At 63.3% G+C, this 111582-nt stretch carries 108 protein-coding genes, 1 tRNA gene and 3 pseudogenes; 54 read left to right on the forward strand and 58 right to left on the reverse strand.

Features of this window, described 5'->3' with window-relative positions; all coding sequences use genetic code 11:
- Window positions 1-411: 411 nt before the first annotated feature.
- Window positions 412-487: transfer RNA gene (locus NKH38_RS00005), tRNA-Ile, on the reverse strand.
- A 135-nt stretch (window positions 488-622) separates the two neighbouring features.
- On the opposite strand from NKH38_RS00005, the gene NKH38_RS00010 reads away from it, so the two are divergent.
- Complete coding sequence (locus NKH38_RS00010; protein WP_023731628.1) at window positions 623-1333, forward strand: SIMPL domain-containing protein; 711 nt, start codon at window positions 623-625, stop codon at window positions 1331-1333.
- Window positions 1334-1592: 259 nt separating this feature from the next.
- Here NKH38_RS00010 and NKH38_RS00015 read toward each other — a convergent pair whose 3' ends face one another.
- Both NKH38_RS00015 and NKH38_RS00020 read right to left on the reverse strand, forming a co-directional pair.
- Complete coding sequence (locus tag NKH38_RS00015) at window positions 1593-1937, reverse strand: hypothetical protein (protein ID WP_023672466.1); 345 nt, start codon at window positions 1935-1937, stop codon at window positions 1593-1595.
- A gap of 220 nt (window positions 1938-2157) precedes the next feature.
- Window positions 2158-2604: a YcgN family cysteine cluster protein gene (locus tag NKH38_RS00020; RefSeq protein WP_023672465.1), complete on the reverse strand. Its 447-nt coding sequence runs from the start codon at window positions 2602-2604 to the stop codon at window positions 2158-2160.
- Window positions 2605-2806: 202 nt separating this feature from the next.
- On the opposite strand from NKH38_RS00020, the gene NKH38_RS00025 reads away from it, so the two are divergent.
- Together NKH38_RS00025 and NKH38_RS00030 are read left to right on the forward strand one after the other, a co-directional pair.
- A complete protein-coding gene (locus NKH38_RS00025) occupies window positions 2807-5002 on the forward strand; it encodes an OmpA family protein (RefSeq protein WP_352758323.1) in 2196 nt (731 codons plus the stop codon).
- A 375-nt stretch (window positions 5003-5377) separates the two neighbouring features.
- A complete protein-coding gene (locus tag NKH38_RS00030; RefSeq protein WP_352759248.1) occupies window positions 5378-5842 on the forward strand; it encodes a TIGR00645 family protein in 465 nt (154 codons plus the stop codon).
- A gap of 131 nt (window positions 5843-5973) precedes the next feature.
- On the opposite strand, the gene NKH38_RS00035 is transcribed toward NKH38_RS00030, so the two are convergent.
- From NKH38_RS00035 to NKH38_RS00045, 3 genes are all read right to left on the reverse strand, one after another.
- Window positions 5974-6840 (reverse strand): SDR family oxidoreductase, encoded by an 867-nt coding sequence (locus NKH38_RS00035; RefSeq protein WP_352758325.1) that lies wholly within the window; start codon window positions 6838-6840, stop codon window positions 5974-5976.
- 119 nt (window positions 6841-6959) lie between these two features.
- Window positions 6960-7682 (reverse strand): helix-turn-helix transcriptional regulator, encoded by a 723-nt coding sequence (locus tag NKH38_RS00040; RefSeq protein WP_156937171.1) that lies wholly within the window; start codon window positions 7680-7682, stop codon window positions 6960-6962.
- Window positions 7683-7690: 8 nt separating this feature from the next.
- Window positions 7691-8563: a S1C family serine protease gene (locus NKH38_RS00045; protein ID WP_352461910.1), complete on the reverse strand. Its 873-nt coding sequence runs from the start codon at window positions 8561-8563 to the stop codon at window positions 7691-7693.
- 169 nt (window positions 8564-8732) lie between these two features.
- Between NKH38_RS00045 and NKH38_RS00050 the strand changes: the two genes are divergently transcribed.
- Entirely contained in the window at window positions 8733-9686 is a 954-nt protein-coding gene (locus tag NKH38_RS00050; RefSeq protein WP_352758327.1) for a S1C family serine protease, read from the forward strand.
- A gap of 4 nt (window positions 9687-9690) precedes the next feature.
- On the opposite strand, the gene NKH38_RS00055 is transcribed toward NKH38_RS00050, so the two are convergent.
- Together NKH38_RS00055 and NKH38_RS00060 are read right to left on the reverse strand one after the other, a co-directional pair.
- Entirely contained in the window at window positions 9691-10602 is a 912-nt protein-coding gene (locus NKH38_RS00055) for an arginase family protein (RefSeq protein WP_023672458.1), read from the reverse strand.
- Between the two features lie 94 nt (window positions 10603-10696).
- Window positions 10697-11122: a VOC family protein gene (locus NKH38_RS00060; RefSeq protein WP_023691511.1), complete on the reverse strand. Its 426-nt coding sequence runs from the start codon at window positions 11120-11122 to the stop codon at window positions 10697-10699.
- A gap of 66 nt (window positions 11123-11188) precedes the next feature.
- On the opposite strand from NKH38_RS00060, the gene NKH38_RS00065 reads away from it, so the two are divergent.
- Window positions 11189-11815 (forward strand): TetR/AcrR family transcriptional regulator, encoded by a 627-nt coding sequence (locus tag NKH38_RS00065; RefSeq protein ID WP_023672456.1) that lies wholly within the window; start codon window positions 11189-11191, stop codon window positions 11813-11815.
- Here NKH38_RS00065 and NKH38_RS00070 read toward each other — a convergent pair.
- On the reverse strand, window positions 11748-12704 hold the full coding sequence (locus tag NKH38_RS00070; protein WP_352758330.1) for a LysR family transcriptional regulator: 957 nt from the start codon (window positions 12702-12704) through the stop codon (window positions 11748-11750). The two genes, NKH38_RS00065 and NKH38_RS00070, sit on opposite strands and share 68 nt — an antisense overlap.
- A 109-nt stretch (window positions 12705-12813) precedes the next feature.
- Here NKH38_RS00070 and NKH38_RS00075 point away from each other — a divergent pair, with 109 nt between their 5' ends.
- The 3 genes from NKH38_RS00075 (at window position 12814) to NKH38_RS00085 (ending at window position 17566) form a co-directional block, all read left to right on the forward strand.
- A complete protein-coding gene (locus tag NKH38_RS00075; protein WP_023672454.1) occupies window positions 12814-13449 on the forward strand; it encodes an FMN-dependent NADH-azoreductase in 636 nt (211 codons plus the stop codon).
- Window positions 13450-13559: 110 nt separating this feature from the next.
- A complete protein-coding gene (locus tag NKH38_RS00080; protein ID WP_352758332.1) occupies window positions 13560-14993 on the forward strand; it encodes a 3' terminal RNA ribose 2'-O-methyltransferase Hen1 in 1434 nt (477 codons plus the stop codon).
- Window positions 14990-17566 carry a polynucleotide kinase-phosphatase gene (locus NKH38_RS00085; RefSeq protein ID WP_352758333.1) on the forward strand — a complete coding sequence of 859 codons (2577 nt, stop codon included), beginning with the start codon at window positions 14990-14992 and terminating at the stop codon, window positions 17564-17566. Before NKH38_RS00080 ends, NKH38_RS00085 begins: the two co-directional genes overlap by 4 nt.
- Before the next feature lies 1 nt (window position 17567).
- Here NKH38_RS00085 and NKH38_RS00090 read toward each other — a convergent pair whose 3' ends face one another.
- Complete coding sequence (locus NKH38_RS00090; protein WP_352758335.1) at window positions 17568-17861, reverse strand: HlyU family transcriptional regulator; 294 nt, start codon at window positions 17859-17861, stop codon at window positions 17568-17570.
- A gap of 101 nt (window positions 17862-17962) precedes the next feature.
- Window positions 17963-18634: a PadR family transcriptional regulator gene (locus tag NKH38_RS00095; protein WP_352758337.1), complete on the reverse strand. Its 672-nt coding sequence runs from the start codon at window positions 18632-18634 to the stop codon at window positions 17963-17965.
- Between the two features lie 272 nt (window positions 18635-18906).
- Between NKH38_RS00095 and NKH38_RS00100 the strand changes: the two genes are divergently transcribed.
- The gene (locus NKH38_RS00100; protein ID WP_023672449.1) at window positions 18907-19164 is read left to right on the forward strand and encodes a DUF2798 domain-containing protein; all 258 of its coding nucleotides are present in this window, start codon (window positions 18907-18909) and stop codon (window positions 19162-19164) included.
- A 45-nt stretch (window positions 19165-19209) separates the two neighbouring features.
- Here NKH38_RS00100 and NKH38_RS00105 read toward each other — a convergent pair whose 3' ends face one another.
- The 5 genes from NKH38_RS00105 to NKH38_RS00125 all read right to left on the reverse strand — a co-directional run bounded on the left by NKH38_RS00105 (window position 19210) and on the right by NKH38_RS00125 (window position 25061).
- A complete protein-coding gene (locus tag NKH38_RS00105; RefSeq protein WP_352758340.1) occupies window positions 19210-19590 on the reverse strand; it encodes a thiol-disulfide oxidoreductase DCC family protein in 381 nt (126 codons plus the stop codon).
- A 69-nt stretch (window positions 19591-19659) separates the two neighbouring features.
- On the reverse strand, window positions 19660-19953 hold the full coding sequence (locus NKH38_RS00110) for a GYD domain-containing protein (RefSeq protein ID WP_352758342.1): 294 nt from the start codon (window positions 19951-19953) through the stop codon (window positions 19660-19662).
- 190 nt (window positions 19954-20143) lie between these two features.
- Window positions 20144-22168, reverse strand: coding sequence for an RNA polymerase sigma factor RpoD (gene rpoD, locus NKH38_RS00115; protein ID WP_023672446.1), 2025 nt, complete (start codon window positions 22166-22168; stop codon window positions 20144-20146).
- A 412-nt stretch (window positions 22169-22580) separates the two neighbouring features.
- Window positions 22581-24521, reverse strand: a complete 1941-nt coding sequence (dnaG, locus tag NKH38_RS00120) for a DNA primase (protein WP_352758345.1) — start codon at window positions 24519-24521, stop codon at window positions 22581-22583.
- Window positions 24522-24692: 171 nt separating this feature from the next.
- Entirely contained in the window at window positions 24693-25061 is a 369-nt protein-coding gene (locus NKH38_RS00125) for an RcnB family protein (protein ID WP_352758347.1), read from the reverse strand.
- Between the two features lie 388 nt (window positions 25062-25449).
- Between NKH38_RS00125 and NKH38_RS00130 the strand changes: the two genes are divergently transcribed.
- Together NKH38_RS00130 and NKH38_RS00135 are read left to right on the forward strand one after the other, a co-directional pair.
- Window positions 25450-27114, forward strand: a complete 1665-nt coding sequence (locus tag NKH38_RS00130; protein ID WP_023672443.1) for a Na/Pi cotransporter family protein — start codon at window positions 25450-25452, stop codon at window positions 27112-27114.
- A 95-nt stretch (window positions 27115-27209) separates the two neighbouring features.
- Window positions 27210-28391, forward strand: a complete 1182-nt coding sequence (locus NKH38_RS00135) for an MFS transporter (protein WP_352758349.1) — start codon at window positions 27210-27212, stop codon at window positions 28389-28391.
- Between the two features lie 7 nt (window positions 28392-28398).
- Here NKH38_RS00135 and NKH38_RS00140 read toward each other — a convergent pair whose 3' ends face one another.
- Window positions 28399-28956 carry a GNAT family N-acetyltransferase gene (locus NKH38_RS00140; protein WP_023731617.1) on the reverse strand — a complete coding sequence of 186 codons (558 nt, stop codon included), beginning with the start codon at window positions 28954-28956 and terminating at the stop codon, window positions 28399-28401.
- A 112-nt stretch (window positions 28957-29068) separates the two neighbouring features.
- Window positions 29069-29518: a GatB/YqeY domain-containing protein gene (locus NKH38_RS00145; protein WP_352639420.1), complete on the reverse strand. Its 450-nt coding sequence runs from the start codon at window positions 29516-29518 to the stop codon at window positions 29069-29071.
- Between the two features lie 260 nt (window positions 29519-29778).
- Here NKH38_RS00145 and carA point away from each other — a divergent pair, with 260 nt between their 5' ends.
- Complete coding sequence (gene carA / locus NKH38_RS00150) at window positions 29779-31032, forward strand: glutamine-hydrolyzing carbamoyl-phosphate synthase small subunit (RefSeq protein WP_352758351.1); 1254 nt, start codon at window positions 29779-29781, stop codon at window positions 31030-31032.
- Window positions 31033-31312: 280 nt separating this feature from the next.
- A complete protein-coding gene (locus NKH38_RS00155; protein WP_023731614.1) occupies window positions 31313-31696 on the forward strand; it encodes a helix-turn-helix domain-containing protein in 384 nt (127 codons plus the stop codon).
- 9 nt (window positions 31697-31705) lie between these two features.
- On the opposite strand, the pseudogene NKH38_RS00160 reads toward NKH38_RS00155, so the two are convergent.
- The 3 genes and pseudogenes from NKH38_RS00160 to ypfJ form a co-directional block, all read right to left on the reverse strand.
- A pseudogene (locus NKH38_RS00160) lies at window positions 31706-32624 on the reverse strand (aldo/keto reductase).
- Window positions 32621-33873: pseudogene (locus NKH38_RS00165) on the reverse strand (TCR/Tet family MFS transporter). Before NKH38_RS00165 ends, NKH38_RS00160 begins: the two co-directional pseudogenes overlap by 4 nt.
- Window positions 33874-34049: 176 nt before the next feature.
- Complete coding sequence (gene ypfJ / locus NKH38_RS00170; RefSeq protein WP_023672436.1) at window positions 34050-34985, reverse strand: KPN_02809 family neutral zinc metallopeptidase; 936 nt, start codon at window positions 34983-34985, stop codon at window positions 34050-34052.
- 188 nt (window positions 34986-35173) lie between these two features.
- On the opposite strand from ypfJ, the gene NKH38_RS00175 reads away from it, so the two are divergent.
- On the forward strand, window positions 35174-37240 hold the full coding sequence (locus NKH38_RS00175) for a hypothetical protein (protein WP_031239573.1): 2067 nt from the start codon (window positions 35174-35176) through the stop codon (window positions 37238-37240).
- A 28-nt stretch (window positions 37241-37268) separates the two neighbouring features.
- On the opposite strand, the gene NKH38_RS00180 is transcribed toward NKH38_RS00175, so the two are convergent.
- Window positions 37269-37457 (reverse strand): hypothetical protein, encoded by a 189-nt coding sequence (locus NKH38_RS00180; RefSeq protein ID WP_023672434.1) that lies wholly within the window; start codon window positions 37455-37457, stop codon window positions 37269-37271.
- A gap of 91 nt (window positions 37458-37548) precedes the next feature.
- A complete protein-coding gene (gene mntR, locus NKH38_RS00185) occupies window positions 37549-38004 on the reverse strand; it encodes a manganese-binding transcriptional regulator MntR (protein ID WP_023672433.1) in 456 nt (151 codons plus the stop codon).
- Between the two features lie 256 nt (window positions 38005-38260).
- On the opposite strand from mntR, the gene NKH38_RS00190 reads away from it, so the two are divergent.
- The 3 genes from NKH38_RS00190 (at window position 38261) to NKH38_RS00200 (ending at window position 41298) form a co-directional block, all read left to right on the forward strand.
- Window positions 38261-39619 carry an Nramp family divalent metal transporter gene (locus NKH38_RS00190; protein ID WP_352758355.1) on the forward strand — a complete coding sequence of 453 codons (1359 nt, stop codon included), beginning with the start codon at window positions 38261-38263 and terminating at the stop codon, window positions 39617-39619.
- A 53-nt stretch (window positions 39620-39672) separates the two neighbouring features.
- Complete coding sequence (locus NKH38_RS00195) at window positions 39673-40530, forward strand: protein-L-isoaspartate O-methyltransferase family protein (protein ID WP_352639416.1); 858 nt, start codon at window positions 39673-39675, stop codon at window positions 40528-40530.
- Between the two features lie 117 nt (window positions 40531-40647).
- Window positions 40648-41298, forward strand: a complete 651-nt coding sequence (locus NKH38_RS00200) for a dihydrofolate reductase family protein (protein ID WP_352758357.1) — start codon at window positions 40648-40650, stop codon at window positions 41296-41298.
- Between the two features lie 63 nt (window positions 41299-41361).
- On the opposite strand, the gene NKH38_RS00205 is transcribed toward NKH38_RS00200, so the two are convergent.
- On the reverse strand, window positions 41362-42240 hold the full coding sequence (locus NKH38_RS00205) for a LysR family transcriptional regulator (RefSeq protein ID WP_502896572.1): 879 nt from the start codon (window positions 42238-42240) through the stop codon (window positions 41362-41364).
- 87 nt (window positions 42241-42327) lie between these two features.
- On the opposite strand from NKH38_RS00205, the gene NKH38_RS00210 reads away from it, so the two are divergent.
- Window positions 42328-42927 carry a LysE family translocator gene (locus NKH38_RS00210; protein WP_352758359.1) on the forward strand — a complete coding sequence of 200 codons (600 nt, stop codon included), beginning with the start codon at window positions 42328-42330 and terminating at the stop codon, window positions 42925-42927.
- Window positions 42928-43085: 158 nt separating this feature from the next.
- Here NKH38_RS00210 and NKH38_RS00215 read toward each other — a convergent pair whose 3' ends face one another.
- Window positions 43086-43880, reverse strand: a complete 795-nt coding sequence (locus NKH38_RS00215; protein WP_352518259.1) for an SDR family NAD(P)-dependent oxidoreductase — start codon at window positions 43878-43880, stop codon at window positions 43086-43088.
- A gap of 181 nt (window positions 43881-44061) precedes the next feature.
- Between NKH38_RS00215 and NKH38_RS00220 the strand changes: the two genes are divergently transcribed.
- Window positions 44062-44526, forward strand: a complete 465-nt coding sequence (locus NKH38_RS00220; protein ID WP_352673187.1) for a MarR family winged helix-turn-helix transcriptional regulator — start codon at window positions 44062-44064, stop codon at window positions 44524-44526.
- A 29-nt stretch (window positions 44527-44555) separates the two neighbouring features.
- Here NKH38_RS00220 and NKH38_RS00225 read toward each other — a convergent pair whose 3' ends face one another.
- Entirely contained in the window at window positions 44556-45734 is a 1179-nt protein-coding gene (locus tag NKH38_RS00225) for an MFS transporter (protein ID WP_352758362.1), read from the reverse strand.
- Window positions 45735-45933: 199 nt separating this feature from the next.
- Here NKH38_RS00225 and NKH38_RS00230 point away from each other — a divergent pair, with 199 nt between their 5' ends.
- Complete coding sequence (locus tag NKH38_RS00230) at window positions 45934-46290, forward strand: ArsR/SmtB family transcription factor (RefSeq protein ID WP_023683780.1); 357 nt, start codon at window positions 45934-45936, stop codon at window positions 46288-46290.
- A gap of 23 nt (window positions 46291-46313) precedes the next feature.
- Here the strand turns inward: NKH38_RS00230 and NKH38_RS00235 are convergent, their stop codons facing one another.
- On the reverse strand, window positions 46314-46784 hold the full coding sequence (locus NKH38_RS00235) for a nucleoside deaminase (RefSeq protein WP_352758364.1): 471 nt from the start codon (window positions 46782-46784) through the stop codon (window positions 46314-46316).
- Between the two features lie 179 nt (window positions 46785-46963).
- Here NKH38_RS00235 and NKH38_RS00240 point away from each other — a divergent pair, with 179 nt between their 5' ends.
- The 3 genes from NKH38_RS00240 (at window position 46964) to carB (ending at window position 52777) form a co-directional block, all read left to right on the forward strand.
- Window positions 46964-47740: a metallophosphoesterase family protein gene (locus NKH38_RS00240; RefSeq protein ID WP_352758366.1), complete on the forward strand. Its 777-nt coding sequence runs from the start codon at window positions 46964-46966 to the stop codon at window positions 47738-47740.
- 215 nt (window positions 47741-47955) lie between these two features.
- Window positions 47956-49038: an SH3 domain-containing protein gene (locus NKH38_RS00245; RefSeq protein WP_352758368.1), complete on the forward strand. Its 1083-nt coding sequence runs from the start codon at window positions 47956-47958 to the stop codon at window positions 49036-49038.
- 235 nt (window positions 49039-49273) lie between these two features.
- A complete protein-coding gene (gene carB, locus NKH38_RS00250) occupies window positions 49274-52777 on the forward strand; it encodes a carbamoyl-phosphate synthase large subunit (RefSeq protein WP_352758370.1) in 3504 nt (1167 codons plus the stop codon).
- 66 nt (window positions 52778-52843) lie between these two features.
- Here carB and NKH38_RS00255 read toward each other — a convergent pair whose 3' ends face one another.
- The 3 genes and pseudogenes from NKH38_RS00255 to NKH38_RS00265 all read right to left on the reverse strand — a co-directional run bounded on the left by NKH38_RS00255 (window position 52844) and on the right by NKH38_RS00265 (window position 54500).
- Window positions 52844-53449, reverse strand: coding sequence for a hypothetical protein (locus tag NKH38_RS00255; RefSeq protein WP_352904326.1), 606 nt, complete (start codon window positions 53447-53449; stop codon window positions 52844-52846).
- Window positions 53450-53459: 10 nt separating this feature from the next.
- Window positions 53460-53648, reverse strand: a pseudogene (locus NKH38_RS00260) (cupin domain-containing protein); the annotation flags it as partial.
- Between the two features lie 300 nt (window positions 53649-53948).
- On the reverse strand, window positions 53949-54500 hold the full coding sequence (locus NKH38_RS00265) for a DUF4142 domain-containing protein (RefSeq protein ID WP_352758372.1): 552 nt from the start codon (window positions 54498-54500) through the stop codon (window positions 53949-53951).
- Window positions 54501-54825: 325 nt separating this feature from the next.
- Here NKH38_RS00265 and NKH38_RS00270 point away from each other — a divergent pair, with 325 nt between their 5' ends.
- Window positions 54826-55164: a hypothetical protein gene (locus tag NKH38_RS00270; protein ID WP_352758373.1), complete on the forward strand. Its 339-nt coding sequence runs from the start codon at window positions 54826-54828 to the stop codon at window positions 55162-55164.
- Window positions 55165-55450: 286 nt separating this feature from the next.
- On the opposite strand, the gene NKH38_RS00275 is transcribed toward NKH38_RS00270, so the two are convergent.
- Together NKH38_RS00275 and NKH38_RS00280 are read right to left on the reverse strand one after the other, a co-directional pair.
- Window positions 55451-55939 (reverse strand): GNAT family N-acetyltransferase, encoded by a 489-nt coding sequence (locus NKH38_RS00275; RefSeq protein ID WP_023733309.1) that lies wholly within the window; start codon window positions 55937-55939, stop codon window positions 55451-55453.
- Between the two features lie 5 nt (window positions 55940-55944).
- Window positions 55945-56874: a transglycosylase SLT domain-containing protein gene (locus tag NKH38_RS00280; protein WP_352543284.1), complete on the reverse strand. Its 930-nt coding sequence runs from the start codon at window positions 56872-56874 to the stop codon at window positions 55945-55947.
- Window positions 56875-57051: 177 nt separating this feature from the next.
- Here NKH38_RS00280 and NKH38_RS00285 point away from each other — a divergent pair, with 177 nt between their 5' ends.
- A complete protein-coding gene (locus tag NKH38_RS00285) occupies window positions 57052-57633 on the forward strand; it encodes a methylated-DNA--[protein]-cysteine S-methyltransferase (RefSeq protein WP_023671959.1) in 582 nt (193 codons plus the stop codon).
- Between the two features lie 162 nt (window positions 57634-57795).
- Here NKH38_RS00285 and NKH38_RS00290 read toward each other — a convergent pair whose 3' ends face one another.
- Window positions 57796-58122: a hypothetical protein gene (locus NKH38_RS00290; RefSeq protein WP_352759255.1), complete on the reverse strand. Its 327-nt coding sequence runs from the start codon at window positions 58120-58122 to the stop codon at window positions 57796-57798.
- A gap of 298 nt (window positions 58123-58420) precedes the next feature.
- On the opposite strand from NKH38_RS00290, the gene NKH38_RS00295 reads away from it, so the two are divergent.
- Both NKH38_RS00295 and NKH38_RS00300 read left to right on the forward strand, forming a co-directional pair.
- On the forward strand, window positions 58421-58633 hold the full coding sequence (locus tag NKH38_RS00295) for a cold-shock protein (protein WP_015316174.1): 213 nt from the start codon (window positions 58421-58423) through the stop codon (window positions 58631-58633).
- Between the two features lie 230 nt (window positions 58634-58863).
- A complete protein-coding gene (locus NKH38_RS00300) occupies window positions 58864-59064 on the forward strand; it encodes a hypothetical protein (RefSeq protein ID WP_023671961.1) in 201 nt (66 codons plus the stop codon).
- Between the two features lie 100 nt (window positions 59065-59164).
- On the opposite strand, the gene NKH38_RS00305 is transcribed toward NKH38_RS00300, so the two are convergent.
- Window positions 59165-60025, reverse strand: coding sequence for an EAL domain-containing protein (locus tag NKH38_RS00305; protein WP_023689726.1), 861 nt, complete (start codon window positions 60023-60025; stop codon window positions 59165-59167).
- On the reverse strand, window positions 60022-60921 hold the full coding sequence (locus NKH38_RS00310) for an EAL domain-containing protein (RefSeq protein ID WP_023728195.1): 900 nt from the start codon (window positions 60919-60921) through the stop codon (window positions 60022-60024). Before NKH38_RS00310 ends, NKH38_RS00305 begins: the two co-directional genes overlap by 4 nt.
- Before the next feature lie 275 nt (window positions 60922-61196).
- Here NKH38_RS00310 and NKH38_RS00315 point away from each other — a divergent pair, with 275 nt between their 5' ends.
- Window positions 61197-62399, forward strand: coding sequence for a pyridoxal phosphate-dependent aminotransferase (locus tag NKH38_RS00315; protein WP_352758378.1), 1203 nt, complete (start codon window positions 61197-61199; stop codon window positions 62397-62399).
- 63 nt (window positions 62400-62462) lie between these two features.
- Here the strand turns inward: NKH38_RS00315 and NKH38_RS00320 are convergent, their stop codons facing one another.
- Window positions 62463-62858: a (R)-mandelonitrile lyase gene (locus NKH38_RS00320; protein WP_023728197.1), complete on the reverse strand. Its 396-nt coding sequence runs from the start codon at window positions 62856-62858 to the stop codon at window positions 62463-62465.
- 48 nt (window positions 62859-62906) lie between these two features.
- Complete coding sequence (locus tag NKH38_RS00325; protein ID WP_023728198.1) at window positions 62907-63458, reverse strand: methyltransferase family protein; 552 nt, start codon at window positions 63456-63458, stop codon at window positions 62907-62909.
- 147 nt (window positions 63459-63605) lie between these two features.
- Between NKH38_RS00325 and NKH38_RS00330 the strand changes: the two genes are divergently transcribed.
- The 3 genes from NKH38_RS00330 to NKH38_RS00340 all read left to right on the forward strand — a co-directional run bounded on the left by NKH38_RS00330 (window position 63606) and on the right by NKH38_RS00340 (window position 67981).
- Window positions 63606-64463 (forward strand): alpha/beta fold hydrolase, encoded by an 858-nt coding sequence (locus NKH38_RS00330; RefSeq protein WP_023728199.1) that lies wholly within the window; start codon window positions 63606-63608, stop codon window positions 64461-64463.
- Between the two features lie 243 nt (window positions 64464-64706).
- On the forward strand, window positions 64707-66758 hold the full coding sequence (locus NKH38_RS00335; protein ID WP_352758381.1) for an elongation factor G: 2052 nt from the start codon (window positions 64707-64709) through the stop codon (window positions 66756-66758).
- 725 nt (window positions 66759-67483) lie between these two features.
- On the forward strand, window positions 67484-67981 hold the full coding sequence (locus NKH38_RS00340; protein WP_023689721.1) for a methyltransferase family protein: 498 nt from the start codon (window positions 67484-67486) through the stop codon (window positions 67979-67981).
- A gap of 22 nt (window positions 67982-68003) precedes the next feature.
- Here the strand turns inward: NKH38_RS00340 and NKH38_RS00345 are convergent, their stop codons facing one another.
- Window positions 68004-68900 (reverse strand): LysR family transcriptional regulator, encoded by an 897-nt coding sequence (locus NKH38_RS00345; RefSeq protein ID WP_023671970.1) that lies wholly within the window; start codon window positions 68898-68900, stop codon window positions 68004-68006.
- An 80-nt stretch (window positions 68901-68980) separates the two neighbouring features.
- Window positions 68981-69955 carry a thioredoxin-disulfide reductase gene (gene trxB / locus NKH38_RS00350; protein ID WP_352758383.1) on the reverse strand — a complete coding sequence of 325 codons (975 nt, stop codon included), beginning with the start codon at window positions 69953-69955 and terminating at the stop codon, window positions 68981-68983.
- Window positions 69956-70211: 256 nt separating this feature from the next.
- On the opposite strand from trxB, the gene NKH38_RS00355 reads away from it, so the two are divergent.
- On the forward strand, window positions 70212-70688 hold the full coding sequence (locus NKH38_RS00355; protein WP_352758385.1) for an Lrp/AsnC family transcriptional regulator: 477 nt from the start codon (window positions 70212-70214) through the stop codon (window positions 70686-70688).
- Here NKH38_RS00355 and NKH38_RS00360 read toward each other — a convergent pair.
- The 6 genes from NKH38_RS00360 to NKH38_RS00385 form a co-directional block, all read right to left on the reverse strand.
- Entirely contained in the window at window positions 70678-71028 is a 351-nt protein-coding gene (locus NKH38_RS00360) for a hypothetical protein (protein WP_023823433.1), read from the reverse strand. The two genes, NKH38_RS00355 and NKH38_RS00360, sit on opposite strands and share 11 nt — an antisense overlap.
- An 83-nt stretch (window positions 71029-71111) precedes the next feature.
- The gene (locus NKH38_RS00365; protein ID WP_245260033.1) at window positions 71112-72092 is read right to left on the reverse strand and encodes a phosphodiester glycosidase family protein; all 981 of its coding nucleotides are present in this window, start codon (window positions 72090-72092) and stop codon (window positions 71112-71114) included.
- A gap of 206 nt (window positions 72093-72298) precedes the next feature.
- Entirely contained in the window at window positions 72299-72952 is a 654-nt protein-coding gene (locus NKH38_RS00370; RefSeq protein ID WP_352758388.1) for a D-glycero-alpha-D-manno-heptose-1,7-bisphosphate 7-phosphatase, read from the reverse strand.
- On the reverse strand, window positions 72945-73517 hold the full coding sequence (locus NKH38_RS00375; protein WP_352758389.1) for a D-sedoheptulose-7-phosphate isomerase: 573 nt from the start codon (window positions 73515-73517) through the stop codon (window positions 72945-72947). Before NKH38_RS00375 ends, NKH38_RS00370 begins: the two co-directional genes overlap by 8 nt.
- An 8-nt stretch (window positions 73518-73525) precedes the next feature.
- Entirely contained in the window at window positions 73526-75019 is a 1494-nt protein-coding gene (gene rfaE1, locus NKH38_RS00380) for a D-glycero-beta-D-manno-heptose-7-phosphate kinase (RefSeq protein ID WP_023671976.1), read from the reverse strand.
- A 124-nt stretch (window positions 75020-75143) separates the two neighbouring features.
- Window positions 75144-75776, reverse strand: a complete 633-nt coding sequence (locus NKH38_RS00385) for a LysE family translocator (protein WP_023671977.1) — start codon at window positions 75774-75776, stop codon at window positions 75144-75146.
- A 133-nt stretch (window positions 75777-75909) separates the two neighbouring features.
- Between NKH38_RS00385 and rfaD the strand changes: the two genes are divergently transcribed.
- Genes rfaD through waaC form a run of 3 tightly spaced genes read left to right on the forward strand, consistent with a single transcriptional unit; the run spans window position 75910 to window position 78811 of the window.
- Window positions 75910-76860, forward strand: a complete 951-nt coding sequence (gene rfaD, locus NKH38_RS00390; protein ID WP_023671978.1) for an ADP-glyceromanno-heptose 6-epimerase — start codon at window positions 75910-75912, stop codon at window positions 76858-76860.
- Window positions 76833-77840: a lipopolysaccharide heptosyltransferase II gene (gene waaF / locus NKH38_RS00395; RefSeq protein WP_027049929.1), complete on the forward strand. Its 1008-nt coding sequence runs from the start codon at window positions 76833-76835 to the stop codon at window positions 77838-77840. The genes rfaD and waaF overlap by 28 nt, the downstream gene beginning before the upstream one ends.
- Complete coding sequence (gene waaC / locus NKH38_RS00400; protein ID WP_023828099.1) at window positions 77837-78811, forward strand: lipopolysaccharide heptosyltransferase I; 975 nt, start codon at window positions 77837-77839, stop codon at window positions 78809-78811. The genes waaF and waaC overlap by 4 nt, the downstream gene beginning before the upstream one ends.
- A 23-nt stretch (window positions 78812-78834) precedes the next feature.
- Here waaC and greA read toward each other — a convergent pair whose 3' ends face one another.
- Entirely contained in the window at window positions 78835-79308 is a 474-nt protein-coding gene (gene greA, locus NKH38_RS00405) for a transcription elongation factor GreA (protein ID WP_023683753.1), read from the reverse strand.
- A gap of 288 nt (window positions 79309-79596) precedes the next feature.
- Window positions 79597-80133 (reverse strand): tetratricopeptide repeat protein, encoded by a 537-nt coding sequence (locus tag NKH38_RS00410; RefSeq protein ID WP_023695764.1) that lies wholly within the window; start codon window positions 80131-80133, stop codon window positions 79597-79599.
- A 229-nt stretch (window positions 80134-80362) separates the two neighbouring features.
- On the opposite strand from NKH38_RS00410, the gene NKH38_RS00415 reads away from it, so the two are divergent.
- From NKH38_RS00415 to NKH38_RS00425, 3 genes are all read left to right on the forward strand, one after another.
- Entirely contained in the window at window positions 80363-80788 is a 426-nt protein-coding gene (locus NKH38_RS00415; protein WP_023683751.1) for a DUF3775 domain-containing protein, read from the forward strand.
- Window positions 80789-80986: 198 nt separating this feature from the next.
- Window positions 80987-82048 carry an extensin-like domain-containing protein gene (locus NKH38_RS00420; protein WP_023711170.1) on the forward strand — a complete coding sequence of 354 codons (1062 nt, stop codon included), beginning with the start codon at window positions 80987-80989 and terminating at the stop codon, window positions 82046-82048.
- A 132-nt stretch (window positions 82049-82180) separates the two neighbouring features.
- Window positions 82181-82972, forward strand: a complete 792-nt coding sequence (locus NKH38_RS00425) for an extensin-like domain-containing protein (protein ID WP_023701608.1) — start codon at window positions 82181-82183, stop codon at window positions 82970-82972.
- A gap of 20 nt (window positions 82973-82992) precedes the next feature.
- On the opposite strand, the gene NKH38_RS00430 is transcribed toward NKH38_RS00425, so the two are convergent.
- Window positions 82993-83712, reverse strand: a complete 720-nt coding sequence (locus NKH38_RS00430) for a gamma-glutamylcyclotransferase (RefSeq protein WP_023705875.1) — start codon at window positions 83710-83712, stop codon at window positions 82993-82995.
- Window positions 83713-83824: 112 nt separating this feature from the next.
- Between NKH38_RS00430 and NKH38_RS00435 the strand changes: the two genes are divergently transcribed.
- Window positions 83825-84532, forward strand: a complete 708-nt coding sequence (locus tag NKH38_RS00435; protein WP_023711169.1) for an LssY C-terminal domain-containing protein — start codon at window positions 83825-83827, stop codon at window positions 84530-84532.
- 70 nt (window positions 84533-84602) lie between these two features.
- Complete coding sequence (locus tag NKH38_RS00440) at window positions 84603-85913, forward strand: hemolysin family protein (RefSeq protein ID WP_023683747.1); 1311 nt, start codon at window positions 84603-84605, stop codon at window positions 85911-85913.
- A 28-nt stretch (window positions 85914-85941) separates the two neighbouring features.
- Here the strand turns inward: NKH38_RS00440 and NKH38_RS00445 are convergent, their stop codons facing one another.
- A complete protein-coding gene (locus tag NKH38_RS00445; RefSeq protein WP_352759258.1) occupies window positions 85942-86820 on the reverse strand; it encodes a DMT family transporter in 879 nt (292 codons plus the stop codon).
- Between the two features lie 258 nt (window positions 86821-87078).
- Here NKH38_RS00445 and NKH38_RS00450 point away from each other — a divergent pair, with 258 nt between their 5' ends.
- The gene (locus NKH38_RS00450) at window positions 87079-88374 is read left to right on the forward strand and encodes a glucoamylase family protein (protein ID WP_352758395.1); all 1296 of its coding nucleotides are present in this window, start codon (window positions 87079-87081) and stop codon (window positions 88372-88374) included.
- Window positions 88375-88539: 165 nt separating this feature from the next.
- Here the strand turns inward: NKH38_RS00450 and NKH38_RS00455 are convergent, their stop codons facing one another.
- Window positions 88540-89145, reverse strand: a complete 606-nt coding sequence (locus tag NKH38_RS00455) for an NADPH-dependent FMN reductase (RefSeq protein WP_023671992.1) — start codon at window positions 89143-89145, stop codon at window positions 88540-88542.
- A gap of 89 nt (window positions 89146-89234) precedes the next feature.
- Here NKH38_RS00455 and NKH38_RS00460 point away from each other — a divergent pair, with 89 nt between their 5' ends.
- Complete coding sequence (locus tag NKH38_RS00460; protein ID WP_023683744.1) at window positions 89235-89603, forward strand: winged helix-turn-helix transcriptional regulator; 369 nt, start codon at window positions 89235-89237, stop codon at window positions 89601-89603.
- Window positions 89604-90101: 498 nt separating this feature from the next.
- On the opposite strand, the gene NKH38_RS00465 is transcribed toward NKH38_RS00460, so the two are convergent.
- Window positions 90102-90497 carry an acyl-CoA thioesterase gene (locus tag NKH38_RS00465; RefSeq protein ID WP_023671995.1) on the reverse strand — a complete coding sequence of 132 codons (396 nt, stop codon included), beginning with the start codon at window positions 90495-90497 and terminating at the stop codon, window positions 90102-90104.
- Between the two features lie 224 nt (window positions 90498-90721).
- On the opposite strand from NKH38_RS00465, the gene NKH38_RS00470 reads away from it, so the two are divergent.
- The 3 genes from NKH38_RS00470 to NKH38_RS00480 are packed head-to-tail and all read left to right on the forward strand — an operon-like array spanning window position 90722 to window position 94463.
- Window positions 90722-92338, forward strand: a complete 1617-nt coding sequence (locus tag NKH38_RS00470; protein WP_352758398.1) for a GMC family oxidoreductase — start codon at window positions 90722-90724, stop codon at window positions 92336-92338.
- Window positions 92335-93549 carry a mandelate racemase/muconate lactonizing enzyme family protein gene (locus NKH38_RS00475; protein ID WP_352758399.1) on the forward strand — a complete coding sequence of 405 codons (1215 nt, stop codon included), beginning with the start codon at window positions 92335-92337 and terminating at the stop codon, window positions 93547-93549. The genes NKH38_RS00470 and NKH38_RS00475 overlap by 4 nt, the downstream gene beginning before the upstream one ends.
- Entirely contained in the window at window positions 93546-94463 is a 918-nt protein-coding gene (locus tag NKH38_RS00480) for an NAD(P)-dependent oxidoreductase (protein ID WP_352758400.1), read from the forward strand. The genes NKH38_RS00475 and NKH38_RS00480 overlap by 4 nt, the downstream gene beginning before the upstream one ends.
- Before the next feature lie 91 nt (window positions 94464-94554).
- Here NKH38_RS00480 and NKH38_RS00485 read toward each other — a convergent pair whose 3' ends face one another.
- On the reverse strand, window positions 94555-95493 hold the full coding sequence (locus NKH38_RS00485; protein ID WP_352758401.1) for a diacylglycerol/lipid kinase family protein: 939 nt from the start codon (window positions 95491-95493) through the stop codon (window positions 94555-94557).
- Window positions 95494-96225: 732 nt separating this feature from the next.
- On the opposite strand from NKH38_RS00485, the gene NKH38_RS00490 reads away from it, so the two are divergent.
- A complete protein-coding gene (locus NKH38_RS00490; protein WP_352758403.1) occupies window positions 96226-96411 on the forward strand; it encodes a hypothetical protein in 186 nt (61 codons plus the stop codon).
- Between the two features lie 100 nt (window positions 96412-96511).
- Here NKH38_RS00490 and NKH38_RS00495 read toward each other — a convergent pair whose 3' ends face one another.
- Window positions 96512-97144, reverse strand: coding sequence for a hypothetical protein (locus NKH38_RS00495; RefSeq protein WP_156941312.1), 633 nt, complete (start codon window positions 97142-97144; stop codon window positions 96512-96514).
- Window positions 97145-97428: 284 nt separating this feature from the next.
- On the opposite strand from NKH38_RS00495, the gene NKH38_RS00500 reads away from it, so the two are divergent.
- Window positions 97429-97944, forward strand: a complete 516-nt coding sequence (locus NKH38_RS00500; RefSeq protein ID WP_023728220.1) for a hypothetical protein — start codon at window positions 97429-97431, stop codon at window positions 97942-97944.
- Window positions 97945-98045: 101 nt separating this feature from the next.
- Complete coding sequence (locus tag NKH38_RS00505) at window positions 98046-98540, forward strand: YegJ family protein (protein WP_352758406.1); 495 nt, start codon at window positions 98046-98048, stop codon at window positions 98538-98540.
- Between the two features lie 116 nt (window positions 98541-98656).
- On the opposite strand, the gene NKH38_RS00510 is transcribed toward NKH38_RS00505, so the two are convergent.
- Together NKH38_RS00510 and NKH38_RS00515 are read right to left on the reverse strand one after the other, a co-directional pair.
- The gene (locus NKH38_RS00510; protein WP_023683735.1) at window positions 98657-99625 is read right to left on the reverse strand and encodes a DUF3137 domain-containing protein; all 969 of its coding nucleotides are present in this window, start codon (window positions 99623-99625) and stop codon (window positions 98657-98659) included.
- 46 nt (window positions 99626-99671) lie between these two features.
- Window positions 99672-100718, reverse strand: a complete 1047-nt coding sequence (locus NKH38_RS00515; RefSeq protein WP_031197561.1) for a CapA family protein — start codon at window positions 100716-100718, stop codon at window positions 99672-99674.
- Between the two features lie 146 nt (window positions 100719-100864).
- Between NKH38_RS00515 and NKH38_RS00520 the strand changes: the two genes are divergently transcribed.
- The 4 genes from NKH38_RS00520 (at window position 100865) to NKH38_RS00535 (ending at window position 107536) form a co-directional block, all read left to right on the forward strand.
- A complete protein-coding gene (locus tag NKH38_RS00520) occupies window positions 100865-102130 on the forward strand; it encodes a hypothetical protein (RefSeq protein WP_352758410.1) in 1266 nt (421 codons plus the stop codon).
- A gap of 122 nt (window positions 102131-102252) precedes the next feature.
- A complete protein-coding gene (gene uvrB / locus NKH38_RS00525) occupies window positions 102253-105417 on the forward strand; it encodes an excinuclease ABC subunit UvrB (protein ID WP_352758412.1) in 3165 nt (1054 codons plus the stop codon).
- Window positions 105418-105723: 306 nt separating this feature from the next.
- Window positions 105724-107214: an ABC-F family ATP-binding cassette domain-containing protein gene (locus NKH38_RS00530; RefSeq protein WP_352758414.1), complete on the forward strand. Its 1491-nt coding sequence runs from the start codon at window positions 105724-105726 to the stop codon at window positions 107212-107214.
- Between the two features lie 148 nt (window positions 107215-107362).
- A complete protein-coding gene (locus NKH38_RS00535) occupies window positions 107363-107536 on the forward strand; it encodes a hypothetical protein (protein ID WP_023672009.1) in 174 nt (57 codons plus the stop codon).
- Between the two features lie 49 nt (window positions 107537-107585).
- On the opposite strand, the gene NKH38_RS00540 is transcribed toward NKH38_RS00535, so the two are convergent.
- Entirely contained in the window at window positions 107586-108200 is a 615-nt protein-coding gene (locus NKH38_RS00540; RefSeq protein WP_352629404.1) for a glutathione S-transferase family protein, read from the reverse strand.
- A 219-nt stretch (window positions 108201-108419) separates the two neighbouring features.
- Between NKH38_RS00540 and NKH38_RS00545 the strand changes: the two genes are divergently transcribed.
- Entirely contained in the window at window positions 108420-108848 is a 429-nt protein-coding gene (locus NKH38_RS00545) for a VOC family protein (protein WP_023672011.1), read from the forward strand.
- A gap of 71 nt (window positions 108849-108919) precedes the next feature.
- Entirely contained in the window at window positions 108920-109273 is a 354-nt protein-coding gene (locus NKH38_RS00550; protein ID WP_023683729.1) for a DUF1428 domain-containing protein, read from the forward strand.
- 7 nt (window positions 109274-109280) lie between these two features.
- Here the strand turns inward: NKH38_RS00550 and NKH38_RS00555 are convergent, their stop codons facing one another.
- Together NKH38_RS00555 and NKH38_RS00560 are read right to left on the reverse strand one after the other, a co-directional pair.
- Window positions 109281-110915 (reverse strand): tetratricopeptide repeat-containing sulfotransferase family protein, encoded by a 1635-nt coding sequence (locus NKH38_RS00555; RefSeq protein WP_352758417.1) that lies wholly within the window; start codon window positions 110913-110915, stop codon window positions 109281-109283.
- A 203-nt stretch (window positions 110916-111118) separates the two neighbouring features.
- On the reverse strand, window positions 111119-111301 hold the full coding sequence (locus NKH38_RS00560; protein WP_023728228.1) for a hypothetical protein: 183 nt from the start codon (window positions 111299-111301) through the stop codon (window positions 111119-111121).
- Window positions 111302-111582 lie beyond the last annotated feature (281 nt).

The raw sequence follows: 111582 nt of genomic DNA on the forward strand, positions 1-111582 counted from the left end.
CTCCTGCATCACCGCACGGAGCACTTCGTGCAATCCATCCGGGTTCGAAAGCAAAATGTCTTTGACGGCAGCGCTGGCGGTCTAACTTCAGTCTTGGTCATGGCGGCGTTCCTTCGCGGGAATCAGTGACGTGAACAATCACCAGCCTGCCATGACCGCCCCCTCTCAGCGAATTTGCAGAACTCTCAGCACACAACCATCCGGCGAGCATCTCGCTGATCAGTCGACCATCGCTTTGGCAAACACTTGGCTACGGAATTCGCCTGACAGAGACGGACGACCAAAAGTCAGGTGTTTTGGGCGCTCACTGCGTCGTCTCAGCCAAGTGTTGCCCACTACCGGGCACTAACCCACGGAAATGTCGGAGCAATTCTGAGACTGATGGAAACTCCGGAAATCGGGTGGACTGGATGGTGGGCCCGGAGGGACTCGAACCCCCAACCAAGCGGTTATGAGCCGCCGGCTCTAACCATTGAGCTACAGGCCCCACGCGCGCTGGATTAGTGTTTTTCGTTACGCGGCACAAGGCTTTCCGGACGGGCTGGCCGAGATCGCCCAAATCAGCCCATATTCGCGCCCTAGTCGACAGGCGCGACTGGATCGCACACCGAGGAGACTTTTCATGACCAGACATATATTGCCGCTCGCACTTGCCGCCGCGATCGCCTTTCCGGCGATGGCAAGCGCTGCCGATTCGCTGCCCCCGCCCCGCATCATCGTGTCGGGTGAAGGCCAGTCGACCGTGGCGCCTGACCTGGCGCTGCTGACGCTCAGCGTCATGCGCGAGGCCAAGACCGCACGCGCGGCACTCGACGCCAACAACGACGCCATGGCCGCCGTGATCGCGGCAATGAAGTCGGCAGGGATCAAGGACCGCGACCTGCAGACCGCCGGCATCCAGATCAACCCGCGTTACAACTACACCAACAAACCGGACGGCAGCCAGGAAGCCGAGCTTGTCGCCTACCAGGTGACCAACACACTCTCGGTGCGCATCCGCGACATCGACAAAACAGGTGAGATTCTCGACAAGGCTGTGTCGCTCGGCGTCAACCAGGGCGGCGGCATTTCGTTCTCCAACGAGGATCCGAAAGCTGCCGTCACCGAAGCCCGCAGGAAGGCGGTCGCCGATGCCATGGCCAAGGCCAAGACGCTGGCTGAAGCCGCCGGCGTCAGCATTGGCCGGGTGCTGGAAATCACCGACCAGAACGTTGCGCCGGCGCCGATGCCGATCAATGCCAAGGCCTTCGATGCGGCAGGCGCCGCGGTTCCCGTGCAGGCCGGCGAGAATGCCTACGCCGTGCAGGTAACAGTGACATTCGAGCTTAAGTAGCAGGCCGCCGGGCCGGGCGCGGTTCTGCTGAACCCGTCGGCCGGAACCGCAGATTTCCGACATGAAAAACCCCGGAGGACTGGCCTCCGGGGTTTTTTCGAGCCGCACCTTTCCGCGGAGGGAAAGGGGCTCCTGGCTGACCCTAGAAGGGTCATGCCGCTACTCCAGGCTGATCCTCGCAGACGAACATGCCTCCGGATCGACCTTCGCAGAAGGTCGTATCCCAGACTGATCTTCGCAGAAGATCAGTCTGGTTCTCTTAGCGATAGATAACCGGGCAGCCGCGCTCATTGGCGAACACGACCACTACGCGATCGCCATACTGGCGGCCGGCGACCTTCACCACGCGGCGATTGACATCGACGATGCGGACGCGGTGCAGGCCCATGCGCTCGGCCTTGTCGAGGGCGCGGTCCGGCGAGCAGCGGCGCCAATTGCGGTCACGGCGAAAGCCGTCCTCATCGTCGCCGGTGTAGACGCCGACGCGGCGGTCATGGTTGTTGCCGAAGCCGAGATAGATCGAGTCCGCCTGAGCGGGCACTGCGGCAAGGGTGCCGAGAGCTACGAGACCCGAAAGGGCTGCCGTCTTGAATGAGTTGAACATTGTCTTCTCTCCTTGTTGAGGGCTTGCGCCCGTCTTGGTCGAACCGATGGGGGGAGAATGCTCCTTGCAATCTGAACTCTTCGCGAACCGGCCGTTCATTTTCGGTTAATCTGCCCGACAGGTTGAAAGCAACCGCCCCTTCCACCGCTGCAAACGATCCTGATCGTCAAAAACGTCCAATGGCGCAGAACGCCCTATGGCAGCGTCCGTTCCAGAATGCTCAGGGCTCGTCATCGAGCATATAGTCGAAATAGTCGTCCGGCTCGGCCAGATCGGTCTCACTGGCGCGGACGCGGCCGCGCATGGAGATGCCGGCATCATGAACGGTCTCGGCACTTCCCGACACCAGCCTGTGCCACCAATAGAGGTCGTGCCCCTCGGCAACCAGCCGGTAGGCACAGGTTTTCGGCAGCCACGTGATGGTGCGCACATTCTGCGGCGTCAGCCCGACACAGTCCGGCACGCGCGCCAGCCGGTTGGCATAGTCCGAACAGCGGCAGCTTTGCCCATCGAACAGCCGGCAGCCGACTGATGTCCAGTAGATCTCGCCGGTATCCTCGTCCTCGAGTTTAGACAGGCAGCATTTTCCGCAGCCGTCGCACAGCGATTCCCACTCGGTGGGCGTCATCGCTTCCAGCGTCTTGGTCTTCCAGAACGGCGTTTCCATTATGGGTCGAGATGTGGCCTCCGCATGCGGCAAGGTCAAGCTGTTGTGTGACTTCAAGTTCCGGCCGCACCATAGGAAAAACATGAAGTTGCCTTCAAAACGCCGGTCAATCGTCCTTGGGTGCGGGTAATGCCTGCAAACCGGAACCAATCCGGTCAAGGACAGTTTGGGCAGGGATGGGACCCCACAAGGAGAATTTAAGATGAAACGCCAACCACGGGTACTGGCAGGTACGGCACTTGGCCTGCTTATGGCATCCGCGCCGTTGGGCGCATCCCCGTTGCAGGGCAACGCCGTTTTCGGCCCCTTGCAGCACACGGCCGCGCCACTGATCCTGGTCCAGGACGACCCTGCTGCAGATGGTCAGCAGACCGACCAGGAACTGCCGCGCAAAAAGAAACGCCAGCAGGCCGAACAGGCAGCGCCGGCCGCCGAGCAGCCTGCACCGGCTGCAGAGCAACCCGCCCCTGCCGCCGAGGAACAACAGCCGCGCAGGAAGAAGCGGGATCAGCAGCAGACCGAGCAGGCCCCGGCCGAACAGGCCGCACCTGCCGCCGAGGAACAGCAGCCGCGCAAAAAGAAGCGCAATCAACAGCAGCAGATCGAGGCGGCGCCTACGGATGAGGGCGGCGCCCAGGCAGCGCCGGCGACCGATGAGCAGCCGCTCAAGCCACGCAAGAAGAAGCGTGACCAGCAGCAGATCGAGGCAGCACCGGCTGAACAACCGGCCGAACAGGTAGCTCCGGCAAATGAAGAACAGCCGCTAAAGCCGCGTAAGAAGAAGCGCGACCAACAGCAGATCGAAGCGGCGCCCGCTGAACAGCCGGCCCAGCAGCCTGCCGAGCAAGCAGCGCCCACCGAACAGGTGGCGCCGGCAAACGACAACAAGTCGGGCAAGAAAAAGCGCAAGCAGGATCAGCAGATTGAGGCCGCGCCTGCCGACAAAGCGCCAGACGTCAAAGTTGCGCCTGCCGGAGAGCCCGCGCCGCAGGCCGAGCCGATTCAGCCCCCGGCCGATCAGCAAGCGGCTCCCGCCGAAGGTGAACAGCCGAAGGATCAGGCGAAAAAGCACGGCAAAAAAACTGTCGGCGAACAGCCGGTGACGGGCGAACAGCAGCCTGCGACCGGTGAACAACAGCCTGCGGAGCAACCGGCCAATGCCGAGCAGCCCGCGCAAGGTGAGACGCCGGCGCAGGGCGAAGCCACGGCCAACCCCGACGAAGCACCCATTCTGGACAGCCAGAAGGATGCCAGGCGCAAGCACCGCAAGGACCAGGGCGGCAACAGCCAGAATGGCGACGGCCAAAATGGGAACGGCCAAAATGCTGGCGGCCAGACGGGCGAGCAGCCCGCGCAGGGCGGCACCGAAGCGCAAGCCCCAAAGCCGGCTCCGGTCGACCAGGGACCGCCGCCCACCGACGACAAGTCGGCTCAGCAGGCAATTCAGCCAGAAAAGATCGCCCCGGTGACGGAGGAAAAAGGCAAACGCGTCGAGCGTGCACCCGATGAGAACATCCGCGACCGCCGGCGTCCGAAAGGCGTCGACGTCGTCCGGCAACTCGGCGACCGCGTCATCCTGCAGTTCAACAACCAGACGATCGTGCAAAGCAATGACGCCCCGCGCATGCACCGCGGCGCCAGGAATGTTTACTACGAGGATCTGTCGGGCAACCGCACCCGCGAAATCGTCGAGCGCGACAATGGCATCCAGATCGTCACCATCCGCAACCGCAATGGCGACGTCATCAGGCGATCGCGCATCACGCCGGATGGGCACGAATATGTGCTGAGCTATGTCGACGAGCGCAGCTATGACGACGACAATGACTGGCGCGATCCCGGTGACGACCTGCCGCCGATGCGGCTCACCATCCCGCGCCGCGAGTACATCCTCGATTCGGAAGATGTCGAAAGCCCGGACGATTATTACGAGTTCCTCGAACAACCGCCGGTGGAGAAGGTCCAGCGCCTCTATTCCATCGACGAAGTGAAGCGTTCGGCGCGCGTGCGCGACATTGCCCGTCGCGTCGACCTCGACACGCTGAACTTCGAGTTCGGCTCGGCGTCGATATCCGACACCGAAGTGCAGAAACTGGAAGGCGTCGCCACGGCCATGGAGAAACTGTTGAAGAAGAACCCGGCCGAAACCTTCCTGATCGAAGGCCACACCGATGCGGTTGGCACGCCGGAGGCAAACCTTGCTCTGTCCGACCGGCGCGCTGAGTCTGTCGCCGAAGCGCTGACCAATGCCTTCGGCATCCCGCCGGAAAACCTGACCACTCAGGGCTATGGCGAGGAATACCTCAAGGTCAACACCACGGCGCCCAACCGCGAGAACCGCCGCGTCGGCATCCGTCGCATCACCTCGCTGGTGGCACCGGTGGCGAGTAACAATTGATCTGCTTTCCAATGGCTTGAGCAGCTTTCTGGAATCAGATCGACAACAAGGACCCATCCCGGCAGACCGGGATGGGTCGAGCTGCGGACAGCAATCCCGGTTCAACAAGAATTGTACTGGTATTAGAACCGGCTCATTGAATAGAGCGGCCGCCCTCCCCAGATTCAAGGCTGGGCGTTCCCTGCCCCGTCCCGACTCCAGCGGGATGCATTGAACCCCGCCGGCCCTCCCGGCGGGGTTTTTTTGCGTCGCAATTTGCCTTGCAAACCGCGGCAAGCTGATCGAAATACCCCAGTCGACATCAAAGCTGACCGGAACCGCTGCATGAAACGTCTCGAACTAGCCATCGAATCGATCATCCTCGCCTAACGCTGGCTGCTGGTGGTTTTCTATATCGGGCTGGCCCTGGCGCTCGCCGTCTATGCGCTGTCCTTCGGCAAAAAACTCTACGAGTTCGTCATGGTCGCCTTCACACTCGACGACACCGACACCATCCTGAAGATGCTCGGCCTTATCGACGCCGCACTTGTCGCCTCGCTGGTGGTGATGGTGATCATCTCCGGCTACGAGAATTTCGTCAGCCGTTTCGACGACCAGGATGGCGGCGTACACTGGCTGGGTACCATCGATGTCGGCTCGCTGAAGGTCAAGGTCGCCTCGACCATCGTCGCTATTTCCTCGATCCACCTGCTGCAGGTGTTCCTGAATTCGTCTTCCTATACGATCGACCAGCTGATGTGGCTGACCATCATCCATCTCGCCTTCGTCGTCTCGGCGCTGATGCTGGCCTATATCGACCGGCTGATGGGACTGAGCAAAGGCAAGAAGGGCGAGGCGTGATGAGCCCCTTTCTCCCGTTCATGGGGAGGTGAGGCTGGTCCGCACAGCGGGCGAAAGGCAACTGCTTGGTTTTTCGAACGACCAACGCCGGCAGGTGGATGAGGGGCAGCGCCGGCGGCCCGTGATTTCCGTCAATAGACGCTTTTGACGTTCGTCGGCGAATTGGCAAATACCGCGTCCGGCACGAAAAAGTCGCCGGCCAGCGGCCCGGTCGCGCCCGGCGCATAGACCGCGAAATCGGTCACGCCCTCGGCGCGCAGCACCTCTTCATCGATGTAGAAATTGCCCGATGTCTCGCGCGATGGCCGCAGGAAGATGGCGTGTGCGGCATCGGCCATGATGTCGGGTAAGCGGCTCATCGCCGCCACCGTCGCGCCGCCGAGCAGATTGCGCACCGCAGCCGTGTCGATGGCCGAGATCGGCCACAGCGAATTTACCGCGATGCCGTCCTTGGCAAACTCGGCGCTCATCCCCAGCGTGCACATCGACATGCCGAACTTGGCCATGGTGTAGGCGACGTGGTTCTTGAACCATTTGGCCTTCATATCGAGCGGCGGTGCCAGATTCAGAATATGAGGATTCTCAGCCAACTTCAGGTGGGGAACGCACATTTTCGACACCAGGAAAGTGCCGCGCGTGTTGATCTGGTGCATCAGATCGTAGCGCTTCATGTCGGTCTCCAGCGTGCCGGTGAGCTGGATGGCGCTGGCATTGTTGACGCAGATATCGATGCCGCCGAACTTTTCGACGGTCTTGGCAACCGCCTCGGCCACCTGCGCCTCCTCGCGGATGTCGCACAAAACAGGCAGCGCCTTGCCGCCGGCCTGCTCGATCTCCTCAGCTGCCGAGTAGATCGTGCCCGGCAGCTTCGGATGCGGCTCGGCGGTCTTGGCCGCGATCGTCACATTGGCGCCGTCGCGCGCCGCCCGCAACGCTATCGCCAGCCCGATGCCGCGCGACCCGCCGGAGATGAACAGCGTCTTTCCCTTGAGCGACATGTCTTGGCACCTCCCTTGCTACATCACTGACGCGAACCATTGCGCGGCGGCAATGCACTGCGCAAGGCCTCGGCAGCCTGCAACGGGTTACGCAACGTAGGCTCAAACGGATAAGGGGGTTAGACCAGCACCAGGCCCTGCCGCATCGCGATCGCGATGGCATCCGTGCGGTTCGCAGCACCCAGCTTGATCAGGATCGCGGCGACGTGGAACTTTGCCGTGTGCACGGAGATGTTCAGCCGCCGCGCGATCACCTTGTTGGGCGCGCCTTCGGCCAGCAGCGCCAGCACTTCGGCCTCGCGCGGCGACAGCGCCGGACGGGCGGTAGCGCCATCGTCCAACGGCTCCTCGCCGAACAGCCCGCTATGGCTTCCGCCGTTGGCGGCGCCATCGAAATCGTCGTGGCGAGCGGGCGTCGAACGCCCATCCCTGGACACCCGGTAGCCGGCCGCCGCCAGTCTGACGGCAGCCGCGATCAGATTCGCATCCGACGCCAAAGGCAGCACGGCAAGCACCCGGTTTTCCGGCCGGCCAGCGCTCGCGGATAGCAGCACCCGTGGGATTGCGCTGTTGCCACCATCGGCTCGATCGAGCCAGGCCGCACTGTTCGCAACAGCGTCATCGAAGACAGCGACGTCGGCAATCCCGCTGCCGGCTACGACCGGAAGCAGATCGTCCGCCATGGCAAGCGAAGCTGACAGGCGCTCGGCACGCGCGGCATCGTGCAGCGCGATCAGCACCACGAGCTGGCGTCCGCCGCCCGCCACCTCCGGCCGACCCACCTCCGGCCCACCCACCTCCGGCCCACCCGCCTCCGGCCTTGTCAGCGTGTCGCTTTCCATCGGCCCTCTCAGCTCAGCGGTTTTTCACCGACGGTCAGCGCGACGTCGCGCTGCTCGCCGCCGCGCACCACGCCGAGCGTCACCGCAGCGCCCGCGCTATCCGGCCCAAGCTTTCGGATCAGTTCGCGCGGGCCGTGCACGGCCTCGCCATTCCACGCCACGATGATGTCGCCCAGCGCAAGGCCGGCGGCTTTGGCCGGACCGTTGTCGTCGAGGCTCATGACCATGGCGCCGCGCGCCGCGCCGTCACGGATCGGGTGCAGGCCGGCGCCGAGATAGCCGCGCGCGACATGGCCCTTTTCACGCAGCGTCGCCACGGCCCGCTCGATCGTCTCATAAGGCATGACCAGCGCACGACCACGTGGCCCAAACAGCAGCATGCCGATCAGCGCGCCCTTGGCGTCAAGCACCGGCCCGCCCTCGAAACGGCCGCCGGCATTGACGGCGAGATTGATGCGCCGATCGATGGTGCCGCCGCGCATCGAGCGCCAGGCGGGGCCGACCTCGCCGACCGAGCCCGAGACAGCCAGCGCCGAGCCCTGACTGCTGCCGACAGCGATGGCGACGTTGCCCGGCCGCACCCCATCCGCCTTGGCGAGCGCAGGCGCCGCGGCCGCGCCGGCCGGCTTCAGAAGCGCTACGCCGGTCGACGGATCGCGACCGACCAGTTCGGCCTTCACCGCTTCGCCCGAAGCCAATGTCAATTCGATCTCCTCACCGGCCTCGACAGCTTCCTCGGCGGTGACGAAACAGCCGTCACGCCAGTGGAAGGCGCTGGCGGTGCGATGGTGATGGGTGGTGAAACTTGCCGTTGCCGGCGCAGCCTTGGCGGCGAGATCGGCGATGGCCTCGGAAAATGCATTAAGGTTGAAGTCACTCATGATGATCTCCTGGGTTTTCTCATGCCCCAGATATCGCTCGGCAGTGCGCCCGGAGGTACTCGTCTGACGGCTAGTTACTGGTTTGACTGGCCATCTGGTCAGGTCGCGGCAGTTCGAGCCGCTCCGCACATATAGTCATCATCGCGCCTGAAAACACGGAGCCCCGCCAATGGCCCTCGCCGCCCACAAGTTCGAAACCGACGACACACTGCTCGACGCCTATTCGACGACAGTCGCCGACGCCGTCGACCGCATCGGCCCAGCCGTCTGCCGCATCGAGCGCGTCGGTGGCCAAGGTGGCCATGGCTCCGGCTTCGTCATCACCCCGGACGGGCTGGTCGTCACCAATTTCCATGTCGTTGGCGATGCCAAAACGGTGCGCGTCTCTATGCCCGACGGCGCCTCCAGCGAAGGCCGTGTGCTAGGCCGCGACCCCGACACCGACATCGCGCTGGTGCGCGCCGATGGCAGCTTCACCGAAGTCGCGCCGCTCGGCGATTCCAAGCGGCTGCGGCGCGGCCAGATCGCCATTGCCATCGGCAATCCGCTCGGCTTCGAATGGACCGTAACGTCAGGCGTGGTCTCCGCACTTGGCCGTTCGATGCGCGCCTCGACCCGGCGGCTGATCGACGATGTCATCCAGACCGATGCCGCGCTCAATCCCGGCAATTCCGGCGGACCGCTGGTGTCGTCGGCAGGCGAGGTCATCGGCGTCAACACCGCCATGATCCACGGCGTCGCGCAAGGCATCGCCTTCGCGGTCGCTTCCAACACCGCCAATTTCGTCATTTCGGAGATCATCCGCTTCGGCCGCGTGCGCCGTGCCTTCATCGGCATCTCGGCCGACACCACCAGTTTGCCGCGCCGCGCCGCCCTTCTGTCGCAGGTGACCACCAGTACGGCGGTACGGCTGCGCAGCGTCGAGAAAGACGGACCCGCGGCGAAGGCCGGCCTCAGGGAAGGCGACATCATCGCGTCAATAGACGGTCGCCCGGTCACCGGCGTCGACGACCTCGTGCGCATGCTCGACGCCGAACGCATCGGCCGCGAGACGCTGTGCACCGTGGTGCGCCGCACCGGCGTCAGCCTGGTGACGGTGACGCCGGTAGCAAGGGCGAGTTGAGCCCTTATCGAGGGTTGAGCACCCGCCCGAGCAGCGACACCAGCAGTCGCGCAAGGTCACCGGTCGGGTCGAGGTCGGGATCGTAGATCGTCATGTCCAAGCCGGTGCAGCGCTGGTCCGCTGTCAGCGCCGACAGAATGGCAACGAGTTCATCGGGGTCGATGCCGGGGCTGCCGGGCGAATCCACCGCCGGCATCACCGTCTGGTCGAGCACATCGACATCGAGATGCAGCCAGTAGGGACAGCCGGCGCGCGCCAGCGTCGCTCTTGTCTTTTGCAACACTCCAGCCGCGCCGAGTTCCTGCGCGGCAAAGACGTCGATGCGCGTCACGGCGGTCGCATTGATGTCGGGCCAGGCAAAATCGGCATCGCGGCTCTCGCGTTCGCCGATCTGAACCACCGCCTCGTCGGCGACGAGCGGACCGACAACACCTGGCCATTGCGCCAGCAAAGCCTCGCCGCGTCCGGTGGCAAGTGCCAGATCCATGCCGGCAACCGAGCCGAGTGAGGCATTGACATCGTAGTTGCCGGGATGGCGGAAATCGCTGTGGCCATCGACATGGACCAGGGCGACCGCGCCCGAGCGCCGCGCGGCGACCAGTGCGCCAAGCAGGATCGAGCAGTCGCCGCCGATGATCAGCGGGAACTCGCCTTGCCCAAGCGCACCGGTGACGATCTCGGCAAGATCGAGGTTGAAGCAGCGGATCGCCGGACCATTACGCAGCCTAGTGCCCGGTTGCGGTTCGGTACTGTAGGCGGGTCTGTCGAGATCGACCACCCGCCCCGGCGCCAGCGACTCGATCAAACCAGCTTCGCTCAGCGCCTGCGGCGCACGCCAGGTGCCGGGCACATGGCCCGGCTCCAAGGGCCGAAGGCCGAGATTGGATGGCGCACGAACAAGGCAGATGTCACGCATGCGGCAGGCCCAGCTTCAACATCACCAACATAGACCGCATGGTGCGGGTCCGGCCACAGCGGCCGGAGCCGCTGCCGACATTTGCTGCCATTGTTCAGGCGCCCGCCGCGCCCGCCGCGAATTGCGCCTGAAATTCCGGGCTGAGCGGGATCGGCTTGATGACGTCGATCAGCACGCCATTGGGATCCCTGGTGATGAAATGGCGCTGGCCGAAGAGTTCGTCGCGCAGCGGGCACAGGATCGGTAGGCCGGCCGCAACGATCCGTTCATAGACAGCATCAGGATCCCTCACCTCGAAATTGATCAGCAGCCCCGATGTGCGGCCGCGCCCCCCCTCGGGGATCGTCTCGTGGTCGCCCTGGACGATACCGAGATTGACCCGGCGATCCTCGGCAGACTGCAGATGCACATACCAGTCGCTCGCAAACAGCGGCTTGAAGCGGAAGTGATTGATATAAAAGGCTTTTGTGCCGGCTACGTCGCCCGTCATCAGCACCGGATAATAGCTCGTCGTCTTCATCTTTCTTTCTCCCGTCAGCCAACATACAGTTTGCATGTAATTCAAAATAACATACAGGCTGCATGTATGCAACGAGAAACCCCGCGCCGCTCCAACCGCGACCGCACCGAAGCGACGCGCGCCGACCTGATCGCTGCGGCGCGCAAACTGTTCATCGAAAAGTCCTATGCCGAGACCGGCACGCCGGAGATCGTTGCGGCCGCCGGCGTCACCCGCGGCGCGCTCTATCACCACTTTGCCGACAAGCAGGCGCTGTTTGCCGCTGTGGTCGAGCAGGAGGCGGCGGCGGTGGCGCAAGAGATCGAGCGCGCCTCGCCGCCTTCTTTGTTTGCCCGCAATGCGCTGATTGCCGGCTCGGACGCCTATCTCGCCGCCATGCGCGCGCCCGGCCGCACGCGGCTTTTGCTGCTCGACGGGCCGGCCGTGCTTGGCCGCGCCGCCATGGATGCGATCGACAATCGCCACGGCAACCGGTCGCTGCGCGAAGGCCTGGTTGCGGCAATGCGCGAACAGTCGATGACCAGACTGCCGGCCGATGCGCTGACCGCTTTGCTCGCCGCTGCCTTCGACCGCGCAGCACTTGCCGTCGAGGCCGGCGCCTCGGCCGAAGACTATCGCGCCGTGCTCATGGCTCTGATCGATGGGCTGTCTCCGGCTCATCCTCAGGCAGGTCGTCCGGGTCGAACTCGTTGAAGCAGCCGAGCTGGCGTTTGAACTGGTCGATCAGCCAGGCCGCCGCCGGTTTCGGGCTGCGGTCGGCGCGGTGCATGGCATAGAGCGATGAGCGCACCTCGCTAAAGGGTTCAAGGTCGAGTTCGACCAGCCTGCCGCTGGCCAAATCGTCCGCGATCAGCCAGCGCGGCAACCCTCCCCAGCCCAGCCCCTCGCGCATCAACGTATGCTTGATACGCACATCTGTCAGCCGCCATGTACGATAGGCAAAGACGCCGAAGTCGCGTCCCTTGGTGCGTTCCGACTGGTCGCTGACAACCAGCTGGGTGTGCTCTCGCGCATCCTCGAGCGCCACCGGTTTCGGCAGCAGTGCCAGAGGGTGGGTGGGGGCGGCAGCCAGCACGATCGACATGAAGCCGATGCGCACGAGATGCACGTCGACCTCGCCCAGCAAGCCACCGATGCCAAGATCCGACTGTCCGCTGACGACATGGTCGGGGATCAGACCGAGCGTGCCGATATGGAGTCGCATCATCACGGTCGGGAACTGCGCCTCGAACGCCTTCAGCACGCGCACCAGCACTGGCGAGGGCAGCGCCGCGTCAACCGACAGCGCAACTTCAGCCTCCAGCCCCTGATGGTGACCGTCGGCACGCGAACGGATGCGCTGCAGCACGCCGACCATGCGCCGGGCGTCCTCCAGCATCGCCCGGCCGATTTCGGTCAGCTGCGGCTCGCGCGTGCCCTCGCGCTCGAACAGTTTCAGGCCAAGCTGCGCTTCAAGATTGGCGATGCCGTAGCTGATGACGGACTGCGCGCGGTTAAGCTTGCGGCCGGCGGCTGAGAAGCTGCCGGCGTCGGCGACCGCAACCAGGATCTGCAATTGGTCGAGCGTCGGATTGGGTTGCACGACATACCTACTTTATGGATGGATCGTATAGAAAATATACCAGTTTTTTGAATGGGTCGGTAGGCCCATATCAGGCGGGAGAAATCAATTCCCACTGGAGAGAACCGCTATGTCTATCCTGCTTGTAACCTCGAGCCCGCGCGGCGCTGCCTCGCACTCGACCCGTATCGCTACCGAATTCGCTGAAAAGCTCGTCGCCGCCGACCCGTCGAATACGCTCGTCGTACGCGACCTAGTGGCCAACCCGCTGCCGCATATCGACACCGATTATGCGACCGGCATCTACACCCCCGTTGAAGCCCGCACGCCGCGCCAGGCCGAAGTCGTCGGCGTCTCCGACATCGTGCTTGACGAACTGTTCGCAGCCGACACCGTGATCCTGGCCACCGGCTTCATCAACTTCAACATCTCCTCAACCCTGAAGTCCTGGGTCGATCACATCTCCCGCTCCGGCAAGAGCTTCTCTTATGGCGAGGGTGGTCCCAAGGGCCTCGTCACCGGCAAGAAGGTCTATATCGTACTCGCCTCGGGCGGCATCTATTCCGAAGGTGCGGCCGTGCAGTTCGATCACGCCATCCCCTATCTGCGCGGCGTGCTCGGCTTTCTCGGCATGACCGATGTCGACGTCATCCGCATCGAAGGCGTCGGCATGGGCCCTGATGCCGTCACCGCCGCGCTCGCCAATGCGACGGCCAAGGTCGATGCCGTGGTGGCCAAGACCGCGAGCGCGCAAATCGCCGCGTAAGCACACCCCGTCATTCGCATTGAAAAGGCAGGCGCTTCGGCGCCTGCCTTTTTCCTTGTCAGGCGGCGCGATAGGTTGCGTGTCGAAAACGGATCTATCGCGTTACTAGATTGCCGCGCAACGCCATTGGTTATTCGGCCTGTCTGCGTTATCGGTCGCTGATGTTCCTTTCCGTCGCGACAACCCATCATCCAGCCACAGATCTCGGCTTCTTGCTGCACAAGCATCCCGAACGTCTGCACGAGACTGACCTATCCTTCGGCAAGGCCTGGCTGTTCTATCCGGAGGCGACCGATGAGCGTTGTGAGGCTGTGCTTCTGCTCGATGTCGATCCGATAGGGCTCGTTCGGGGCAAAGGCCAGGCAGAGGGCTTGCTGGATCAATATGTAAACGACCGACCTTATACGGCATCGTCATTTCTGTCTGTGGCTTTGAACAAGGTACTGCGGACAGCGATGACCGGCATCTCGAAGGAGCGCCAGCAACTGGCCGATAGCGACCTCCCGCTCGAAGCTGTGGTGACCCCGCTGCCGATGCGTGGCGGCGAGGCCCTGGTTCGAGATCTATTCGAACCGCTGGGATGGACCGTCAACCTGGCGCCGGTCGAAACTGTCGGATCTGGCGCGGGTGGACCACGATACGGTCATCTGAGGCTGACTGGCACCGGCCGCCTAAGCAGCCTGCTCAACCACCTTTATGTCCTGATCCCGGTGATGGACGACACCAAGCACTACTGGGTGGGCGAGGCCGAGATTGACAAGCTGCTGTCCAAGGGCGAGGGCTGGCTGGAAAACCACCCAGCCAAAGACCTGATCGTGCGCCGTTATCTGCGCAACCGAGGTGCGTTGGCCCGCATCGCCCTGGAGCGGCTGGCTCCGGAGACGGCCAATGAGGTCCTACCCCCCGAAGCCCGGGCTGCACCTGAGCAAGCGCTGGAGGCGCCCATCCGGCTGAACGACCTGCGCATGGACGCCGTGGTGCAAGCCATTCGGGCGACCGGAGGGGCCAGTGTTGCAGATTTGGGGTGTGGCGAAGGCAAGCTGCTCTATCGGCTCGTGCGCGAAAAATGGGTCCACAAGCTGTTCGGGCTCGACCCCGCTATTCGTGAACTGGAATGGGCCGGCAAGCGTCTCAAACTGAACGAGTTCGGGGGGCCGCCTGAAGACCGGGTCACGTTGCTGCACGGATCGCTGACATATCGCGACAGCCGATGGGCGGAAGCCGACGTCGCTGTGCTGGTCGAGGTCATCGAACATCTCGACGAAGACCGGCTGCCAATGATCGAGCGTATTATCTTCGGCGAGACAGCGCCAAAATTCGTGATCGTGACTACGCCGAACGCTGACTACAACCCCTTGTTCCCCAGTCTGGCCGCCGGCGCTTTTCGCCATCCGGATCACCGTTTCGAATGGGGCCGGGTTCGGTTTGAAGCCTGGGCGGTCAGGATCGGCGAGATCTATGGCTATAGCGCCGCCTTAAGTGGCATCGGAGCCGTGGACCCCGTGCTCGGCGCGCCGACGCAGATGGCGGTGTTCACCCGATGAGAGAGCCAGACAAGACCGACCTCACCATCCCTGACTTCGCCCTCGTCGTGCTGATCGGCTCGACGGGATCGGGCAAGTCGACCTTCGCCGCCAGGCACTTCCTGCCGACCGAAATCATCTCGTCGGATCGCTGCCGCGCGCTCGTCAGCGACAACGAGACTGATCAGGATGTCTCGGCCGACGCTTTTGATTTGGTGCGCGAAATCGCCGGCAAACGGCTCAAGCATCGAAAGCTGGCCGTCATCGACGCGACCAATGTGCGACCCGCTGATCGCAAGGCGTGGGTCGAGCTGGCGCGCAAATGGCACGCTTTGCCGGTCGCCGTGGTCATCGATCCGGGTGTTGATGTTTGCGTCGCCCGCAACGCGCTACGAGCCGATCGTCCCTTCGGCGCCGGCGTTGCCCAGCGCATGACGAACGAAATTCGCAAGGGCCTCGGCGGCCTGCAACGCGAAGGTTTCCGTCAGGTCTGGAAGCTCACCGGCGAGGCCAGTATCGACGCGGCCAAGGTCTCGCGTCAGCCATTATGGACCGACAAGCGCGACGATTGCGGTCCTTTCGACGTCATAGGTGATGTCCATGGTTGCGCCGACGAACTTCAGACCTTGTTCTGTCAGCTCGGTTACAGCATCGCCTGGTCCGACGGCCATGGTGATCGGACCGTCACTGTAACGCCGCCAGAAGGCCGCAAGATCGTCTTTGTCGGCGACCTCGTCGATCGTGGTCCCAACGTGCCCGACGTCTTGCGCATCGCCATGAGCATGGTCGCGGCGGGAACCGCCTACTGTGTCCAGGGCAATCACGAACGCAAACTCAGCCGCTGGCTGGAAGGCCGCAAGGTCACGATCGCCCACGGCCTGCAGCAAACCATCGACCAGTTGGACGCTCAGGATCGCGGCCTGCGAGAGGCTTTGCCGGCCTTCCTCGACAGCCTGCGCAGCCACGTCTGGCTGGACGGCGGACGCCTCGCCGTGGCACATGCCGGACTCAAGGAAGAGATGATCGGGCGCGGTTCCGGCGCGGTGCGCGAGTTCGCCCTCTATGGCGAAACCACGGGCGAAATCGACGAATTTGGCCTGCCCGTCCGTGCCGACTGGGCAGCCGCCTATCGGGGCAAAACCAGCGTAGTATACGGGCACACGCCGGTGCTGTCGGCGGAGTGGGTCAACAACACGCTTTGCATCGACACCGGCTGCGTGTTCGGCGGCAAGCTGACTGCCTTGCGCTGGCCGGAACGCGAACTGGTCGACGTGCCGGCAGTCGAGACCTGGTCCGAACCCGTGCGTCCCCTCGGTGGACCGGGCCTTGGCAAATCGGCACAGGCCGATGCCGACGGCGTGCTCGACTATCAGGATGTCTCTGGGCGACGCTGGATCGAGACCGAACTGAAAGGCAGGGTTGTCGTGGCCGAGGAGAACGCGTCGGCGGCACTTGAGGTGATGAGCCGCTTCGCGCTGTCGCCGCAGTGGCTGGTATATCTGCCGCCGACAATGTCGCCATCCGAGACCAGCAGCCAAGCCGGCTGGCTGGAACGCCCCGAGGAAGCTTTCAGTCATTTCCGCGAGCGTGGCGTCACCCAAATCCTGTGCGAAGAGAAGCACATGGGTTCGCGGGCAGTCATCGCTCTGTGCCGAAACGCGCAGACGGCGCGCGACCGGTTCGGGGTATCTGGCGACGAGACAGGCGCGATCTGGACCCGGACCGGACGCTCCTTTTTCAGCGACAGCGGCATGACGGAGCGCCTGCTCAATCGCCTGCGCGCCAGCGTCGACGCTGCGGATCTATGGCAGGAATTGAACAGCGACTGGTTGCTGCTGGACACCGAGATCATGCCATGGTCGGCCAAGGCAAGCAGCCTGATTGAAAGCCAGTACGCCCCAGTGGCAACGTCTGCGGCCGCTGGGCTCCAGGCCAGCCGCGAAGCGCTGGCCCGTGCGATGGCACGCGGCGTGGATACGGCCGCGCTCAAGGCTCGCATTGAGGACCGCGCCGCGCGTGCCGCCAGATACGCCACTGCCTGGGCGCCTTACGTGTGGCCGGTCTCGGGCGTCGACGACCTGAAGGTCGCGCCGTTCCACCTGCTGGCAAGTGAGGGATGCGTCTGGTACGACCAGAACCACGTTTGGCACATGACGCTTGCGGACCGTCTAGCTGCCGGGGGCGGCGTGGTAACGCGAACGCAATGGCGGATGGTTGACCTGGCCGATGCCGGTTCTTGTGCGGAGGCCGTCGCCTGGTGGGAGACGCTGACCGACTCAGGCGGCGAAGGGATGGTAGTGAAGCCGCACGACTTCGTCAGCCGAAACAAGAAGGGGCTCATGCAACCGGCGCTGAAAGTGCGCGGCCAGGAGTATCTGCGCATCATCTATGGCCCCGAATACGATGCACGGGACAATCTCGTGCGCCTGCGCGAACGAGGCTTGGGTGGCAAGCGCAGCCTGGCGCTCAGAGAGTTCGCGCTCGGTCACGAGGCACTGAAGCGGTTTGTCGCCAAGGAACCGCTGCGACGTGTTCACGAGTGTGTTTTCGGCGTGCTGGCGCTGGAGAGCGAGCCAATCGATCCGAGGCTGTAGGCTACCCGAACATCCTCTCGCCTTGCTCGTCGACCAGTTGCATGCCCTTCTTGATCGAGATGTCGACGGCGTCGTCCAGTCCGGCAAAGCGATCGGCGCGGATGAATTTGTGTTCCTTCATCACGCCGTCGACTTCCTTCGAAACCACGCCGCAGGTCTGGTATTGGCCCCCCTCCGCCTTGTAGGGCGTGGCGCTGATCAAAAATCCCTTGTGCTCAACCTGCTTTGCCGGTGCTGCACTCTTGGGCTCGCGCCCCTCACCGCCACCACCGAAAAGACGCTTCAGAAAAGACATGGGGCTTCCTCCAACGGCAATCATCCCGCACCACGTCTCGCGGTGCAGGATGATTTTCAGTACCGTTCCTCAGTCGAACGGGCAAGCGTTCTCGCCAGGGGTCAACCGCGCGATAGCGCTTCCAGGGCTTCAGCGGCGGCTTCCAGGACTGCAATCGCCTCGGCCTGCTTTTCAGCCGGCGCGTCGACGAGATCGCCGAGAGCGGCACGCAGCCGGTGGCGCACGGCGCGGAACTCGTCGCGGGCTTCCGAGCGACCACCACGCCGTCCGCCTTCCTCGCCGTCGTCGTTCCAGCCGAACCAGTCCCGCGCTTTGGCCATCTTGCGGCCGAAGCGCTCGAGATGCTCGAGCACGCCGTCGATCATTTCGCGATTTTCGTTGAGATGCGCCTGCCCCGCCTCGGTGATCGAAAACACCTTCTTGTTGCCGTCGGCGGCTGAAGCCGCATAGCCGGCCTCTTCCAGGAAGGTCAGCGTCGGATAGACGACGCCCGGGCTCGGGCTGTAGATGCCGCTGGTGCGCTCTTCCAGCGCCTTGATGATGTCGTAGCCGTGGCGCGGCGCCTCGGCCAGCAGCGACAGCGTGATCAGCTTGAGATCGCCGTCGGCCAGCATGCGCCCGGCACGAAACATGTCGCCCGGGCCGCCGCGTCCACCGCCACGTCCGCCGTGGCCGAACGGACCAAAGCCGCCGCCCCCTCTTCCACCAAATTTGCCTGCCATGTGCAGGAATGCGCGCTCGGCGCGCTCGCCAAAGGGATGATGTCTGTGCATGAATTGCTCCTTGAGTTATATCTTACGATACATCTTAATTAGGCTTACCCCGCCGACGAGTCAAGATATATCTTACGATGCATCTAAAGGCGGCGCCAGAAGGTTGATTTCGCCGCCGCCGGCAGCTAGAAAGCGCGTGAGGGCCAAAACCTCTCCGTAAGCGTCTGACGTCAAGCAACGCATCCACCCCGGTCTTTCCGGGCAGTTCCGCCGGAAACCCGGCGCAATGGATGCCAAATGCGACGGACCGGATGTTTCAGGAAAATCCAAAAATGACCACGACCCGTAAGCGCGGCAAGCTGCCGGCGCGCTATGCCGCGATCGTCAGTCCGCTGGTGCTGTCGCTGCTGATGACCTTCATCGTCTCGTTCATATCGACGCTGAAAAGCCTTGGACTGCAACCTGATTTGCCGGCTGTCTGGCTCACTGCCTGGGGCCTGTCCTGGCTGGTAGCGTTCCCAACGTTGCTCATGGTGCTGCCGGCGGTGCGCCGCATTGTCGGCTGGCTTTGCGAGCCGGCGTCCCGGTAACGCCCATGACGGTAAGGCCCGCAGATATCTTCGGGCCTTGCCTCGCTACCAGCGGCCCTTGCGCCGGTTCCAGGCATAGAGAAGATCGGCGAAACGATCATAGGCCAAGCGCGTCAGCGGCAGCGCGACCGGATTGCCGAAGAGCGTCGCCAGCCAGCCCTCGCCCGGCGTCGCCCGCCAGACGGCAACCGCGACATCGGCGCCGACCAGCAGCCTGCCTTCGGCATCGGTGGCATGCAGCCGGCGGCGTATGTCCTCCAGCGAGGCGCTGTAGCCAGAGAGCGCCGCCGGTTCGAGGTTGATGTCGCGGAATTGGATCCGCCCGGCCTTGATCGCCTCGATCAGCCGCCATTTCTGCCGGGTGATGCCGCCATCGCAAACCGGGCAGCGTGTGTTGTACCAGACGGTCAGCGCAGGCTTGGACATGGAGCGACTATCACCCTGACGGCACGGCCCCGCAATATGACGCCGAGCCGCACGGACCCGCGCCCAGCGCTATCCAAGCGAAGTGACGATCTCGCGATAGGCAAATTCCGGGAAAGCCTTGAGCGTTCGCGTCTTGACGCTGCCACCCGTTGCCAGCATCAGGGCGAAACGAGCAAGCACGGCATCGTCGGGCGCCTCGATAATCGCCACCATGTCATATTCGCCCATAGTCAGGTAAAACGCCTTGAACGAGGCGCCCATGTCGGCCAGTTGCTTCTTGGCGGCATCGAGCCGCTTCGGCGACTCTCGGATATTTCTGGCGCCCTGTTCCGTCCAGTTCATCAGCAGGATGTAGGTTGTCATCACACACCTCCCTCCGGCGCCACGGAGCACGGCTGAGGACATCAGCCGGGGCGGACATCCGGTTTTTCGCCCAGAACATGCATCCGACCAGGCAAGTATCCTCCCGACGGAGATGGGCGACAAGAGCCTTCACCCGGCAACAAAAAGGGCGCCATCGGCGCCCTTTTCGAATTCTGGTCTGTTGCCGGTATCAGCTGTCGAGGAAGCTCCTCAGCTTGCGGCTCCGGCTCGGGTGCTTGAGCTTGCGCAGCGCCTTGGCTTCGATCTGGCGGATACGCTCGCGCGTGACCGAAAACTGCTGGCCGACTTCTTCCAGCGTGTGGTCGGTGTTCATGCCGATGCCGAAGCGCATGCGCAGCACCCGCTCCTCGCGCGGCGTCAGCGAGGCGAGCACCCGCGTGGTGGTCTCGCGCAGATTGGCCTGGATCGCCGCATCGATCGGCAGGATCGCCATCTTGTCCTCGATGAAATCGCCCAGATGCGAATCCTCTTCGTCACCCACAGGGGTTTCGAGCGAGATCGGCTCCTTGGCGATCTTCAAGACCTTGCGCACTTTTTCGAGCGGCATTGCGAGCTTTTCTGCCAGTTCCTCCGGCGTCGGCTCGCGGCCGATTTCATGCAGCATCTGGCGCGACGTGCGCACGATCTTGTTGATCGTTTCGATCATGTGCACCGGGATGCGGATGGTGCGCGCCTGGTCGGCGATCGAACGCGTGATCGCCTGCCGGATCCACCATGTCGCGTAGGTCGAGAACTTGTAGCCGCGGCGGTATTCGAATTTGTCGACCGCCTTCATCAAGCCGATATTGCCTTCCTGGATCAGGTCGAGGAACTGCAGGCCGCGATTGGTATATTTCTTGGCGATGGAGATGACGAGGCGCAGATTGGCCTCGACCATTTCCTTCTTGGCGATCGCGGCTTCGCGCTCGCCCTTCTGCACCTGGTTGACGATCTTGCGGAATTCCAGGATCGAGATCGCCGTCTCGGTTGCGAGGTTCTGGATTTCCGAACGCAGATCCTTGATCGCGTCTTTCTCGTTCTTGGTGAATTCCTTCCAACCGCGCGAGGTCAGGTTGCCGATCGAGCGCGTCCAGTTCGGGTCGAGCTCGGAGCCCTGATATTCCTTGAGGAACTCCTCGCGGCGCACGCCATAGCTTTCGGCCAGGCGCAGCAGCTTGCCTTCGTTCTGCACCAGCCGCTTGTTGATGTCGTAGAGCTGCTCGACCAGCGCCTCGATGCGCGCCGTGTTGAGCGACAGCGACTTCACCGCCTTGATCAGCTGGTCCTTCAGCTCCTTCAGGCGGCGGTCCTGGCTTGGCGACAGCGTGCCGGTCGCGGCCAGACGGTTCTCGACCTGCTGGTCCTGCAGCTTGCGCAGCTTCTTGTAGGTGTCGGCGATGACGTCGAGCGTCTCCATCACCTGCGGGCGCAGTTCCGCTTCCATCGCCGCCAGCGACAGGCTCGCCTCGTCCTCGTCTTCCTCGTCGTCATCGACCAGGCCGCGCGTGTCGGCGCCGACATTGGTGATGTCGTCTTCCTCGTCGCGTCCACGCCTCGGCTTGTCCTCGGCCTTGGGCGCCTCCTCGATGCGCTCGACCACCGGCGCCTGCTTGGCTTCGGGGCCGGCATAGGTGGCTTCGAGGTCGATGATCTCGCGCAGCAGGATCTTGGATTCGTTGAGCTCGTCACGCCAGATGATGATGGCCTGGAAGGTCAGCGGGCTTTCGCAGAGGCCCGCAATCATCGTCTCGCGGCCGGCCTCGATGCGCTTGGCGATCGCGATTTCGCCCTCGCGCGACAGGAGCTCGACCGAGCCCATCTCGCGCAGATACATGCGCACCGGGTCATCGGTGCGGTCGGTCGGCTCTTTCTTGGTGGTCGTGGCGGCGACGGCGGTGCCGGTCTGCTCGGCCAGTTCGTTGGCGTCTTCCTCGGCGTCGGCATTGCTGTCGGCGGCCTCGGGCTCCTCGCTCTGATCGTCGTCCTCGACCACGTTGATGCCCATGTCGGACAGCATCGCATTGATGTCTTCGATGCGGTCCGGATCGGTCTCTTCCGACGGCAGCACCGCGTTCAGTTCGTCGAGAGTCACATAGCCGCGCTTCTTGGCGGCCTTGATCATCTTCTTGACAGCATCATCGGAAAGGTCGAGCAGAGGCCCATCGGTGGCGCCTTCACGTTCGGTCTCGACCTCTTCCTTTTCCTTTGTCGCCATAGTCTTTATCTTCTCCTAGCGGCCGAGCATCGAAGCCGCGTAGCTGCCGCACCGGTCAAACTACATGCGCTGGTGGCGCTTAACCGGGCCGGTAACCGAATCAACTCTTTTGTTTGTTCATATCGTGCCCCCAAAACCGGTTTTCACTTTTGGGCGATATGCATTAAGTCCAGATTAACCCTGATATCTGTGGCAGGCTGACAGCCTGTCCAGTGATCAGCACCTCGCGTCAGTGCATTTCCATCGACGCCGGCACGGGTTAAGGTTTCGAATCGTCCTGATTCCGTCATTCTGCCAGAAGGTCAAGCGCCTCTCGCATGATTCGCATCAAAAAAGCGAATCAATTACCCGACTTAGAGGCGTCGATTCGACGCGCAGCACGTACATCATCCATTCTTGCGCAGGTTTCGACCTACACGCGCCCACCCCTGCCCGAGGACACACCGAAGCCTTCGATCAGCGCTTCCGTTGCTTGTACATCACGGAACTGCGCCTGAATCTCGATGAGGTGCCGGTAGTTTTCGTCAGTGGGATCGCTGGCGAGCGCTGCTTCCGCCTGTTTCAGCTCCTTATGTAAGGTGCGCGCGCTGCGCTGCAAGTGCAGCGCCTGGTTGAAGGCGTCGCGGGCATCGTCAAGCGCTGCGGTTTCCAGCGCGGGCCATTGCCTGGCCCGTTGGATGAGCGCCACGGCGCGCCCCCAGATATCGCTGCAGCCGGCACGTTCGATGGTGGCGATCACCGCGCTACGGTCATTGGCCATGTCGTGCGCCATCGCATCGAGGATGGTGGCGTGCAGCCGCTGCAGATCGGTGTTGGCGAGATCGAGGAACTCGACATGGGCGAAGTTCTCGTCGATCAGCGCCGGATGGTTGACGAGGGCTACGATGATCGTCGCCTCGCGCACCGACATCATCTCGCCACCGCGTTTGACCATGGCGGAGCGGCCGAGGCTTTCGGTGATCGCGGCGCGCGCGCCTGCCCCGCTGCCTTTGGCGAACTGTCCGCCGGGTGCGGGCGTTTTGCCCTGCCCCGGTTTCCAGTCCTGGCGACCTTGCCGCACTTCGCGCTGGGCGCTGAAGAAGGTCAGCTCCCGCTCGCGCATCCACTGCTGGTAGTGGTAGCGCTGGCTCTCATCGCGGATGCGGCCGGTCAGTTCGCGCAGCGTCTTTGTCAGCCCCGCCCGCCGCTCCGGCGTGTCGAAGACGCCACCGGATGTCTCACGCATCCACAACAAATCAGCGAGAGGCCGCGCTTCCGCCAGCACGGCACGAAACGCGTCCGGCCCTTCTGCCTTGACCAGATCGTCGGGATCCTTGCCCTCCGGCAACAGTGCAAAGCGCACCGACCGCCCGGCCTGCACCGACGGCAGCGCGAGATCCGCGGCCCGCCACGCCGCCTTCAGCCCGGCCTGGTCGCCGTCGAAGCACAGCATCGGCTCAGGCGCCATGCGCCACAGAAGTTCGAGCTGGTTTTCGGTGAGCGCGGTGCCGAGCGGCGCCACGGCATTCTCGAAGCCGGCCTGCGCCAGCGCAATCACGTCCATATAGCCTTCGACGGCAATCACCGTGCCGCCTTTCGCCAGCGCTTTGCGGGCTCGGGCGAAATTGTAGAGCACGTTGCCCTTGTGGAAGAGCTCTGTGTCGGGCGAATTCATGTATTTGGCCAGCGCATCGGGCGCCAGTGCGCGGCCGCCAAAGGCGATGATCTTGCCGCGCGAATCCGGGATCGGGAACATGATGCGATCGCGGAACCAGTCATAGGAGACCGGGATGTCGTCGCCATGACGCACCAGCCCGCAGGCCTCGATGTCGGCCTTGGGCACACCCTTGGCGGCAAGATGTTCCTTCAGCGCATTGCGGCTGTCGGGCGCAAAGCCCAGCCGGAACGATTGCTGCGTCGCCGGCGTCAGCCCGCGATCCCTGAGATAGGCGCGGGCTTTTGCACCCTCCGGTCCTTGCAGCCGCTCCTGGAAGAAGGCAGTCGCCATCTCCATGACGTCGGTCAGACTGGCGCGTTCCTTCTCACGCTGTTCTTCCCGCTCGTCGCGCACCGGCATCGGCACGCCGGCCATGTCGGCGATCTTCTCGACCGCTTCGGGAAAGCTTAATCCGTCGAGCTCGGTCAGGAACTTGAAATGATCGCCCGACACCGAACAGCCGAAACAGTGATAGCGGCCCTTCTTGTCCTCGCAGTGGAAGGAGGGGCTCTTTTCGCCATGGAACGGACAACAGGCCCAATAGTCGCCGCGCGAGGCGTTGGTCTTCTTCCTGTCCCATGCGACGCGCTGGCCGATGACCGATGAAATCGGCACACGGTCGCGTATCTCATCGAGAAAGGCGGGCGGAAAGCGCATTGGGGAACTCGTTTGTCCCTCATATAATCATGCTCGCGGAATCCGACGACCCTTATTGCGGACCATACCCGGTTTCCACAGCCAAAAAGCCCGGTTTCTACAGCCAAAAGAAAGGCGGCCCTTTCGGGCCGCCTCCTTTCAAGTCTCTGCATTGCGCCGGCGAGGCCGGGCTTAATGCGCGGCAACGGCGCCGAAGATGATGCCGGACAGGACGCTGACCAGCACATAGTCGTTGCCGACGCGGATCCATTCCTGGCCGCGGCCGGGGCGATGCAGGCCGTAACGGCCATAATCGCGGATCGGCTGGTGCCGCTTCCAGCTGGAATATTTCTGGCCATTGCGCCAATGGCTGCGCTTGACGACCACCGTCTTCTTCACGACGCGCTTCCTGACATCGACATGCTTGCCGGGCCTCTGCCAGTCGACCTGCGTGTAATTCGACTGCGGTGCGACCGGTGCGTTCACCGGTGCGGCCTGGCCGGTAAGCGAAGTGGCGGCCAGCATCGAGAAAGCGAGGGCGGAAAGAACAATACGTTTCATAGCGGGGCTCCTTGGTTGTCGATACCTAGGGAATAGCGCCCGAAGGATGAACCGAAACTGAACACTAGCATTACATTTAGGTAATGAAATCCGGTGCTTATCCTGGATATTTGAACATCATCGCAAAGGCGATTGCCGGGAGTCCGGCAAACCGGGACGATCCGCTGCCATCACCAGGGATCCGCCATGCAACCATTTGCGCATCCGTCCATTTTCCGACACGCCCTGTCGCGCCGCGACGGCTCTTGAAATCGACAAGATTTTATTACCCGGCTAAAATATTCCGGATATTGTTCAAGACTGTCATGACCATGATTCGCAGCCCCGTTTTCCTCCCTGCACTGCGCGCCCTCCGCGTCGCGGTAGCTGTCTGCGTGCGGGTTTCGAAATGAGCGGCTCCGTCGTCCTGCTGCATCTGGCGGGCGCGGTGGCGCTGATGCTGTTTGCCACCCGCATGGTCAAGACAGGCGTCGAGCGCGCCTATGGCGACGTGCTGCGTCACCGGCTGCGCTCCACCATGCGCAATCCGATCATGGCGGTGCTGGCCGGCTGCGGCCTGTCCATCGCGCTGCAGAGCTCGACCGCCGTCACGCTTCTCGTCGGCTCCTTCGCCGGCGCCGGCATCGTCTCGGGCATGTCGGGCCAATTGGCTGTGCGCGGCGCCGAGATCGGCTCGGCGCTGGTGGTCAAGCTCTTGACCTTCGATCTGACGCTGCTGGTGCCGATCTGCCTCGTCGCCGGCACGGTCATGTTCATGGCCACCGAGCGGCGCGACTGGCGCCAGTTCGGCCGCATCCTGGTCGGCATCGGCCTTCTGGTACTGTCGCTGGAGATGATCGGCCAGGCCTCGGAGCCGCTGCGCCAGAGCACGCTGATGCCGCTCATCATCGAATATTTCTCCAGCGACTACGTCACCGCCTATCTGCTCGCCGCGCTCGTCACCTGGCTGTTCCACTCCTCGATCGCCGCCGTGCTTTTGATGGTCACGCTGGCCGGCCGCGGCTTCATCCCGCCCGAACTCGGCATCGTGCTGGTGCTCGGCGTCAATCTCGGCTCGTCGATCATCGCGCCGCTGCTCACCCGAAGTGCCGAACCTGGCGTGCGCGTCGTGCCGATCGGCAATCTGTTGATGCGCGGCATGGGCTCGCTGGTGATGCTGATCCTGTTCATGACGCTGAAGCCGCCGGTCGCCTTCCTCGGCGCCACCGTGCCCGACCAGATCGTCAACGCCCACATACTGTTCAATGTGCTGATCCTGCTCGCCGGCCTGCCGCTTGCCAGCCTGATCTATCGTGCTTCCGAGAAGATCGTCGCAATGGGCACCAAGCCGGCGCCGGCTACAGAGCTCGATGTGGTCGAACTCTCCGCCCTCAACGACGGCGCGCTCGACGTTCCGAGCCAGGCGCTGGCCAACGCCACCCGCGAGGTGGTGCGCGTCTGCGAGACGGTCGAGATCATGCTCAAGCGCATCATCGAGCTGTATGAAAGCGCCGACGGCGACAAGATCAAGGCGCTGGCCGCCCTTGACGACCGCGTCGACAGGAAGCACGCGGCGATCAAGCTCTATCTGGCCAAATTGACCAGGAACTCGCTCACAGAGGACGAGGCGCTGCGCTGCCAGGAGCTGATAGGCGCCTGCGTCAAGCTCGAGCAGGTCGGCGACATCATCGTGCGCAACATGCTGGTGCATGTGAAGAAGAAGTTCGAGCGCGGGCTGGAGTTCACGCCCGAGGGCTGGAGTGAGTTGCTCGCCTTCCACACCTCGGTGCTGGCCAACGCCAGGCTTGCCTTCAACGTGCTGGTGTCGCGCGACCCTGAGACTGCCCGCCAGCTGGTGCTGGAAAAGGACCGGCTGCGCGACCGCGAAAAGGAAACCAGCGCCAGCCATTTCGTGCGCCTGCGCGACGGCACCGCCAAGAGCGTCGAGACCAGCTCCATCCACCTCGACACCATCCGCGACCTGAAGCAGATCAACTCGCTGCTGGCGTCGATGGCCTACCCGGTGCTGGAAGAGCGCGGCCTGCTCGGCGGCTCCAGGTTGAAGGCGAGCTGATCAAGAAAACCTAAACCGGCCGCAAAAATTTCTGCATTGCCGGCAAGCGCCATCCATGATTTGAGGCCAACTCGTTCAAGGATCGCTTCCGCGCCATGCTTCCGCTCATTGCCCTGTTCATCGCCGCCTTCGCTTTCGGCACCACCGAATTCGTCATTGCCGGCGTGCTGCCGCAAGTGGCCGACGGCCTTGGCGTTTCGATCCCGACCTCCGGCTATCTCGTCTCAGGCTATGCCGGCGGCATCGCGGTTGGCGGGCCATTGCTGGCGCTCGCCACCAAGGGCATTTCCCGCAAGACGCTGCTGCTTTGCCTGACCGTCGCCTTCACCATCGGCCAGGCCGCTTGCGCGCTGGCGCCCGATTTTACCTCGATGCTGCTCTTGCGCATTGCGGTCGCCGTCGCACACGGCGCCTATTTCGGCGTCGCCATGGTGGTGGCTGTCGGCCTCGTGCCCGAGGACAAGCGCGGCATGGCTGTCGCCGTCATCCTCTCCGGCCTCACCGTATCCAATGTCATCGGCGTGCCGGCCGGCACCGCAATCGGCAATCTCTGGGGCTGGCGCGCCACCTTCTGGGTGATGTGCGCGCTTGGCGTGGTGGCGTTTGCCGCCATGGCCGCCCTCCTGCCGCGCAAAACGGGCGCATCGAGCCCATCCACCAGCCTTGGCAGCGAGGCTCGCGTGCTGGCGCGCCAGCAAGTCTGGACCTCGCTGATCCTGATGCTGATGTTGATGATCGGCCAGTTCGGCCTGTTCACCTACATCACCCCGACACTGCTTGAGGTGACCCATCTCGACGAGAGCCTGATCCCCTGGGTGCTGCTGCTCAACGGCGTCGGCGCCACGGTCGGCGTCTTTCTCGGCGGCAAGCTTTCCGATTGGAAGCTGATGCCGTCGCTGATCACCATGCTTGCGCTGCAGGCGGTGATGTTGGGCGTGATCTATGCCGTCAGCCCCTACCCCGTGCCGATGGTCATCGCCATCGTTATCTGGGGTGGCCTCAACTTCGCCATAGGCACGCCGATCCAGACCCGCATCCTGGCCTGGACGGCGGACGCCTCCAACCTCGCCTCCTCGCTCATCCCCTCCGGCTTCAATGTCGGCATCGCGCTCGCCGCGTCGCTGGGCGCGGCCATGCTCAATGCCGGCTACGGCTTTCGCAGCCTGCCGGTTGTGGGCGCTGCCGCCATGCTGGTGGCGGTGGTGGTGGCACTTGCCTCCTACATCTGGGAGGGGCGCAGCCGGGCAGCGCCGCCGCTGCCGGCAGCGGCCGAATAGCGTCGGACTACAAATCGATCCGGAACAACAAACTCTCGGCGCCGCCATACGCGGCGTCCTTGATGAACGGACCGACCACACGGCCGCCATTGGCCAGCACCACCTTCTGCGAGGCCGGATTGTCGAGGTCGGTGGTGATCTCGACATATGGCAAACCAACAGCCCTCGCCTCGTCCAGCATCAGCCGCAGCGCCTCGGTCGCATAGCCTCGTCCGCGCTTCCACGGCGCCACGGCATAGCCGATATGGCCGAGCACATGCGACGGCAGTGCGGCCGTACCGGGCTGCCAGCGAAAGCCGATCGAGCCGGCGGCCTCGCCGTCCCAGATCCAGCGCCGGAAGCCGGGCAGCCGCGGCACTGTCGTGCCATTAGGCAAGGTAATCGGGCCTCCTTTGGCCTCGGGATCGTCGAGGCTGGCAAGGAACGCCGCAGGATCCTCGTCGATCGCCGCAAGTTGCTCGCGCGTCGCTTCCATCAGCCGGACATTGTCCGGCGACCAGCCACGCTCGAGCGCCGCCTTGTAGGAGGGCAGATGTTCGAGCGTGGGTTTGACGATTTCGATTATGGTGGGGCTCTCCGGCAGGTCAAGGCTTGGCTCGCTTAAGCCGGTGCGGACCGTTTCTTGCCCAGAGGTAATGCCCCCCTGCTCTCCTTCGCCATTGAAGCGGTGTCGGCTCCTACTGCAGCAGGCCTTTGACGATGCCGCTGGCCTTGCCGAAATCCATCTGGCCGGCATATTTCTGCTTCAGCGCGGCGATCACCTTGCCCATGTCCTTTTGGCTGGCGGCACCGGTCGCAGCGATCGCCTCGCGCGCCGCAGCTGTTACGGCGGCGTCATCCAGCTGCGTCGGCAGGAAGCCGCGGATGATCTCCATCTCGCCACGCTCCTGCGCGGCCAGATCCGGGCGCTTGCCGTCCTCGAACGCCTTGGCCGATTCCTCGCGCTGCTTCACCATCTTGGCCAGGATCTGCAGGATCTCCTCGTCGCTGGCGGGGTCCTTGGCCGAGCCGCGATTGGCGATGTCGCGGTCGTGGATGGCGGCCTGGATCAGCCTGAGCGTCGGCAGCCGGTGCTTGTCCTGCGCCTTCATCGCGCTTTTCAGGGATTCGGCGATTTTTGCGCGCATGATGCTTTCTCCTTCGAACGGCGCGGACAATAACCGCGGCCCATCCGCAAAGCAAACGCGCCAAAGCCCTGATATCGTTCGACGAAACAAATGCTCGCCGTTTTTGGCACGGGCATCATTGACCGCTCTGGCGCCTTCCCCTATGTACTCGGCCTTGCACAAGACAAAGAATTGATGCGCGCAGGCTCGAGAGATCGGCCGCGCCGTTTGCTGCGCAGATGGCCCGCCATCGAAGCGCGCAGCGTGACAGGAGCGTCGCCATGGCCGAGATGACCCCCGAACTGACCCCGCCTTGGGCAACCGAAAAGCCGACCGCCCTTCTGGTGCTGGCCGACGGCACCGTCATCGAGGGTCGCGGCCTCGGCGCCACCGGTTCCGCCGTTGCCGAAGTCTGCTTCAACACCGCGCTCACCGGCTACCAGGAAATTCTCACCGACCCGTCCTATGCCGGCCAGATCGTCACCTTCACCTTCCCGCATATCGGCAACATCGGCACCAATGACGAGGACATCGAGGACTTGAACCCGGTCGCCCGTGCCGGCGCCGTTGGCGCGGTGTTCAAGGCCGATGTCACCAACCCGTCCAACTACCGCGCCGACACCGGGCTGGACCAGTGGCTGAAGAAGCGCGGCATCGTCGCGCTGTCGGGCATCGACACCCGGGCGCTGACCGCGCTGATCCGCGAAAAGGGCATGCCCAATGCCGTCATTGCGCACGCGCCCGACGGCATCTTCGACCTCGACGATTTGAAGCGGCGGGCCGCCGCCTGGTCGGGCCTGATCGGGCTTGACCTCGCCAAGGAAGTCACCTCCGGCCAGTCCTCGGTCTGGCGTGGAACGCCCTGGGTGTGGAACGAAGGCTTTGGCGAACAGGCCGAGCCGTCTATGCACGTCGTCGCCATCGACTACGGCGTCAAGCGTAACATCCTTCGCCTGCTTTCCGGCCTCGGCGCCAAGGTCACCGTGGTTCCGGCCGGTACCGGTTCGGAAGAAATCCTGGCCATGCAGCCCGACGGCATCTTCCTCTCCAACGGCCCCGGCGACCCGGAAGCCACCGGCGACTACGCGGTGCCGGTCATCCAGGACCTGCTCAAGACCGATATTCCGGTGTTCGGCATCTGCCTCGGCCACCAGATGCTGGCCCTGGCGCTGGGCGGCAAGACCGCCAAGATGCACCAGGGCCATCACGGCGCCAACCACCCCGTCAAGGATCATACCACCGGCAAGGTCGAGATCGTCTCGATGAACCACGGCTTTGCCGTCGATGCCGACTCCTTGCCCGAGGGCGTCGAGGAAACCCATGTCTCGCTGTTCGATGGCTCGAACTGCGGCATCGCGCTGACCGGACGTCCGGTGTTCTCGGTCCAGCACCACCCCGAGGCCTCGCCCGGCCCGCAGGACTCGCACTATCTGTTCCGCCGCTTCGTCAACCTGATCCGCGAAAAGCGCGGCGAGGAACTGCTGGCCGAACGGGCCTGTGTAGCAGCGATAATATCGCTTAGCCTCGAGCGATAAATCTGCGATATTGCGCGAGTGAAGACGATCATCCTCTCGGTGTTGGCAGCTCGCGATCTCGACAACCTGCCGGCCGATGTCCGCGAGCAGGTCTCTGAGGGTTTGAACACTTATGCCATCAGCGGGCGTGGGGATGTAGAACGTCTTGCCGGCCGAGACGGTTACAGACTTCGGATCGGTTGCTACCGCGTTATATTGATGAAGATCGCACGACAATCCTCGCGATCTACATCGGCAAGCGCGAAACGACGACCTACAGCCGGCCATAGGACAGCACATCATGAACGCTCCGCAAATCATAAGGACTTCAACCGGGGAAGAACTGGTCGTCATCCCGAAGGCTGACTACGAGGCATTGCTGCATGCCGCCGAAGAAGCCAGAGAAGACGCTGCGGATGTGGCGATCTACGATGAGCGGAAGGCCGAGTTCAAAACGGAAAAGCCTCTGCCCGCCGAGGTGACCATGGATATTTTGCGAGGTTCCAGCCGGCTCAAGGCGCTGCGCAACTGGCGCAAGCTGACGCAGGGCGAGTTCGCTGATGCCATCGGTGTCAGCCAGGGCTTCCTGTCGGACCTTGAATCCAATCGCCGCAAGCCATCGGCGCAAACCAGCACCATGCTGTCGAAGGCATTGGACGTGCCCAGCGAATGGATCGAAGCCTAGTATCTAACCTTACGCCACCGGCCGGCCTTCGCTGGCCTCCAGTATGGCAAACCATTGCTGGCGGTCGAGGTCGATCTCCAGCGCCTTGACCATGGCGGCCAGCCGCTCGGGCTTCATCGTGCCCAGCACCGGCGCCAGCCGCGCCGGATGACGCAGCAGCCAGGCGATGGCGACGGCGGCGAGATCGCCGGCGCCGATCTCGGCAGCCACCGCCGCGATTGCCGCCCTGACCCGCGCCTCGCCCTTCCTTGCCGGTGAACAGCAAGCCGCCGCCGAGCGGCGACCAGATCATCGGCGCATAGCCGAGGCGTTGCGCGTGATCGAGGCTGCCATCCACCAGCGCATTGGTTTTCAGCACCGACATCTCGATCTGGTTGGTGGCCAAGGCAAACGGCAGCCGCGAAGCCAGAAGGTCGAACTGCGACGGCGTGAAATTGGAGACCCCGACCGCTCTCACCTTGCCCGACTTGACCAGCCCGGCAAGGGCCGCCGCCGTCTCGTCGGCATCCATCAGCGGATCCGGCCGGTGCAGCAGCAACAGGTCGAGATAGTCGGTGCCGAGATTGGCGAGCGAACGGTCGACCGAGGCGGCAATGTGGGCCGCACTGGTGTCGTAATGCTTCAGCCGGTTCTGAGGCCGGTTGGCCGATGCCAGAATGATGTCGCATTTCGAGATCAGCTCGATGCTGTCGCGCTTGCCCTTCCAGCGCGACAAGCCGGCGCCAAAGGCAGCTTCCACCTGGTAATGCCCGTAAATATCGGCATGGTCGAAGCTGGTAAGGCCGAGATCGACCGCAGTGCCGATCAGCCGCGCGATCTGGTCGGCGTCCGGGCGCGCGGCGCTGTCGAGCAGGCGCCAGGCGCCGAACACCAGCCGCGACAGCGACAAACCGTCCTTGGTCAGCTCTATGCGGCTGTCATGGCTCATATCTGGGCTCCATCTTCCGCAGCGCCGGTGGCAACGCTTCTCACCGCCGTCGGCCTCGCAACTTTCGTCACAAAGACAATGACCGCAAGCGTCAGGAAGCACGCGCCAACCAGATAGGGGGCGCCGCCGAACACTACGGGCGCATTCGGTCCGGTGAACCAGGAAAAGATCGCGGTGTAGAGCAGCGGCGTGATGATCGAGGTGATCGAGAAGATCGACGTCATCGCACCCTGCAATTCGCCTTGCGCCGATGGCGGCACCTTGGCGGCGGCAAGGCTTCTCAGCGGCGGATCGGCCAGTGCTTCGAGGCAGCCGACGACGATCACCGCATAGATCATCCAGCCTTGCGAGGCGAAGGCGTAGCCGAAGGCGCTGGCCGCCGTGAATGTCAGGCCGATCACCGCCGTCTTCCACTCGCCAAGTTTGGGGATCACGCGTGGCAGCACCGTCGCCATGACGATCGCCCCACACAGGCCGAAGGCGCCGAGCGAGAAGCCGATCTGCTGCTCGCTCCAGCCATAACGATAATTGGACACGAACGACCACACCGCAGGATACATCATGTGGCCGAGCGTCATCAGGAAGAAGGCGAGCCCGATCCAGCCGATGCCCTGATATTGGCGCATCTGCAGCAGCGTGCCGACCGGGTTGGCGCGTTTCCACTCGAAGCGGCGGCGGTGCTTTTCATCGAGCGTTTCAGGCAGGAAGAACATGGCGATGAGGAAGTTCACGAAGGCAAGCCCGGCGGCAAAGTAAAACGGCACTCGCGGCCCGAACGTGCCGAGCAGCCCGCCCAGCACCGGCCCAATGACGAAGCCGACGCCGAAGGCGATGCCGAGCAGACCGAAATTCTTCGCCCGGTTGGCGTCGTTCGAGATGTCGGCAATGAAGGCCGACGTCGTCGAATAGCTGGCGCCCGAAACGCCGGCCAGCACGCGGCCGATGAACAGCATCGGATAGGACCAGGCGATGGCGCAGATCAGATTGTCGATCGAGAATGTAAGCACCGAGGCAAGCAGGATCGGCCGCCGCCCGAAGCGGTCGCTCAATCCACCCATGATTGGCGCGAAGAAGAACTGCATCGCCGCATAGACGAAGAACAGCCAGCCGCCTTCGATCGCCGCTTCGCTGATGCCGACGCCGGAAAGGCCGGCAACACCGGCATGATCATGCCGAAGCCGATAATGTCGAGCAGCAGCGTGGTGAAGACGAGCGCAAGGCCCCGCCTGGCGGTTTTGGGGTCGATCATGATGGCGTCTGCTCCCTGGGACCGCCCTTGGGCGGGCGCCCGTTATAGGCGAGGCGCCACTTTGGAACAATAGGAGAACGCCTCAGGCGTTCTCCTCCTGACATCTGTTGCCGGTGGTGAATCGGCCCGCCGACGGATGCGCTTTGGACCGCGGTCGGCTGGAACTTGCGAGCGCCTCAAACCGGACCGGTCAGCGTGTTGCAATCCGACAGCTTGCCGCTCTTGTAGCCGCGCGCCAGCCAGGTCTGCCTTTGCTGCGACGTCCCGTGGTTGAAGCTTTCCGGAACGACATAGCCCTGCATCTTCTTCTGCAGCGTATCGTCGCCGATCTGCTTGGCGGCGTTGAGCGCCTCTTCGATGTCGCCCTGTTCCAGAATGCCCTTCTGCGCGGTGAAATGCGCCCAAACGCCGGCGAAGCAGTCGGCCTGCAGCTCGATGCGCACCGACATCTGGTTGGCTTCCGCCTCACCCATCGACTGCCGCATCTGGTTGAACTTGGGCAGGATGCCGGTGAGGTTCTGCACATGGTGACCGACTTCATGGGCGATCACATATGCCTGGGCGAAATCCCCCGAGGCGCCGAACTGCTGGTCGAGCTGCTGGAAGAAGGTGGTGTCGAGGTAGACCTTGTGGTCGCCGGGACAATAGAACGGTCCGGCTGCCGTCGAGGCGGAGCCGCAGGCCGAGCGGATCTGGCCGCTGAACAGCACAAGCTTCGGGTCCTCGTATTTCAGGCCCTGCGACTGGAAGATGCCGGTCCAGGTCTCTTCGGTCTCGGCCAGCACGGTCGCCACGAACTGCTTCATCTCGTCGGAAGCAGGCGTGCCGGCGCCGTCGTCCTGGCCGCCGCTGTTGTCGGTAATCTGGCCACCGCCACCCGGCAGCACGCCGCCGCCGTCGCCGCTGCCCAGGATCTGCGACGGGTCGAAGCCGAAATACCATCCGGCCAGCACCACGAGGACGACCAGCAATATGCTGCCGCCGCCGCCGGTGCGGCCGCCGATCGGGATGCGGAACTGGCCAGGGCTGCCGCCGCCGAAACCACCACCGCCGCCGCTGTCGCTGCGCTCGTCCTCGACATTGTCACTCTGACGGCGGCCCTTCCAGAGCATGGCAACTCCCCGTATGCAAATTTCGGCTGGCTTGGCCGATGTCGTGGCCCAGTCCGACCCAACAGACAATTATCGCAATGGTTGCGCCAAGTCACAGTATTTTTCGTGGCAGCGGCATCGCACGTTCGCACTCTGGTCGAGGCGGCATGCGCGCTGTAGCATCCGGTTCGAACGGGGGTGTCGGGGACTTGCGGACAATCGGTCGATTTCTGCTGCTGGCGGTGGTGCTATGCCTCGGCCCGTCGCCGGCGCGCGCCGTGACGCTCGATTCCAGCGTCGCCGTAACCGATCCCGAGACATTGCAGGCGCTTGAGCGTGGCGGCCTCTCGATCAGCCGCCTGCTCGGCCCGGCGCTGGGTCTCACGCGCGAGGTCGACAATCGGGGCCTGTTTTCGGTGCGCGCGCTGACCCCTGTCCGCAACGCCGTAAAGCAGGAGATCGCCGACGAGCCTGCCAATAGCCCCGATCCTTACGTCGCGGCCATGGCCAAGTCGAAGGACACCAGCCAGAAATTCAACCCGAAATACATCGACGATGACGGCTCGACGCTCGACCTGACCGGCGTCGTGAACCGCATGGACCGCGGCTATCTCGGCCACACCGAATGCGGCGAGATCAGGCTGATCTACCGCTTCCACTATTCGGTCGCGGAAAAGCCGGCGAATGGAAAGACAGCGCAACGCATCTCGTCGCGGCTGCCGCTGACCATGAGTCTGGTCTTCAACGCCAGGCCCGGTGAGGCTCACGCCCGCGCTTCGAGAGACCGTCCAAGCGCCACCGCCGTTTCCTGTGCCGAAATCGCCAAGCGCTGGCTCGCCGCCGGCCAGAAGAACCTTGCGCCCGAGCAACTGGCAGCCTGGCTGCGCTCCGACGAAGGGCCGCTCTCCAACGCCATGCTGAATTCGTCGCAGATCATGCGACTTGAGCTGAACATGCAGGTTCTCCGGCTGTCGGCCTCGAGCCGCCGCGACTTCGGTGGCCACGCCGAATATCTCCTCAAGATTTTCAAATGGGACCCAACGACGTCCACCTTCCAGGAATCGAAGATGGAGAACCAGATCGACCGGAAAGTGGTTCTGGCCGACCGGCCGGCCTTCGCCAAATGGCTGCTCACCGACCGCAACCTCTACGACCTCGATCGCGGCCGGCTGGTCATCGACGACAAATTCCTGGCGACCAGCGCCGTCTCGGTCGCACCCGGCGGCATGGCCAGGTCGCAAAACAATATCGCCTATGGGCTGCTCGACGATGCCGACATCGACAAGGCACTGCAGGACTATGTCGCCAAGGGCAACGAGCTGCGCAGCGTGAAATCGGTGGCCGGCTTCAATCTGCGTCTCAACGAAATGACCTGCACCGGCTGCCACCAGACGCACGGCATTGCCGGCTTCCATTACACCGGCGCCGATCCGGCCAGCGAGCCGCGCCGCAACGCCGTCTTCGTCCCCGGCTCGGCGGTGTTCTTCGCCGACCTGCCGCGCCGCCGCGCCATCGTCGAGGACTTCGCCGCCGGCGGCCATCCGGATTTCTCACGCGGCTTCGCCGCCCGTCCGGACGCCAAACTCGCCGAAGCGCTGAAAGGCACCGATCTCTACAATGGCTGGGGCTCGATCTGCTACAGCGGCAAGGATGCCAGCTTCAAGGACTGGAACTGCGGCGAAAGCCTGCGCTGCGCCGGCGTCCATGAAAGCGACATCCATCCGGGCTTCGGCACCTGCGTCAGCGAGGCGGCCACCGCAGTCGGCGACCCCGTCGAGTTCGGCGAGATCAAGATGTCGAGCTGGGGCAGCGACAAATATTGCCGCCTGTCGCCGGCCACCGCAAAAGCCTGCGCCATCGATCCGGCGCGCGACAAGAAACCGGTAATCAAGCTCGCCGGCTATGGCGCGGCGCGCCAACGCTATGACAACCCCGAGCAGAAGACCGGTGGCTTTCCCGGGGGCATGCTGCGCAAGGCAAGCTGCGACAAGCTTCCCGACGAGGCGACTTGCGGCCGCCTGGCCAAGACCGGTTTCAACGACTGCGTCGCGTCGGGCAAGGACCACAAATTCTGCACCAAGGAATTCACCAAGACCGCCGGCCTGCGCGCCTGCGACAAGGCGCATCCCTGCCGCGAGGACTATATCTGCACCGCCGGCTACGACGATCTGGCCGCAGCCAAGCCTGGCAAGGGCTCCTGCATTCCGCCCTATTTCATATTCCAGTTCCGCGTCGACGGCCATCCGCGCAGTTGGGTGCAGGACACCGAGGAATGAGCGGCAGGTTGCCGCTTGCGAACAGAACTCAGATCTTCTGCTTGGTGCCGGCGCTTTTGCCGTCCGAGCTTTTGGAGCGTTCCTCGAAACGCGCGGCGCCCTTTTTCAGCGCATGGCCGGTTTCGACCTCGGTCTTGCGTTCGTCCTTTGCCGCTGCCTGCCTCAAACCCTCGGCCGCCTGCTTGCCCTTCGCGGTCGGTGCCTGTTCGACGCCCATGTTTTCCTCCTTGGCGCGCAACAATCACGCGCAACGTCAGGAGCAACGAGCCTGACGTGCGGAGGTTCCAGTGGTGCGGCCCCGGCACCCCTCAGCGCGGCGCGATCATCGCCTTGCGAAAGGCTTCCAGCGTCTCGGCGCTGACATGATGCTCGATGCCCTCGGCATCGATGCGCGCCGTCTCGGCGCTGACACCGAGCGAACGCAAAAACGCTTCTACCGTCTGGTGGCGGATGCGGCTCTCTTCCGCCACCTTGCGCCCGGCGTCGGTCAGGAACACACCGCGATAGGGTTTTCTGGAAACGAGCCCGTCGGCGCACAGCCTGGTCAGCATCTTGGCCACCGTCGGCTGGGCGACACCCAGCCGCGCAGCAATATCGACCTGACGCGCCTCATTGCCGTCCTCGATCAGGTCGGCGATCAGCTCGACATAATCCTCGACCAGCGCGCCGCGGCGCGCTTCGCGCTGCTGCCGGAACCCTTTCGAATGAATCTCGGCGTCCGGCAGCGGCTCCTCGCGTCCAACCGGTCTGTGCTTCAGCGCCAACACGCGCTCCTTCCTATCTTTTGACAAGAATCGGCTTTGGGCAAAGCAATCGCCCTTTGCCATTCATAGCACGGGCTTAACTGTTCCAGCCGTTTATTTCCATTCCATGGCAGCGCAACCGGCGTTTGCGATCCCCTGCCGGCCTGCCGGTCGGCGCAACAGGAAGCACATACAATGAAATATAGCCTATTGCATAATGTTGAGCCCTGGCATAGATAGGATGACGTCAACCGATCCACCCAGTGGAAAGCCCTCCATGTCCGAAGCTGACGCTACCTTGGGATCATCCTGGCGATTTGACAGGCCGGAGGACAATCCTCCCAGCCTGCGCGAGGTGAACTCCACGATCGCGGTGCCACAGTCCGGCGTCTGGTTCCGTCGCCTGTTCGCCTTCATGGGACCGGGCTACATGGTCTCGGTCGGCTATATGGATCCGGGCAACTGGGCCACCGACCTCGCCGGCGGCGCCCAGTTCGGCTACACGCTATTGTTCATCATCATGCTGTCCAACCTGATGGCGATCCTGCTGCAGGCGCTTGCCGCCCGGCTTGGCATCGCCACCGGCCGCGACCTCGCCCAGGCCTGCCGCGCCTATTATCCGCGTCCCGTCAGTTTCGTGCTGTGGATCGCCTGCGAACTCGCCATCATCGCCTGCGACCTCGCCGAGGTGATCGGCACGGCGATCGCGCTGCAGCTTCTGTTCGGCATTCCGCTGATCGGCGGCGCGTTGCTGACGGCGCTCGACGCCTTCATCGTGCTGCTCTTGATGAACAAGGGTTTCCGCTATCTCGAAGCCTTCGTCATCGCGCTTCTGATCATCATCTTCGGCTGTTTCGCCATCCAGATCTTTGCCGCTGCCCCTCCGGTCGGCTCGATCCTGCATTCGATGTTCGTGCCGTCGACGGAGATCGTCACCAATCCGGCGATGCTATACATCGCCATCGGCATCATCGGCGCCACGGTGATGCCGCACAATCTCTACCTGCACTCCTCGATCGTACAGACACGCGCCTATGAACGGACCGAAAAAGGCAAGCGCGACGCCATTAAATGGGCGACGACGGACTCGACCATCGCGCTCGTCCTGGCGCTGTTCGTCAACGCCTCGATCCTGATCGTCTCGGCGGTGGCCTTCCATGGCACCGGCCATCAGGATGTCGCCGAGATCGGCCAGGCCTTCGAACTCTTGTCGCCACTGCTCGGCCTCGGCATCGCCTCCATCCTGTTTGCGGTGGCGCTGCTGGCCTCCGGCCTCAACTCGACGGTTACGGCAACGCTTGCCGGCCAGATCGTCATGGAAGGCTTTTTGCGCCTGCGCATTCCGCAATGGGCGCGCCGGCTGCTGACGCGCGGCATCGCCATCGTCCCGGTGGTGGTCGTCACCGCGCTCTATGGCGAAAAGGGCACCGGCCAGTTGCTGGTCTTCAGCCAGGTGGTGCTGTCGATGCAGCTGCCCTTCGCGGTCATCCCGCTGGTGCAGTTCGTCTCCGACAAGAAGAAGATGGGCGACCTTGCCATTCCCCGTAGCGTGGCGGTCCTCGCCTGGGTGGTCGCGGCGGTCATCCTGGTGCTCAACTTCAAGCTGCTCTACGACACCGTCTTCGGCGTTGGCTGATTCTCATTCCCGACCGCGACAAACCGGCGGCTTGCGCTATCTTACCGGCCATCATGACAAGTGTCGAAGACGCCAGGAAATTTTACGCGCAGCTGATGGCGGGCAATGCCGGCTCGGCCGATCCGCGCCTCGAAGAGGCGTTCGCCACCGTTCCGCGCGAGGCCTTTCTCGGTCCCGGACCCTGGGCGGTAGTCGCCGGCAGGGCGCTCACCACCGGCAACGGCAAGATCATGACGCCGAGCGCCGATCCTGTTCACATCTATCAGGACGTGCTGGTGGCGCTCGATGCCGGCAAGGGCATCAACAATGGCGAACCCTCCCTGCACGCCATGTGGATAGGCAGGATCGCCCCCAGACCGGACGAGGCCGTCACCCATATCGGCGCCGGCACCGGCTACTACACCGCCTTGCTGGCCCGGCTGGTTGCGCCCGGCCCGGTGACCGCCTTCGAAATGGAGGCCGATCTTGCTGCCAGAGCGACAAAGAATCTCGAAACCTATGACAATGTAAGCGTCATCCAAGGCGATGCCGTCACCGGCGATGTGCCGCCGTCCGACATCATCTATGTCAATGCCGGTGTCGTCGCACCGCCGGCTGCCTGGCTGCGGGCGCTGAAAGCGGGCGGCCGCATGATCTTTCCCTGGCGTCCGTCTCAGGGCGTCGGCCTGGCCGTGATGGTAACCCGCACCGACAAGGGCTTTGCCTGCGACCCCTTCATGCGCTCGTGGTTCATCCCCTGCGTCGGCGCCTCGGCGGCCGGACCGGCGGCCAAAATCCCCGACCTCCAGAAGGCCGCGCGCAGCCGTTCGATCTGGCTGACATCAAACAGGGCGCCGGACCGGACCGCCACCGCCATCATCGGCGATGTCTGGTTTTCGTCGCAGGCGCTTGGCGGCGGGCGACGGCGGTAGGTACCCTTGTCGGCCGGCAGCGTTTTTTTGCCAACGCCTGTCGGGCGGCCGCCGGCCTGTCCGTCCTTAGATCGAAATCCGGCCCTGACGGCGCGGATCCTGGAAAAGGAAAATGCAATGCGAAAGATCATCGCCGCCACCTTCGTCAGCCTCGACGGCGTCATGCAGGCGCCAGGCGGCCCGGAAGAAGACCCGGTTGGCGGCTTCGAGTTCGGCGGCTGGACGTTCCACTACTTCGACGAGGTGGCGGGCGTGGCCATGGAGGAATTGTTCTCCAAGCCCTTCGCCCTGCTGCTCGGCCGCAGAACCTACGACATCTTCGCAGCGTACTGGCCGTACCAGAAAGATGCGATCGGAGACGTCTTCAACCCCGCGATCAAATATGTGGCGACACATCGGCCGGATTCGCTCACCTGGGAGAACACGCAATGGCTTGAGGACGATATCGTCGCGGCGTTGCGCCGCCTCAAGAAGGAAGATGGGCCTGACCTGCTCATCCAGGGTTCGAGCGAACTGATCCAGACCTTGCTGGCCAACGGTCTGATCGACGAAATCCGGCTGATGATCTTCCCGCTGCTGCTGGGCAAGGGCAAGCGGCTGTTCGATGGTGGTGCGATGCCGGCCGCTTTCAAGCTCGTCAAGTCGCAGGCTACCACCACCGGCGTCATCATGGCGACCTACGAACGCGGGGGTGAGGTCAAGGTCGGGTCGTTCGCTACGCAGAAGCCGTCAGAGGCCGAGCTCGAGCGGCGTAAGAACTGGAAGTAACAGGGACAGGCTTGGCACCTTTCCTCTCCCCCGATCGACGGGGGAGAGCAAATCCAAGTTCTGTTAAGCCGCCACAGCCCGCCGTGCCAACCCACCCCGGATATACCGCGCGAACTCCTGCGCTGCCGGCGCCGTGCCGTACTTCGGCAAATGCAGATTGATGGAAAAATTCGGCAGCGGCGGCAGCCCGGCATCAAAAGCCAGGATGTCAAGATCGGCAGGCACGGTGGAGGCCAGCCAGGCGGTGACGGCAAGGTCGGAGCGCACCGTCGCGGTCGTGGCGTCGATGTTGCCGTTCTCGAACACGGTGCGCCATTCCAGCCCGTGCTCGTTCAGCGCCGACAGCACCACCGGGCGGAAGGCGCAGGTATCGGCGACGATCGACACCGGCAGCGGCCGCTTGGCGCGGGCGACGCCGCCCTTGGCCCCGACCCAGACCAGCCGGTGAATGGCCAGGCACTCACCGGCCGACGGGCCGACCGGTTCCTCGATGACGGCAAGGTCGATGGTGCCGGCCGCGAGGGCCGCGGCAAGGTCCGGCGAAGCCGCACAGAGCAGTGAAATCTCGACCTGCGGATAGGTCTCGGCATAGGCCTTCAGCACCGGCGCCAGCAAAGTGCCGACAAGGTCATAGGGAACACCGAGCCGCACCTGGCCGGCGACCTCGGTGCCCGCCATCTCGGCCCAGATCTCGTCATTGAGGCCAAGCAACCGTTTGCCCTTGCCGAACAGCCGCTCGCCGGGCCGCGTCAGCCGCAAGCCACGCCGGTCGCGCTCGAACAGGCTGCAGCCGAGCGCTTCTTCCAGCCGCTTGATCTGCTGGCTTACGGCGCCTTGCGTCAGATGCAGCGCGTTCGCCGCCGCCGTCATGCTGGCCTTGTCGGCGACAGTGACGAAGGTGCGGATCAGCGCTGTGTCGAGGTTGCGGATCATGGTTGGCATTATATCTGCTAATGCCAACCATCGCAAACATTGCATTTACTGAAGTATGCGGAAGTCTACCATTGGGCTTTTGATGAAGGACGCCTCATGTTGCAGCCCATCTTTCCGCTCATCCTGTTTGCCTTCGTGGCCACCGTCACGCCCGGCATCGCCACCACCCTGTCAACCGCTTCAGGCGCGCAGTTCGGTTTTCGCCGTTCCGTTCCCCTATTGATCGGCAGCGCTGCCGGCCTCGCCACCGTGACCGCTGCTGCCGCCGCCGGCCTCGCCGGTCTGCTGCTGGCCATGCCTTCGCTGCAACTGGCGATGAAAATCATCGGCTCGCTCTATCTCATCTGGCTGGCAATCAAGATCGGCCGCGCCGGGCCGCCTGATCTCGATGTGGCGATGGCAAAACCCAACAGCTTCTTGGGCGGCGCCGGCATTCAATGGATGAACCCGAAGGGCTGGGCGATGGGACTGGGTGCGGCGGCCTCGTTCGCAGCCCTTGCCGACGGTCCGGGACAACTCGCGCTGCTGCTCGGCTCGACCTTCGGCTTTACCGCAGCCATCTCGCTGTCGATCTGGTGCGTCGCGGGCATGGTGCTGGCACGGCTGCTCAAGACCGAATGGCAATGGCGCGCGCTCAACATCGTGCTGGCGCTGGTGCTGGCTGCGTCGATCATTCCGATGTGGCGGGGAGCGTAAACGCAGAGGTCGGCGCCAGTACCGCACCCGGACCTGCGGTCCGACCTCCCCACAAGGGAGAGGTAGGGGAGCGCGCACTTTACCCTCCCCTTGTGGGGAGGGTCGCGAACGAAGTGAGCGGGGTGGGGGTCCTGGTTCGCGAAGCGAACCGGCTACTCTCAAGCCGCGTAGCGGGCAGCCGGCTTGTCGGCGTGCAGGCTGCCGTAGAAGACTTGCCTTGCGCCGAGGAACGTATCCAGCTTGGCTGTGTCGGCAAGTGCCGGCACGGTGACGGCTTCGCCCCTGGATAGGCCCACAAGCGCGGCATCGACCATATCGTCGGCGGACATGATGATCTCCTTCGGCAGATTGTCGATATCGCCACCGGCGAGCTCCCAGAAATCGGTGCGGGTCGCGCCCGGCAGCACCGCCTGCACCTTCACATTGGTGCCGGCGACTTCGCGGTGCAGGGCCTCGGTGAAGTTGACGACGTAGGCCTTGGTGCCGCTGTAGATGCCGCCGAACGAGGTATCATAGGCGAGCACAGAGGCGATGTTGACGATGGCGCCGCGGTTGCGCGCAAGAAGCCCCGGCAGAACGGCGCGGGTCAGGCGGGTCAAGGCGATGACGTTGACCTTGATCATGCGCTCGGCCTCGTCGGCGTCGGCCGTTGCCACCACGGCCTGGCCACCAATGCCGGCATTGTTGACCAGCAGCGTGACGCTGTCGTCGGCTGCGATCGCCTGCTCGACGCGGCGCACATCATTGTCGTCGGCAAGATCGGCTGATATCACGCTGACCTTGCGCTTGTAAGCATATCGCAGCTTTTCAGCCAGTTCCTCCAGCCGGTCGGCGCGCCGCGCTACCAGCACCAGATCGTAGCCCTGCCCGGCCAGCCGGTCGGCATAGACAGCACCTATGCCGGCCGATGCGCCGGTGACGACTGCGGTACCCTTGTTGTCCTGTCCACTCATTGTCCTGTTCCTTTTTTCTGCCCGGCGAGACAGGTCGATGAACCCTCGTCCCGCCCTGATCTCCAATTAGTGGCATATACCACTTTCCGGGAAGTAGGCATATACCACCATCTTGTCAACGGAGGCGGCAGAAACTATTTCTGCGGCAGGCCGGCAGCGGTTTTGCCGGCAAGGAGTCGTGATGAGCAAGACCGCGCTGCCGGGATTTAGCCTTTGCAACAACGCCACGCTGCGGCGGGCCGCGCGCAAGCTCGGCCGCTTCTATGACGATGTAATCTCGCCTTCGGGTCTGAAGGGCACGCAGTACGGCCTGCTCTACCAGATCCATGTCAGCAACGAGCCGGCGATGGGCACGATAGCCGAAGCGATGGTCATGGATCTCTCGGCGCTCGGCCATACGCTGAAGCCGCTGATCCGCGACGGCTATGTCGACGCCTTCGCTGACAAGGACGATCGCCGCGTCAAGCGGGTGCGGCTGACGCCGCAAGGCCAGACCAAGCTCGAGGAGACGACGCAATTGTGGAGCACTGCTCAGCAGCGCTTCGAGGCGCTGTTCGGCCCGCAACGAGCGGCAGATCTGCGCGCTATGCTGGATGAAGTCGCGGCGCTGGAATACGACGTGCCGGCGGCCGCCCCTTCAAGCTGAAAGAGCGGCCGCCGGTCCTTTGCAAAGGTCTATTCGGCCGGCATGGCGACCGGCCGGGCCGCCCAGCGGCCGGCCAGCACCACGCCAAGCCCGATCAGCGGGAAGATGGCGGCGACCAGGCCGAGATCGGCCGGCACGCCGTAGCGCAGCACGGCGCCGCCGACCACAGCACCCAGCGCCACGCCGAGATAGAGCGCCGAAGCGTTGAGCGACAGCACGATCGGGGCGGCGTCGGGCGCCAGCTTGATGATGCGGCTGGCCTGCGCCGGCGGAAATGCCCAGCCGACCATGCCCCACGGCACCATCATGGCCATCAATGCCAGCCCGGCGAGATGCTGCGGCAGGAAGGTCGGGATGACCGAGAGCATCACCAGCATAACGGCGCTCAGCGCCAGAGACCAGCCGACGGTGCGCGTCGCACCAAAACGGTCGGCCGCCTGGCCGCCGGCTATGTTGCCGATGACGGCGCCGACACCGAAGGCGAGCAGCATGCCGGGCAGCGCAATCGGGCTGAGGCCGCCGCTCTGGATGGCCAGCGGCGCGATATAGGAAAACACCGAGAAGGCGCCGATCAGGGCAAGAGCGGTGGTCAACAGGATCGGAATGACGCCGGGGCGCAGCGCCGCAGCCAGCCGCCGCCTGAGCGGCAGCTTGGTGCCGACAATTCCGCGCGGCAGCCGGTACCACAGGATGGCGCCGACCAGCGCGCCGAGCCCGGCAATGGCAAAGAAGGTCCCGCGCCAGCCGGCTATCGTGGCAACCAGCGCGCCGAGCGGTGCACCTAGCGCAACCGCCACCGTTGTGCCGCCGACGACGACTGCAATGGCCCGCGCCCGGTGGTGGTCATCGACCAGCGCCACCGCCGTGCCTTGAGCGGTCGCGGCAAACAGGCCTGACGACAGCGCCATGATGATGCGGGCAATGAGCAGCAGCTCGAAGGACGAGCTCAGCGCCGCCAGCACATTGCCGATGACGAAGAACGCCAGCGTCCACAAGATGACGCGGCGCCGGTCCCACTCGCCGGTCAGCGTTGCCAGGATCGGCGTGCCGATGGCATAGGCCAGCGCGAAGGCGGTGATCAGCGTGCCGGCGAGCGGAATGGAAATGCGGGCGTCGGTGGCGATGTCAGGCAGCAGGCTGGAGATGACGAAGCCTTCGGTCGAGATCGTGAACGATCCGAGCGCAAGCCAGAAGAGGCGCTTGTCCATAGGGCGTGTCCTTAGTTCAAAACTTATTGAACAATTGGACATAACAGGACATGATGTCAATGAACCCAGGCGAAAATAGCTGAAGCCTGCTGACAGCCCTGTGTCAGGACAGCCATTGGGCCAATCGCGAAACGGACCGTGCATGCCCGCGAAACATGGACGCGTTGAAATCGCCACCGACTGTGCTTAGTTTCGGGCCATGACTTTGCCGCACCCCAATACAGACCAGATCAGCCTGCCGGTTGTGCTCGGCGTGCTTGGCGACCCGACCCGGCTCGCCATCGTGCGCTATCTCGCCAGCAAGGAAGGCGTGCCGCTGAACTGCAGCCGGTTCCTCGACCTCGGCTCCAAGACCAATCTCAGCTATCACCTGGCCAAACTGCGCGAAGCCGGCGTCACCCGCGCCGAAGTGGCCGGCACCAACCGGATGATCACGCTGCGCCGCGCCGACCTCGACGCCCGCTTCCCCGGCCTGCTCGATAGCGTGATTGCGGCGGCCGGAGATGACCCGGCTCTGCCCATCGTCGGAGGCCACGACATCGAAATGCCGGCGTAGCTGGTGCCGAAGTCAGGCCGCTCCTAGCGCTGCCAAAAACCGATATGCGGGGCGAGGAGTTCCTCGTCCATCTCGGGGAAAGGGCCGTGGACCTCGACCGGCTTCTGCCCGGAGCCGAGGACTGTGCGCGACGAGAGGTTCATCGTCGGATTCTCGGCGTGGTTGCCAGTCAGCGCGAGAAGCTTGGTCTCCTCGAAGCCGTAGACCAGCCGGCCGATATTGGCCCAGTAGAGCGTTCCCGTGCACATCGCACAGGGCTCGCCGGTTGTGACCAGCGTGCAGGACCAGAGGAAATCCGGCGGATAGGCGTTCGCGGCACGCCGGGAGAGCTCCGTTTCGGCGTGGCGCACGGTGTTGATGTTGCCTTGCCGCATCAGGATGCGATCGTCGGGGCCGACGAGCACGCAGCCGAAAGGATGGTGCCCGTGCGCGGCAGTCTCGCGCGCGACGTCATTGGCGGCGCGAAGGTGGGCAACCATCTGGTCGCGGGTCATCGCCTGTCCTCCCCCGGATGAACTCTGGAGCGGCGTGGACGCTAGCAGATGGAGTGCTTCCGCGATAGGCGGGGCTCCCGGCTGTCTCGAACGATCTCGAGGGCTTGATAATGAAGGCAGGGGCTTGATAACGAAGACGGGCCGCAAGCCTCAACGGGCTGCACCAAGGAGCCCGCCGCATGCGCATTGCCGTTCTCGCCGACATCCATGGCAATGTGCTGGCGCTGGATGCCGTGCTCGCCGATCTAGCGCGGCGCGGCGGCGCCGATCTCACCGTCAACCTTGGCGACTGTGTCTCCGGCCCGCTCTGGCCGCGCGAGACGTTCGAGCGGCTCGAAGCGCTCGACCTGCCGACGGTGCGCGGCAACCATGACCGCCGCGTCGCCGTCGATCCGGCCGACGATACGATGTGGGCTTCGGACCGCTATGCACAGGAGCGGCTGACGGAGGCGCAGCGCGAAGCGCTGCTCGCCCTGCCCTTCACGCTGGAGATTGTTCCCGGCGTGGTCGCTTTCCATGCGCGGCCCGACCATGACGAGAAATACCTGCTCGACGCGATCGTCGATGGCCAACTGGTGCGCGCGCCGCTTGCCGCTATTCAGCGGCGGTTGCAGGCGCTGGACCCGGCCTGCCGCGTCGTGCTTTGCGGCCACAGCCACCGCGCGGAGCTGCTCCGTATCCCCGGCGGCCCCATCCTTTTCAACCCCGGCAGCGTCGGCGCTCCCGCCTATGAAGATGACACGCCGCCGGCGCATGTTTCGGAGCAAGGCAGCCCGCATGCGCGCTACGGCATCCTCACCTTGGATGGCGAAGGACCCGACCGTTTCGAGACCATCGCCGTCGACTACGACCATGAAGCGGCGGCGAGACAGGCCGAACAGGCGGGCCGTCCGGAATGGGCGCATCCGCTGAGGACCGGCTTCATGCCCAAACCCTCTTGGCAAGGCTCTGCTTGACCGCATGGCTGCGTCCTGCCTCGGCCTCGCGGCACCAAACATCGGACGCATTTTCAGACTTACATGGCCGCATATCGTCCATTATAAAACCGCCTTGGCATACGGCAGGATTGCTGCCGCAAGGGTAATCGGCGCACGGCCAAATGATGAGGCGCACAATCCGAACCATTTTGCATCGACTGACTGGCGCTCCGCTCCTGCGGGCCCCGTTGCTCATGGGGCTGTTGCTCATGGGCCCGTTGCTGGTGAGCATGCCGGCGAATGCCGAGGACGCGCCTGCCGACATCGTTTCCATAGTGACCGAGCTCGGCCCAGGCGATCTCCTCAACATCCGCGCCACGCCGTCGCCGGTCGGCAGAACCCAGGCGCGCCTGCCGATCGGCTCGAGCGTCAGGAATTTCGGCTGCAGCGAAGTGGACGGCCACCGCTGGTGCAAGGTCGAGGAGATCGACAATCCACTGGTCAAAGGCTGGGCGCCCGCGCGCTATCTTATCCCCGACAATCCGACCGTGGTCGAAGTAGACGCCGCGCCGCCCCAGGTGACCGCCAGCGCTGAAGCCGGCGGCCCGACGCTCGCGCCCGACATGTCGACGCAGCCGGCCGACGTGGCCGCAGCGCCCCGGACGACTGCACCCGCCGCCTCTGCCGCTCCGGCTGCACCCACTCAGGCTCCACCCACCCCGGCTGCACCCGCGCCGGCTCCACTCGACCTGACGGAGCGCCTTGGCGGCACGAATCCAGGCGCGCCGAAGTCCGCCGCCGAGATCGGCAGGACCGCCATGCAGGATGCTTACGGCCTTGCCTTCGCAGCGAATGAAAGTCCGCCGACGGATGAAATCCCTGCCACAGAGGCTCCGGCAACGGAGGCCACAGGGACGCCGGAACTCGCCGCCGCCGCGTCTGCGGGAGCAGCGCCGGATACAGCGTCCGCGCCGGGGGTACTATCCCCGACGCCACGGCCAGACCAGGCCAAAGCTGCGACCGCTACGCAAACCGTTGCACGGCTGGAACCCCCGCCCGCCCCCGGCGCCACCGCCGACATCCCCTGCGCGCGCTATGTCGGCCAGCCGATGACCCGCTGCGCCGTCAACATCGTCCACAAGGGCACTGACAAGGCCGATATCACCGTGACCTGGCCCGACGGCGGCACCCGCGTCATCTCCTTCTCTGCCGGGATGCCGGCCAACTCGGATTCGCCCAGCGAGTTCCGCTTCACAAGGGAAGGCGCCCTCAACATGATCCGCGTCGGGGTATCAGAGCGGTTTGAGATTACGGATCAGCTCGCGCTGGGGGATTAGGTGTCAGGCAGTAGGGAATGGGCAATAGGCGCCTTAACCTCGCTCCTGCCTAATCCCCACTGCCTGATCCCTACTGCCTAATCCCTACTGCCTAGCCTCATTTTCGGGGTTACATCTCCCAAAACTCTTCCCTATAAGGCCCTCCTAGCCTGATACCAGAATCGCAAGCACAACCGGCCGGGTCTTCCCGTCCCGGTTTTTCGTGCAAGCCGCTCGCCGAACGGAACTCACAACGATGCCAAGACGCACCGACATCAAGTCGATCCTGATCATCGGGGCCGGCCCCATCGTCATCGGCCAGGCCTGCGAGTTCGATTATTCCGGCACACAGGCCTGCAAGGCGCTGAAGGAGGAGGGCTTTCGCGTCATCCTGGTCAATTCCAACCCGGCCACCATCATGACCGACCCGGAACTGGCCGACGCCACCTACATCGAGCCGATCACGCCTGAAGTCGTCGCCAAGATCATCGCCAAGGAGCGGCCCGACGCGCTGCTGCCGACCATGGGCGGCCAGACCGCGCTAAACACCGCTCTGTCGCTGCGCCGAATGGGCGTGCTCGAGCGCTACAATGTCGAGATGATCGGCGCCGACGCCACGGCGATCGACAAGGCTGAGGACCGGGCGCTGTTTCGCGAGGCGATGAAGAAGATCGGCCTGGAAACGCCGAAGTCGATGCTGGCCAATGCCACCGACGTCAAGAACGCCGACCGCAAGACCCATGAGGCCGAGCGCGCCGCCGTCAAGGCCGAGGCGCCTGCCGACCTCGATGCCGCGCTCGACGCGCTGGAAACCCGCTGGAACCTCGGCGAAGGCGACCGCAAGCAGCGCTACATCAGCCATGGCATGGCGATTGCCGCCCAGGCGCTCGACCATGTCGGCCTGCCCGCCATCATCCGCCCGTCCTTCACCATGGGCGGTACCGGCGGCGGCATCGCCTACAACCGCGCCGAATTCTACGACATCGTCCAGTCCGGCCTCGACGCCTCGCCGACCACCGAAGTGCTGATCGAGGAAAGCGTGCTCGGCTGGAAGGAGTATGAGATGGAGGTCGTCCGCGACAAGGCGGACAATTGCATCATCGTCTGCTCGATCGAGAACATCGACCCGATGGGCGTACACACCGGTGACTCGATCACCGTCGCCCCCGCGCTGACCTTGACCGACAAGGAATACCAGATGATGCGCAACGCCTCGATCGCGGTGCTGCGCGAGATCGGCGTCGAGACCGGCGGCTCCAACGTGCAGTTCGCCGTCAACCCGGCCGACGGTCGGCTGGTCGTCATCGAGATGAACCCGCGCGTCTCGCGCAGTTCCGCCTTGGCTTCGAAGGCGACCGGCTTCCCCATCGCCAAGATCGCGGCCAAGCTCGCCGTCGGCTACACGCTGGACGAGCTGGAGAACGACATCACCGGCGGCGCCACGCCCGCCTCCTTCGAGCCAAGCATCGATTACGTCGTCACCAAGATCCCGCGTTTTGCCTTCGAGAAATTCCCCGGCGCCGAGCCGGTGCTGACCACCGCCATGAAGTCGGTCGGCGAAGTCATGGCCATCGGCCGCACCTTCCAGGAATCGCTGCAGAAGGCTTTGCGTGGACTGGAAACCGGCCTTACCGGCCTCGACGAAATCGAGATCCCCGGCCTCGGCCACGGTGCCGTAGCTGCCAACCACGCCGACGACCGCAACGCCATCCGCGCAGCACTCGGCACGCCGACGCCCGACCGGCTGCGCATGGTGGCGCAGGCGATCCGCATGGGCACCTCGCTGGAAGACGTGCACGCAATGTGCAAGATCGACCCGTGGTTCCTCGAACAGATCGCCGGCATCGTTGCCATGGAAGCCCGCATCCGCGAGCACGGCATTCCGCAAGACGCCGTCAATCTGCGCATGCTGAAGGCGATGGGCTTCTCCGATGCCCGCCTCGCGTCGCTGACGAAGACCGACGCCGAAGTGATTCAAAAGGTTCGCGAAAAGCTCGACGTTCATCCAGTTTATAAGCGCATCGACACCTGCGCCGCCGAGTTCGCCTCGCCCACCGCCTATATGTACTCGACCTATGAAGTGCCCTTCGCCGGCGCGCTGGCCAATGAAGCGCAAGTGTCAGCGCGGAAAAAAGTCGTCATCCTCGGCGGCGGTCCGAACCGCATCGGCCAGGGCATCGAGTTCGACTATTGCTGCTGCCATGCCGCCTTTGCGCTGCGCGACGCCGGCTATGAAGCAATCATGATCAACTGCAACCCCGAGACGGTCTCGACAGACTACGACACCTCCGACCGGCTCTATTTCGAGCCGCTGACGGCGGAAGACGTGCTGGAGATCCTGCGCGCCGAACAGGCCTCGGGCGAACTGGTCGGCGTCATCGTCCAGTTCGGCGGCCAGACGCCGCTGAAGCTTGCCGACGCGCTGGAGAAGGCCGGCATCCCGATCCTGGGCACGTCGCCCGACATGATCGATCTCGCCGAAGACCGCGACCGCTTCCAGAAGCTGCTGCACAAGCTCAACCTTAGCCAGCCGAAGAACGGCATCGCCTATTCGGTCGAGCAGGCCCGCCTCGTCGCCGGCGAGCTCGGCTTTCCCTTGGTGGTGCGCCCGTCCTATGTGCTGGGCGGCCGCGCCATGCAGATCATCCACGACGAGGGCATGCTGCAATCCTACCTGCTCGACACCGTGCCCGGCCTTGTGCCGGAGGACATCAAGCAGAAATACCCCAACGACAAGACCGGCCAGATCAACACGCTGCTGGGCAAGAACCCGCTTTTGTTCGACACCTATCTCTCCGGCGCCATCGAGGTCGATGTCGACTGCCTATGCGACGGCAAGTCGACCTTCGTCTCAGGCATTCTGGAGCACATCGAGGAGGCCGGCATCCACTCCGGCGACAGCGCTTGTTCGCTGCCGGTGCATTCGCTGCCTTCCGATCTGGTCGACGAGCTGGAGCGCCAGACGGCGGCGCTTGCCCGCGCGCTCAACGTCGGCGGCCTGATGAACGTGCAGTATGCGATCAAGGACGGCACGGTCTATGTGCTGGAGGTCAACCCGCGCGCATCGCGCACCGTGCCCTTCGTCGCCAAGACCATCGGCCGGCCCATCGCCAAGATTGCCGCACGCATCATGGCAGGCGAAAAGCTGGAAGACGCCTTCGCCCATTACGGCGCGATGCCCGACCCGAGAAACCCCGGCCACATCGCGGTAAAGGAAGCCGTCTTCCCCTTCGCCCGTTTCCCCGGCGTCGACATCCTGCTTGGCCCGGAAATGCGCTCGACCGGCGAGGTCATGGGCCTCGACCGCGATTTTGCGCTCGCCTTCGCCAAGAGCCAGCTCGGCGCCGGCGTCGACCTGCCACGCTCCGGCACGCTGTTCGTCTCGGTGCGCGACGAGGACAAGGCCGGCATCCTGCCGGCGGTCAAGCGTCTGGCCGGCCAGGGCTTCAAGGTGCTGGCGACATCCGGCACGGCCCGCTTCCTCGCCGAAAACGGCGTCGACGCCCAGAAGATCAACAAGGTGCTGGAAGGCCGCCCCCACATCGAAGACGCCATCCGCAACCGCCAGGTCCAGATCGTCTTCAACACGACGGATGGTCAGAAGGCGGTGTCGGACTCCAAATCGCTGCGGCGGGCAACGCTGATGCAGAAGGTGCCGTATTACACGACGCTGTCGGGAGCGGCGGCTGTGGCCGAGGCGATTGCGGCGCTGAAGGCAGGGAGCCTGGAGGTCAGGCCGCTGCAGGAGTATTTTGCGTAATGCCGCCTGTGCCTCCCTTCAACGGCCATATACCAGTTGATGTGAAACACTCCTGAACAGTAGTTTTCACAAAGAAAGTATGTCGTCCGATGTGTCTCTTGATTTCTTAAAATTCCTCTTCAATTCATCAACTCTTCTCTTGACAAAAGCACATCTGTCTTTAAGTCGCTTAGCAGTCTCGCCTACAATCGGAAGACCTGCCTCCCACTTAATGTCGCCAAGTGGGACAACGAATGATTTGCTAGTAGTAGGCGGATCGTCTTCGTGACGATACAAGACATCCAATCTTTCCTGCTCAAAATTAAACGACACGTCTACGATTATATGGTCCGAAATAGGTATAAGGCTCTTGTTCTTAAGGAACCGAGAAATAAAAGAAACTGATTTTATTAAACTTGCCGACCGCGGTGGCCTGCTGAGATCCTTTGGAGCAGTTCCTTTAAACATCAAATATATCGAACTAACAAAATTTTCGAAATCGGACGAGTTATAGTATCTATAAACAAATGGGACAGCTCCCCTTTCGCGCGTGAAGAAGCTAAAACTCAGTCTATAATCAGATAGGCCAAGAATCTGTATAGGACCGGTCTCTTTGAGAACACCCCTCATTTTGACAGATGCACCGTCGAATTCAGGGATTATGTACACTTCCTCCACCAAGGCAGGGTTCATGGAATACACCATGGCTGTGCCAGTGGCGCTGGCTGGACCAGCCGCCTGATGGCAATGTCATCAGGTTGACGCCGAAATCGGTGAGGCCGCCGGCATCGCCGAGGCGGTGGCGTGTGCGCTCGGCGCAAGGGGCGTCGAAGGGCGCGGGGTAGCCGGAGCCCTTGCGGACAGGCACGGTGGACAGGTCGATCTTGGGCATGGGAGCTCCATTGAATTGGTGGCGGCAATGTATGTCACTGCCGGCGCAGCCACAGAGCCACTTTGCCGCAATGCCTTGCCAACGGCAGGCATCGGCCGTCGCACTCTACGGCGCCCCCCTCTGTCCTGCCGGACATATCCCCCGCAAGGAGGGAGATTGGCTCGCCTCAGCCTTCGCCAATTTTCACCGTCGCAAGAAAAGCACGGCGCCGACGCTGCTGATCTCCCCACTCGTGGGGGAGATGTCCGGCAGGACAGAGGGGGGCGCCGTAGAATGCTATTGCTGGCCAGTCACCAGCCCTCAACCCTGATGCGCCGCCGCGAGTTCCTTCACGTGCTTCTCGTGCATCTGCAGCGTCGGCAGCGTCTTCTTGGCGAATTCCTTCAGCGCCGGGTCGTCGCCCGAGTTGGCATAGCTGCTGAAAAGGGCTACGGCCTCCTTGTGCGCGTCCGTCTGCATCTGGATGTACTTGGCGTCAAAATCCTTGCCGCTTGCGCTCTTCAACTCGTCGAGCATTGCCTGCTCCTTCGGCTGCAGGGCCGGTCCCGCGGCTTTGGTCGAACCGGTGGTCTGACCCTGGCTCAGCGCCGCCTTGAACTCCTTGCCGGCTCTGGTGTGGTCCTTGACCATCTGCTTGGCGAATTTCCTGACGTCAGCCGCCTTGGATTTCTCCTCGGCGAGCTTGCTCGACTGGATTTCGAATTCGTTGGAGCTAGGCACCGTCTTGACGAAGGTTGGGGTATCGACCTTGCTGGCGGCCATGGCAGGCGCGACCGCAGTCGAGTTGGCCGCAAAGGCGGCAGGGGCACCGGCGAACAAGGCGACGGCGGCAATGGTGAGAAGCGTTTTCATCTGAGGTCTCCGATTTGAAAATTTCCCTCGGCTAATCAAACGCGGCATTGGCGGCAGGGTTGCGTCCGGAGAACTATTCGTCAGCGACCATCTGCCGAAGAGCCGTCCCGAGCCCCTGGCGGACAAACCTCAGGACAGCACGCCTCGCCATATTGCAGCTGTTCGTTCCAGTTCGGCCGACCCTCAGGCGTGAAATCCATAAGGTTCCACAGGATCTCGCAGATGCCGATGGCGCGCTGATCCTAATGGACGGCGCTGCATTGGGAGCCGGTTGCACTTCCCTGTATTGCGTCCGCAGGTTAGGTTTCCGGAGCTGGGGAGAAACATGCAAGAGGATGAAGAGATCGATCTGCGCTGCCCGCAAGTGGTGGCCAACAATGCCGCCAAGGGGTTGAGGCTGCGCAAGCAGTTCGGCCGGGGCGGCACCGAGATCGGCGTGGCGCGGGCGACGGAACTCAAGAACCGCGAAAAGCTGGCGCCATCCACCATCCGCCGCATGGTCAGCTATTTCGCCCGCCACGAGGTCGACAAGCGCGGCAATAATTACGGCAATGAGGACAATCCATCGGCCGGCCATATCGCCTGGCTGCTGTGGGGCGGCGACGAGGGCCGCGCCTGGGCGCTTGAGCTCAAAAAGAAGATCGGCAATGCGCCCGATATCTGAGGGCGACCGCAAAACGACTGGCGGGCCCCAAACCCCCGCCTGGGACCCGCCAAGGAGTGGCTGAACACATGCCGGTGCAGCCCCTCCACATCTGCCAGTCGTCGATCCGCCATCGGTCGAAAGGCATGGATGGTGAGGTAGCATCCGGTTGCGGCGGCCAATGTGAAGCAGTTCACAATCCGGAGGTTTTCAACAGCGCTCGAGCAATTCCAGGAAAAGTGGGAACCGGTTTTCCCGTGAAAGCGCGTAGCGTTTTCCCCAGGGAATTGCGGCAAGAAAAAAGCCCTTACCCTTCCCAGGCGACAGGCACCATTCCCAGCCGCTCGTAGAGCCTGAGCGCGGCAGCGTTCTCGACCGTGTTGGTCTTGAGGTCGACATGGGCCGCGCCTCGATCGCGAAAGGCGTTGAAAGCCTGCCACATCAGCGCTTCGCCAATGCCTTTGCCGCGCGCTTCGGGATGGACCGCGAGGTCCTTGACGAAGGCCCTCGTCCAGCACAGCGCTGCCGCCGCCAGCCGTCCCTTGGCGTCGATGACCAGGAAACACAGCGCCGGGTCGAATTCGGCATCGCTGGATATGCGCGGCCACCATTCGTCGAACGGGCCGTCGGTGCCGTCGTCGAACACCTCGCTCAAAAGCGCATGCAAGGGCTGCGCGTCACCATGTTCGAAGCAGCGCATGGTAAAGCCGGCCGGCCAGTGCGGTGCAACGAGCGTCTCGTCGAGGATTTTGCGCAGCCGGATGTCGTTTGGAGCCGGCGGGCGCGGTTCAGGCATCGCGCTCAGGCGTCGGGCTGCAGCCGGCGGCGCTTGCGGTCGACACCGAGGCCGGTGGCCTCGAGCAGGCCTTTGCGCTTGGCGTCGAAATAATAGCCGGTCTGGTAGAGCCAATCGGCCTTCTTGGCGTTGCCACCCGCCACCAGCCAGGCGCCACGCAGATATTTGACCGCGTATTTCAGATTGGTTTCGGCGTCGAACAAGCCCTTGGCCGGCCCGTCATAGCCCATGCCGCGCGCCGTCGCGTGCTTGATCTGCATCAGCCCCCAATGGCCGTTATTGTAAGCCTTGGGATTGTAGGTGCTTTCGCGGTTGACGACGTGGCGCACCAGATCGACCGGCACCTCGTAGAGAGCAGCGTATTTCTGGATCAGCCGGTCGACGTCGCCGCGCATGCCGGTCGCATGCTCTTCTTCCGGGAGACCGAGCGGCGCGGCGGGGAACTGGCCCAGGGAAGCCGGGTTCTGCGGCACGACATAGGCTACCTGCTGCACGCCGGGCATGGCGTTCTGGCCGCCCTTGGCGGTCGCCGGCATGACAAGGCTGGCGGTCGTATATTGCGCCGCGACCGGCTGTCCGGCGTTGGCGGGCGCAGGCGCCTGCCAGGCATTGGCGGCCATCACCGCAGGCACGGCCGGGGCCGTGGGCGTCGCGCCGGCAAAGGCCGCCGTCGCGGCAACCGGCTGCGCAGCGGCATCGAGCGCTGGCGTGGCCGGCGTCGCTTCGGCCGCCTGGACGGGTGTTATGCCCGAGGATTGCGGTAGCACCGAAACCGTATCGGGCAGCGGCAAGGTGAAGCCGGCATCGCTGCCGGCGGCGGTCGCGGTTTCGGTCAGCGCAGGCGTAGCCTTCATCTGCGAGGTCGATTGGCAGCCGCTGAGGGCAGCTGCGCCGACGATCACAGAGATCGCGAAAAGGTTGAATTTTGCTGGCAAGCCGCGCGGGTCCGATTTGTCGGTTGTTAAGAAGTCCTTACACCAGCGATTCCTGGTGGGCAATCGGGACCATCTGGTGGTTTTCGGGTGGCGAGAGCCGGGCTCAGATGCCATATTGTTCTGCATATGTACCGGTCGGCATCCCGGTTTTCGCCACTTTGCGGAAAGGAGCGCATCATGGAAACGGCATCTTCGATCACAGCCGGCCACGCAGTGTTAGAAACAGTGATCGGCTTCATGGGCATCGCCTGGAGCGAAAAGGGCCTGATCCGGCTCTGCCTGCCCGAAAGGAGCCGCGAAGCGGTGGAACGCCGGCTGATGCGGCATGCCGGTGTTGCCGCCAATACGACTGCGAACATTGGGCAGCCGCAATGGGTGGTCGAGCTGATCGCCTCGATCAAGGCGTATGCGTCAGGCGAGGACGTCGATTTCTCCGGCGTGCCGGTCGATCTCGACGGCGTCGACGACTTCCGTCTCGCCATCTACGACGCGGCGCGGAAACTGCATTACGGCGAAACCACCACCTATGGCGAACTGGCCAAGCGCGCCGGCCAAGCCGGCCTGCCGCGCGAAACCGGGGCAGCGCTGGGCGCCAACCCGGTGCCGCTGGTCATCCCCTGCCATCGGATACTAGCCGCGGGCGGCAAGATCGGCGGCTTCTCGGCGCCCGGCGGCTCGGCCACCAAGGAAAAGATGCTGGCCATGGAAGGCGTGCGCGTCGGCCCGCCGCCGGCGGCGCAGGTCTCGTTCGGGTTCTAAGAGCTTGAATGGTATGCCGGCTGGGTATGTTGAGATTCAGGTCAGGCCGCACCGAGAACTATGGTCTTCGAGAACCGGAGCGGAGCGTACTTAATGTACGTGGGCGCCGGAAGCGCAGAAGACCATCGTTCGCAGGCCGGCCTCACCTGAATATCAATATGCCTAATGACGGCGCAGGAAGCGGCGGTGAAAATGGTCGTTCTCGATCCGCTTGCAGAGATAGACCGGGCAGGATTCGGTATCGGCGCTCGGCACATAGGCGCGCTTTCTGACCTCGCCGACATTGCAGAATTGCTGGCTCTGCACATAGCGGTCGAAGAGCGGCAGCCCCGGCACGCGCCTGGACTGATAGCGCAGGATGACCGCGCCCTGGCGGGCGATCGTGCCTTGCACCCTGTCGCAGCTCATACGAGTGGGGTCGTAGCGCGACATCGCCTGCGCCTCGGCGGCCGCCAGCGTCAGGCAGGCGGCAAGCAGAATGGTTTTCACAACCGTTTTCATGACAGTCTCCCAAAACCGGACTAACGCCGTCGGGCGTCCCGATCTTCCCGATTGCTCGACGCTTTCATGCGATTGGGGCGGCCTTTGGGCGGCGCCACCGCAACGCCATTTTTCGAGCCATCTTGTTTTTGGTGCGAAACCCGCCTATATCAGCTCCATTGATATTTCGGCCGATCGATCCGGGCCTCGCGATCTTCGCGTTTGCTGACGTCTATCTCCAAAATCTCGATACAAACCGGCTGAACCTCGGTTCGGTCAAACCAAAGCAAATGCGAGGACTATTCATATGGCAACTGGTACGGTCAAGTGGTTCAATGCCACCAAGGGCTTCGGCTTCATTCAGCCTGATTCGGGCGGTGCGGACGTTTTCGTTCACATCTCCGCTGTCGAGCGCGCTGGACTGTCGACCCTGGTCGAAGGCCAGAAAATCAACTTCGAGATCGAGCAGGACCGCCGCACAGGCAAGTCGTCCGCTGGTTCTCTGAGCAAGGCAGCCTGATTTTGCGATAGCGCGCGCCGGACGAGAGTTCGGGGCGCGCGGCAAGTCACGGATGTACTGACGGTCGCGCGAGAAGCGCGCTGGAGCAGAAAGACCCGACAAGCTGGATCAGCAGATAGCTGCCGGCCCGGACTTAAAGCTCCGATCAGGCTACCGAAAATGGGAAGGCGGGATTTATCCCGCCTTTTTGTTTGTCTGGAATTGGACGATGGCCATGCTAGTTTCGCCCCATGACCAAGCTCGAACAGATTGAAAGATCCATCGCAGCCCTGAACACCAAAGAACTAAAGGCCTTTACCAAATGGTTCGCAGCGTATCAGGCAGAGGTGTGGGATATGCAGATCGAGGCGGACGCCAAGGCTGGCCGGCTGGATAAGTTTGCCGAGCAGGCTTTGGCTGAACTTCACGCGGGCCGAGTTCGCCCTCTTTGAATGCGCGCTACGGCCGAAGGCCGCAAGCCCAACCGGGCATCGCGCCCGTTGGCGTCCGGTCCGGAACGAGCCGCGAAGCGGCGGCAAGCGCGAGCACAAATCAGCGCCGCAGATGCAGCGGCACCACCTTGTTGTCGGCGCCAAGCAGCGCCTCGATCGACAGCGGCTCCCGGTTGAAGATCGTGCCGGCCAGCGCCGGGCGGCCGAGATGGAAACCCTGTAGCAGGTCGACGCCGCCATCCAGCGCGACGCGCAGATGCACGGATTGCTCGATGCCTTCCACCAGCACCTTGGCGCCGCGATCGTGCAGCGACGAGACGAGCGGCCGGAAGAAGCGCTCGGCGGCAGCGTGGCGGCAGAATTCGGCGAACCAGCCGCCGTCGATCTTCACAATATCCGGTTGAAGCAGGCTCATCCGCTCCGCGGTCGAGTGGCCGGTGCCGAAATCGTCGATGGCGATGCGGATGCCGTGGCGCCGCATCTCGCGCACCAGCGGGGCCAGCACATTATCGTCGGCCGCCTGTTCGGTGATCTCGCAGACCAGCATGGCGGCATGCAGGTCGAGATCGCCGAGATGCCGCGTCATCAGCCGGATCTCGGCCAGCGCCCGCCCGAGATGATCGTTGATCATCGGGTTGTAATTGAAGAACAGGTCGAGCCCGTCGACGCCGATGTTGCGGAAGTTTTTCAGATGCAGCATCCGGCACATCGTCTCGACAAACAGGCGGTCGCCCGGCGCAACACTGTCGAAGAACATGGCCGGTGCAACCGGCATGGAAGCGCGCTGCGGTTCGATCAGCGCCTCGACGGCAACCGCGGCCAACGCGCCGCCGCGTGGCGCAAAGATCGGCTGGTAGGCGCTCTTCAGCCGGAACGCGCCGTAGACGCCGTATTCGATGCCGACCTCGTCGGCAAAGATCGCTTCGCCGATATCGCGACGCCTCTCGCGCTGCCCGGTCATGGCCCGGTCCTGCGCCCGAACACCCTGCCCGGCCGCGCCGGAGGCGCTGCAGTCGGGCCGGCAGGCGTCTTGCCAGGCTCGGCCGCCGCGACAGACGGCTGCCCATCCTTGCCGAAAGCGCGAAAGCTGGTCGGCGCCAGTTCCGGCTTCGCCAGCACGAAGCCCTGCACCATCGATGCGCCGGATTTCTCGGCCAATTCAAGCTGCCAGCCTTCCTCGATGCCTTCGAACACCGTGCGGATGCCCTGTAGTTCGAAGTTCGTCACCATGGCAGTCAGCAGGGCAAAGCCGGCGCCGGATTCCATGAGCTGCGTGATCCAGTGCGCATCGAATTTGACGATGTCGGGCTTGAGCTCCTTGATGCGGTTGATGTCGGATTCATCGGCGCCGTAATCGTCGACGGCAATGCGAAAGCCATTGGCCCGCAGCGCCTCGACAAAGCTGTAGAGCGTTTCCTGCGACGCCGACTTCTGCTCGGTCACCTCGCACACGATGCGGCGCGGATCGATCCCGGCTTCGTGCAGCACGAGCCGCATGTCGCGCAACGCGTTGTCGGCGATGGAGCGCTCGGTAAACACCGACGGATCGAAATTGACGAAGATCGAAGCCTCTTGCGGCAGGCAGGCGCCGGCATTGAGCAAATGCAGCGTGCGCGTCAGCGCCTCGATATGCAGGCGGTCGCCGGCCGGACAGGTGCGGAAGAAGTTCATCGGCGATTGCGGCTCGCCGTCACGAAACGGCCGGATCAGCCCCTCGAACGCTGCGATCGAGAGCTTGCCGTCCTTGAAGGCGAAGATCGGCTGAAAGGCACTCTGCAGCGTGTAGGGACCCCAGACACCTGAAGCGGTGCCGTCATCGTGACGGATGATGTGGGCAAGCCCGGTGCTGCGCGACAAGGGTCCCTCGCTCCGCGAGACAGGCGAAATGGCTGGCGATCCTGCCGTCAAAGGTTTTAGCGGCCGTTGATGAATTTAGTCTTGCCGGGGATAAGCCGTCGATTGCAGAGCCCGCAACGCAGAGTGAAACCGTCATGCACGCGCTGCAAAAAGGCATCTTCACAGGTCCTTGAGCCCTGGCTCATCCGACAATGCTTGCACTTGCCGGGTCGATGCGACATGAGAAGCGCCGCAGCTGTTTGCGGTTGCGCCGACCCCTCTGGAGATATCTGGTCATGGCCTTTCTTGCCGACGCCCTTGCCCGCGTAAAGCCTTCCGCCACCATCGCGGTGACGCAGAAAGCCCGCGAGCTGAAAAATGCCGGCCGCGACATTATCGGCCTCGGCGCTGGCGAACCGGATTTCGACACGCCCGACAACATCAAGAATGCGGCGATCGAGGCGATCCGCCGCGGCGAGACCAAATACCCGCCGGTTTCGGGCATCGCGCCGCTGCGCGAGGCGATCGCGAAAAAATTCAAGCGCGAGAACAATCTCGACTACAAGCCCGAGCAGACCATTGTCGGCACCGGCGGCAAGCAGATCCTGTTCAACGCCTTCATGGCGACGCTGAACCCAGGCGACGAGGTCATCATCCCCCGCCCCTATTGGGTCAGCTATCCCGAAATGGTGGCGATCTGCGGCGGCACCCCGGTGTTCGCCGATACTTCGATCGACAATGGTTTCAAGCTCACTCCCGCCGTGCTGGAAAAGGCGATCACGCCGAAGACCAAATGGCTGTTGATGAACTCGCCGTCGAACCCGTCCGGCGCCGCATACACGGAAGCCGAGCTGCGCGCGCTGGCCGACGTGCTCTTGAAGCATCCGCATGTCTGGACACTGACCGACGACATGTACGAGCACCTGACCTATGGCGACTTCGTCTTCAGGACGATCGCCGAGGTCGAGCCGAAACTCTACGAGCGCACGCTGACCATGAACGGCGTCTCGAAAGCCTATGCCATGACCGGCTGGCGCATCGGCTATGCAGCGGGTCCGGTGCAGCTGATCAAGGCGATGGACATGATCCAGGGCCAGCAGACCTCGGGCGCCTGCACCATCGCGCAATGGGCCTCGGTCGAGGCGCTCAACGGCCCGCAGGATTTCGTCGCCAGGAACAAGGCGATCTTTCAGGGCCGTCGCGACCTCGTCGTGTCGATGCTCAACCAGGCGCGCGGCATAACCTGCCCGTCGCCGGAAGGCGCCTTCTATGTCTATCCGTCCTGCGCCCAGCTGATTGGCAAGAAGACCAAAGCCGGCAAGATAATCGACACCGACGAGACTTTCTGCTCCGAATTGCTCGAAGGCGAGGGTGTCGCAGTGGTGTTCGGCTCGGCCTTCGGCCTCGGCCCCAACTTCCGCATCTCCTATGCCACCTCGGAGACGCTGCTGGAGGAAGCCTGCACCCGCATCCAGCGCTTCACCGCATCGCTGACCTGATCGCGTCCGTTCTGAAAAACAATAACCCGGCGCCACCGCCGGGTTATTGTTGGCGCCATGCGCTCAGCCGCCATATTGGTCCGAGGTTACCGCTTCCATCCAATCGGCATGGACGCCGTCCAATGCTTCCTGCATGGCGACGTGGGTCATTGTCGTCTTTGGACCCGCGCCGTGCCAGTGCTTCTCGCCCGGCTCGAACGAGATCACGTCGCCCGCCTTGATCTCCTGGATCGGCCCGCCCCATGTCTGCGCAAGGCCGGCGCCCGAGGTGACATAGAGCGTTTGGCCGAGCGGATGCGTGTGCCAGTGGGTACGCGCACCGGGCTCGAAGGTGACCAGCGTGGCTCTGAGCCGGGCCGGCGCTTCCTTCTCGATGATGGGCGTCTGCAGCACGCGGCCGGTGAAATACTTCTCCGGCGCGATGATGGTCGGCACGCTGCCGCAGGCAATGATCTTCATCTCTGGTGATCCCTAAGTTTGGCAGAACCTACCCTGCCCCGGTGCCGGCTACCACCCCAGCCGGGGCCAGAACAGGCCGGCACGTACGCGATAGTCCGCGTAGGCTCCGGCCAGCGGCGTGCGCGAAAATTTCTTCTCTTCGTCCAGCGCCGCAAACACATAGAGGATAGCGATCCCGGCGACCGGCACCAACGCCCAGACCGACCAGGTCGCGATCCCCCAGCCGATCCAGAAGACGATGTAGGACGTATAGAAGGGGTGGCGGACATGGCCGTAGGGGCCGTGGGTCAGCAGGCTGTGCGGATCGTCGGGTGCGAAGACGAAGCGCAGCCGCACCTTGCGCGACGTGACGATCGCCCACCAGAACAGGGCAGAGCTCGCCAGTTCGACGGCAAGTCCGGTGAGCTTTGCCGAACCCGGCTGCGATTGGATCCAAAGGATGGCGAGAAAGAACAGCGCCGTGGCGATGACCGCCGCCGAAATCACCATGGCGCCTGCAGACATCGCCTGCGATTGGAAATGCGCCCGCATCGACCAGACATATTGGCCAACCGTCGCGATGCTGCAGATCGAGACAAGAAGATCGAGGACTGGTTCCATTGTCGGGATTCCGCGCGTGATTGCCATGGAGCCAGCGATCGTGCCGGCTATCTCTTTAGAAATCCTTTCTTAACCACATGTTTAAAGAACATATAGAGCCAGCGATGCGATGTTGGCGGTCAGGCAAATCTCAAGGTCTAATCCAGCATGAGCATCACTCACCGCACCATCCGCACGCCGCAGGCCGACTTGCGCCTCAGCCAGTCGTCTGGGTCCGGCATGCCCATCGTCATGATCCATGGCTCGGGCAGTTCGCGCGCCGTGTTTGCCCGTCAGTTCGACAGCCCGCTTGCCGACGCCCATCGGCTGATCGCCTTCGACCTTCCCGGCCACGGCGAGTCCTCCGATGCCCGCGACCCGGCGACCGCCTATACGATTACCGGCCTTGCCCAGACCACAGCCCGGCTTCTCGACGCTTTGGGCATCGGCCACGCCATCATCTTCGGCTGGTCGCTCGGCGGCCATGTGGCGGTCGAACTGGCCAGCTTTCACCATGCGGTCAGCGGCCTGGTGCTGGCCGGAGCGCCGCCGGTGTCGCGGGGGCCGCTTGGCATGCTGCGCGGCTTTCACGCCAACTGGGACATGCTGCTCGCCTCCAAGAAGGTCTACTCCGAACGCGACATCGAGCGTTTTGAGGCTCTGTGCTACGGCGACACCGCCAGTCCGTCTTTCCGCGAAGCCATCAGGCGCACCGACGGCCGGCTTCGCGCCGGCGTGGCGCGCTCCATGTTTGCGGGCAAGGGCGCCGACCAGAAACAGGTGGTCGAGCACGCTCCGTTCCCCGTCGCGGTGATCAATGGCGAGCATGATCCGCTGGTGCGGCTGAGCTATTTCGAGACCGTCGCCTACAGCTCGCTGTGGGAACAGTGCCATGTCATACCAGGCGCCGGCCATGCGCCCTTCTGGGAACGTCCGGACCTGTTCAACCCGTTGCTGTCGCGCTACGCCGAGACGGTGGTGAAGCAAAGCGCAGCCAGGCCGGCGCGCCGCACCCAGGCCCGCTGAAATCTACCGGCGGTTCTGACCCCGGCTCTCGCTCCGTCCGTCTGGCGGCGGCGCGATTTCTATTTTCCTTGCCCTGCCGGCTAACCCGTGGGACGATGGGTTGGGCAGGTGGCTAAATGAAAACAACCCGCCCGCGACGGTCGAACAGGCCGGCCGCCGCTCACGACAGGGTGCGATCGGCGCAAAACCGTTTCCACTTTTGCTGATCGCACTCCAAGGGCCAAGCCTGAGTGGAGGTCAGCCATGGGTACTCGCGCCGGAGGACGACGCACGGGACCGAAATGCATTGCCATAGTCGGTCCCTTTGCAAGCGGTAAGACGACACTTCTCGAAGCCATCCTCGCCCGTACGGGCGCAATCCCCCGCCAAAATCCCGTTTCATCGGGAAGCACCGTTTCCGATCATTCGCCCGAGGCGCGGGCGCACGCCATGAGCGTCGAGGCGACCTTTGCCACCACCGAATTCATGGGCGAGCAGATCACCTTCGTCGACTGTCCCGGATCGATCGAATTCTCCTTCGAGGCCGAGCCGGTGCTGGCAGCCTGCGATCTCGCGGTGGTCGTCGCCGAGGCCGACGAGAAGAAGATCCCAGCCTTGCAGCTCATCATGCGCAAGCTCGACGATCTCGGCGTGCCGCGCATCCTGTTCCTCAACAAGGTCGACAAGGCAATCGCCGGCGTACGCGATACGCTGAAGATGCTGCAGCCGACGAGCGCGGCGCCGCTGTTGCTTCGCCAGATTCCGCTGCGCAAGGACAATGTGGTGATCGGTTCGATCGACCTGGCGCTGGAGCGCGCCTACATCTACCGCGAATATGCCGAAAGCCAGGTTGCCGAAATTCCAACTGACGACAAGGCGCGCGAACTGGAGGCTCGCTTCTCCATGCTGGAGACGCTTGCCGACCATGACGACCAGTTGATGGAGCAGTTGCTGGAGGAGATCGAGCCGCCGAAAGACGCGGTCTTCGACGATCTGTCCGCCGACCTGCGCGCCGGCGCCATAACGCCGGTGCTGATCGGCACCGCCGAAAAAGGCAACGGCGTGCTGCGCCTTTTGAAGGCGATCCGCCATGATGCACCTGATGTCGAGGCGACGCGCAAACGGCTCGGCGTCCCCGACGGCAATCACACCGTGGTCCAGGTGATGAAGACCATCCACACCGCGCACGGCGGCAAGCTGTCCGTGTCGCGCGTACTCTCTGGCCAGATCGCCGATGCAGCCGAACTCTATTTGTCGAATGGCGAGACGGCGAAGGTCTCCGGCATCTACAAGATGCTCGGCAAGGACCAGTCCAAGCTCACCGCTGCCAAGGCCGGCGACACGGTGGCGTTGGGCAAGCTGGACGAGGTCAAGACCGGCCAGACGTTGAGTTCCACGAAGGGCGGTATCCAGCCGCTGGTCACGCTTACGCCGCCGCAGCCGGTCTTTGCCTTTGCGCTACGGCCGAAGGAGCGCAAGGACGAGGTCAAAATGTCGGCGGCCATCCAGCGCCTGGCCGAGGAAGATCCCTCGCTCACTTTGCGCCACAATCAGGACTCGGCCGAGACCGTGCTGTCCGGCCATGGCGAGATGCATCTGCGGGTCGTGCGCGAGCGGCTGGAAGGCAAGAATCAGATTCCGGTCGAAGGCCATGCGCCTGCCGTCCCCTATCGCGAGACGATCCGAAAGACGGTGCAGCAGCGCGGCCGCCACAAGAAGCAGTCCGGCGGCCATGGCCAGTTCGGCGATGTGGTGATCGAGATCAAGCCGCTGCCGCGCGGCTCCGGCTTTCAGTTCTCGGACACCATCACCGGTGGCGTCGTGCCCAAGACCTACATCCAGTCGGTCGAAACCGGCGTGCGCGATTATCTGAAATCCGGCCCGCTCGGCTTCCCTGTCGTCGATGTCGCCGTCAACCTCTCCGACGGCTCCTACCACGCCGTCGATTCCTCCGACATGGCTTTCCAGATGGCGGCCAAGCTGGCCATGAAGGAAGGCATGGCGGCCTGCTCGCCGGTGCTGCTCGAGCCGGTCATGAAGGTCGAGATCGTCACGCCGTCCGAAGCCACTTCGAAGATCATCGCGCTGATCCCGCAACGGCGCGGCCAGATCCTTGGCTACGACGCGCGGCCTGACTGGCCGGGATGGGATGTCGTGGAGGCGACCATGCCGCAGGCCGAGATCGGCGACCTGATCATCGAACTGCGCTCGGCGACCTCCGGCGTCGCCAGCTATCGTTGCGCCTTCGATCACATGGCCGAGCTGACCGGTCGGTTGGCCGACGAGGCGATGAACGCCAACGGCAAGGCTGCCTGACAGGCCGAAGGATGATCCGCACAAAAAACGGCGCCCGGATGACCCGGACGCCGCTCTTATTGCGGACCGTCTTCTTGGGAGGAAAACGGCAGGTCCGCCGCACGTATCCGCCGCGCCATACGGCACTGGCAGACGAATAGGTTCGGACGCGGTAGCCGCCTGAGCCCGGATCTTCCGAGTGATGCCCCCATCTCCCGGTCGAACCACACCGCGTCCTATGATCTGCTTAAACGATGAATCGCGCCTGCGGCATGTTACCTGAGGTTACATGTCACTGTTACGCGGCGATTTTGCTCGATTTTTCGCTGGCTACGGCAGGCCCGGAAACAAAAAAGCCGGATCAATGAAGATCCGGCTGAGTTTGATTGGAAGTGCCTGTTAAGGCTAACCTCCAGAGGGGAACACTCGAGGGCGCTAATGGGAGGAGAACGCACCCAGGAGATGATCTATATATGTGCTGTTCATGCCCAAGAAACAAGCATCTATTTTGCAACACACGCATGCAAAAAGGTATAGGCTGTGGTCTAACCCATGTCTAGGGGCCATAGGACCACGAAAAGTTGCCAAATGAATGGCGCGACCGTGCTGTTGCCTTCGCAGAACCGCAAGTCGGGCTGATTCTCGCGCTCGCGGGCAAAAAGCCGAATGACGTTGAATCGGGCAGCAGGCGTTTATTTTTGCGGCAGCGGGATGGGAAGGGTCGGCCGGAAGAAGGGAGACCTGACATGCGGACACCCCAGGCGATCGCCGGCAGCGCGGTCTTCTTCATCGCCGCACCTTGTGTCGTCGCCGGGCTGGTGCCCTGGCTGCTCACGGACCGCTACCGTCTGCCGCTGTCGACGGTGCCCGGCTTCGTGCCGGCCGGCTCCATCCTGATTGTCGCGGCCATCGCCCTGCTCGTCCATTCCTTTGCCCGCTTCGCGCTCGAAGGCCTCGGCACGCCGGCGCCTGTCGCGCCCACCGAGAGACTGGTGATCGGCGGCGTGTACCGCCATGTCCGCAACCCGATGTATGTCGCAGTACTGTCGATCATCCTGGGCCAGGCGTTGCTGTTTTCAAGCTGGAGCGTCGCTGCCTATGCCGCCATCGGCGCGATCGTCATGGGCTCTTTCGTCAGGTTCTATGAGGAGCCGACTCTCGCCCGCCGCTACGGTGGCGAATACGAGACCTACCGCCGCAATGTTCCCGGCTGGCTGCCACGGCTGACGCCGTGGCGGGGGTGACCAGCACCTCCCAAGGCCATGTTTAAAATGACCAGCTGCGCGCTTTGGCGATGATGAAGTCGCGGAAGACGTGCAGCTTGGCCTGGTTCTTCATTGCATCGGGATAGGCGAAATAGGTGTCGAAGGACGGCACCTCGGTCTCCGGCAAAAGCTGCACCAAATCCGATTCCTTGGAGATCACGTAGTCGGGCAGCATGGCGATGCCGGCGCCGCCCTGCACGGCGCGCTTGATCGACAAGATGTCGTTGATCTGCAGCGTCGGCACCCTTTGCCCACCGTCGAAATCGCCGATCGTTTCCAGCCAGTTCAGCTCCGACAGATGCGACGGCACCGGCACACCGAAAGTGACGATGCGATGGTTCTTCAGATCGGCGACCGAGGTCGGCTTGCCGTGCTTGCCGACATAGGACGGCGAGGCATAGAGGTGGAAATGCACGGTGAACAGGCGGCGCTGGATAAGGTCGGGCTGCTGCGGCTGGCGCAGCCGTATCGCGCAGTCGGCCTGGCGCATGGTGAGGTCGAGTTCCTCATTGGCCAGGATCAGCTGCAGGCTGATTTCCGGATAGAGCTCGATGAATTCCTGCACCCGCTCGGTCAGCCAGCCGGCGCCGAGCCCGACCGTGGTCGTTACCCTCAGCACGCCTGAGGGACGGTCCTTGGCCTCGGTCAGCTTCGACTTGATGGTCTCGAGCTTCATCAGCACGTCATGCGCCGTGCGGAACAGCATTTCGCCCTGCTCGGTCAGCACCAGGCCGCGGGCATGGCGATTGAACAGCGGCACCCCGACATCATGTTCGAGCGCGCTGACCTGGCGTGAAATCGCCGATTGCGACAGGTGCAAAGTCTCGGCGGCATGGGTAAACGACCCAGCCTCCGCCGCTGCGTGAAACACGCGAAGCTTGTCCCAGTCCAACGCCATTGAGTTCCCCTCGTTCTGTTTTTGGCGTCTGAATGAAAAATCAGGCTTTTGAACGGCTTGCGACGCCGTCTTGATAGATTTTATTCCGCCGCTTCGCGGTGCACCTCGATGCCGGCCAGGTATTTTTCCGCCTCGAGCGCGGCCATGCAGCCGAGCCCGGCGGCGGTCACCGCCTGACGGTAGATATCGTCGGTCACGTCACCGGCGGCGAACACGCCGGGAACGTCCGTGCGGGTCGAATTCGGCGCCGTCCACAGATAGCCGTTCGGCTTCTGCTTCAGCTTGCCGACAAACAATTCCACCGCCGGCGCATGGCCGATCGCCACGAACACGCCGTCCACCTGGAGATGGCTGACCTCGCCGGTCACCGCATTTCTGAGCTTCAGCCCTTCGACCGAAGGCGGCAGCGACGTCTTGCCGGGCCGGCCGGTGATCTCGTCGACGATCGTGTCCCAGATGACTCGGACATTGTCCTTTTTCAACAGCCGCTCACGCAGGATGCGCTCGGCGCGGAAATCGTTGCGCCGGTGGATGACGGTCACGCTCTTCGCCAGATTGGAGAGATAGAGCGCCTCCTCCACCGCCGAATTGCCGCCGCCGATGACAGCGACATCCTTGCCGCGATAGAAAAAACCATCGCAGGTGGCGCAGGCCGACACGCCGAAGCCCATGAAGGTCTGTTCGGTGGGGATGCCCAGCCATTTCGCCTGCGCGCCGGTGGCAATGATCAGCGCGTCGGCCGTGTAGGTGGTGCCGGAATCGCCCGTGGCGCGGAACGGCCGCACATTGAGGTCAACCTCGGTGATGATGTCGTTGATGATATCGGTGCCGACATGCTCGGCCTGCTTCAGCATCTGCTCCATCAGCCACGGGCCCTGGATCGGATCGGCGAAGCCCGGATAGTTTTCGACATCGGTGGTGATCATCAGCTGCCCGCCCTGCTGCAAGCCTGCTACGAGCATCGGCTTGAGCATGGCGCGCGCGGCGTAGACTGCGGCGGTATAGCCGGCCGGGCCGGAACCGATGATAAGGACAGGCGCGTGCTTGGTGGTCATCTAAAGCCTCTGCGGGGCAGACAATCGAGTGTGCCTTGGAAAACGACGTGAAATGTTGCTGGTAATGTAAGGGTTGCCAACCACACCAGCAAGACGATCAGGCAGTCGTCCCCGGAAAGCTTCGGCCTACAGGCTTATTCGCGCAATGGCCGCTTTCGTTACGGTTGCGAAATCGCCCGACCAAAGGGCTGGCATCGACACAAAAGTCGTTTAAGGACGAGAGCGCGAAAGATTCTTGCGCTAAGCCGAGACCGCCATGCCCCTGAAAGCCGACCTCGACGCCATCGACTGGAAGATTCTGCGCGAGCTTCAGGCCGACGGGCGCATGACCAATGTCGAACTGTCGAGCCGTGTCGGCATTTCCGCCCCGCCCTGCCTGCGCCGTGTCCGGCGGCTGGAGGAAACCGGCATCATCAGAGGCTATCGCGCCTTGCTCAACGCGCCGGCGCTCGGCATGGATGTCGTCGCCTTCTGCCTGATCGGCCTGCATCACCAAGCCGACGCGGAGCTCAAAACCTTCGCCGAGCGCACTCGCGGCTGGCCGATCGTGCGCGACGCCTGGATGGTCTCGGGCGAATCCGACTTCCTGCTGCATTGCGTGGCGAGCGATCTCGGCACGTTCCAGACCTTCGTCATTGAAGAACTGGCCTCGGCCCCCAATGTCGACACGGTTCGCACCGCGCTGACCATCCGCCGCGTCAAGGACGAAGGGCTGGTGGCGTTCAGCGCCTGATAAGCGAGATTAACTTCGAAAAAGCATGTGCGACGCCGACCAAGACATACCCCAACAGACACACTGCTACCTCTCCGACAACTGGCAAAAGAATGAAGCCGTCGCCAGGGCCGGGGCTCTCACCAGGGGACATCTCCGGCAAAGCTAAAAAGGCTAGCAAAATAGGTGAGCAAGCAAGCCAGACGAATGTGATGACATGCGGCAACCATTTGAGACGGAAAATGTTTTTTGACGCGAGAAACGCCGCGCCGATCACAATTATGTTGACGACGAATATGAGCCAGAAAGCGAATTCTGGCGCCGAAATCGTAGGGTATTCCGGGTCAGATTGCGTGAACATGAGCGGCCAAGGTTGAATATGCCATCCGGTTTCAGCTACGGAATCGGGAGTACTTTGACCCACCCTGCCAAGGGCAGGATCTGCTACCTGCGCTCCACCGTGAGAACAACAGGCAATCCCCAGGGCACATCTAGCGGTGCTTGAAGCAGTGAGACGTCGCCATCCGCGACCTGGGCTTCCCACTTGGCATAGTGTTTTAACCGGTAGTTCCCGGAGCGGACGCTGAGGCAGGCAACAGGCCCGCCATCGAGGTTTAGCGCCGTCTTGAGATCGAGGTCGGTCTGCAACAGGAAGTTTGCTAGCCGGTCCAGCGAGAAGAAAGCGTCCTTGGTCGAACCGACGATGATCCAGCCCTGACGATCTTCCGCGATAAAGGTGCGGTTGGCCAACCAGTTGCTCTTGGCGCGTACATTGTTGCGGCCGTCCTCACCGACAAGCAATGGATAGGAAACCATAGCGTTTTCGGCATTCTCCGTGACTGCGCGCCAGTCACGTGAATTGAGATCGACCACATGCGTGCCGGAGGCATTCACGAACCAGGCGCCGGCCTTCGCATCGTATTCATCCGGCCCGAGCCTCGCACCCATGCTGACAAAGGGCGTGTCGGCTTCGCCCTTCAGTCCGAAATAACTGCCATTGACGATCAGAACGGTGCCGCCTGTGCCTTGTGGATTGAGTGCCGCTTCCCACTGGTCGATGTCCTTGGCACCACTGGGCTCGTTACGGGCAACGAAACGGAATTTGGCTGGATCGAAACGGTTGAGATAGAGCCGGTCAATTTCACGGTCGCCCGCCATGACGGGGATTTCTCTGACCTGGAATCCAGGCTCGGTTTCATTCCATGAGCTGGCTCCAGCGGTCACATCAGGAATTTCCGATTTCAACGCAAGCTGCATGGCAGGCGAGAGACGCGCATCGTCGGGTGCAACGGCGATCCAGTAGCTTCCGCCGCGGCGAAGAAGTGCATTGAGCCCATACACGCCGTGTTTTTGCCAGACATACCCCACGGCTGAAAGCACAGCCAATATCAACAAGACAACGGCAACAGAGATTGCTTTCTTCAATGAATTCCCCTCGTTCTTCGATGGAATGACATCTGCAAATTTCTTGCTTGAATGATGTCTGATCTCTGCAGTTTTTCCGCAAAAGAGCGTGGTGCTTTCCTGGGGAATAGCGTCAAAGCAAAGAAATGGATCGGCTCGCCGTTTCTGCGAAACGGTGAAACGCTCAAGCTAACCCATTGAGATTGCGGCGTAACAGATCCGGAAAGCTAAATCAGTCTCGATCCGAGCGACTCGACAGCCCTCAAAAGCCCTTCCAGATCATCGGGGTTGCGCAGCGGCAGAACCTCGAAGCCCGGCTCATTACTTCTCTCGCCATCCACCAGCCAGCCGCGCGGCAGGCCGGCACGTTGTCCGGCCTGCATATCCGCGGGATTGTCGCCGACGATCAGCGAGCGTTTGAGATCGAGGCCGAGACGCTGCCGGGCCTGTAGCAGCATGCCCGGATTGGGCTTGCGCATTGGATGGTCGGCGACCGCCAGTGGCCCGCTGCCCGCCTCGTGGTAGGCGCAGGCCAGAACCATGTCGACGAAGGCATCGCCGGCGGCAAGCAGCTTGAGAACCCGGCCGTTGACCGCGGCAAATTCCTTCCAGCCGAAATAGCCGCGCGCGATGCCGGACTGGTTGGTGACGATGACCACCGGGATGTTGCCCCGGTTGGCCGCCGCGATGACCGGCACGATGCCGTCGCGCAGCGCCATTTTGGCTGGATCGTCGGGATAGCCGGTGTCGACATTGATGGTGCCGTCGCGGTCGAGGAACAGCGCCGGCGCGTTGGCTGGAAACACCCGCGAACCCACCCGCTCAACCCACAGGCCGGGCTCAGCCAGCGGGTATGGACCGTAGGCCCCGGTGTCAGCCATTCGACAGACGGTCTTCCACCACCTCGCAGAGATAGTGGTAGAGGCAGAGATGTCCCTGCTGGATGATCGGCGTCGAGGTCGAGGGCACGTTGAGCAGTATGTCGGTGAGCGGCTTGAGTTTGCCACCGCTGTCGCCGGTGAGGCTGACCACCGTCATGCCCATCATCCGAGCCTGTTCGGCGGCAGCCAGAATGCTCGGCGAATTGCCGCTGGTCGAGATGGCAAGCAGCACGCCGCCGGGCGCGCCATGCGCCTCGACCTGGCGCGAAAACACGGTGTCGAAGCCATAGTCATTGCCCCAGGCGGTCAGCATGCCCGCGTTTGCCGGCAGCGCAATCACATTGTAGGCCTTGCGCTCCTTAAGGAAGCGGCCGACCAGTTCGGTGGCAATGTGGATGGCGTCGCTGGCCGAGCCGCCATTGCCGCAGACCAGCAGCGCCTTGCCCGAGGAAAGCGCGGCGAAGACCGCACTCACAGCACGTTCCATCTCGGCGGTCAGGTCACGCTCGACTGTCGCGGTGATCGCGGCCGCCGAGCGGACCAGATAGTCATTCAGTCCGGACATGAAATCCCTCAGTTGGTACCGCCGCCGGCGCGCAATTTGCCGATCGTGCCGGTGGTGCTCTTGCCGGCGACAAGGTCGACCAGGACGACGCGCCCGCCCGCCTTCTGCACCACATCGGCGCCGACAACGGTTTCGACCGTGTAGTCGGCGCCCTTGACCAGAATGTCGGGCAGAAGCGCCTCGATCAGCGCCAGCGGCGTATCCTCTTCGAACACCACGACCGCATCGACCGAGGCCAGGGCGGCGAGCACGCAGGCACGATCATGCTGATCGTTGACCGGGCGCCCGGCGCCTTTCAGCCGACGCACCGAGGCATCGCTGTTGAGGCCGAGCACCAGCCGGTCGCACTGGCTGCGCGCCGCGTGGAGAAGACTGACATGGCCGGCATGCAATATATCGAAGCAGCCATTGGTGAAGCCGACGCTCAGGCCCTCGTCCTTCCACGCCGCCACCATGCGCGCGGCCGATGCGGCATCGAGGATGGCGTCCTTGTGGGCGGTGGGGCCGTGCGAGCGGAACAGCGCGCCGGTGAGTTCCTCCACGGTCAGCCGCGCGGTGCCGCGTTTGCCCACCACCACACCGCCGGCGGCATTGGCGATGGAGGCGGCCATGACGCGATCGGCGCCCGCGGCCAGAGCCAGCGCGAAGCTCGCGATTACCGTATCGCCGGCGCCCGAAACGTCGAAAACTTCGCGCGCCTGGGTGGCGATGTGGCGCGCCTCATCCGCGCCGACGACGCTCATGCCCTTTTCGCTGCGGGTGGCGACGACGAAGTCGAAGCCATGTGCCGAAATCAGCTGGCGTGCCGCCGCGACGATCTCGTCGTCGGCGAAAACCGGGCGACCGACAGCTTCGCCAAGCTCCTTGCGGTTGGGCGTGATGGCGGTCGCGCCGGCATAGCGCGCATAGTCGCGGCCCTTGGGATCGACCAGCACCGGTTTTCCCGCCTCGCGGCAGATGGCGATCAGGTCGGCGGCGACGCCGTCGAGCAAGATGCCCTTGCCATAGTCGGACAGAATGACGATGTCGGCGCGCGTGAGTGCGGCGCGAAAATGCCGGACCAGGTCCGCCCGTTCCTTGTCGTCGAGCGGCTTGATCTCTTCCTCATCGAAGCGCAGCACCTGCTGATTGAGCGCGCTGAAGCGGCTCTTCGACGACGTCATGCGACCGCGCTCCTGCGCCATATCAGCCGTATCGGCGCCGAGTTCGCGCAGCATGCGCACCAGATTGTCGCCGGCCACATCGGTGCCGATCACCGATATGGGAATAGCGCTGGCACCCAGCGAGACGATGTTGGCGACAACGTTGCCTGCGCCGCCCATCGTCGAGGTCTCGCCGCGCCCGTGCAGCACCGGGATCGGCGCTTCCGGCGAGATGCGCTCGATGACGCCGTTGACGAAACGGTCGAGGATGAAGTCGCCGACCACCAGCACGGCAACGTCGCCAAAGCGGGCAATGGCGCGGTGCAAAGGTTCGGGCGAAGGCGGATTGTGCTTGATCATGTCACTGGCAATGCGAGGGAAAGGCCGACCTCAATCACGCTGAAAATTGTCAATTTACGGGCCGGATCGTTCATGGCGAAGCCGATATACCGCAAATCCGCGCAGCGCAACGTCAGGGCGGCCGTCAGCTCTTCTGCAACGCGACGTGGACGCCCAGTCCGACCAGCACCGCCCCGCCCGCCCGCTGCATGATGCGCTGCGCACGGCTGGAGCGCTTCAGCCGGGCGATCACCATGCCTGCCAGCAACACGCAGACAATATCTGCCGAAGAGAACATTAAATTGACGATGGTGCCCAGCACGACGAATTGCAGCCACACCGGGAAACCCGCCGAGGCATCGATGAACTGTGGCAGGAACGCCATGAAGAAGATCGCCGTCTTCGGATTGAGCACTTCGACGGTGATGCTCTCGAAAAATGCCCGGCGCGCCGATTTGCGCTCGATCGCCGGCAGCGCCGTGTCACCGTCCCCGCGCTTGCGGAACAAGGACACGCCAAGCCAGATCAGATAGAGCGCGCCGATGAGCTTGACCGCCATGTAGAGCGGCGGCACCGCATGGAAGAGCACCGACAGCCCGGCGGCAGCCGCAAAGACATGGAAATAACCGCCAAGATGGATGCCAAGTGCCGCCGTCAGCCCCGACCAGCGCCCGCGCGCCATGGTCTGCGCGGCGGCATAGAGCATCGCCGGTCCTGGAATATAGGCAAAGATCGCCGTGGTGGCGAAAAACGCAATGAGCAGTTCGGTCGACGGCATTTTTTGTCCCCTAGCTTGCGGGCCTCGAATAAAGCGGCCGCTTCGCGGTCTCACTGTGGCGTCGTGGTGCTTCATCGACAGTACGCTTGGCCTCCCTTATAAGGACCGGAATCGCAAGCAACCAGAGGCGTTCATGATCATCGTCACGGGCGGGGCCGGCATGATCGGCTCCAACATCGTCGCCGCACTCAATGCCGAAGGCCATGATGACATCCTCGTCGTCGACGACCTCACCGACGGCCACAAGATCGCCAACCTGGCCGATTTGCAGATAGCCGACTATCTCGACAAGGACGAATTCTTGGCCACCTTGGAAGCCGGCGACCTAGGCCGCGTCGAGGCCGTCTTCCACCAGGGCGCCTGCTCGACCACCACGGAATGGAACGGCAAGTTCATGATGGACGTGAACTACGCCTTCTCAAAGCGCTTGCTGCATGGCTGTCTTTCGCTGCGCATACCGTTCCTCTATGCCTCCTCGGCTTCCGTCTACGGCGGCGGTTCGGAGTTTCGCGAGGACCCCGCACTTGAGCGGCCGCTCAACGTCTACGCCTATTCGAAGAAACTATTCGACGACTATGTCAGGCGCACTGTGTTCGACACCGATCATTCGCAGGTCGCCGGCTTGCGCTACTTCAACGTCTATGGCCCGCGCGAGGCGCACAAGGGCGCCATGGCCTCGGTCGCCTTTCATCTGTTCAATCAGGTCGGGCGCGGCGAAAACCCAAAGCTGTTCGGCGCCCATGACGGCTTCGGGCCTGGCGAACAGAGCCGCGACTTCATTCATGTCGGCGATGTCGCCGACGTCAATCTGTGGCTGTGGAAGCGCGGCTCGAGCGGCATCTTCAACTGCGGCACCGGCCGCGCCCAGCCGTTCCGCGCCATTGCCGAGACCGTGATCGATACGCTGGGCAAGGGCGAGATCGAGTTCATTGAATTCCCCGATCACCTCAAGGGCAGCTACCAGAGTTTTACCCAGGCTGATATGTCCCGTTTGCGTGCAGCCGGCTATAACGGGCAATTCCGCACAGTGGAAACCGGCGTCAGAGACTATGTCGAATGGCTGAAAGCCCAACGATCCTCGTGATCGGCCCACGCTGGGTGGGCGATATGGTCATGGCGCAGTGCCTGTTTTCAGCGCTGAAGGACGTCCATCCCAACGCCGCCATCGACGTGCTGGCCCCGGCCTGGGCGGCCCCGCTGGTCAAGCGCATGCCCGAGATTCGCCAGCAGATCGATTTCCCGCTGCAACCGGGCGCGCTCGAATTCACCATTCGCCGCCGCTTCGGCCGCCTGCTGCGCGGCCGCTACGACATGGCCTACGTCCTGCCGGGCAGCTGGAAATCGGCGCTGATCCCGTTCTTTGCCCGCATCCCCCACCGCTTCGGCAATCTCCGGGAAATGCGCTACGGCCTGCTGACCGACATCGTGCCGCTGCCCGATGCCGTCAAACGGCGCACCGCGCAGGCCTATTTCGGTCTTGCCCAGGGTGGCCATTTCCGGGCGCCGCACCTGACCGTCGATGGCGGCAATCAGAAAGAGTTGCTCGCCCGCTTCGACCTGCAGCCGGGAAAATTCGTCGCCATGATGCCCGGCGCCGAATTCGGTCCGGCCAAACGCTGGCCTAGCGAAAGCTATGCCGGCCTCGCCGGAGAGATGATGGCGAAAGGATTCGAGGTCGCGTTGTTCGGCTCGAAGAACGATCGCGACGTCACCGCCGAGATCGCAGCACTCGCGCCCGGTGTCGTCGATCTGGCAGGAAAGACGCGGCTGGAGGACGCCATCGACCTGATCGCCGCGGCCAGGCTGGCGGTGTCCAACGACAGCGGGCTGATGCATGTCGCGGCCGCCGTCGGCACACCGGTCGTTGCCGTCTACGGTTCGACCTCGCCGGAAAACACGCCGCCGTTGGCTGAACAGCGCGAACTGATCTGGTTGCATCTGTCCTGTTCGCCCTGCCACCGGAAGATCTGCCCGCTCGGCCACCTCAACTGCCTGAAGACGCTGGACGTTGCCCAAGTGGCAGCGGCGGCGGACAGGTTGCTGGAACTCCCGGCCGCCGCATGAAGGTTTTGATCGTCAAGACCTCCTCGATGGGCGACGTCACCCACACCTTCCCCGCCGTCGAAGATGCACGCCGCAAGCGCCCCGATATCGCCTTCGACTGGTGCGTCGAAGAAGCCTTTGCCGCCATCGTCGCGCTGCATCCGGCGATAGCAAAGATCCATACCGTCGCCATCCGGCGCTGGCGCAAGCATCTGTTCAACGCCGGCACATGGCGGGAGGCGACAAGCTTGCGCCGCGCTCTGCAAGCAGGCGAGTACGACCTCGTCATCGATGCTCAGGGGCTGCTGAAATCGGCCCTGGTGGCGAAACAGGCAGCGGCACCAATCGCAGGTTTCGACCGCGCGAGCGCGCGGGAGCCCTTGGCAACGTTGTTTTACCAGCGCAAATACGCCGTGCCGCGCAACCTGCACGCCATCGAACGCACGCGCCGGCTGTTCGGGCTGGCGCTCGGCTACGAGCCCGACCTTTCGACCCTGGCATCCGGGATTGTGCCGCCTCCGGGCCGCCTGGCCGGCATCGACGGCAAGACGGCCTTCCTGCTGCACGGCACCAGCCGCGAAGACAAGAAATGGCCCGCCGAAGACTGGATCGAAACCGCTCGCCTGCTGGTTGGTACCGGAATGACGCCGGTCACCACCTGGTCGAACGAGCGTGAGAAGGCGGTCGCCGAGGCAATCGCGAAAGCCGTGCCGTCAACGATCGTGGTGCCGAGATCGCCGCTGGCAGACATCGCCGCGATCCTTGGCCGCTCGACGCTGGTTATCGGCGCCGACACCGGTCTGACCCACCTCGCCAGCGCCTTCGGCCTGCCGACGGTCGCGGTGTTCCTGGCGACCGAGCCGGGTTTGACCGGCCCGCGCGGGCAATATGCCTCAACGTTGCTGGCCGCATCGGGGGAGCGCCTCGTGCCGGCACAGGTGGTGTCGGAAGCAGAAAAGCTATTAGCCCTTAAGCTCCAAGCTGCGGCATAGGACCTTCCAGAAATTCTGAGGTGCTAGATAAATTGCACCTGGACGATCTCGTAACCCCTGGCGCCGCCAGGTGCGTTGACCTCAATCGCGTCGCCGACTTCCTTGCCGATCAGCGCACGGGCAATCGGCGAGGAGATCGAAATACGGCCCGATTTCACGTCCGCTTCCTGGTCGCCGACGATCTGGTAGGTCTTCTTTTCCTCGGTGTCCTCGTCGACCAGCACCACCGTGGCGCCGAACTTGACCTTGTCGCCGCTAAGCTTGGTGACGTCGATCACCTCGGCCCGAGCAATATAGTCTTCCAGTTCGTTGACACGGCCCTCATTGAGGCTCTGCGCCTCTTTGGCGGCATGATATTCGGCATTTTCGGACAGGTCGCCATGCGAGCGCGCTTCGGAGATCGCCTCGATGATACGCGGCCGCTCTTGCTGCTGGCGCCAGCGCAGTTCTTCCTTCAATGACGCGAACCCCTCGCCTGTCATCGGGACCTTGTTCATGATGCCTGACCTTTCCTGCCGCCACCCCCGCATTTCGGGGAAAGCCTTGTCGATGGGTATAAAAAGAAAACGGGTCCGGCAGCCTCGGGCTAACGGAACCGTTTCACCGCAATTTTCCCCAATATAGCGATCCTCGCGCGTTTTTCACGCTGAAAAAGCAGGCTTTTTGAAAAATCATGAGCCGATTGTCCAATTGTCGTTACGGCACGTGCAGCGTGTTGCAGTGGCGACAACAAAAAACCGACTGCGATTGCTCGCAGCCGGCCCAGAGAAGCCGTTGGGGTGGGGTCAGCTTCTCATGAAATGGTAGATCTGTTCGGCCAGCATGCCGTATTCGCGGGAACCTTTGCCGGTCCGCTTCTCGATCTCGGCCAGCTGCTCCTGGGCGCCGGCCAGGTCGCCGATCTGCAGATGGGCCTCGCCGAGATATTCGCGCACCAGCGTGTAATCCGGGTTGATGCGCAGCGCTTCCTCGTAATAGCCGAGGCCGACGGTGACACGGCCGGAATGGCGATGCGAATAGCCGAGATAGTTGAGGATGCGCGGATCCTGCTTGTTGGCGGCAAGGCTGAGCACGGCAATCGCCTCATCATAACGCCCGGCCATGGCCAGGTCGTGACCAGCATCGTAGATGTTGTCGTCGTCCAGCATGCCGTACTTCGGCGCGACGCATTTCTGCTTTTTCTTGTCCCAGACCTGCCCCTTCTTGCACTGGGTGGTGGTCTCGGTACCACCGCCACCGCCGCCGGCCGCAAACACCGGAACCGCAAAGAACTGCAGCGCCACAAGCGCCGCAGCCGCCTGGATCAACACTCTTTTATGCATCGAAGCCTCCTTGAGGGATAATGACGATCTTGAGGGAAAATGACGATAATGAAAAGCTAACGCCGGGATGCAGACTTTTCATCCCGGAAACCCGCAGCCGCCGAAACTATTTGTGCGGCCGTGCCTAACCTGAATTCGGTCAAAGGCGGGAGCCAGGGATCAGAACATGACGTGACGCGCGCTGCAAATCCGCTATCATTCGGGAAATGATCAGCGGGGGTGCCCGAGAGTGCAACAGCGCCGTGAGCGGGAATGGGAGCTATCGATCGGCCCGGACACCGTGCGCCTGTTCATTCTCAAGGCAAAGGGACTGAGTGCTGCCGTCAACGAAGACTATGCCGACGGTGCCGAGCATGAGGTCGAGCTCGATGGTGAATCACATGCCAATCACCACCATGACGGTCTGGCGGAGGAAAGCGCGGAAGACCTCACCGAGGAAGAGCTGCGCGAGCTGATCAACGACCTCAACGTTGACGAAGCGGCCGAGTTGATCGCGCTGGCCTGGGTCGGCCGCGGCGACTATGACGCTGCGGAATGGTCCGATGCGGTTGCCGCCGCGCGCGACCGCGCCAACAAGCGCACGGCGAAATACCTGCTCGGCATGCCGCTTTTGGCCGACTGGCTGGAAGAAGGGCTGGAAGCGATTGGCGCGTAACGGCGTGGTTACCGTTCGTGATGGGCCGCAGGCAACCTCCGGGCGCTCGCGCCGTTGAGGACGATGGGGTCGCCTGTACTTTCCCGAACATGCAGGGTTGCACTGGTCATGGTCGTCACGGCTCTGCTGCTGACGCCCCTGCTGACGCAAGCCGACGCCAAACAGCGCAAGAAGCATTACACGCCGCTGTCACAGCGGTTGGAGCAGCTGTTTTCACCGCGGGTCGACTCGCATCCTAAGCCGCGCAGCAAGCACCGCCAGAAGCCCAGTCCAAAGCGGCACATCACGCCAAAGCAGGTGGAACAAAAGACCCCGGATAAAAAGCCCTCGCCCGCCGATGTTCCGGTGCAGCCCTCGCGCGTTGTCCCGCTGCCCGAGGCGCGTCCTTCAGAGGCGCCGAAGACCGGCGCGGCACCGATCGAAAAGCAAAAGGCCGAAGGTCCGAACACCCTTGGCGCGTCCGATCGATTCAACGAAGAAAAGTCCCGTTTTAAAAAGCAGGCGCGGCCCGGACCGTCAGCCCCGAAGCCGTCGACCGATAGGCAAAGCGAGCCCGAGCCGCCGGCCGCGGTGCCGATTCCGACACAAAAGCCAGACACTTCGGAACCTGAAGCTCAGCCGCCGGCCGTTGCCCCGCAACCACCTGAAAAACCCGATGCCGGCGACAAGAAGATGCTGCCCGATGCGCGCTCGGCCGATTTGCCCGATGCAAAAATGCCGGCGGCGGAAGTCGCCTGTCGCGAGCGGCTGACGGCCCTTGGTGTCGAATTCGAGGAGCATAAGGCGGAAAGCAATCCCGACATCGGCTGCTCGATCCCCTATCCCCTGGTGCTGAAGTCGCTCGGAAAATCCATCGCCATCGGACCCACGACCGAACTCAACTGCCCGATGGCCGAGGCGGCAGCCCGCTTTGCCGCCGAAATCATACAGCCGGCGGCGAAAGCCGAGTTCGGAGCCGACCTGAAATCGATCAACCAGGCATCGGCCTTTGTTTGCCGGCCGCGCAACGGCACGCGCCATCTGTCGGAACATGCCTTCGGCAACGCGCTCGATATTGCCAGCTTCACGTTGTCGGATGGCAGAAAGATCGAAGTCGGTCCAACGCCGCCCGAGAAGGACGGCAAATTCCTCAATGCGGTGCGCAAGGCCGCCTGCGGACCGTTCAAGACCGTGCTTGGACCGGGCGCGGACCCGGACCATTCCCTGCATTTCCATCTCGATCTCGAACCGCGCCGGAATGGTGGCACTTTCTGCCAGTAATGGCCCTCCAGTGATCGTCATGCCGGTGATGGTATGGCTGCCGCATTTCGGCCGCAGGCATGAACGGGAACGCTGAGTTTTCCTTTACCCTTGATCGTTAAAATCCCACCGATCAAGGACAGGATCCCGCCCATGGCCGCAATATTTCGCGCCGCGAAGGCAAAAAGCGCAGCGATACTGGCCACCGGTCTTGCGCTGGCCGCCGTTTCGGCTTGCAACACTGGCAGCGTGCTGTCGCTGCAGCCGGCCGTCGATGTCGGCTCGCAGACCGCGGCCGTGCCGCAATATGAAGGCATGCAGAAGCTCGTCCCGTCCAATCCCTATATGACTGCCGCCTATCCGCACATGGACGAGCCGATGTCGGAGTCGGAGCCGCAGCAGATGCCGGCCAGCGAAACCGATTGCCGTGGCGAACTGAAGCGCCTTCGCGTCGTCTACACCGATGTGCAGCCGATCCATGAGGGACAGTGCGGCATAGACTGGCCGGTCAAGGTCTCCGCCATCGGCGGCATCCAGATGAAGCCCGCCGCGACATTGACCTGCGACATGGCCGCAAGTTTCGCCGCCTGGACCAGCAACGAACTGGTTCCCTCCGCCCGCTGGCGCTATTTCTCGGGCGTCAAGACCATCCACCAGGGCTCAAGCTATTCCTGCCGCAACATCGCCGGCGAAGGTGTCCTGTCCGAGCACGGCAAGGGCAACGCCCTCGACGTCATGAGCATCGAGCTCAACAACGGCGACGACATCGACGTGCGCAAGCCCGGCCTGTTTGCCTTCCGCACCCGCGGCTTCCTCAACAATGTGCGTGCCGACGGCTGCCAGTATTTCACCACCGTGCTCGGTCCCGGCTACAATTACGATCACCGCAACCATTTCCATTTCGACATCAAGAACCGCAAAAGCGGCTACCGCGCCTGCCGCTAAGGCGTTTCACCGTTCAGAAATCAGTCGGGATTGGCGTTCCTGGTGGAAGCGATGATTTGCTGGGCCACCAGATCCTGGATGCGCCAAAGGTTCCTGTCGCGGATACCGCTCTCTTCCAACTTGCTGACGGTTCGGAACAGGTATTGAGCCGACGAGCCCCAATGCCCGGCAGCCCGCGCCAGCGTGTCGGCAACCTGCTCCAATGGCAGCCGGCCGGCATAGGCCCTGCCGTCTGGCGCGGCGACGAAAGCCAAGGCCCGCAACGGCCCATCCTTGGTCTTGACCTTGATCCAGCATGGCACGTTAGTCGGCGGATTGGCATCGATCTCGCGGCGCATCAACTGTCCAAGTTGCCCGACATGGTCTTCCGCGGGCAGCCGATAGACGATGCCGTTGCAGCTGCCGCCTCGATCGAGCGCCAGCATCAGCGCCGGCAAATCACGGGTTCCGCGCCAACGGGTCAGCGTCAGGCAGAACGAGCGGTGCCATCCTGGCGCCGTGGCCGGGCGCTGCTCGACATGGGCAAATTCGGGGTTCCAGATCAGCGACCCGTAGGCAAAGACCCATAGCGCTTCAGGCCGATGCTCCGACAGAAGTTGCTCGACAAGACTATCGAACTCCGCGTCTGTATGCTCGGTTGTTCCGGGCTCGGGACCCGGATCCGGTTCGACACGCTCGACCCTTGCGACAAGGTCCGCGGTCAATGCCATCGAGCTGCGACCCACCGGCTTCTTATCCATTCCTGCTCACCCCCCGCAAAAACGATGGCCGACGATAGAACGGCTGCTCGCCGCTGGCCATTGATTTCCAGGGTCCGTCAGGCACAGATACCGCACGGATCGAGCCGCTTTCATGAGCCGACGAAGCCTGCAACGACGCGCATTGACCTGGCTCGCCGCTCTTCTGGCGGTCTGGCTGGCCCTCGCCTATGTCGCTGCGCCGGAATTCTGGACGGTTCGCGACCGCGGCTTTCGCACGCAGACTTTCGAGATGGTGACACACACGCCGCAAGGCATTCCGGGCGACCCGATCAATATCGGCCTTGTCGGTACCGAAAAAGAGATGGTCCATGCCTTCGCCATGACCGGATGGGATACGGCCGATGGCGTGACGCTAAAGACCGCGATCGAAATCGGTGAGAGCGTGCTGTTCGACCATCCCTATCCTGACGCCCCGGTCAGCCGGCTGCTGTTCGAAGGCCGCGCCCAGGATCTCGCCTTCGAAAAGCCGGTCGGCGGGAGCGCCGACCGGCGCCATCATGTCCGCTTCTGGCGCAGCGATGCGACCGGCGACGACGGCCGAACGCTCTGGATGGGCTCGGCCAGCTTCGACCGCGGCGTTGGTCTCAGCCGCGATACCGGCGCCATCACCCACCATATCGCCCCTGACATCGACGCCGAGCGCGATCTCGTGATCCACGACCTGTCGGCGGCCGGCATGGTGACCTCGGCGAGCGACATCCCGGGCATCGGCGCCACCAGGACCGGACGCAACGGCGGCGGCGATCCCTATTTCACCGACGGCAAGGCTGTTGTCGGGGTGCTCAGGCAATTCCCCTGAACCACTGTCATTTTCCAAAAATCATCGCGGACTATTTTCCTGCGGCCCGCCGCAATGCTATTGAGCCCTGATGCTATACGTCGAAATCGCCACCGTGGTCGTCCTCATCTGTGTGAACGGCCTTCTGTCGATGTCCGAGCTCGCCATCGTGTCGTCGCGCCCGGCGCGGCTCAAGGCGATGATCGACCGCGGCGTCAATGGCGCCGGGCGTGCGCTGACGCTCGGCTCCAATCCCGGCAAATTCCTGTCGTCGGTGCAGATCGGCATCACTCTGGTCGGCGTGCTGTCGGGCGCCTTCTCCGGCGCCACGCTGGGCGACAGGCTTTCGGTGTACCTGGCCTCGACCGGCATGCGCGAAAACATCGCCGACCCGCTCGGCGTCGGGATCGTCGTCGCCATCATCACCTATTTCTCGCTGATCGTCGGCGAGCTGGTGCCCAAGCAGATCGCGCTGCGCGATCCCGAGCGCGTTGCCGCCCGCGCGGCGCCTGCAATGACCATCCTAGCCACCGTCTCGGCGCCGCTGGTGTTCCTGCTCGACATTTCCGGCCGCGCCATATTGTGGCTGCTTGGCCAGCGCGGCGAGAGCGAGGAGAAGGTCACCGACGAAGAGATCAAGATGCTGGTCGCCGAGGCCGAGCATCACGGCACCATCGAATCCGACGAGCGGCGCATGATCGCCGGCGTCATGCGGCTCGGCGATCGCGCCGTGCGCGCCGTGATGACGCCGCGCACCGAGGTCGACTGGATCAATTTGCAGTCCGATGAGGGCGCCATCCGCAAGCTCTTGATGGAGACCCAGCATTCGCGCCTCCCGGCCGGCGATGGCGGGGTCGACGTCATGGTTGGCGTTGTTCAGACGCGCGACGTGCTGGCCGCCCTGCTCGCCGGCCGCGCACTCGATCCGCGCAAGCATGTGCGCGCCGCCCCCATCGTCTACGACCAGGCCGACGCGCTGGATGTGCTGCAGAAGCTGAAGGAATCCGACGTGCCGATGGCGCTGGTGCATGACGAATACGGCCATTTCGAAGGGATCGTCACACCTGCCGACATTCTCGAGGCCATCACCGGCGTCTTCCGGGCCGATACCGACGCCGGCGACGAGGAAAACGCCGTCAAGCGCGAGGACGGCTCATGGCTGCTCGCGGGATACATGCAAGCCGACGAGATGGCTGACGTTCTCGGTATCGACCTGCCGGAAAATCGGGATTACGAGACCGTCGCCGGTTATGTGCTGTCGCACATGCACCATCTGCCGGCGACCGGCGAATGCGTCGACGCGCAAGGCTGGCGTTTCGAGGTCGTCGACCTCGACGGCCGCCGCATCGACAAGCTGATCGCCACCCGGCTGCCCAGCGGCCATCGCGAAGTGGTGCGTTGACGCTCTGCCGTCAAAGCGAATAGCGCGCTCAGACCGCGGCTTCGATCGGTTCGGCAAGCTTCGGATTGGAGCGCGAGGCGATCAGGCAACTGGCCACGATCAGGGCCGCTCCAGCCAGCGTGGTCCAGGTCGCCGCCTCGTCGAAGAACAGCCAGCCAAACACGATCGCCCAGATGAAGGCAGAATACTCCGTCGGGATCAGATATTGCGCTTCGGCCCGCGCGTAGGACCAGCTCATCAGGAACTGGCCGGAGAGCGACAGCGCCGTCACCCCGGCCAGCGGAAGCCAGAGATTGCCCGGCAGGGCAACCGCGAGCCAGGGAGCGGCGGGGAGAAGGACGGCGGCAACGCACAGGTTCTGGAACAGCATGATCTCGACTGGCTTGGCCACCAGCGCCTGCCGCCGCGAGAGGATCAGATTGTAGGCGTAGAACACCGTCGATGCGAGCACCGCCACCGTGCCAAGCAGGGCATCCCCGGTATAATTCCCTTGCCCGAACTGTCCGGCCATGATGATGACGACGCCGGCGATGCCCGCCAGCGACGCCCAGATCGCCTGGCGCTGTATGCGTTCGCCCAAAAGCAGCGCCGCCAGCAGGAGAGCGAACAGCGGCGCGACGAAACTAAGCCCGATCCCATCCGCCAGCGGCAATCTGGCAAGGCCCCAGAAGAACGACAGCAGAACGATGCCCACGACCACGGCGCGCAGCGAGTGTAGCCGCAGCACGGAAGGCGTGGGAAGGGAACGCGGCCCCGCCGCCCAGGCCGTGCCCGCGACCACGCTCGCAAGCATGCTTCGCCACAGCACCGTGTTGTAGACACCGACGGCGATCACCAGGATTTTCATCGCCGCATCCATGGCGGACAGAAGGAAGATCGCAAGTGCACAGACCAGCACCGGGGTCATGGGGGAAACGACGCCTGACAGGCTGGGTGACTTCACGGGGCATGCTCATGTGATGGATCGCAGCCGGATATATCAGGGGAGGACGGCCAGGCCAGATGGCAGGGCCGTGCATATGGCGGTCCAACCGATCTTCGCAGCCCCTCGATTTGAATTCGGTGCGTCGGCAGCGCCTTTCGCTACGGGCCCCAGCCTGCCCTCACCCATGATTGATCCGCTGGAAGAATGGCAAAAGCAGCCAAAGCCTCTATATCGATTGTCATGGATGCATCGAACGAACACGCGCTAAACGACGAGCTTCTCCAAGATATCCAGCGCCTGTCCTTTGAGTATTTTCTCAACGAGGCCAACCCTGCCAACGGCCTGGTCGCCGACCGCAACAAGCAGGCGTCGCCTGCCAGCATAGCCGCCGTCGGGCTCGCTTTGTCGTCCTATCCCGTCGGCGTCGAGCGCGGTTTCATGACGCGCGATGCCGCAATCGAGCGGACGCTCGCCACGCTTCGCTTCTTCTGGAACGCCCCGCACGGGCCGGAGCCCGATGCCACCGGCTACAAGGGTTTCTACTATCATTTCCTCGACATGAAGACCGGCCGCCGCGTCTGGAATTGCGAACTGTCCACGATCGATACCGCCCTTTTGCTTGCCGGTGTTCTGGCCGCCGGCGCTTATTTCGACGAGGACGATGAGCTCGAACTGGAAATCCGCCAGCTTGCCGATGCGCTCTACCGCCGTGCCGACTGGCGCTGGGCGCAGAACGGCGGCGCCACCGTCACCCATGGCTGGCGGCCTGGAAAAGGCTTTCTCCGCTACCGCTGGGAAGGATTTGACGAGGCGCTGATCCTGTACGTCCTGGGTCTCGGTTCGCCGACCCACTCGCTAACTCCCGAGAGCTACGCGGCCTGGCTGTCCACTTACAAATGGAAGACCATCTACGGCCGCGAGATGGTCTATGCCGGCCCGCTTTTCATCCACCAGTTCTCGCATATCTGGATCGATTTTCGCGACATCCGCGATGCCTTCATGCGCGATCACGACCGGGACTATTTCGAAAACAGCCGCCAGGCGACGTATCTGCAGCGCGATTACGCAATCCGCAATCCGAGGGGGTTCGCGGGCTATGGCGAGAATTGCTGGGGCGTCACCGCCAGCGACGGCCCAGGTCCGATCGCGCGGCGAGCCGATGGACGCCGCTTCTTCGGTTATCTCGCCCGCGGCGCACCGTTTGGCCCCGATGACGGCACGCTGTCGCCATGGGCGGCAATCGCCTCCTTGCCTTTTGCGCCGGAAATCGTGCTGCCGGCGCTGCGCCATTTCCACGAGATGGACCTGCGCGACGGCAACCCTTACGGCTTCACCGCGAGCTTCAACCCGACGATCGCTGCCGACGACGGTCGCGCCTGCGGTTGGGTATCGCCGGACCATGTCGGCATCAACCAGGGGCCGATCGCCCTGATGATCGAGAACTACCGGTCCGACTTCCTGTGGCGATTGATGCGCCGCGTGCCGGCCATCACCACAGGACTGCGCCGGGCCGGGTTTTCCGGCGGTTGGCTGTGACAGGCGGCGATCCTTCGCGCGGGATCGTCAAGGCATCAGCGCGACCTTGCCGGTCCGACTCCACCATCCGGCCAAGGGAGCCGAGAGCGCCTCTTCACGTGAATGAAAAAGGGCGGCGCAAACGCCGCCCTTTGGAAAAATCATCGATCCTTGGGAGGATAAGGCTCAGGCCGCCTGGGCTTCGCCGGCAATCGCGTCGGCCTGACGCGCTGCCTTGAGCACGCGGGCCCACCAGGCAACATCGTTGACCAGCGCCGTGGCAGCCTGGTTCAGATGCTCGATCTCCTCGAGCTTCTTCTCGCCCTGGCGCACCGCCAGGAAATCGCTCCAGGCAATGTGAACGGCGGATTTGACCGGCGCCATCTGCAATTCGACCGCGGCAAGACGCAAATGTTCGACAGCGCGCGAGCCGCCGACGCTGCCATAGCCGACGAAACCGGCCGGCTTCTTGTTCCATTCATTGGCGGCGTAATCGATGGCGTTCTTCAGCACGGCCGTCGGGCCATGATTGTATTCGGCGGCGGTGAAGATGAAGCCGTCGAATTCGGCGACCTTCTTTTGCCAGCGCTGGGCAACTTCGTTCTGCGACGGCGCCCAGGCGGACGAGGCGACCTCGTCGAAAAAGGGCAGCGGCCAGTCGCGCAGGTCGACGGTCTCGACGTCGATGTCGGCATGAGATTTCGCGATCTTGGCGATCCACTGGGCGGGCACATCGGCGAAACGCGCGGCGCGTGTCGAACCGACGACGATGGCGATTTTGGGCTTGGACATGGGGCTCTCCATATATGCAAAAGCTGGTATCGTTTGGATACCGGCGCCATATGAGATACTGACAAATGGCAGCGCAAGGAGGCACCGTTATGTTACTGAGGCACCCGCACAACACCGAAGACTGCCGCGCCGTCTCGGAAATCCTGCAGCGCGTCGGCGACAAATGGACCGTTCTGGTCGTCGGCAAGCTGGGCGGCGGACCGCTGCGTTTCAATGAGTTGCGCGCCGCTGTCGGCGGCATTTCGCAGAAGATGCTGACCACCACCTTGCGCGGTCTTGAGCGCGACGGCTTCGTCACCCGAACCGTGTTCCCGACCATCCCGCCACGCGTCGACTATGAGCTGACGGAGCTCGGCCATGAGCTGCTGGTGCCGGTCGGCGCGCTCGGCGAATGGGCGCGGAAAAACACCTCGCGGGTCCAGGCGGCGCGTGAAAGATTCGATGGCGTGCACGCCTGAAAACCGTTGCCCAGCAATAGTTTACGGATTTTGCCGTCGACGACCCGTACCCGGGTTTAACTGGATCCGCCCTTGCATCGTTGGTCACGCCATCGACATAGCTGCAGCGTTTCGTTCGCCGGCGCATCATCATTTTGAGGCTGACGAGGTCTTCCGCTGACGGGCCCTCAGGCCTTTGACGCAGGGTTGCTGCAACACACTGCGCCGCACGTCTCTACCCTTGCAGACCGCTGGGCAGTCCGCTCGTTGCCAACGGTCCGGTCTTGCGTGCAGGCAACGCTTGGAAGCTCTTTCCTGATCTCGGTATAAGCGGTCGTGCCAAGCAGGCAGATCACCGCGACGAGGGCCGCCACGAGCCAGCCGTTCAGCATGTGTTGACGCATTGTCTTCCCTCCGCCGCCCGCAGAATCGGATGTGAAGGCAACCATTGGATGTCGCGCAGCGCATCGCCCGCGCGGGGGATGTTACATAAGCGCAAGCTTGGCAGAATCGACGATGTCAACTTTCGGTTGGAATCGGCTTCGGCTTGCCGTCGCTATCCAGCGCCACCATGACGAAATCGGCGTGGGTGACCTTCTCCATCAGGTCGGAAAGGTAGCGTTGCGCCCAGGCCTCGACCTTGAGCGTCATGGAGGTGCGGCCGACGCGCTCGACATGGGTGTAGATGCACAGCGTGTCGCCGATCTTCATCGCCTTGGCGAAGGACATTTCCTTGACAGCCGCCGTCACCACGCGACCCTTGGCCCGCTCGGCCGCACGGATGCCGCAGGCAAGATCCATCTGCGCCATCACCCAACCGCCAAAGATGTCGCCGGCCGCATTTGCATCGGCCGGCATGGCGAGCGTACGCAAGGTCAGATCGCCGATCGGCCGTCCGTCCGCGTAATGCACCATCTGCCGGATCCCCTGAAACGATTGCCCTCGATCCCCTAGCGTCATGGACCCAAGAGGTCAACGCGACGGGCGAGGCTCCCGGCGCAATGTCGGTTCCATGGCAGCTTTTCCGGCCAGGCGTCTCACGGTCGCATTTTTCACAACGCATGCCGGAAGGCACCGCGACTTCGGAAGCCTGCCGCGGATAGGCTGCAGCCAGTTTTGCGGAGCCGCCAACACCAATCATGCAGACCTATGACTTCATCATCGTCGGCTCCGGCTCAGCCGGCTCGGTTCTCGCCGACAGGCTGTCGGCTTCCGGCCGTTACTCCGTGCTGGTGCTGGAAGCCGGCGGCAGCGACCGCCGCTTCTATGTCCAGATGCCGCTTGGCTACGGCAAGACTTTCTTCGACCCCGCGGTCAACTGGAACTACAAGCCCGAGCCGGACCCCGGCCTTGCCGGCAATGTCGACCATTGGCCGCGCGGCAAGCTGCTTGGCGGCTCAAGCTCGATCAACGCCATGGTCTGGATCCGAGGCGCGCGCGAGGATTTTGATGACTGGCGCGATGCCGGCAATCCCGGTTGGGGTTATGACGATCTGTTGCCGGGCTTCAAGGCGCTTGAGGACAATGAGGCCGGCGCCGATAGATGGCGCGGCACCGGCGGGCCGCTGCATATCACCGACACCACGAACGCCGTCCATCCGCTGACCAGGCGCTACCTCGCCGCCGGCCAGCAAGCCGGGCTGCCGCTCAACCCCGACTTCAACGGTGCCGCCCAGGAAGGCGTCGGCACCTACCAGATCTCCACCAAAAACGGCCGCCGCATGTCGGCCGCGCGCGCCTTCCTGCGCCCCGCGATGAAGCGCAAAAACGTCCGCGTCGAGACGAATGCGCTGGCGAGCAGGATCCTGTTCGAGGGCAAGCGAGCCGTCGGCATCGAATATCTGCAGAACGGCGAGACCAAGACGGCGCGGGCCGGCCGCGAAGTCATCCTGTCCGCCGGCTCGATCAACTCGCCGCAGCTCTTGCAACTGTCCGGCGTCGGCCCCTCGTCACTGCTCAAGGGGCTTGGCATCCCGGTCGTCCACGCCAACGAAAATGTCGGCGCGCATCTGCAGGACCATGTCGGCATCAACTATACCTTCAAGGGAAACGTGCCGACGCTCAACCAAATCCTGCGGCCCTGGTGGGGCAAGCTGCTGGTCGGCATGCAGTACATCCTCACCCGCTCCGGCCCGCTGTCGCTGTCGATGAACCATGGCGGCGGCTTCTTCCGAACCGACCCGGCGTTTTCGCGCCCCAACATGCAGCTTTATTTCCAGGCTTTCTCGACCGTCATTCCGAAGAGCGGCGAGCGGCCGATCCTGACGCCAGATCCGTGGCCGGGCTTTTCCATCGGCCTCTCCAACTGCCGCCCGTCCAGCCGCGGCGAGATCATGATCCGCTCCAGCAATCCGCTGGACTATCCCAGGATCGTCGCCAACGCCTATTCCACCAACGCCGATGTCGACGAGATGCTGGCGGCGGTGAAATTCGTGCGCAAGATAGCCTCGATGCCCGCCATGGCCGAGATCATCGCTGAGGAGGTTTTGCCGGGCCCATCGATCCAATCGGATGCCGACCTGATCCAGGATTTCAGGAAGCGCTCGGGCACCGTCTATCACCCGGTCTCGACCTGCCGCATGGGGCCGGACGCCGGGGCCGCCGTCGTCGACCCGCGCCTGAAAGTGCACGGGCTCGAAGGTCTGCGCGTAATCGACGCCTCGATCTTTCCCGCCAACATCACCGGCAACACCAACGCCGCCTCGGTCATGACCGGATGGAAGGGCGCCGAACTGGTTCTGGAGGACCAAAAATGAAGATCACCGACGTCAAGACCTGGGTAGTCGGCAACCCGCCGCCCGGCATCGGCGGCAAGTATTTCATCTTCGTCAAGCTGACCACCGATGGCGGCGTCGTCGGTTACGGCGAGGCCTACAACGCCACCTTCTCGGCTCACATAACAGCGAAGCTGGTCGAGGACATGGCCGAGCGTTACCTGATCGGCCACGATCCGCATGACATCGAGACCTTCTTCCGCCGCGCCTATTCCTCAGGATTTACCCAGCGCCCCGACGTTACCGGCATGGGCTGTTTCTCGGCGCTGGAAATGGCCTGCTGGGACATTGTCGGCAAGGAAGCCGACAAGCCGGTCTACAAACTGCTCGGCGGTCAGGTGCACGAGACGCTGCGCTCCTACACCTATCTCTATCCGCACACCGGCAGCGTCCATTCGGAGGACGCGCCGGACGGCCGGAACGTCTACAATGACCCCGAATTGGCGGCCGCCTGCGCGCTCGAATATGTCGAGCAGGGGTTCAACGCCGTCAAGCTCGACCCGGCAGGCCCCTACACCGCCTTCGACGGCCACCAGCCGCGCCTGATCGACATCGATGTCTCCACCCGCATGGTCAAGGCGATCCGCGAAGCCGTCGGCACCCGCGCCGATATTCTGTTCGGCACGCATGGCCAGTTCACCGCGTCGGGTGCGCTGCGCATGGCACGAGCCATCGAGCCCTACGATCCCTTGTGGTTCGAAGAGCCGGTCCCGCCGGACATGCCCGAAGTGATGGCGCAGGTCGCCCGCGGCACCTCGATCCCGATCGCCACCGGCGAGCGGTTGACCACGAAGTTCGAATTCGCTCGCGTGATCGAGAACCGCGCCGCCACCATCCTGCAACCGGACCTTGGCCGCTCAGGCGGCATTCTCGAAACCAAGAAGATCGCCGCCATGGCCGAGGCCTACCACATCCAGATCGCGCCGCACTGCTATTGCGGGCCGATCGTTGGCGCCGCCAACATCCAGCTGGCGGTGACGCTGCCCAATTTCCTCATCCTGGAATCGCTGAAGCAGTGGGACGGTTTCCACGCCACGCTCTTGAAGAAGAAGATCGAGTGGCAGGACGGCAATGTCATTCCGTCGAAGGAGCCCGGCCTCGGCGTCGAGCTCAACGAGGCGGTCTGCGAGGCGCATCCCTACACCGGCAAGGACCTGCATTTGCAGATGATGCAAATGCCGCTGATGCCGTGAGCGAACGCTACGCCTTCATCGGCCTTGGCCATCTCGGCGGTAACCTTGCCGCCAGCCTGCTCCGCAGCGGTTTTGTCGCCATCGTCTTCGACCGCGACCCTGTCGCCGTCGAGCGCATCGTGGCGCTCGGCGCCATCGCAGCGAACAGCCCGGCTGAAGCGGCAGCGCTAGCCGGCAACGCCATCACATGCCTGCCCTCGCCCAAGGTCAGTGAAGCGGTGCTGGCTGGTCCCGGTGGACTGCTGGAAGGATTGCCCAAGGGCGGCACATGGATCGAGATGTCGACGAATGGCCGCGACGAGATTCTGCGCCTCGCCGCCCTCGCCTCGTCCAAGGGCGTCGAAACGCTTGAGTGCCCGGTCACCGGCGGCGTGCATCTGGCCGCGGTCGGAAAGATCACCGCGCTTGTCGGCGGCGATGCTGCGCTTTACGAGCGCCATCGTCCGGCCATCGAAGCGATGTGCGCAAAGTCGTTCCTGATGGGTCCGGTCGGCTCGGCGGCGGTGATCAAGGTGATCACCAACATGCTGGCCTTCATCCATCTCGTCGCCGCCGGCGAGGCGCTGATGTTGGCCAAGCAAGGCGGCCTCGACCTCGCGCAATCCTACCACGCCATCGTCGCCTCCTCCGGCAACAGCTTCGTCCATGAGACCGAAAGCCAGCTCATCCTCAACGGCTCCTACGACATTGGCTTCACCATGGACCTGGCACTGAAGGACCTCGGCTTTGCGCTTGCGATGGGCAGGGAGTTCAGACTGCCACTCCAACTGGCGCCGCTTGTGAGTGAGATTTTCCTGATGGGCAAACAGGAATATGGCGGCGGCGCCTGGTCGACCCAGATCGTCAAACTGCTCGAGGATGCCGTCGACATGGATCTGCGCGCGCCCGGTTTCCCAGCCAAGCTGGAAAGCTAAGCCGGGTAGATATGTCCTGCGATTCAGGCCCTTGGCCGGTTCGCCGGAATCGCCGCTCAAACCACCTGAATCAATCCCTCAACGCCTTGATTCAATATCTCAGCGTCAGCGCTCCGGGCAGGATCTCAAACGTCGCGGGTATACGCCCCGGCGACTCGCCATCTATGTCGACCAGCGCGCCGTTTTTCTCGACATCGCCGAGCGGCTCGACCACCACTTTGCGGCCGCGCAGGATGGTGATGGCGGGATGGTTACGATGCCGTCCGTCATAGAGCAGGCGGATGTCCCAGATCAGCTTGAGCTTGCCGGCCGCGCGCAGGACGACGATGTCGAACTGGCCGTCGGCGAGTTCGGCGTCCGGGGCGATCATCATGCCGCCGCCGAAGAACTTTCCGTTGGCGACCGCCACCAGCGCCATGCGCGCCTCGACCGGCGTGCCGTCATCGACGGTGATCCTGACGTCCTGGAAGCGGTAGCGGATGAACTCGACCACGGTGCGCCAGAAAAACAGCGCCTTGGCCGACATCCTGCCCTTGCGCTTGTCGGCATTGACCGCACGGTCCGTGGCGCCGGACAGGCCGAGGCTGGCGATATTGATGAAGTGCCGGCTGGCCAGCGCGCCATGGTCGTCGATGTAGCAGATGCGCCCGGCATCGACCTTGCGCGCCTTGGCTTCGGCGATCCGCTTCAACGCCGCATCCACCTCTTTCGGCAGGCCAAGTCCGCGCGCGAAATCGATGCCGGTGCCGCAAGGCAGCAAGCCAAGTTCGGTTGTCCGGCCGCTCTCATCGAAAGCCTGCAGCAATCCGTCGGCCACTTCGCTGGCGGTGCCGTCGCCGCCGGCCGCGATCACCAGCCAGAAGCCGCTTGCCGCGAGGTCGAGCGCCAGCCGTTCGGCGTCGCCTTCGGCCTGCGTCTCGCGCAGCTCGAATTCGCCGAAATGCTTTTTCAGCGAAGCAGCCACCTCCGGCCAATGCCGTTTCAGTCGGCCGCCGCCGGCAATCGGATTGAGCACCACCCCGACTTTCAATACGCACCCTCCCCGCACCGAGCTGATAGGCTCGATGCTTTGCCGGCATTGAAGCCCGAGCCAGCGGGCGGAGCAAGGGGCGCAGCCGGTTCAAGTGTCGAAAAGCGGGGAAGGCTGTCTAAAACAGCAGTCGCAAAGATTCCGAGGTTCGTGGAAAACGATCCCCGATAATCCCGTTATCCACAGGCTCACGCCCATTCCCCAAATCCGTTACCCGGCGTAAGTTTAACCCATCTCAGGCGGCTGCCGATCGCCGCGCCGAAAGGCAAAGCGAAAAGGCGGATTTCCTGAGGCCCGTACGGCCCGAAGCGAGAGCAGGCTTGCTTGTTCGAGGGACGGATGCCGAGACCTACGGGGCCGCGGAAAGCGTGCGAACGCCAACGGCGGACCGATGCTGCCATGAAGGACGGCGAAAACCTTCGATGGCGCGCTGAGCGAAGCTCGCAAGGGTGGAGAACGGCGTGGTCTGGAACGGGCACTGCCCTCGGGCGGTGACTGGCAGGACCGTCAAAATCAAGGCCGGCATGGCGCGACGACTTCACGGAAGTTGCTGCCGCGACCGTGTCCTGATCTGACAGGGAGGCGCTGGGAGAAATCCCGGCGCCGACTGTCTTTTGGGCCAAGGGTCCGGTCGGCGAAGCGACGCGTGAAGATGCCGATACTTCGCTGGAGCGCGATTTCGGCGCTGACGGCACCATCTTCATCACCAGGCGCGGTCAGCAATTCACCGACATGATCCCGCGCCTGATCGACAGAGGCGTGTCCTTCGTCGAGATCGGTGGCAATGACGCGATCATGCTCACCGTGCTTTCGGCGGCGGACTTCGCTCCGCCCGAAGGCTCCCGCACGCTGTTCAGCCAACCGGTTCCGATCGATCCGGCCACCCGTCGCACCGGGCTGATCGTCGCCGTGCGCTAACCGCACATCGTGCTGCCGGCGCTGTTCGAAGCAGGCGCGAGGCTGGAATACGTCTACGACTGAAGACGCGCCCTGCACGCGGCCTGCCCGGCGGGCCAAGCTACTTCTTCGGGCCGATGCCCGGGATCAAATTGAGGCCAGCGTTTATATATTCCGGCCGTATGGCGCCGCTGATGAGCGTGAAGGTGGCGAGCATGATGCTAGCCAGCGCACCGTCATGCCATGGCCTGAGGGCCAGCGCGTTGACGGCATAGGCCCAGAATGGGAAGGCGAGCATCGACATGACGATGTTGGCTCCCGGAGCCTCCGCATTGTCGGCTGAATCGCTGACCGATTTCAGATACACCGGCGTCATCGCCAGCGCGACGATCAACATGATCCATGAAATGGTCCAGACGCTGATACCGGCCATTTCAATCTTATAGATGGCTGCCTGCACCTTACCCGGAATGTCCCCTGGATTGCCTTTGGTCTCTTCCGCCACCGCATCGGTCAACGCCTTGGCAACCGGCTGCTCAGTGGCATTGACCAGGATGGAATTGACGAAGATGAAAAATGCCACGACTTCGGCAGGCACGTACTTCGCAACCCGGTCGAGATAGCCGTCGCCGCCTTTCGATCCTTGATCTTCTTGGTTGTCATCGTCGACGCCGAGCGGAGCATCGCCTGGAATGCCCTCGAGCGTTGAATCCCTTTTTGGCACAGGCTCGGCGGACCGGACAATTCTTCCCATGACTAACCCCTCCTATATTGTTGTATCGCCCGTGAGTATCGTAGTAGAAAACTGGGCCAAGATACAGTTGTCGCGGCCATAGCCGACAAGATTTATTCAGGCTTCTTCCTGCAAATGCATCACGCTCCCGCCCTATCTGCTACCGGGTGTCTCGAAATCCACCTATAGTGAGCCGTACCCGAAAACGCATCCCCCGGCTCATCGCGTGATCGCGGCCAAAATCCCGCCTTGTTCGCGCGCGATGGAAGGACTGGCTGCCGGGGGGCAATCCGAAGGACAAGACCGTGATCAAGACCGCCCTTGTCGCCATGACCATTGTCGGCTGCGACTGCGACGCCAAGCTTTGCGAATATATCGGCGAGACGCCAGCGAAGTGGGCGACCATCGCCGACTGCGAAGCGGCGATGAAAAGCCAGATGCTGCACCAGAAGAACTTCGACTATCCGCTGGTCTCTGGCATATGCCGCAGCAAGGGGTCGGCGTCTTCTTCGCAACTGGCGGCGGCCGCATCCCGCCCGGAACTGAAGCCGGCCAGCCGGAATGTCCAAACCCCGTTGCCGCCGGAACTGAGCCATCGGCCGAGCGTTCCCGTCGGCTCCCCGACGACGGCCATGGAGGCAGCAGCGGTACGGCCCGTCGCCTACGAGCAAGTGGTCGATGGCGGAACAGGCGTGCTCTACCGCACCAGGAACGGCTACGCCGTGGTCAAGACAGATCTCAGCCGCGTCGCGTCGGCAACGGTCGGCATTGCCAAGCGGTCCGCGAACTGGCTGGCAGGGCTGGTGCCGAGCGGGTTGTGAGCGGCCTGCCGTTCGGACCATACCACGCTGTCGCACTGCCGTTGAAAACTCCAGATAGATGCATGATGGTGTCAGGCATCGACACGCAGGAGCGCCATTTCATGAAGCATGCAGTTCGAACCGTGCTGTCCCTGGTGCTGGCCTTGGCGCCGATTCCGGCCGGTGCGCAGGATTCCGGCCAGGGCGGCGACAAGGTTGTAGGCGTCGCCAGGGACGATCCGGACATGGCGGCGGCCATTGCGCAGGCGCGCGCCAGCCTCGATGAATTCCTGTCCTTGTCGGATGCGCCGCCAGCCGGGACAACCAGCTACAAATTGAAAGTCGAGGTCAGGGACGGAGACGCCTCGGAGCATTTCTGGATCATCCCCTTCCACAAGACCGCGACCGGCTTTGCAGGAACATTGGCCAATGAGCCGCAAGCGGTGCACAATGTCGTGGCCGGCCAGGAACTCGAAATCAACCGGGACGATATTTCCGACTGGGGCTACACCAAAAACGGTCGCCAGGTCGGCAGCTTCACCGTCTGCGTGATGTTCAAGACGATGGCGCAAGAAGACGTCGAATATTATCGCCAGAACTACGGCTTCGCCTGCTGACGCGCGGCAGCCTGGCTAATGCATGCGCCCAAACAGGACCGCCGTTTTGGGGCAACGATATGCATGAAAACAAGACCTGAAGCGCGTCGCATGAATTCGTTTCCACGCGCGGCGCTTTAGGCCTCGCCATCCGTCGCGCCGATCTTGCGCACCAGCGCCGCCGTCGCCAAGATCGCGCCCATATCGGCGATCATCGGCGCGATGTGCTTGGTGTAATCGAGCGGCACGGAAATGGCGGGCAGTTCGAAGAAATTCTTCGGCTGCGGCAAGAGCAGGAAGCCATCGCTGCCATTAAGTGCCACCCGCGCCGGATCATCGCGCCATGTCTCGTGCAGCCATTTCAGCGCCTGCGCCAACCGGCCGCTCACCAGCGGCTGCGCGGCGGCGACATTGTCGGTGCGAAATTCGTAGTCGCCGTCGAGCAGCGGATCGCCGCTGGACAGTTCCTGCATCTTGCCGGCGAAGATGCCGCGGAAGAAACCGACCACCGCGTTGCTGCGGCGCGTCGCAACCAATATGCCGGGGAACGGCGCGATCGTCTCGAACGCAACGATGACGCCCTTGAAGACCGTCGACGAGCCTTTGCCCGAACCTTGGCGCAACTCCGCCTCGTAGAGCTCGAACGGAAAATCCTCGTAGCGGCCTGACACGATGTCGTCGAAGCTCTGCCGGTTGAAGGCGCCGACCACGGCGCGCGGCAGCCGGTCGAAGGAATTCGGCGTCACGCTGTGCTGATAGCGCACATCCCTGATGAAGCCGAAGATGATCGGCAGCAGCGTGTCACGGAACGATTGCTGCAGCCGCGTCGCCGGCCTGATCGCCAGGAAGTACAGCAGCAGCGCCGCGAAGAAACCGCCGACATAGAGGAACACATGCGGCGTCGAGAACCATTGCTCGTTCAAGTCGGCGACCTTGTTGAACAGCCAGGCCACCAGCACGACAAAAACCAGCAGCAGCCCCAGAAACACCGGCACCCGCCAGCGCACCTGGCGGTAGGCCGAAGCCCGTCCAGCCTCATAGATCTCGATATTCTTCCTGATGCCGGCGACCACCGCTTCATCAGGCATGAACTCAGCTGCTTCCATCGCCCCCTCGCAAAGTCCTATTATGCCTATGATAACGGGAAAGTTGTCAGTCGCCAAAGATCGCCTTCAGCCTGGCCTGGACCTTGCCCTTCACCCGGCCAGTCAGCGCCTCGACCGGAACCAGCCGCTCATGCCCGCCTGCGCGCAGCCGCATGAAGGGATGCATCCGGTACCCGGCGATCGCACCGCGCATGCCGAGATCTGCGCTGACATCGACGACGAAAATGCCGGCGATGCGGCCGGGCCAGGGCTGCCGCGCCAGCGCCGTGCCGAGGAAGTCGCCAAGCCCGTAAGCCACGAGCGTCTTGCCGACCCATTGCACCGGCTGCACGACATGGGCGTGGTGCCCGGCAATCAGCCCCACGCCGTGACCGGCCAGCAACCTCGCCAGCATTTGCGTTTGCGGCTGCGGAAAATGCCGGAACTCCCAGTCCCAGTGCGGCACCGCACAGGTGAGATCGATGTTCTTGTCGGCCGCGCCTCTCGGCCATGCCGCCGGATCGCCTTGCATCGAGACAAGCTCGGTGAATGGCCCGGCGTCACCATTGCGCCACAGTGTGAAGGCGGCAAAGCCGATCGTCAGCGGCCCGGCCTTGACCTGCTCGACCGGTCCTTTTTTCGCGGTGCCGATGGTGCGGATTCCAAGCCGCTTCAACGCCGCAACGGTCTCGTCGAAACCGGCGACGCCCTGGTCGAGCACATGGTTGTTGGCCAGCGACAGCACGAGCTTTTCACGCGCGATGCCTACGGCGGCAAGCGCCGCGGCAAGAAACCGCTCGCTCATCGCATGGTGAGTGCCAAGCCGCGTGCCAAACGCCACGCTCGGCCGCTCGACGACCGGACTTTCGCAATTGCCGATCACCAGATCGGCTGAGCCCAAGAGCTTTGCGATCGCCGGATCGCACTCCGGCGCACTATGGTTGGCCACCGCCGAAATATCGCCGACAAAGGCCAGCCGCACCTTCCGCCCTGGCGGTGGATCAATGAGTGTCGTCGCCGCGATGGGCGCAAAATCCCTGACATCGCCGCCAAGCGACGGCTTCAGGAAGCGCGGCAGCCATGACAGTTTGTAGGAAAGCGGATAGTTCGACACGCGACGCCCAATCGTTTGCCCAATCGGTTAGCTTGTGTAGACGGTCTGCCCGGGGAGTGTCGACCGTCAGTCCTTGAAACACTGCCGCCGGCAGACACGGCGCCAAATGCGTGTAATGTCTGCGCATCACATAGTGGAGGGATGAGATGACACGTTTTGCAGGCCTGCTGGCGTCCGCCTTCCTCCTGTTGCTGCCGCTATCTTCGGCCCGCGCCGCCGCGCCCGAAGCGGCAACCGCTTTGTTCGAGGCCAAAACGGTGACCGAGCGCAACCGTGCGCTCACAACGCTTGAGTCTGCAGCGAAAGGCGATCCGGCGTCAGCCTATGCCGCCGGCGCCGGCGAATTCTTCACCGCGCTGGAAATCCTCGCCGGCGGTCTGCACCGCCACGGGTTCGAAAGCCCGCAATCCTTCATGCTGCCGCTGATGCGGCTGCCGATTCCGGACAATCCCGATCCCGAACCGCTGACCTATGAGCAGTTCCGTGCCATTCTGGTCGCCTTCCGCGACCGGCTGGAGACATCCGCGGCCACTCTGGGCTCGGTACCCGCCGATGCCGATATCGGCATGGTCGTCGACCTCACCCATGCCGGCATCGATCTCAACGAGGACGGCAGTATCACGCCGGATGAAAGCATCGCGGCGGTGATGGCCGCGCTGTCGCGCGGCGGTATCTCGTCGGACGGCGCCTCTCCCTCGCTCACATTCCGCTTCGACCGGGCCGACGGTTTCTGGCTGCAGGGCTATGCCGAATTCCTGATGGCGCAGGCCGATTTCTGGCTGGCGCATGATTTCAGGACCATGTTCGACGGCTCGTTCCACATGCTGTTTCCGCGCGCCAAACTGCCGCTGCAGGACATTCTCGTGCCTCCCGCCGGCGACATGGGCAGCAGCATCTTCTCATCGGAATGGCGCATCGCGGATTTCATCTCCATGGTTCACCTCGTGAACTGGCCGGTGGTCGAGCCGGAGCGCCGTCAAGCGGCGCGCCGCCATCTGCTCGAAATGATCCGGCTGTCGCGCGAGGACTGGAAGGCGATCCGCGCCGAGACCGACAATGACCGCGAATGGCTGCCGGGACCGCAGCAGAAGGGCGAGAACCCGCTCACCGGGCTCGAAGTCGGCGAGGAGCAGGTCGAGGCCTGGCTCGCCACTCTGACCATGGCCGAAGACCTTTTGGAAGGCCGCAAGCTGCTGCCGCATTTCCGCATCACGGTCAGCACCGGCCAGGGCATCAACATGAAGCGTTTCTTCGAAGAACCGAAGCCTTTCGACCTGGTGCTGTCGATTACCGGCCCGGCCATCGCGCCCTACCTCGAGAGCGGTGAGATCGTGACCAGCGGCGAGTTCGACCAGATCCAGCGTCAGTTCGGTGGCGGTGGGTTTTTGACCTTCGCGCTGTGGTTCAATTGAGCAGGTGGCCCGGCTTTGCGTGACACAGCTCCTGACACCCTTGTGTCAGGAGCTTCGACCCGCTTAGCGTCCGTTGCCATTGCACTCTTTCCATTTTGGCGGACTCTGCCCATATTTGGGGCATGGCCAAACTTCCCGAGAAAAAGACACCGTCTCCGGCGGGTGACAACAGCGCTTCGCCGCCCAAGCGGCGCAGCCCGTTGACCGATTTCCTCGATGCCTCGGAGCCTCTGCACAGAGCCGGCTTTGCCGAAGCGCCGCAGGCCGACTTCACCGGCACGCCGCTGACCGGCTCGATTGCCGACTGGGCCGAGCAGATCGAGCAGGAGGCCGAGAAGGAAGGCCGTCTCACCGGTAAGGGCGATGGCAAATCACCAAAGTCCGCGAAGAAGATCCCGGAGCGGTCCGCTGCGCCCGGCCGCAGTTCGCGCGGGACCTCGATGGGTGGCGCGGCAACGGCGCGCGAACGCACCGCCGCCGGCCTCAACCCGGTCGCCGGTCTCGACATCTCTCTGGAAGACGCCGAGACGATGGCCTCGGGCAGCGTCACCGCGACGGTCGCGGCGCTGTCGGCGCTGATCGAATCCGGCAACCCCTTGCACAAGGACGGCGTGCTGTGGACGCCGCACCGCCCTGCCCGCCCGGAAAAATCCGAAGGCGGCATCGCCATTAAGATGGTGTCGGATTTCGAGCCGGCCGGCGACCAGCCGACCGCCATCAAGGATCTTGTCGAGGGCGTCGACAACAATGACCGCACTCAGGTGCTGCTCGGCGTCACCGGCTCCGGCAAAACCTTCACCATGGCCAAGGTGATCGAGCAGACGCAGCGCCCTGCTTTGATCCTGGCGCCCAACAAAACGCTGGCCGCGCAGCTTTATTCCGAGTTCAAGAAGTTCTTCCCCGACAATGCGGTCGAGTATTTCGTCTCCTACTACGACTACTACCAGCCGGAAGCCTACGTTCCGCGCACCGACACCTTCATCGAGAAGGAATCCTCGATCAACGAGCAGATCGACCGGATGCGCCATTCGGCCACGCGTTCGCTGCTCGAGCGCGACGACGTCATCATCGTCGCCTCGGTGTCCTGCATCTACGGTATCGGCTCGGTCGAGACCTACACGGCGATGACCTTCCAGATGCAGATCGGCGATCGGCTCGACCAGCGGCCGCTGCTCGCCGACCTCGTCGCCCAGCAGTACAAGCGCCAGGACATCAATTTCGTGCGCGGCTCGTTCCGCGTGCGCGGCGACACGATCGAAATCTTCCCGGCCCACCTTGAGGACCGCGCCTGGCGCATCTCGATGTTCGGCGACGAGATCGAGGCGATCACCGAATTCGATCCGCTCACCGGGCAGAAGACCGGCGAGCTGAAGAGCGTCAAGATCTACGCCAACTCGCACTATGTGACGCCGCGTCCAACGCTCAACCAGGCGATCAAGTCGATCAAGGAGGAGCTCAAGCACCGGCTGGTCGAGCTCGAGCGCGCCGGCCGCCTGCTGGAGGCACAGCGGCTCGAACAGCGCTGCCGCTTCGATCTTGAGATGCTGGAAGCCACCGGCTCCTGCGCCGGCATCGAGAACTATTCGCGCTATCTCACGGGACGCCAGCCGGGCGATCCGCCGCCGACATTGTTCGAATATATCCCGGACAATGCGCTGGTTTTCATCGACGAAAGCCACGTCACCGTGCCGCAGATCGGCGGCATGTATCGTGGCGACTTTCGGCGCAAGGCGACGCTGGCGGAGTATGGTTTTCGCCTGCCCTCCTGCATGGACAACCGTCCGCTGCGCTTCGAGGAATGGGACGCCATGCGACCGCTCTCCGTCGCGGTTTCTGCGACACCCGGCGCCTGGGAGATGGAACAGGCCGGCGGCGTGTTCGCCGAGCAGGTCATCCGCCCGACCGGCCTGATCGATCCGCCGGTCGAAGTCCGCCCGGCGAAAAGCCAGGTCGACGATGTCGTCGGCGAAATCCGCGACACCACGGCCGCCGGCTACCGCACGCTGGTCACCGTTTTGACCAAGCGCATGGCCGAAGACCTGACCGAATATTTGCATGAGCAAGGCGTGCGCGTTCGCTACATGCATTCCGATATCGACACGCTGGAGCGCATCGAGATTCTGCGCGATCTCCGCCTCGGCGCTTTCGACGTGCTGGTCGGCATCAACCTGCTGCGCGAAGGCCTCGACATTCCCGAATGCGGTTTCGTCGCCATCCTCGACGCCGACAAGGAGGGCTTCCTGCGCTCCGAGACGTCGCTGATCCAGACCATCGGTCGCGCCGCCCGCAACGTCGACGGCAAGGTCATCCTCTATGCCGACCAGGTCACCGGCTCGATGGAGCGGGCGATGGCCGAGACCAACCGCCGCCGCGAAAAGCAGATGGAATGGAACGCGGCCAACGGCATCACCCCGGAATCGGTGAAGTCGCGCATCTCCGACATTCTGGATTCGGTCTACGAGAAGGACCATGTCCGCGCCGATATCTCGCAGTTCACCGACGGCGCCGGTGCGATGATGGGCAACAATCTCAAGGCTCATCTCGACGCCATGGAAAAGCAGATGCGCGACGCCGCCGCCAATCTCGACTTCGAGAAGGCCGCCGGCATCCGCGATGAGATCAAGCGGCTGCGCGAAATGGAACTGTCCATCTCGGAAGATCCGCTGGCCAAATACGCCGACATGGAAAGCCCGGTCTCGGGCCGCGAGAAGGGCAAGCACAACAAGGGCGTGGCCAAGCACCGTACGGCTGAGGAACAGGAGCGTTTCCGCAAGTTTGATGAGGCACGTGCCGCCGAAGAGGCGGCCAGGGCTGCCCGGTCCAACCTCTTCCGCAAACCGGCGCTCGACGAAATGGGCGCCGAGGGCGCCGTGCCGGTGAAGAAACCGCTATTTGCCAAGCCGTCGATCGACGATATGGGGCCTGGTACCGACATGCCGACACCGTCAGGCGCGGTGTCGCGCTCGCTGTTCAAGAAACAGTCGGCGCAGGAAGCGCACGGCTCCGACTTCGGCATCCCGGGCGACGCCACCAAGCCGCTGTTCAAGAAGAACTCACTGGACGAGATGACGGTTCGGCGGACCGAAAAGCCGATCGAAGGAAAAGTGCCGGCCAAGCCGCAGCCAATCTCCCCCCAGGTGGGGGAGATGTCCGGCGGGACAGGCGCGAAGGATCGCGACGCCAAGCCAATCATTCGCCAGCGCGCCGGCATCGGCTCCTATGAGGACCCAGGCGACGCGCGTCGCGAGAAACGACGGCCTGGCAAGACGGGCAGGCCGGGAAAGTAGCACCTCTTTCCTTCTCCCCTTGTGGGAGAAGGGAAGAGCGCTCCACCGCGGCCGCATCCGTCGCCCACTTGCCTCCACCCCCGCCTTTGGTGTAATCGCTCCACACACTCAAAGTTTTGTCTTGAAAGGAGGGCTGCGTGTCTATCGATCACCATCATCAGCGTGGCCCGATTTCTGCCCTGCGAGTTCGCTTGCAGGGTTGACCAGGGACATTACGGGTTTTTTCCCGTTTCGATTTTTTGGTCTGCCCTTCGTGGTGCGCAAAGCTGAGCCTGATGGCCGGCAAGCACACCGTTCGGCGTCACCATGAGTGCGCCGCTGTTTTCCAACCTCGACCTCACCATCGGCACCGGCGACCGGCTCGGCATCGTTGCCGCCAATGGCCGCGGCAAGTCGACCTTGCTTAAATGCCTGACCGGCGCGCTGGAGCCGACCTCGGGCGACATTTCTCGCACGCGCGGCCTGCGTGTCGGCCATGTCGAGCAGTCGGTTCCACCTGCCCTTCTTAGCCGCACCTTCCATCAGGTGGTGGCCGATGCCTTGCCGGCCGAGCAGGCCGACAGCGAGATGTGGCGCGTCGACGTGGTGCTGGATTCGCTCGACGTGCCCGAGCCGATGCGCGAACGGCTGATGCAGGCGCTGAGCGGCGGATGGCAGCGGCTGGCGCTGATCGCCCGCGTCTGGGTCACCGATCCGGATGTGCTTTTGCTCGACGAGCCGACCAATCATCTCGACCTCGCTAAGATCAGCCAGCTGGAAAGCTGGCTGAACGCCCTGCCGCGCGAAGTGCCGGTGGTCATCGCCAGTCACGACCGCGCCTTTCTCGACGCCGTCACCAACCGCACGCTGTTCTTGCGCCCGGAGGACTCGCCGGTGTTTGCACTGCCCTATTCCAGGGCGCGGCAGGCCCTGGACGAATTGGACGCTTCGACGGCGCGCCGGTTCGAGCGCGACATGAAGGTGGCGCAGCAGCTGCGCAAGCAGGCCGCCAAGCTCAACAACATCGGCATCAATTCCGGCAGCGACCTTTTGACGGTGAAGACCAAGCAACTCAGGGAACGGGCGGAAAAGCTGGAAGATGCCACGGTATCGGCGCATCGCGAGAAATCGGCCGGCGCGATCCGGCTGGCCAACCGCGGCACCCATGCCAAGGTGCTGATTACGCTGGACGACGCCACGGTGGAAACGCCGGACGGCATGCTGCTGTTCAAGACCGGCAAGCGCCACATCTGCCAGGGCGATCGCATTGTGCTGCTCGGCCGCAACGGCGTCGGCAAGTCGCGTTTCGTCAACCTGATCCGCAATGCCATCTCCGAGCCTGACACGGTGCCGAACGTCAAGGTGACGCCGTCGACGGTGCTCGGTTACAGCGACCAGGCGCTGGCCGGCATCAGTGGCGACGACACGCCTCTGGCCATGGTCTCGCGCCGCTACGATGTCGGCGAGCAGCGCGCCCGTTCGCTGCTTGCCGGCGCCGGCGTTGTCATTGAGATGCAGGAGAAGAAGATCGGCGTGCTGTCCGGCGGCCAGAAGGCGCGGCTGATGATGCTGGCGCTGAGACTCGCCAACCCCAACTTCTACCTGCTCGACGAGCCGACCAACCATCTCGACATTGACGGCCAGGAAGCGCTGGAGGAGGAACTGCTCAAGCACCAGGCGAGCTGTGTGCTCGCCTCGCACGACCGTTCCTTCATCCGCGCCATCGGCAACCGCTTCTGGCTGATCGACAAGCGGAAGCTGACCGAAGTCGAAGACCCCGAGGATTTCTTCCGCTCGGTGGCTGAAACGGTGGGCTGAGGAACTACCACCATGGGCCGCACCGTGTTGCGGTCCATGCTTTCGCATCTCCCGCAAATATTTTCAGCGTTCTGTCGGATCGCCTGAACCTGCTGCGTCCTTGGGATGCCGACACGATGATGCCGGCTTCATCTGAGGAGAACGCATCATGTCCATCCTGTCATCCATAGGCCGCGTCGCCGCCCGTTACGCACAGAACCGCGCCCGCTATCGCAGCGAGCGCGAGCTTCTGGCCCTGCCGATCGAACTGCGCAAGGATATCGGCTGGCCGGAAATCCTCATCGACGCGCAAAACGGCCCGCGGATCTGCAGGGCGCCCTGACCATGCAGTCGGGAAAGATCGATGCAGGCCGCCGCGGGGCGATCGTTGCTCAGTCATGCGTATCGCCCGACAGCGGCGTCGCCTGCATCGATCGACGCTTTTCGAACGCCTCGAACCAGCGCGTCAGCCGCGCCCGCGCGCGAAAGGACGGCAGCTGGCGGAACGCCATCCAGGACAGCGTGGTGGCAAGCGCTATATGGCCGACATGGAGCGGTGTCTCGTCGTCCAGCGCGCTTTCGATCCAGTCATAGCTGGCCTCGATTTTTTCCCGGTAGCCTTCGGCAAGCGCTGCATAGCGCAACTGTTCGGGCCGCCTTTCCGTCTCCCAGCGCAGGCCTATGCCCGTCTGCGCCAGGCCTTGGGCGACCGCCTGCAGCCGCAACGCCTGCCAGCGCGCTTCGCCGTCCTGCGGCAGCAATTTGCGGCCGTCATGCAGCGTATCCAGATAGGCGCAGATGACATCGGAATCGAAGAGCGGCGGCGCATCCGGCCGCAGCAGCACCGGCACCTTGCCGAGCGGGTTTTCGGCGTAGACACGGGCATTGCGCAAGGTCGGGCTGGTCTCGTGATGAATGACCTCGAGCCGGTCGGCAAGCCCGACCTCATGGGCGAAGACGAGCGCCTTGCGCGCAAAGGGCGAATGGGTCTGGTAATAGAGGATCATTGTCGTCTCAGCGGGTTGGAGAAGCAGTCCCCTTTTCTAGCCTGCTCATACCGAGGATTGCGCTCTGATTGGGCGCCGCCGACGCAAGTTCATTTCACCCCAAAAATCGCATCGGCCCAAAAAATCGCATCAGACATGTAGGATCGCCGCCGGCTCGTTCGTCCTAGGGTTCGCAAGGCCAAACCAAATGCCCAGACCAAACCCAAAGAGGAACAAGACATGACCGACCAGACCCCCATTCAGCCGGCCGCGAAAGTTCTCGGTGGATTGACCCCCTATCTGCAGCTGGACGGCGCCTTCAAGGCCGCCGAATTCTACAAGAAGGCCTTCGGCGCCGAGCAGGTGTTCTTCTATCCGCCCGATGAGCAGGGCCGCACCATGCACATCCATCTCCACATCAACGGCTCGACGCTGATGATTTCCGATTTCTACCCCGAAAACGGCATGCCTGCCGTCAAGCCGCAGGGCTATACCATGCAGCTCCATCTCGGCGCCGACGAGATCGATGACTGGTGGAAGCGCGCGGTCGATGCCGGCTGCGAAGTCGCAGTGCCGCTGCAGCTGATGTTCTGGGGCGACCAGTGGGGCAACATGCGCGATCCCTTCGGGGTCGAATGGGCGATGAACGCGCCGGCGAAGAAAGACTGACCACTGCTGACAAAGCTCCTCACCGGCTGACGCCGGTAAGGAGCTTAGTGAGATACTCCAAGGAGAACCTGATGTCCTATGTCGATGGTTTCGTGCTCGCCGTGCCGAAGGCAAATATCGATGACTACAAGAAGCTGGCCAACCTCGCAGGCCCGATATGGAAGGAACACGGAGCGCTCGCCTATGTCGAATGTATCGCCGACGACGTGCCCTATGGTGAGTTGACCTCGTTTCCGCGTGCCGTTCAGGCAAAAGACGACGAGATCGTCGTCTTTGCTTGGGCCGTCTATTCGTCCAGGCAAAGCCGCGACGCGGTAATGGCCAAGGTGATGGCCGATCCCCGTTTGACACCCGATTTGGGGCCCATGCCCTTCGATATGAAGCGCATGATCTTCGGCGGCTTCCAGCCCTTCATCGAGCTTTAGCCGCTGCTCAGTCCAGCTTGTCCAGCAGCGGCTTCAACCTGTCGCCATAGCGCTTCCAGAGATCGACCGAGCCCTGATACATCGGCTGGCGCACCTGCGCGGCCGAGGCCGTGCGCACCGGGCGGTCGGTCTCGTGGAACGACAGCGCCTTGTCATCCCAGGACAGGCCGAGATGCCCGATCAGCGCCCGCGTCTGTCCCTCCTGGTCGGCCACGAAATCCTCGTAACGCACGTCATGGACGACGCCCGGCAGAACATCGTGCCAATGCGCCATGATGTCGGTGTAGATGTTGTGGAAATCGGCGAGCTCGCCCAGATCATAGCCGTAGCGGTGGTTGTCGCCGCGGAAATGCACCTTGTAGATCGAAAGGCAGGTCGCCGCCGCATCGCGCGCGCAATGGATGATCTTGGCTTTCGGCAGCATCATATGGATGAAGCCGATGAGCAGGAAGTTGCCGGGCATCTTGTCGGTGACATGCCTGAAGTTGGGATAGCGCTCATGCAGCATGTCGAGATAGGCTTGGCCCGCCTCCGCAAACTCCGCGTCGGATACATCGACCAGTCCCCAGGGGAAACCTCCCGGCATGGTCAGCGGAAATTGCTTGCCGACCGCGGTTTTCAACATGCTGAGCTCGCCCGCGCCATAGACTTGTGGATGGCTGGCGACGATCTGTTCGACCAGCGTGGTGCCGGAGCGCGGCATGCCGACGACGAAAATCGGCGTGTCGTCGGAGATTGCACTTGGCTTGTGCTTTTCGAAAAAGCCGGCGTTGAACACCGTCTTCATCGCCTCGAATTCGCCCCGCGTCCTGACCGGATCATAATCGATGCCCTTGCGGCGGATCGCATTGCCTTCAGCGAAATAGTCGAAGGCCCTGTTATAGTCCTTCAAATCGTCATTGGCCTTGCCGAGACCGAAGGACAGCTGCATGCGTGCCAGGCTGTCGGCCGGCGCCTTGGCATGCTGGGCCTCCATGCCGGCGAGTTCGGCGTCGCGCTCCTTCTGGCGCTTGACCTGCGTCAGCATCAGCCAGGCCTTTGCCATGCCTGGCGTGATCGCCAACGCCTGCCGAAACAGGTCTGCCGCTTCATCGAGCTTGCCTTTTTCCATCAGCCCGACGCCGAGCCCATGCAACAGGTCGGCATCCTTGGGCCGGATCGTCAGCGCCTCGCGAAAGGTCGCCAGCGCCTCATCCAGACGACCGGCTTCCTGCAACGTTTCGGCAAGCCCGATGCGGGCGCGGACATGGAATGGATTGCGCCCGATTGTGCCGCGATAGATGTCCTCCGCAGCCTCGAACTGGCCGAGCTGTTTCAACGCCGAACCCAGATTGTCGCGTGCCGCGAGCTGGTCGGGCTTGAGATCGACCGCGCCGCGGAAGAAATCGGCGGACGCGGCAACGCGGCCGAGATCGCGCATCACCGTGCCGAGATTGTTGAGGAAATCGGGATTCTTCGGCTGCAGACGCACAGACTGCTCGATCAGCTCCAGCCCTTCGGGGCTGCGCCCGGTCTGGTGCAGCAACAGGCCCAGGAAATGCGCCGCTGCCGGGTGATTGGCCTTGCGCGCCAGCACCTGCCGGTACAGCGTCTCGGCCTCCTGCCGGCGCCCGGCCTGATGCAGCTGCAGCGCCTGCTGCACATATTGGTCGAGGCCCAGCGGCGCCTGTCCGCCAGCTCCAGCACCCGCCGCTCTTCTCTGATCTCTGTTGATGGGAAACCTGCCGTGTTTTGTCCGCTTGCCGCGATCTAGGCCATCGGCGCTGCAGGTTCAAGGGAAGAGTGGGCTCGCCAAGGGCGCGGACCTCTTCGAAACTCTAGAGGAATTCCAGGAAAATGTAGCGTTCAAATCAGCCGGTGGCTCTCGGCGAGCCGGCGCTCCCGCCGTAGCGTGCCGTCGGTGTCGGCAATCTTGCGCCGTGCCGCTTCGTCGCTTCTTATCGTCAGGCGCACTGATATTGCCTTGGGGAAGAGGACGATTGGCTCGATTGTTGCGGTCGGACGATCCGGCGTTTTCATGAATCTCATATATTTTTGCCTTTCGTGAAAAATAATCTTAGGGGCACCGGAATAATTATTCCGATGCTCTCTAAATAAGAAATTGGCTGATATTGTTCCACGATAGCAGATTTATTAGAGGTTTATACGAGAAATTTTTTATACCGGTCGAGCCGTGGCGGAAATCAGCTTGAATAACCAACAATTTCGGATTATTGATCTGAGATCGTTTTTTGGGTCAAGCTTGGCATATAGCGGCGTCGGAGATACTCGACCCGCCAAACTCATTCCAATCGCCGATGGTTGAGTTC

Origin of the sequence: Mesorhizobium sp. M1078 (genome assembly GCF_040318615.1) — a bacterium.
Lineage (GTDB): Bacteria > Pseudomonadota > Alphaproteobacteria > Rhizobiales > Rhizobiaceae > Mesorhizobium.

Coding starts and splice junctions, on each gene's coding strand:
- NKH38_RS00085 (WP_352758333.1), top strand. CDS start 14,990: ATGAGAGAGCCAGACAAGACCGACCTCACCATCCCTGACTTCGCCCTC.
- NKH38_RS00200 (WP_352758357.1), top strand. CDS start 40,648: ATGCGAAAGATCATCGCCGCCACCTTCGTCAGCCTCGACGGCGTCATG.
- NKH38_RS00440 (WP_023683747.1), top strand. CDS start 84,603: ATGCTATACGTCGAAATCGCCACCGTGGTCGTCCTCATCTGTGTGAAC.
- NKH38_RS00235 (WP_352758364.1), bottom strand. CDS start 46,784: ATGACCCGCGACCAGATGGTTGCCCACCTTCGCGCCGCCAATGACGTC.
- NKH38_RS00320 (WP_023728197.1), bottom strand. CDS start 62,858: ATGAAGATCATTGCCTGCGGCAGCGTGCCGACCATCATCGCGCCGGAG.
- NKH38_RS00180 (WP_023672434.1), bottom strand. CDS start 37,457: ATGGGCGTCGAACAGGCACCGACCGCGAAGGGCAAGCAGGCGGCCGAG.
- NKH38_RS00050 (WP_352758327.1), top strand. CDS start 8,733: ATGGCCCTCGCCGCCCACAAGTTCGAAACCGACGACACACTGCTCGAC.
- NKH38_RS00470 (WP_352758398.1), top strand. CDS start 90,722: ATGCAGACCTATGACTTCATCATCGTCGGCTCCGGCTCAGCCGGCTCG.
- NKH38_RS00225 (WP_352758362.1), bottom strand. CDS start 45,734: ATGGACAAGCGCCTCTTCTGGCTTGCGCTCGGATCGTTCACGATCTCG.
- NKH38_RS00145 (WP_352639420.1), bottom strand. CDS start 29,518: ATGCGCGCAAAAATCGCCGAATCCCTGAAAAGCGCGATGAAGGCGCAG.
- NKH38_RS00455 (WP_023671992.1), bottom strand. CDS start 89,145: ATGTCCAAGCCCAAAATCGCCATCGTCGTCGGTTCGACACGCGCCGCG.
- NKH38_RS00520 (WP_352758410.1), top strand. CDS start 100,865: ATGACACGTTTTGCAGGCCTGCTGGCGTCCGCCTTCCTCCTGTTGCTG.
- NKH38_RS00245 (WP_352758368.1), top strand. CDS start 47,956: ATGGGGCTGTTGCTCATGGGCCCGTTGCTGGTGAGCATGCCGGCGAAT.
- uvrB (WP_352758412.1), top strand. CDS start 102,253: ATGGCCAAACTTCCCGAGAAAAAGACACCGTCTCCGGCGGGTGACAAC.
- carB (WP_352758370.1), top strand. CDS start 49,274: ATGCCAAGACGCACCGACATCAAGTCGATCCTGATCATCGGGGCCGGC.
- NKH38_RS00035 (WP_352758325.1), bottom strand. CDS start 6,840: ATGTCGCTCAAGGGAAAGACGCTGTTCATCTCCGGCGGGTCGCGCGGC.
- NKH38_RS00335 (WP_352758381.1), top strand. CDS start 64,707: ATGGGTACTCGCGCCGGAGGACGACGCACGGGACCGAAATGCATTGCC.
- NKH38_RS00075 (WP_023672454.1), top strand. CDS start 12,814: ATGTCTATCCTGCTTGTAACCTCGAGCCCGCGCGGCGCTGCCTCGCAC.
- ypfJ (WP_023672436.1), bottom strand. CDS start 34,985: ATGCTCTGGAAGGGCCGCCGTCAGAGTGACAATGTCGAGGACGAGCGC.
- rpoD (WP_023672446.1), bottom strand. CDS start 22,168: ATGGCGACAAAGGAAAAGGAAGAGGTCGAGACCGAACGTGAAGGCGCC.
- NKH38_RS00010 (WP_023731628.1), top strand. CDS start 623: ATGACCAGACATATATTGCCGCTCGCACTTGCCGCCGCGATCGCCTTT.
- rfaD (WP_023671978.1), top strand. CDS start 75,910: ATGATCATCGTCACGGGCGGGGCCGGCATGATCGGCTCCAACATCGTC.
- NKH38_RS00240 (WP_352758366.1), top strand. CDS start 46,964: ATGCGCATTGCCGTTCTCGCCGACATCCATGGCAATGTGCTGGCGCTG.
- NKH38_RS00220 (WP_352673187.1), top strand. CDS start 44,062: ATGAGCAAGACCGCGCTGCCGGGATTTAGCCTTTGCAACAACGCCACG.
- waaC (WP_023828099.1), top strand. CDS start 77,837: ATGAAGGTTTTGATCGTCAAGACCTCCTCGATGGGCGACGTCACCCAC.
- NKH38_RS00450 (WP_352758395.1), top strand. CDS start 87,079: ATGGATGCATCGAACGAACACGCGCTAAACGACGAGCTTCTCCAAGAT.
- NKH38_RS00385 (WP_023671977.1), bottom strand. CDS start 75,776: ATGCCGTCGACCGAACTGCTCATTGCGTTTTTCGCCACCACGGCGATC.
- NKH38_RS00560 (WP_023728228.1), bottom strand. CDS start 111,301: ATGAGATTCATGAAAACGCCGGATCGTCCGACCGCAACAATCGAGCCA.
- NKH38_RS00540 (WP_352629404.1), bottom strand. CDS start 108,200: ATGATCCTCTATTACCAGACCCATTCGCCCTTTGCGCGCAAGGCGCTC.
- NKH38_RS00490 (WP_352758403.1), top strand. CDS start 96,226: ATGATCCCGCGCCTGATCGACAGAGGCGTGTCCTTCGTCGAGATCGGT.
- NKH38_RS00045 (WP_352461910.1), bottom strand. CDS start 8,563: ATGAGTGACTTCAACCTTAATGCATTTTCCGAGGCCATCGCCGATCTC.
- NKH38_RS00465 (WP_023671995.1), bottom strand. CDS start 90,497: ATGGTGCATTACGCGGACGGACGGCCGATCGGCGATCTGACCTTGCGT.
- NKH38_RS00265 (WP_352758372.1), bottom strand. CDS start 54,500: ATGAAAACGCTTCTCACCATTGCCGCCGTCGCCTTGTTCGCCGGTGCC.
- NKH38_RS00155 (WP_023731614.1), top strand. CDS start 31,313: ATGAACGCTCCGCAAATCATAAGGACTTCAACCGGGGAAGAACTGGTC.
- NKH38_RS00340 (WP_023689721.1), top strand. CDS start 67,484: ATGCGGACACCCCAGGCGATCGCCGGCAGCGCGGTCTTCTTCATCGCC.
- NKH38_RS00510 (WP_023683735.1), bottom strand. CDS start 99,625: ATGGAAGCAGCTGAGTTCATGCCTGATGAAGCGGTGGTCGCCGGCATC.
- NKH38_RS00020 (WP_023672465.1), bottom strand. CDS start 2,604: ATGGAAACGCCGTTCTGGAAGACCAAGACGCTGGAAGCGATGACGCCC.
- rfaE1 (WP_023671976.1), bottom strand. CDS start 75,019: ATGATCAAGCACAATCCGCCTTCGCCCGAACCTTTGCACCGCGCCATT.
- NKH38_RS00545 (WP_023672011.1), top strand. CDS start 108,420: ATGACCGACCAGACCCCCATTCAGCCGGCCGCGAAAGTTCTCGGTGGA.
- NKH38_RS00055 (WP_023672458.1), bottom strand. CDS start 10,602: ATGCGTGACATCTGCCTTGTTCGTGCGCCATCCAATCTCGGCCTTCGG.
- waaF (WP_027049929.1), top strand. CDS start 76,833: ATGGCTGAAAGCCCAACGATCCTCGTGATCGGCCCACGCTGGGTGGGC.
- NKH38_RS00190 (WP_352758355.1), top strand. CDS start 38,261: ATGTCCGAAGCTGACGCTACCTTGGGATCATCCTGGCGATTTGACAGG.
- NKH38_RS00360 (WP_023823433.1), bottom strand. CDS start 71,028: ATGTTCACGCAATCTGACCCGGAATACCCTACGATTTCGGCGCCAGAA.
- NKH38_RS00255 (WP_352904326.1), bottom strand. CDS start 53,449: ATGAACCCTGCCTTGGTGGAGGAAGTGTACATAATCCCTGAATTCGAC.
- NKH38_RS00435 (WP_023711169.1), top strand. CDS start 83,825: ATGAGCCGACGAAGCCTGCAACGACGCGCATTGACCTGGCTCGCCGCT.
- NKH38_RS00535 (WP_023672009.1), top strand. CDS start 107,363: ATGTCCATCCTGTCATCCATAGGCCGCGTCGCCGCCCGTTACGCACAG.
- NKH38_RS00230 (WP_023683780.1), top strand. CDS start 45,934: ATGACTTTGCCGCACCCCAATACAGACCAGATCAGCCTGCCGGTTGTG.
- NKH38_RS00425 (WP_023701608.1), top strand. CDS start 82,181: ATGGCCGCAATATTTCGCGCCGCGAAGGCAAAAAGCGCAGCGATACTG.
- NKH38_RS00345 (WP_023671970.1), bottom strand. CDS start 68,900: ATGGCGTTGGACTGGGACAAGCTTCGCGTGTTTCACGCAGCGGCGGAG.
- greA (WP_023683753.1), bottom strand. CDS start 79,308: ATGAACAAGGTCCCGATGACAGGCGAGGGGTTCGCGTCATTGAAGGAA.
- NKH38_RS00530 (WP_352758414.1), top strand. CDS start 105,724: ATGAGTGCGCCGCTGTTTTCCAACCTCGACCTCACCATCGGCACCGGC.
- NKH38_RS00210 (WP_352758359.1), top strand. CDS start 42,328: ATGTTGCAGCCCATCTTTCCGCTCATCCTGTTTGCCTTCGTGGCCACC.
- NKH38_RS00065 (WP_023672456.1), top strand. CDS start 11,189: ATGCAACGAGAAACCCCGCGCCGCTCCAACCGCGACCGCACCGAAGCG.
- NKH38_RS00495 (WP_156941312.1), bottom strand. CDS start 97,144: ATGGGAAGAATTGTCCGGTCCGCCGAGCCTGTGCCAAAAAGGGATTCA.
- NKH38_RS00410 (WP_023695764.1), bottom strand. CDS start 80,133: ATGCATAAAAGAGTGTTGATCCAGGCGGCTGCGGCGCTTGTGGCGCTG.
- NKH38_RS00550 (WP_023683729.1), top strand. CDS start 108,920: ATGTCCTATGTCGATGGTTTCGTGCTCGCCGTGCCGAAGGCAAATATC.
- NKH38_RS00300 (WP_023671961.1), top strand. CDS start 58,864: ATGACCAAGCTCGAACAGATTGAAAGATCCATCGCAGCCCTGAACACC.
- NKH38_RS00270 (WP_352758373.1), top strand. CDS start 54,826: ATGCAAGAGGATGAAGAGATCGATCTGCGCTGCCCGCAAGTGGTGGCC.
- NKH38_RS00355 (WP_352758385.1), top strand. CDS start 70,212: ATGCCCCTGAAAGCCGACCTCGACGCCATCGACTGGAAGATTCTGCGC.
- NKH38_RS00215 (WP_352518259.1), bottom strand. CDS start 43,880: ATGAGTGGACAGGACAACAAGGGTACCGCAGTCGTCACCGGCGCATCG.
- NKH38_RS00015 (WP_023672466.1), bottom strand. CDS start 1,937: ATGTTCAACTCATTCAAGACGGCAGCCCTTTCGGGTCTCGTAGCTCTC.
- NKH38_RS00505 (WP_352758406.1), top strand. CDS start 98,046: ATGAAGCATGCAGTTCGAACCGTGCTGTCCCTGGTGCTGGCCTTGGCG.
- NKH38_RS00275 (WP_023733309.1), bottom strand. CDS start 55,939: ATGCCTGAACCGCGCCCGCCGGCTCCAAACGACATCCGGCTGCGCAAA.
- NKH38_RS00375 (WP_352758389.1), bottom strand. CDS start 73,517: ATGTCCGGACTGAATGACTATCTGGTCCGCTCGGCGGCCGCGATCACC.
- NKH38_RS00135 (WP_352758349.1), top strand. CDS start 27,210: ATGCTTCCGCTCATTGCCCTGTTCATCGCCGCCTTCGCTTTCGGCACC.
- NKH38_RS00130 (WP_023672443.1), top strand. CDS start 25,450: ATGAGCGGCTCCGTCGTCCTGCTGCATCTGGCGGGCGCGGTGGCGCTG.
- NKH38_RS00325 (WP_023728198.1), bottom strand. CDS start 63,458: ATGGAACCAGTCCTCGATCTTCTTGTCTCGATCTGCAGCATCGCGACG.
- NKH38_RS00445 (WP_352759258.1), bottom strand. CDS start 86,820: ATGACCCCGGTGCTGGTCTGTGCACTTGCGATCTTCCTTCTGTCCGCC.
- NKH38_RS00305 (WP_023689726.1), bottom strand. CDS start 60,025: ATGACCGGGCAGCGCGAGAGGCGTCGCGATATCGGCGAAGCGATCTTT.
- NKH38_RS00025 (WP_352758323.1), top strand. CDS start 2,807: ATGAAACGCCAACCACGGGTACTGGCAGGTACGGCACTTGGCCTGCTT.
- NKH38_RS00110 (WP_352758342.1), bottom strand. CDS start 19,953: ATGACAACCTACATCCTGCTGATGAACTGGACGGAACAGGGCGCCAGA.
- NKH38_RS00205 (WP_502896572.1), bottom strand. CDS start 42,240: ATGCCAACCATGATCCGCAACCTCGACACAGCGCTGATCCGCACCTTC.
- carA (WP_352758351.1), top strand. CDS start 29,779: ATGGCCGAGATGACCCCCGAACTGACCCCGCCTTGGGCAACCGAAAAG.
- NKH38_RS00040 (WP_156937171.1), bottom strand. CDS start 7,682: ATGGAAAGCGACACGCTGACAAGGCCGGAGGCGGGTGGGCCGGAGGTG.
- NKH38_RS00370 (WP_352758388.1), bottom strand. CDS start 72,952: ATGGCTGACACCGGGGCCTACGGTCCATACCCGCTGGCTGAGCCCGGC.
- NKH38_RS00460 (WP_023683744.1), top strand. CDS start 89,235: ATGTTACTGAGGCACCCGCACAACACCGAAGACTGCCGCGCCGTCTCG.
- dnaG (WP_352758345.1), bottom strand. CDS start 24,521: ATGCGCTTTCCGCCCGCCTTTCTCGATGAGATACGCGACCGTGTGCCG.
- NKH38_RS00195 (WP_352639416.1), top strand. CDS start 39,673: ATGACAAGTGTCGAAGACGCCAGGAAATTTTACGCGCAGCTGATGGCG.
- NKH38_RS00430 (WP_023705875.1), bottom strand. CDS start 83,712: ATGGATAAGAAGCCGGTGGGTCGCAGCTCGATGGCATTGACCGCGGAC.
- NKH38_RS00095 (WP_352758337.1), bottom strand. CDS start 18,634: ATGCACAGACATCATCCCTTTGGCGAGCGCGCCGAGCGCGCATTCCTG.
- NKH38_RS00125 (WP_352758347.1), bottom strand. CDS start 25,061: ATGAAACGTATTGTTCTTTCCGCCCTCGCTTTCTCGATGCTGGCCGCC.
- NKH38_RS00090 (WP_352758335.1), bottom strand. CDS start 17,861: ATGTCTTTTCTGAAGCGTCTTTTCGGTGGTGGCGGTGAGGGGCGCGAG.
- NKH38_RS00285 (WP_023671959.1), top strand. CDS start 57,052: ATGGAAACGGCATCTTCGATCACAGCCGGCCACGCAGTGTTAGAAACA.
- NKH38_RS00475 (WP_352758399.1), top strand. CDS start 92,335: ATGAAGATCACCGACGTCAAGACCTGGGTAGTCGGCAACCCGCCGCCC.
- NKH38_RS00060 (WP_023691511.1), bottom strand. CDS start 11,122: ATGAAGACGACGAGCTATTATCCGGTGCTGATGACGGGCGACGTAGCC.
- trxB (WP_352758383.1), bottom strand. CDS start 69,955: ATGACCACCAAGCACGCGCCTGTCCTTATCATCGGTTCCGGCCCGGCC.
- NKH38_RS00330 (WP_023728199.1), top strand. CDS start 63,606: ATGAGCATCACTCACCGCACCATCCGCACGCCGCAGGCCGACTTGCGC.
- NKH38_RS00295 (WP_015316174.1), top strand. CDS start 58,421: ATGGCAACTGGTACGGTCAAGTGGTTCAATGCCACCAAGGGCTTCGGC.
- NKH38_RS00100 (WP_023672449.1), top strand. CDS start 18,907: ATGACCACGACCCGTAAGCGCGGCAAGCTGCCGGCGCGCTATGCCGCG.
- NKH38_RS00105 (WP_352758340.1), bottom strand. CDS start 19,590: ATGTCCAAGCCTGCGCTGACCGTCTGGTACAACACACGCTGCCCGGTT.
- NKH38_RS00315 (WP_352758378.1), top strand. CDS start 61,197: ATGGCCTTTCTTGCCGACGCCCTTGCCCGCGTAAAGCCTTCCGCCACC.